97 protein-coding genes, 1 pseudogene and 3 riboswitches (1 of these 101 cut by a window edge) are annotated in these 115,343 nt (G+C 62.2%); of the genes and pseudogenes, 44 read left to right on the top strand and 54 right to left on the bottom strand.

What is annotated here, in order from left to right; translation table 11 throughout:
* Positions 1-121 precede the first annotated feature (121 nt).
* The 7 genes from ASD52_RS03540 to urtA form a co-directional block, all read right to left on the bottom strand.
* Complete coding sequence (locus ASD52_RS03540) at positions 122-1,348, bottom strand: acyl-CoA dehydrogenase family protein (protein ID WP_057222856.1); 1,227 nt, start codon at positions 1,346-1,348, stop codon at positions 122-124.
* Between the two features lie 138 nt (positions 1,349-1,486).
* Positions 1,487-1,945, bottom strand: a complete 459-nt coding sequence (locus ASD52_RS03535) for an Rrf2 family transcriptional regulator (RefSeq protein WP_025429223.1) — start codon at positions 1,943-1,945, stop codon at positions 1,487-1,489.
* Positions 1,946-2,247: 302 nt separating this feature from the next.
* Positions 2,248-2,943 (bottom strand): urea ABC transporter ATP-binding subunit UrtE, encoded by a 696-nt coding sequence (gene urtE / locus ASD52_RS03530; RefSeq protein WP_057222855.1) that lies wholly within the window; start codon positions 2,941-2,943, stop codon positions 2,248-2,250.
* 40 nt (positions 2,944-2,983) lie between these two features.
* Positions 2,984-3,748: an urea ABC transporter ATP-binding protein UrtD gene (gene urtD / locus ASD52_RS03525; RefSeq protein ID WP_057222854.1), complete on the bottom strand. Its 765-nt coding sequence runs from the start codon at positions 3,746-3,748 to the stop codon at positions 2,984-2,986.
* A gap of 5 nt (positions 3,749-3,753) precedes the next feature.
* Complete coding sequence (gene urtC, locus ASD52_RS03520) at positions 3,754-4,917, bottom strand: urea ABC transporter permease subunit UrtC (protein WP_057222853.1); 1,164 nt, start codon at positions 4,915-4,917, stop codon at positions 3,754-3,756.
* The gene (gene urtB / locus ASD52_RS03515) at positions 4,914-6,530 is read right to left on the bottom strand and encodes an urea ABC transporter permease subunit UrtB (protein ID WP_057222852.1); all 1,617 of its coding nucleotides are present in this window, start codon (positions 6,528-6,530) and stop codon (positions 4,914-4,916) included. The genes urtC and urtB overlap by 4 nt, the downstream gene beginning before the upstream one ends.
* 187 nt (positions 6,531-6,717) lie before the next feature.
* Positions 6,718-8,010 (bottom strand): urea ABC transporter substrate-binding protein, encoded by a 1,293-nt coding sequence (gene urtA, locus ASD52_RS03510; RefSeq protein ID WP_025429228.1) that lies wholly within the window; start codon positions 8,008-8,010, stop codon positions 6,718-6,720.
* A 300-nt stretch (positions 8,011-8,310) separates the two neighbouring features.
* On the opposite strand from urtA, the gene ASD52_RS03505 reads away from it, so the two are divergent.
* The 4 genes from ASD52_RS03505 (at position 8,311) to ASD52_RS03490 (ending at position 14,133) form a co-directional block, all read left to right on the top strand.
* Positions 8,311-8,742: an OsmC family protein gene (locus ASD52_RS03505; RefSeq protein WP_025429229.1), complete on the top strand. Its 432-nt coding sequence runs from the start codon at positions 8,311-8,313 to the stop codon at positions 8,740-8,742.
* A 113-nt stretch (positions 8,743-8,855) separates the two neighbouring features.
* Positions 8,856-12,242 carry an ATP-binding protein gene (locus ASD52_RS03500; RefSeq protein ID WP_057222851.1) on the top strand — a complete coding sequence of 1,129 codons (3,387 nt, stop codon included), beginning with the start codon at positions 8,856-8,858 and terminating at the stop codon, positions 12,240-12,242.
* Positions 12,235-13,155 (top strand): response regulator, encoded by a 921-nt coding sequence (locus ASD52_RS03495; protein ID WP_025429231.1) that lies wholly within the window; start codon positions 12,235-12,237, stop codon positions 13,153-13,155. The genes ASD52_RS03500 and ASD52_RS03495 overlap by 8 nt, the downstream gene beginning before the upstream one ends.
* Before the next feature lie 477 nt (positions 13,156-13,632).
* Positions 13,633-14,133 (top strand): hypothetical protein, encoded by a 501-nt coding sequence (locus tag ASD52_RS03490; protein ID WP_025429232.1) that lies wholly within the window; start codon positions 13,633-13,635, stop codon positions 14,131-14,133.
* 18 nt (positions 14,134-14,151) lie between these two features.
* On the opposite strand, the gene ASD52_RS03485 is transcribed toward ASD52_RS03490, so the two are convergent.
* The 6 genes from ASD52_RS03485 to ASD52_RS03460 form a co-directional block, all read right to left on the bottom strand.
* Positions 14,152-14,862 carry a FadR/GntR family transcriptional regulator gene (locus ASD52_RS03485; protein WP_057209797.1) on the bottom strand — a complete coding sequence of 237 codons (711 nt, stop codon included), beginning with the start codon at positions 14,860-14,862 and terminating at the stop codon, positions 14,152-14,154.
* A gap of 115 nt (positions 14,863-14,977) precedes the next feature.
* A complete protein-coding gene (locus tag ASD52_RS03480) occupies positions 14,978-15,886 on the bottom strand; it encodes a dihydrodipicolinate synthase family protein (RefSeq protein ID WP_025429234.1) in 909 nt (302 codons plus the stop codon).
* A 12-nt stretch (positions 15,887-15,898) separates the two neighbouring features.
* Positions 15,899-17,614 carry an IlvD/Edd family dehydratase gene (locus ASD52_RS03475; protein WP_025429235.1) on the bottom strand — a complete coding sequence of 572 codons (1,716 nt, stop codon included), beginning with the start codon at positions 17,612-17,614 and terminating at the stop codon, positions 15,899-15,901.
* A 292-nt stretch (positions 17,615-17,906) separates the two neighbouring features.
* Complete coding sequence (locus ASD52_RS03470; protein WP_025429236.1) at positions 17,907-18,683, bottom strand: SDR family oxidoreductase; 777 nt, start codon at positions 18,681-18,683, stop codon at positions 17,907-17,909.
* Between the two features lie 38 nt (positions 18,684-18,721).
* Complete coding sequence (dgoD, locus tag ASD52_RS03465) at positions 18,722-19,870, bottom strand: galactonate dehydratase (RefSeq protein WP_025429237.1); 1,149 nt, start codon at positions 19,868-19,870, stop codon at positions 18,722-18,724.
* Positions 19,871-19,941: 71 nt separating this feature from the next.
* Complete coding sequence (locus tag ASD52_RS03460) at positions 19,942-20,703, bottom strand: FadR/GntR family transcriptional regulator (protein ID WP_025429238.1); 762 nt, start codon at positions 20,701-20,703, stop codon at positions 19,942-19,944.
* A 198-nt stretch (positions 20,704-20,901) separates the two neighbouring features.
* Between ASD52_RS03460 and ASD52_RS03455 the strand changes: the two genes are divergently transcribed.
* The 4 genes from ASD52_RS03455 (at position 20,902) to ASD52_RS03440 (ending at position 25,336) form a co-directional block, all read left to right on the top strand.
* A complete protein-coding gene (locus ASD52_RS03455; protein ID WP_025429239.1) occupies positions 20,902-21,885 on the top strand; it encodes an arabinose ABC transporter substrate-binding protein in 984 nt (327 codons plus the stop codon).
* Positions 21,886-21,955: 70 nt separating this feature from the next.
* The gene (gene araG, locus ASD52_RS03450) at positions 21,956-23,482 is read left to right on the top strand and encodes an L-arabinose ABC transporter ATP-binding protein AraG (RefSeq protein ID WP_057222850.1); all 1,527 of its coding nucleotides are present in this window, start codon (positions 21,956-21,958) and stop codon (positions 23,480-23,482) included.
* A gap of 2 nt (positions 23,483-23,484) precedes the next feature.
* Positions 23,485-24,435, top strand: coding sequence for an L-arabinose ABC transporter permease AraH (araH, locus tag ASD52_RS03445; RefSeq protein WP_057223389.1), 951 nt, complete (start codon positions 23,485-23,487; stop codon positions 24,433-24,435).
* Between the two features lie 7 nt (positions 24,436-24,442).
* Positions 24,443-25,336: an aldose 1-epimerase gene (locus ASD52_RS03440; protein ID WP_063991799.1), complete on the top strand. Its 894-nt coding sequence runs from the start codon at positions 24,443-24,445 to the stop codon at positions 25,334-25,336.
* An 86-nt stretch (positions 25,337-25,422) separates the two neighbouring features.
* Here ASD52_RS03440 and ASD52_RS03435 read toward each other — a convergent pair whose 3' ends face one another.
* On the bottom strand, positions 25,423-26,034 hold the full coding sequence (locus tag ASD52_RS03435) for a glutathione S-transferase family protein (protein ID WP_057209809.1): 612 nt from the start codon (positions 26,032-26,034) through the stop codon (positions 25,423-25,425).
* 76 nt (positions 26,035-26,110) lie between these two features.
* Between ASD52_RS03435 and ASD52_RS03430 the strand changes: the two genes are divergently transcribed.
* Entirely contained in the window at positions 26,111-26,827 is a 717-nt protein-coding gene (locus ASD52_RS03430) for a YafY family protein (protein WP_057222848.1), read from the top strand.
* Between the two features lie 33 nt (positions 26,828-26,860).
* Here ASD52_RS03430 and ASD52_RS03425 read toward each other — a convergent pair whose 3' ends face one another.
* From ASD52_RS03425 to ASD52_RS03375, 11 genes are all read right to left on the bottom strand, one after another.
* Positions 26,861-27,712 (bottom strand): cupin domain-containing protein, encoded by an 852-nt coding sequence (locus ASD52_RS03425; RefSeq protein WP_025429245.1) that lies wholly within the window; start codon positions 27,710-27,712, stop codon positions 26,861-26,863.
* Between the two features lie 34 nt (positions 27,713-27,746).
* Positions 27,747-28,313 (bottom strand): TetR/AcrR family transcriptional regulator, encoded by a 567-nt coding sequence (locus ASD52_RS03420; RefSeq protein WP_038577941.1) that lies wholly within the window; start codon positions 28,311-28,313, stop codon positions 27,747-27,749.
* Between the two features lie 35 nt (positions 28,314-28,348).
* On the bottom strand, positions 28,349-29,434 hold the full coding sequence (locus ASD52_RS03415; RefSeq protein WP_057222847.1) for a Gfo/Idh/MocA family oxidoreductase: 1,086 nt from the start codon (positions 29,432-29,434) through the stop codon (positions 28,349-28,351).
* A gap of 37 nt (positions 29,435-29,471) precedes the next feature.
* Positions 29,472-30,311: a carbohydrate ABC transporter permease gene (locus ASD52_RS03410; RefSeq protein WP_057209818.1), complete on the bottom strand. Its 840-nt coding sequence runs from the start codon at positions 30,309-30,311 to the stop codon at positions 29,472-29,474.
* A 1-nt stretch (position 30,312) separates the two neighbouring features.
* The gene (locus ASD52_RS03405) at positions 30,313-31,227 is read right to left on the bottom strand and encodes a sugar ABC transporter permease (protein ID WP_051509250.1); all 915 of its coding nucleotides are present in this window, start codon (positions 31,225-31,227) and stop codon (positions 30,313-30,315) included.
* Between the two features lie 4 nt (positions 31,228-31,231).
* A complete protein-coding gene (ugpC, locus tag ASD52_RS03400) occupies positions 31,232-32,305 on the bottom strand; it encodes a sn-glycerol-3-phosphate ABC transporter ATP-binding protein UgpC (RefSeq protein WP_057209820.1) in 1,074 nt (357 codons plus the stop codon).
* Complete coding sequence (locus ASD52_RS03395; protein WP_025429251.1) at positions 32,302-33,228, bottom strand: ROK family protein; 927 nt, start codon at positions 33,226-33,228, stop codon at positions 32,302-32,304. Before ASD52_RS03395 ends, ugpC begins: the two co-directional genes overlap by 4 nt.
* Complete coding sequence (locus ASD52_RS03390) at positions 33,225-34,025, bottom strand: 6-phosphogluconolactonase (protein ID WP_057209822.1); 801 nt, start codon at positions 34,023-34,025, stop codon at positions 33,225-33,227. Before ASD52_RS03390 ends, ASD52_RS03395 begins: the two co-directional genes overlap by 4 nt.
* On the bottom strand, positions 34,022-34,897 hold the full coding sequence (locus tag ASD52_RS03385; RefSeq protein WP_057222846.1) for a sugar phosphate isomerase/epimerase: 876 nt from the start codon (positions 34,895-34,897) through the stop codon (positions 34,022-34,024). Before ASD52_RS03385 ends, ASD52_RS03390 begins: the two co-directional genes overlap by 4 nt.
* A gap of 37 nt (positions 34,898-34,934) precedes the next feature.
* A complete protein-coding gene (locus ASD52_RS03380) occupies positions 34,935-36,203 on the bottom strand; it encodes an ABC transporter substrate-binding protein (protein WP_057222845.1) in 1,269 nt (422 codons plus the stop codon).
* A gap of 251 nt (positions 36,204-36,454) precedes the next feature.
* Positions 36,455-37,780 (bottom strand): dicarboxylate/amino acid:cation symporter, encoded by a 1,326-nt coding sequence (locus ASD52_RS03375; RefSeq protein WP_057209827.1) that lies wholly within the window; start codon positions 37,778-37,780, stop codon positions 36,455-36,457.
* Positions 37,781-38,010: 230 nt separating this feature from the next.
* On the opposite strand from ASD52_RS03375, the gene ASD52_RS03370 reads away from it, so the two are divergent.
* The 3 genes from ASD52_RS03370 to thiC all read left to right on the top strand — a co-directional run bounded on the left by ASD52_RS03370 (position 38,011) and on the right by thiC (position 43,471).
* Complete coding sequence (locus ASD52_RS03370; RefSeq protein WP_057209829.1) at positions 38,011-39,879, top strand: sensor histidine kinase; 1,869 nt, start codon at positions 38,011-38,013, stop codon at positions 39,877-39,879.
* Positions 39,880-39,882: 3 nt separating this feature from the next.
* Positions 39,883-41,244 carry a sigma-54 dependent transcriptional regulator gene (locus tag ASD52_RS03365; RefSeq protein ID WP_025429257.1) on the top strand — a complete coding sequence of 454 codons (1,362 nt, stop codon included), beginning with the start codon at positions 39,883-39,885 and terminating at the stop codon, positions 41,242-41,244.
* A 177-nt stretch (positions 41,245-41,421) separates the two neighbouring features.
* Positions 41,422-41,553, top strand: a riboswitch (TPP riboswitch).
* A gap of 94 nt (positions 41,554-41,647) precedes the next feature.
* On the top strand, positions 41,648-43,471 hold the full coding sequence (gene thiC / locus ASD52_RS03360; RefSeq protein ID WP_057222844.1) for a phosphomethylpyrimidine synthase ThiC: 1,824 nt from the start codon (positions 41,648-41,650) through the stop codon (positions 43,469-43,471).
* Positions 43,472-43,734: 263 nt separating this feature from the next.
* Here the strand turns inward: thiC and ASD52_RS03355 are convergent, their stop codons facing one another.
* Genes ASD52_RS03355 through ASD52_RS03345 form a run of 3 tightly spaced genes read right to left on the bottom strand, consistent with a single transcriptional unit; the run spans position 43,735 to position 47,407 of the window.
* Positions 43,735-44,973, bottom strand: coding sequence for a Zn-dependent hydrolase (locus ASD52_RS03355; RefSeq protein ID WP_057223385.1), 1,239 nt, complete (start codon positions 44,971-44,973; stop codon positions 43,735-43,737).
* Between the two features lie 44 nt (positions 44,974-45,017).
* On the bottom strand, positions 45,018-46,193 hold the full coding sequence (locus ASD52_RS03350; RefSeq protein ID WP_057223382.1) for a M20 aminoacylase family protein: 1,176 nt from the start codon (positions 46,191-46,193) through the stop codon (positions 45,018-45,020).
* Positions 46,194-46,198: 5 nt separating this feature from the next.
* Positions 46,199-47,407, bottom strand: coding sequence for a diaminopropionate ammonia-lyase (locus ASD52_RS03345; protein ID WP_057222843.1), 1,209 nt, complete (start codon positions 47,405-47,407; stop codon positions 46,199-46,201).
* Positions 47,408-47,511: 104 nt separating this feature from the next.
* Between ASD52_RS03345 and ASD52_RS03340 the strand changes: the two genes are divergently transcribed.
* Positions 47,512-48,006 (top strand): Lrp/AsnC family transcriptional regulator, encoded by a 495-nt coding sequence (locus ASD52_RS03340; protein WP_038578406.1) that lies wholly within the window; start codon positions 47,512-47,514, stop codon positions 48,004-48,006.
* Between the two features lie 3 nt (positions 48,007-48,009).
* Here ASD52_RS03340 and ASD52_RS03335 read toward each other — a convergent pair whose 3' ends face one another.
* Both ASD52_RS03335 and ASD52_RS03330 read right to left on the bottom strand, forming a co-directional pair.
* Positions 48,010-48,222, bottom strand: a complete 213-nt coding sequence (locus ASD52_RS03335) for a hypothetical protein (RefSeq protein WP_057222842.1) — start codon at positions 48,220-48,222, stop codon at positions 48,010-48,012.
* Complete coding sequence (locus tag ASD52_RS03330; RefSeq protein ID WP_057222841.1) at positions 48,219-49,265, bottom strand: SLC13 family permease; 1,047 nt, start codon at positions 49,263-49,265, stop codon at positions 48,219-48,221. The genes ASD52_RS03335 and ASD52_RS03330 overlap by 4 nt, the downstream gene beginning before the upstream one ends.
* A gap of 252 nt (positions 49,266-49,517) precedes the next feature.
* Between ASD52_RS03330 and ASD52_RS03325 the strand changes: the two genes are divergently transcribed.
* On the top strand, positions 49,518-49,988 hold the full coding sequence (locus ASD52_RS03325) for a pyridoxamine 5'-phosphate oxidase family protein (protein ID WP_057222840.1): 471 nt from the start codon (positions 49,518-49,520) through the stop codon (positions 49,986-49,988).
* A gap of 82 nt (positions 49,989-50,070) precedes the next feature.
* Here the strand turns inward: ASD52_RS03325 and ASD52_RS03320 are convergent, their stop codons facing one another.
* The 6 genes from ASD52_RS03320 to ASD52_RS03295 form a co-directional block, all read right to left on the bottom strand.
* The gene (locus tag ASD52_RS03320; protein ID WP_057209846.1) at positions 50,071-51,315 is read right to left on the bottom strand and encodes a Gfo/Idh/MocA family oxidoreductase; all 1,245 of its coding nucleotides are present in this window, start codon (positions 51,313-51,315) and stop codon (positions 50,071-50,073) included.
* A 74-nt stretch (positions 51,316-51,389) separates the two neighbouring features.
* The gene (locus ASD52_RS03315; protein WP_025429270.1) at positions 51,390-52,415 is read right to left on the bottom strand and encodes a LacI family DNA-binding transcriptional regulator; all 1,026 of its coding nucleotides are present in this window, start codon (positions 52,413-52,415) and stop codon (positions 51,390-51,392) included.
* Entirely contained in the window at positions 52,412-53,368 is a 957-nt protein-coding gene (locus ASD52_RS03310; RefSeq protein ID WP_057222839.1) for an ABC transporter permease, read from the bottom strand. The genes ASD52_RS03315 and ASD52_RS03310 overlap by 4 nt, the downstream gene beginning before the upstream one ends.
* The gene (locus tag ASD52_RS03305) at positions 53,365-54,357 is read right to left on the bottom strand and encodes an ABC transporter permease (RefSeq protein WP_025429272.1); all 993 of its coding nucleotides are present in this window, start codon (positions 54,355-54,357) and stop codon (positions 53,365-53,367) included. Before ASD52_RS03305 ends, ASD52_RS03310 begins: the two co-directional genes overlap by 4 nt.
* Entirely contained in the window at positions 54,357-55,862 is a 1,506-nt protein-coding gene (locus tag ASD52_RS03300; RefSeq protein WP_025429273.1) for a sugar ABC transporter ATP-binding protein, read from the bottom strand. Before ASD52_RS03300 ends, ASD52_RS03305 begins: the two co-directional genes overlap by 1 nt.
* A 67-nt stretch (positions 55,863-55,929) precedes the next feature.
* Positions 55,930-56,955, bottom strand: coding sequence for an ABC transporter substrate-binding protein (locus ASD52_RS03295; protein ID WP_025429274.1), 1,026 nt, complete (start codon positions 56,953-56,955; stop codon positions 55,930-55,932).
* A 463-nt stretch (positions 56,956-57,418) separates the two neighbouring features.
* Between ASD52_RS03295 and ASD52_RS03290 the strand changes: the two genes are divergently transcribed.
* From ASD52_RS03290 to ASD52_RS03270, 5 genes are all read left to right on the top strand, one after another.
* Complete coding sequence (locus ASD52_RS03290) at positions 57,419-58,234, top strand: DUF3100 domain-containing protein (RefSeq protein ID WP_025429275.1); 816 nt, start codon at positions 57,419-57,421, stop codon at positions 58,232-58,234.
* A 17-nt stretch (positions 58,235-58,251) separates the two neighbouring features.
* On the top strand, positions 58,252-58,767 hold the full coding sequence (locus tag ASD52_RS03285; RefSeq protein ID WP_057222838.1) for a hypothetical protein: 516 nt from the start codon (positions 58,252-58,254) through the stop codon (positions 58,765-58,767).
* A gap of 62 nt (positions 58,768-58,829) precedes the next feature.
* The gene (locus ASD52_RS03280; protein WP_057223380.1) at positions 58,830-59,987 is read left to right on the top strand and encodes a M20 aminoacylase family protein; all 1,158 of its coding nucleotides are present in this window, start codon (positions 58,830-58,832) and stop codon (positions 59,985-59,987) included.
* A gap of 22 nt (positions 59,988-60,009) precedes the next feature.
* Complete coding sequence (locus ASD52_RS03275; protein WP_225906260.1) at positions 60,010-60,927, top strand: LysR family transcriptional regulator; 918 nt, start codon at positions 60,010-60,012, stop codon at positions 60,925-60,927.
* Between the two features lie 107 nt (positions 60,928-61,034).
* Positions 61,035-61,250 carry a hypothetical protein gene (locus tag ASD52_RS03270; protein WP_057222837.1) on the top strand — a complete coding sequence of 72 codons (216 nt, stop codon included), beginning with the start codon at positions 61,035-61,037 and terminating at the stop codon, positions 61,248-61,250.
* A gap of 158 nt (positions 61,251-61,408) precedes the next feature.
* On the opposite strand, the gene ASD52_RS03265 is transcribed toward ASD52_RS03270, so the two are convergent.
* Positions 61,409-62,308 (bottom strand): LysR family transcriptional regulator, encoded by a 900-nt coding sequence (locus ASD52_RS03265; protein ID WP_025429280.1) that lies wholly within the window; start codon positions 62,306-62,308, stop codon positions 61,409-61,411.
* Positions 62,309-62,412: 104 nt separating this feature from the next.
* Between ASD52_RS03265 and ASD52_RS03260 the strand changes: the two genes are divergently transcribed.
* The 3 genes from ASD52_RS03260 (at position 62,413) to ASD52_RS03250 (ending at position 66,093) form a co-directional block, all read left to right on the top strand.
* The gene (locus ASD52_RS03260) at positions 62,413-63,402 is read left to right on the top strand and encodes a zinc-dependent alcohol dehydrogenase family protein (RefSeq protein WP_025429281.1); all 990 of its coding nucleotides are present in this window, start codon (positions 62,413-62,415) and stop codon (positions 63,400-63,402) included.
* Positions 63,403-63,645: 243 nt separating this feature from the next.
* Positions 63,646-64,530: an NAD(P)-dependent oxidoreductase gene (locus tag ASD52_RS03255; RefSeq protein WP_057209852.1), complete on the top strand. Its 885-nt coding sequence runs from the start codon at positions 63,646-63,648 to the stop codon at positions 64,528-64,530.
* An 18-nt stretch (positions 64,531-64,548) separates the two neighbouring features.
* Positions 64,549-66,093 (top strand): aldehyde dehydrogenase family protein, encoded by a 1,545-nt coding sequence (locus ASD52_RS03250; RefSeq protein WP_057222836.1) that lies wholly within the window; start codon positions 64,549-64,551, stop codon positions 66,091-66,093.
* 71 nt (positions 66,094-66,164) lie between these two features.
* Here ASD52_RS03250 and ASD52_RS03245 read toward each other — a convergent pair whose 3' ends face one another.
* Complete coding sequence (locus ASD52_RS03245; protein ID WP_057222835.1) at positions 66,165-68,066, bottom strand: methyl-accepting chemotaxis protein; 1,902 nt, start codon at positions 68,064-68,066, stop codon at positions 66,165-66,167.
* A 283-nt stretch (positions 68,067-68,349) separates the two neighbouring features.
* The gene (locus ASD52_RS03240; RefSeq protein WP_057222834.1) at positions 68,350-71,970 is read right to left on the bottom strand and encodes a hydantoinase B/oxoprolinase family protein; all 3,621 of its coding nucleotides are present in this window, start codon (positions 71,968-71,970) and stop codon (positions 68,350-68,352) included.
* Between the two features lie 121 nt (positions 71,971-72,091).
* Between ASD52_RS03240 and ASD52_RS03235 the strand changes: the two genes are divergently transcribed.
* From ASD52_RS03235 to ASD52_RS03195, 9 genes are all read left to right on the top strand, one after another.
* Complete coding sequence (locus tag ASD52_RS03235; RefSeq protein WP_025429285.1) at positions 72,092-72,676, top strand: winged helix DNA-binding protein; 585 nt, start codon at positions 72,092-72,094, stop codon at positions 72,674-72,676.
* Between the two features lie 13 nt (positions 72,677-72,689).
* Complete coding sequence (locus ASD52_RS03230; protein WP_025429286.1) at positions 72,690-74,522, top strand: ABC transporter ATP-binding protein; 1,833 nt, start codon at positions 72,690-72,692, stop codon at positions 74,520-74,522.
* A 51-nt stretch (positions 74,523-74,573) separates the two neighbouring features.
* A complete protein-coding gene (locus ASD52_RS03225; protein ID WP_057209860.1) occupies positions 74,574-76,106 on the top strand; it encodes an ABC transporter substrate-binding protein in 1,533 nt (510 codons plus the stop codon).
* 61 nt (positions 76,107-76,167) lie between these two features.
* Entirely contained in the window at positions 76,168-77,091 is a 924-nt protein-coding gene (locus ASD52_RS03220; RefSeq protein ID WP_025429288.1) for an ABC transporter permease, read from the top strand.
* Between the two features lie 4 nt (positions 77,092-77,095).
* Positions 77,096-77,950 carry an ABC transporter permease gene (locus ASD52_RS03215; protein WP_057219179.1) on the top strand — a complete coding sequence of 285 codons (855 nt, stop codon included), beginning with the start codon at positions 77,096-77,098 and terminating at the stop codon, positions 77,948-77,950.
* On the top strand, positions 77,947-79,686 hold the full coding sequence (locus tag ASD52_RS03210) for a M14 family metallopeptidase (RefSeq protein ID WP_057219181.1): 1,740 nt from the start codon (positions 77,947-77,949) through the stop codon (positions 79,684-79,686). The genes ASD52_RS03215 and ASD52_RS03210 overlap by 4 nt, the downstream gene beginning before the upstream one ends.
* Before the next feature lie 449 nt (positions 79,687-80,135).
* On the top strand, positions 80,136-80,810 hold the full coding sequence (locus tag ASD52_RS03205; RefSeq protein ID WP_057222833.1) for a response regulator transcription factor: 675 nt from the start codon (positions 80,136-80,138) through the stop codon (positions 80,808-80,810).
* Positions 80,807-82,144, top strand: coding sequence for a HAMP domain-containing sensor histidine kinase (locus tag ASD52_RS03200; protein ID WP_057209865.1), 1,338 nt, complete (start codon positions 80,807-80,809; stop codon positions 82,142-82,144). The genes ASD52_RS03205 and ASD52_RS03200 overlap by 4 nt, the downstream gene beginning before the upstream one ends.
* 221 nt (positions 82,145-82,365) lie before the next feature.
* Positions 82,366-83,004 carry an outer membrane protein gene (locus ASD52_RS03195; protein ID WP_025429293.1) on the top strand — a complete coding sequence of 213 codons (639 nt, stop codon included), beginning with the start codon at positions 82,366-82,368 and terminating at the stop codon, positions 83,002-83,004.
* 226 nt (positions 83,005-83,230) lie between these two features.
* Here the strand turns inward: ASD52_RS03195 and ASD52_RS03190 are convergent, their stop codons facing one another.
* The 8 genes from ASD52_RS03190 to ASD52_RS03155 form a co-directional block, all read right to left on the bottom strand.
* Entirely contained in the window at positions 83,231-84,763 is a 1,533-nt protein-coding gene (locus ASD52_RS03190) for an FGGY-family carbohydrate kinase (RefSeq protein ID WP_025429294.1), read from the bottom strand.
* A 34-nt stretch (positions 84,764-84,797) separates the two neighbouring features.
* The gene (locus tag ASD52_RS03185) at positions 84,798-85,640 is read right to left on the bottom strand and encodes a class I fructose-bisphosphate aldolase (protein ID WP_057209867.1); all 843 of its coding nucleotides are present in this window, start codon (positions 85,638-85,640) and stop codon (positions 84,798-84,800) included.
* A complete protein-coding gene (locus tag ASD52_RS03180; protein ID WP_057209869.1) occupies positions 85,613-87,361 on the bottom strand; it encodes a glycerol-3-phosphate dehydrogenase/oxidase in 1,749 nt (582 codons plus the stop codon). The genes ASD52_RS03185 and ASD52_RS03180 overlap by 28 nt, the downstream gene beginning before the upstream one ends.
* Before the next feature lie 11 nt (positions 87,362-87,372).
* Positions 87,373-88,368 (bottom strand): aldo/keto reductase, encoded by a 996-nt coding sequence (locus ASD52_RS03175; protein WP_057209871.1) that lies wholly within the window; start codon positions 88,366-88,368, stop codon positions 87,373-87,375.
* Positions 88,365-89,375 (bottom strand): sugar-binding transcriptional regulator, encoded by a 1,011-nt coding sequence (locus ASD52_RS03170; RefSeq protein WP_057209872.1) that lies wholly within the window; start codon positions 89,373-89,375, stop codon positions 88,365-88,367. Before ASD52_RS03170 ends, ASD52_RS03175 begins: the two co-directional genes overlap by 4 nt.
* A 2-nt stretch (positions 89,376-89,377) precedes the next feature.
* Positions 89,378-90,367 (bottom strand): ABC transporter permease, encoded by a 990-nt coding sequence (locus ASD52_RS03165; RefSeq protein WP_025429299.1) that lies wholly within the window; start codon positions 90,365-90,367, stop codon positions 89,378-89,380.
* A 28-nt stretch (positions 90,368-90,395) separates the two neighbouring features.
* Positions 90,396-91,943, bottom strand: coding sequence for a sugar ABC transporter ATP-binding protein (locus ASD52_RS03160; RefSeq protein WP_057209874.1), 1,548 nt, complete (start codon positions 91,941-91,943; stop codon positions 90,396-90,398).
* Positions 91,944-92,009: 66 nt separating this feature from the next.
* Entirely contained in the window at positions 92,010-93,038 is a 1,029-nt protein-coding gene (locus ASD52_RS03155) for a substrate-binding domain-containing protein (RefSeq protein ID WP_025429301.1), read from the bottom strand.
* 530 nt (positions 93,039-93,568) lie between these two features.
* Between ASD52_RS03155 and ASD52_RS03150 the strand changes: the two genes are divergently transcribed.
* The 5 genes and pseudogenes from ASD52_RS03150 (at position 93,569) to ASD52_RS03130 (ending at position 98,558) form a co-directional block, all read left to right on the top strand.
* Positions 93,569-94,657, top strand: coding sequence for an ABC transporter ATP-binding protein (locus ASD52_RS03150; RefSeq protein WP_057221900.1), 1,089 nt, complete (start codon positions 93,569-93,571; stop codon positions 94,655-94,657).
* 32 nt (positions 94,658-94,689) lie between these two features.
* Positions 94,690-95,988, top strand: a complete 1,299-nt coding sequence (locus ASD52_RS03145) for a PotD/PotF family extracellular solute-binding protein (protein WP_057209879.1) — start codon at positions 94,690-94,692, stop codon at positions 95,986-95,988.
* 173 nt (positions 95,989-96,161) lie between these two features.
* Positions 96,162-96,992, top strand: a pseudogene (locus ASD52_RS03140) (ABC transporter permease); the annotation flags it as partial.
* 1 nt (position 96,993) lies between these two features.
* Positions 96,994-97,815 carry an ABC transporter permease gene (locus tag ASD52_RS03135; RefSeq protein WP_025429311.1) on the top strand — a complete coding sequence of 274 codons (822 nt, stop codon included), beginning with the start codon at positions 96,994-96,996 and terminating at the stop codon, positions 97,813-97,815.
* Positions 97,816-97,820: 5 nt separating this feature from the next.
* Entirely contained in the window at positions 97,821-98,558 is a 738-nt protein-coding gene (locus ASD52_RS03130) for an aspartate/glutamate racemase family protein (RefSeq protein ID WP_057221902.1), read from the top strand.
* Here ASD52_RS03130 and ASD52_RS03125 read toward each other — a convergent pair.
* Entirely contained in the window at positions 98,516-99,460 is a 945-nt protein-coding gene (locus ASD52_RS03125) for a LysR substrate-binding domain-containing protein (RefSeq protein WP_057222832.1), read from the bottom strand. The genes ASD52_RS03130 and ASD52_RS03125 overlap by 43 nt on opposite strands.
* A gap of 462 nt (positions 99,461-99,922) precedes the next feature.
* Positions 99,923-100,143: riboswitch (cobalamin riboswitch) on the top strand.
* A gap of 97 nt (positions 100,144-100,240) precedes the next feature.
* Between ASD52_RS03125 and metE the strand changes: the two genes are divergently transcribed.
* Positions 100,241-102,595: a 5-methyltetrahydropteroyltriglutamate--homocysteine S-methyltransferase gene (metE, locus tag ASD52_RS03115; RefSeq protein ID WP_057222830.1), complete on the top strand. Its 2,355-nt coding sequence runs from the start codon at positions 100,241-100,243 to the stop codon at positions 102,593-102,595.
* Positions 102,596-102,773: 178 nt separating this feature from the next.
* Here metE and ASD52_RS03110 read toward each other — a convergent pair whose 3' ends face one another.
* A complete protein-coding gene (locus ASD52_RS03110; protein WP_128090410.1) occupies positions 102,774-103,445 on the bottom strand; it encodes a hypothetical protein in 672 nt (223 codons plus the stop codon).
* 444 nt (positions 103,446-103,889) lie between these two features.
* Positions 103,890-104,116, top strand: a riboswitch (cobalamin riboswitch).
* 301 nt (positions 104,117-104,417) lie between these two features.
* On the opposite strand from ASD52_RS03110, the gene nrdH reads away from it, so the two are divergent.
* The 4 genes from nrdH to nrdF are packed head-to-tail and all read left to right on the top strand — an operon-like array spanning position 104,418 to position 108,202.
* Positions 104,418-104,639 carry a glutaredoxin-like protein NrdH gene (gene nrdH / locus ASD52_RS03105; protein ID WP_025429316.1) on the top strand — a complete coding sequence of 74 codons (222 nt, stop codon included), beginning with the start codon at positions 104,418-104,420 and terminating at the stop codon, positions 104,637-104,639.
* A gap of 17 nt (positions 104,640-104,656) precedes the next feature.
* Positions 104,657-105,073 carry a class Ib ribonucleoside-diphosphate reductase assembly flavoprotein NrdI gene (gene nrdI, locus ASD52_RS03100; protein WP_057222828.1) on the top strand — a complete coding sequence of 139 codons (417 nt, stop codon included), beginning with the start codon at positions 104,657-104,659 and terminating at the stop codon, positions 105,071-105,073.
* Positions 105,043-107,196, top strand: a complete 2,154-nt coding sequence (gene nrdE / locus ASD52_RS03095) for a class 1b ribonucleoside-diphosphate reductase subunit alpha (protein WP_057222827.1) — start codon at positions 105,043-105,045, stop codon at positions 107,194-107,196. Before nrdI ends, nrdE begins: the two co-directional genes overlap by 31 nt.
* Positions 107,197-107,212: 16 nt before the next feature.
* Positions 107,213-108,202: a class 1b ribonucleoside-diphosphate reductase subunit beta gene (nrdF, locus tag ASD52_RS03090; protein WP_057209892.1), complete on the top strand. Its 990-nt coding sequence runs from the start codon at positions 107,213-107,215 to the stop codon at positions 108,200-108,202.
* 103 nt (positions 108,203-108,305) lie between these two features.
* Here nrdF and ASD52_RS03085 read toward each other — a convergent pair whose 3' ends face one another.
* On the bottom strand, positions 108,306-109,502 hold the full coding sequence (locus ASD52_RS03085) for a multidrug effflux MFS transporter (RefSeq protein WP_057222826.1): 1,197 nt from the start codon (positions 109,500-109,502) through the stop codon (positions 108,306-108,308).
* Positions 109,503-109,710: 208 nt separating this feature from the next.
* Between ASD52_RS03085 and ASD52_RS03080 the strand changes: the two genes are divergently transcribed.
* Entirely contained in the window at positions 109,711-110,415 is a 705-nt protein-coding gene (locus ASD52_RS03080) for a TetR/AcrR family transcriptional regulator (protein ID WP_057223378.1), read from the top strand.
* An 83-nt stretch (positions 110,416-110,498) separates the two neighbouring features.
* Here the strand turns inward: ASD52_RS03080 and ASD52_RS03075 are convergent, their stop codons facing one another.
* The 4 genes from ASD52_RS03075 to ASD52_RS03060 form a co-directional block, all read right to left on the bottom strand.
* On the bottom strand, positions 110,499-110,783 hold the full coding sequence (locus ASD52_RS03075; protein ID WP_025429322.1) for an acylphosphatase: 285 nt from the start codon (positions 110,781-110,783) through the stop codon (positions 110,499-110,501).
* A gap of 188 nt (positions 110,784-110,971) precedes the next feature.
* On the bottom strand, positions 110,972-111,292 hold the full coding sequence (locus tag ASD52_RS03070) for a cupredoxin family copper-binding protein (RefSeq protein ID WP_025429323.1): 321 nt from the start codon (positions 111,290-111,292) through the stop codon (positions 110,972-110,974).
* A 9-nt stretch (positions 111,293-111,301) separates the two neighbouring features.
* On the bottom strand, positions 111,302-111,811 hold the full coding sequence (locus tag ASD52_RS03065; RefSeq protein WP_225906270.1) for a DUF4142 domain-containing protein: 510 nt from the start codon (positions 111,809-111,811) through the stop codon (positions 111,302-111,304).
* A gap of 102 nt (positions 111,812-111,913) precedes the next feature.
* The gene (locus ASD52_RS03060; protein WP_025429325.1) at positions 111,914-112,609 is read right to left on the bottom strand and encodes an RNA polymerase sigma factor; all 696 of its coding nucleotides are present in this window, start codon (positions 112,607-112,609) and stop codon (positions 111,914-111,916) included.
* Between the two features lie 343 nt (positions 112,610-112,952).
* Here ASD52_RS03060 and ASD52_RS03055 point away from each other — a divergent pair, with 343 nt between their 5' ends.
* Together ASD52_RS03055 and ASD52_RS03050 are read left to right on the top strand one after the other, a co-directional pair.
* Positions 112,953-113,843 carry a substrate-binding domain-containing protein gene (locus ASD52_RS03055; protein ID WP_025429326.1) on the top strand — a complete coding sequence of 297 codons (891 nt, stop codon included), beginning with the start codon at positions 112,953-112,955 and terminating at the stop codon, positions 113,841-113,843.
* Between the two features lie 176 nt (positions 113,844-114,019).
* On the top strand, positions 114,020-115,343 hold the 5' portion of the coding sequence (locus tag ASD52_RS03050; protein WP_057222825.1) for a sugar ABC transporter ATP-binding protein. 200 nt of this gene lie beyond the right edge of the window; the window shows 1,324 of its 1,524 coding nt (coding positions 1-1,324); its start codon is at positions 114,020-114,022; its stop codon lies beyond the right edge, outside the window.

Here is a 115,343-nt window from a genome sequence, read left to right as displayed (position 1 = left end):
CAGCGCCTCGCTCGTCAGCCGGCCGGCCCCTGTCAGCAGCCCAAGCGCCCGGAAGGATCCGAGCGCGTTCCATCGGTGCCAGTGCCCGATGGTTCGTCCACCGGGCCCTGACCTCTCGAGGTCAGCTGTATAGGCTCACAGGCGGGATTCGGCCATTCAAAGCAAAGTCGCCGACCTCGCGGGCCTTGTAGAAGACCGGGTCGTGCAGCGTGTGGGTCCGGACGTTGCGCCAGTAGCGATCGAAGCCATGATGCGCTGCCGTGGCACGCGCTCCCATTAGTTCAAACACCTTCGTCGTCACATCGAGCGCCACGTGGGTGGCGTTGATCTTGGCAGCATAGGCTTCAAGTGCTGCTTCCCCGCGCTCGCGCTCCGTCACCGACCGCCCTTTCGACAACGCGGCCTCGACAACGCCCGCCGCAACGTCGGCCAAAGCGACGGATGCTTTCAAGGCAGCCTGCAACTCGCCGACGCGTTCGAGAATGTAGGGGTCGTCGCTGGCACGAGCCACGCCTGATGTGATCCAGGGTCGCGTGGTGGTTCTGACATAGTCGATTGCGGCGGCGAGTGCGCCTTCCGCCGTTCCGAGATAGAAATTGACAAACACCAGCTGGATCAGCGGCGTGTTGAACGTCGCCTGCACCTGAGGCGGATCGAACGGTTCGGCAAGCGGCAGAATGAAATCGCGCTCGTAGACAGGAAAATCGCGAAACTCGACGCTGCCGCTATCGGACAGGCGCTGGCCGATATTGTCCCAATCGTCATGGGCGACATAACCCGGACGATCCGTCGGAACGACGAAATTGGCGATCTTGCCCTCAAGCGTCGCGTTGACGTTGATGCGATCGGAAACATGCGCGCCGGTCGAGAACGTCTTGCGGCCGTTGAGCACATAGTGGCCGCCGCGCCGTTCGAGCACGAGCCCCGGATCCCGCGGGTTGACGGCAGCACCCCAGTAGAGCTGGCGTTCGACGGTCTCGGCACCGAGCACCCAGGCCTGCCTCCCATCGGCAGTCGCCCAGTAGACATACTGGCTGTTGACATAGTGATAGCCGAGCAGCTGGCCGATAGAGCTTTCGCCACGCGAGATGATCCGGACGAGACGCAACCCATCAAGCCAGCTCAAGCCCGCTCCGCCGATTTCCTGGGCGTGCAGCGCCGTCAGCAGACCCGCCTGGCGCAGCGCTTCGATTTCGTCGCGTGGCGGCAAGCCCAAGCGATCAAGCTCGGCGCCGCGTTGCGCAAACTGGCTCGAAAGCTCGGTCGCCTGCGCAAACAGATGCTGGCGCTTTTCTTCCTGTTCGGTATTGGCCGGTTCGGGTTCCCGGAGGAAATGCACGTTGCTCATTCGCCTCTCTCCATTGGTGGAGGCGAAATAGTGCATTTATTCTATAGACAATAACAGAAACTAGATTTCAACTCGCAGGCGCCAGCGGGAAAGTCCTACCCGCCGTTGCCGAGAAGACGGCCGTTGACCTCAAGACGGTCAGCCGACTTCAACATCTCTGAGCGCCACGATCTCGGTGGCGTTGTCGTTGGCTGCAAACTGTTCGAGCGTCATATTGTCGAGGATCGACGCGACCGCATCACGCACGTCGCTCATCGATTTGCGCACATGACAGTTGACCGGATCGGAACAGTCGTCACAGGCTTCGAACGCCGTGCGGCTCGCACAGCGGATCGGCGCCAACGGCCCGTCCAGCGTGCGGATGACCTGGCCGATACGAATATCGGACGCCGGTCTGGAAAGCGAATAGCCGCCGCCCGGCCCCTTTTTCGAGCGCAGTATCCCGGCATTGCGAAGTTCGAGCAGGATCGCATCGAGGAACTTCTTCGGGATATTGTTGCGGGTGGCGATTTCAGTGATGAAGGCGGTTTCGCCCGGCTCCAGTTGAGCCAGGTCGACAAGGGCCTTCAGCCCGTATTTACCCTTCTTGGTCAACATTGCACTTCGCTTTCCTGAACACAAAGGCCGCCACAAGTCCGTTCCGCACCGACGTTGGTATCACCGGAGGCAACGGGTTGTGACGGCCGCACTGTTTTCGCTTAAGATGCCATACACCGAAACCGCGTCACTCTCAAGAAATTACGTAAGTTTCTGCATAGATTTTGTGAATTTTATTGTCGAATCTAAGGCAGAGCAGCAATGATTTGCTCATCTGGCCCGACGCCTCTTCGCTGGTGATTGCCGCCGGCAAAATTCCGGGCCCGCCGTGTCATCGATTATGGTGACGAGACCGTTCCGCTTCAGACCGTGAGATGACGCCGCGCCTCGACTGTGTCCAGCGTCTCCGGCGGCCCCTCATGCACCACGGCACCGCGATCCATGATGTAGACGTGGTCCGCGAGCTCGCGGCAGAAATCGAGATATTGCTCGACCAACAGGATTGCCATGCCGGTCGAATCGCGGAGATAGCGGATCGCCCGGCCGATATCCTTGATGATCGAGGGCTGGATCCCCTCGGTCGGCTCGTCGAGCACCAGAATGCGCGGACGGGTGACGAGCGCCCGGCCGATCGCCAGTTGCTGCTGTTGGCCACCGGAGAGATCCCCTCCGCGCCTCCCGAGCATCGAGCGAAGCACGGGAAACAGGTTGAAGACATCTTCCGGTATAGAGCGATCGGCGCGCCTGACCGGCGCATAACCGGTTTCGAGGTTTTCCTTGACGGTCAGCAGCGAAAAGATCTCGCGCCCCTGCGGCACATAGCCGATGCCCTCCTTGGCGCGGCGATAGGGCGCCATGCCGCCGAGCGCCACGCCATTGAAGGCGATCGCCCCGGCACTGACCGGATGCTGCCCGGTGATGGCGCGAAGCAGGCTCGACTTGCCGACGCCGTTGCGGCCAAGCACGCAAGTGATCTTGCCCATCTCGGCACCGATCGAGACGTTGCGCAGCGCCTGGGCGGCGCCATAGTGGAGATTGACGTTTTCGACGCTCAGCATGAAGGCGTCCTTTCCTTGGGCGGTTGGCAAGCGACCGGTGTCAGCGGCCGAGATAGTTTTCGATCACCTTCGGATCGCTGCTGACGAAATCGATCGAGCCTTCGGCCAGCACCGAGCCTTCGGCCAGACACGTCACCTTGACGCCGAGCTCGCGGATGAAGCCCATGTCGTGCTCGACGACGACGACCGAGCGTGTCCTGGCGATCTCCTTGAGCAGGATTGCCGTTTCGGTCGTCTCCGCGTCGGTCATCCCGGCCACAGGCTCGTCGACCAGCAGCAGTTCCGGCTCCTGCGCCAGCAGCATGCCGATCTCCAGCCATTGCTTCTGGCCATGCGACAGGTTGGCGGCAAGATCGTCGCGCCGGGCGCTGAGCCGGACGGTCGTAAGGATCTCCTCTATCCGCGCCTTGTCGTCCGCCGTCAATCGGTAGAACAGCGTCGGGAAGACGCCGCGGCTGCGATTGAGCGCCAGTTCCAGATTGTCCCAGATGGTGTGGCTTTCAAAGACCGTCGGTTTCTGGAACTTGCGGCCGATACCAAGGCTGGCGATTTCGGCTTCATCGCGTTTGGTCAGGTCGATATCGCCCTTGAAGAACACCTGCCCCTCGTCCGGGCGGGTCTTGCCGGTGATGATGTCCATCATCGTCGTCTTGCCGGCGCCGTTCGGGCCGATGATGGCGCGAAGCTCGCCCGGCTCGATGACGAAGGAGAGCGAATTGAGCGCCTTGAACCCGTCGAAGGAGACCGAGACGCCATCGAGATAGAGCAGGCTTTTCGGTTTCGTCTGGCTGATCGTCTGGTTCATGCCAATCACTCCGCTGCCATCGGTTCAGCGACAAGGTTGTCGCGCGCGCTCTCGGCATCTGCCGCGCGGCGGTGAGCCTTGCGGCGGGTAAGATAAGCGCTCGCGGTCCCAACCACGCCTTTTGGCAGGAACAGCGTGACCAGGACGAACAGCCCGCCAAGCGCAAACAGCCAGAACTCCGGAAAGGCTGCGGTGAAGATGCTCTTGCCGCCATTGACCAGGATCGCGCCGACGATCGGGCCGATCAGCGTCCCGCGTCCGCCGACCGCGGTCCAGATGACCACCTCGATGGAGTTACCGGGCTCGAACTCGCCGGGATTGATGATGCCGACCTGCGGCACGTAAAGCGCGCCGGCAATGCCCGCCATCATCGCCGAGACGGTGAAGGCGAAGAGCTTGATGTGTTCGACGCGATAACCGAGAAAGCGCGTGCGGCTTTCCGCATCCCGCACGGCGACCAGCACCTTGCCGTATTTCGAGCGGACGATCGCCGCCGTCAGCACCAGGCATAGGGCAAGCATCAGGGCGGATGCGGCAAAAAGTGCGGCGCGTGTACCGTCAGCCTGGATGTTGAAGCCGAGGATATCCTTGAAGTCGGTGAGGCCGTTGTTGCCGCCGAAACCCATGTCGTTGCGGAAGAAGGCAAGCAGCAGCGCATAGGTCATCGCCTGGGTGATGATCGACAGATAGACGCCGTTGACCCGCGAGCGGAAGGCGAACCAGCCGAAGACGAAGGCAAGCAGTCCGGGCACCACCACCACCATCAGTGCCGCGAACCAGAACATGTCGAAGCCCTGCCAGAACCAGGGCAGCTCCTTCCAGTTGAGAAACACCATAAAATCCGGCAGCAAAGGATTGCCATAGGAGCCGCGCGCGCCGATCTGGCGCATCAGGTACATGCCCATGGCATAGCCGCCGAGCGCGAAGAACGCGGCGTGACCGAGCGAGAGGATGCCGCAGAAACCCCATACGAGATCGAGCGCCAGCGCCAGAAGCGCGTAGGTCAGATATTTGCCGAACAGCGAGACCAGATAGGTCGGCACGTGCAGCGGGTGATCCGGCGCCGTCAGCAGGTTGAGGGCGGGAATGGCGATGGCAAGAGCCAGCAGTAGCGCCACAACCGTGACGATGCTGCGATCGAGCGACTTGAGCAGAAACGAGGTGATCATGCCTCCACCGCCCTTCCCTTGAGTGCGAAGAGGCCGCGCGGCTTCTTCTGGATGAAGAGGATGATGAGCACCAGAACGAGGATCTTACCGAGAACGGCGCCCGCATAGGGCTCGAGGAACTTGTTGAGGATGCCGAGCGAGAAGGCGCCGACGAGCGTTCCCCAGAGATTGCCGACACCGCCGAAGACGACGACCATGAAGCTGTCGATGATGTAGCCCTGGCCGAGATTGGGCGAGACATTGTCGATCTGCGACAGCGCCACGCCGGCCATGCCGGCGATGCCGGACCCGAGAGCAAAGGTCAGAGCGTCGACCAGGGGCGTGCGGATGCCCATGGACGACGCCATGCGGCGGTTCTGCGTCACGGCCCGCATCCTCAGCCCCATCGACGTTCGCTTCAGCAGGAACAGAAGGGCTGCAAAGACGGCGAGCGCAAAGACGATGATCCAGAGCCGGTTCCAGGTAATCGTCAAGCCGCCGAGATCAAAGGCGCCGGCCATCCAGGAGGGATTGCCGACTTCGCGATTGGTCGGCCCGAAGATCGAGCGAACCGCTTGCTGCAGGATCAGCGAGATGCCCCAGGTGGCCAGCAGCGTTTCGAGCGGCCGACCATAGAGAAAGCGGATGACGCTGCGCTCGATGGCAAGGCCGATGATCCCGGTGACGAGAAAGGCGAGCGGCAGGGCGATCGCCAGCGACCAGTCGAAGAGAGCGGGATAGGAGGTGCGAATGACGTCCTGGACCAGGAATGTCGTATAGGCGCCGAGCATGACCATCTCGCCATGCGCCATGTTGATGATGCCCATCACGCCGAAGGTAATGGCAAGACCGATTGCCGCGAGCAGCAGCACCGAACCGAGCGACAACCCGTACCAGACGTTCTGGCCGGCGTTCCAGAATGCTTGCGCCTGTTCGATGCGCTGCAGCGCGGCCTCGATATCCGGTTTCAGGCTGGCATCCGCCGATGAGCGCGCTGAGGTCAGCGCGCCAAGTGCCTCGCGGCCACCGCCTTCTGCCAGCGTCTTGATCGCCGCACGCTTGTCGTCGTCGGAACGGTCGGAAACCAGAAGCGTCACCGCGCGCGCCTCGTCGAGCGCCTTGCGCACCGTTGCGTCCTTTTCCGCGGCGAGTGCCGTCTCGATCGCCTCGAGCGCGTCGGCATTCGGCGTCTGCCGCATGGATTGCGCCGCCTTCAACCTTGCGCCCGTATCGGCGCTGAAAAGCGTCAGTCCACCGAGCGCGCCTCGAACGGCGCGCCGGACGGCGTTGTTGACCTTGATTTTCTGCAGCTCGCCCTTCGGCACTTCGCCGACATCAGAGCCATCAAGCGGATTGACTAGAACAAGACTCGCGCCCTTCTCCGTCGTGAGGAAGACCCCGCCGTCGGTCTTTCGCGCATAGAGATTGCCCTCCCCAAGCGCCTCGAGAACCGGGATGACACGTGGATCGCCGCTCTTGGCAAGCGCGGCAATGCGATCATCGAGCTCGGCCAGCTTGGCCGTTCCGAGCGCACTGACGAGCGCGCCGAGATCGTCCGCGGCGCGCGAGCCCGTGACATGGGCTGAAACCAGCAGGCAAAGGGTGACCAACAGGGTTTGCAGAATGCGATACATCGCCCTCTCGCTTGGGTCTCGCTCGTCTGTGGCAGCGCCAGGCAGGCGCGGCCACCGCGGCATGGAATTTCGAGATCCCTTCGCCCAACGGGAGCATTGGGCGAAGGGTATGCCTGCCTATGATTTCGTCATTCAAAGGGGAGCGAGGCGTTGGCCACGACCCGGAAACTATCGTTTGGTGATGAAATCAGGAGCCCTTGCCGCCGCACTTGCCCGTGGCGACGTTGAAGTTGCCGCAGGACATCGGCGCGCGCCAATCGGCGATCAGGTCCTTGGAGTCAGGCAGGTAATCGGACCATTCGTCACCAACCACGAGACCGGGCGTTTCCCAAACCGTCTCGAACTGGCCGTCGCTCTGGATTTCACCGATCAGCACCGGTTTGGTGATGTGGTGGTTCGGCATCATCGTCGAATAGCCGCCGGAGAGATTGGGCACGGATACGCCGATCATGGCGTCAAGCACTGCGTCGGTGTCGGTCGTTCCGGCCTTCTCGACCGCCTTCAACCACATGTTGAAGCCGATATAGTGGGCTTCCATCGGGTCGTTGGTGACGCGTTTGTCGTTCTTGGTGTAGCCCTTCCAGGTCTTGATGAACTCGGCATTGGCAGGCGTGTCGACCGACTGGAAGTAGTTCCAGGCGGCGAGATGGCCGACGAGCGGGGCCGTATCGAGGCCGGCGAGTTCCTCTTCGCCAACGGAGAAGGCGACAACCGGGATATCCTCGGCCTTCACGCCCTGGTTCGCCAGTTCCTTGTAGAACGGCACGTTTGCGTCGCCGTTGATCGTCGAGACGACCGCCGTCTTCTTGCCGGCAGAACCGAATTTCTTGATATCGGACACGATCGTCTGCCAGTCGGAATGACCGAACGGCGTGTAGTTGATCATGATGTCCTCGGGCTTCACGCCCTTGGAAATGAGATAGGCCTCGAGGATCTTGTTGGTCGTGCGCGGATAGACGTAGTCGGTGCCCGCTAGAACCCAGCGCTCAACGCTTTCGTTTTCCATCAGATAGTCGACCGCCGGAACGGCCTGCTGGTTCGGCGCGGCGCCGGTGTAAAAGACGTTGCGCTGGCTTTCCTCACCCTCGTACTGCACCGGGTAGAAGAGGATCGAATTAAGCTCCTCGAAAACCGGCAGGACGGATTTGCGCGAGACTGACGTCCAGCAGCCGAACACGGCCGAAACCTTGTCGACGGAAACGAGTTCGCGCGCCTTTTCGGCAAAGAGCGGCCAGTCTGACGCCGGGTCGACGACGACCGCTTCCAACTTCTTGCCGAGCAGGCCGCCCTTCTTGTTCTGCTCGTCGATGAGCATGAGCATGGCGTCCTTCAGCGTCGTCTCGGAGATCGCCATCGTTCCCGACAGCGAATGCAGAATGCCGACCTTGATCGTGTCGTCGGCCGCAAAGGCGCCGTTGAATGCCGTCGTCGACAGGATCGTTGCCAGGAAAGCGCCGGTGACGCGTGCCTTGATATTCATCTGATTGAACCCCTCTCGTTCTGATCGCCGCAACGAGGCTTCGTACCTTTTGACCGTTGCTTGAGGGATCATCCGCCAGTCGTGCTGCACTGCACATACGTCATTCTACGTAGGTCGAGGGGGCAAAGAGGAAGCTGCCGCGATATGGGCGATCCGGAGTTCACGCCGCGGTGCAGGAATTGTGCAAAGGCCATGACGTTGAAATCAACGTGCCAGTCTGGCCGCAGGATGGCTTTTCCGGCTATTGAAACATCGAAGGCCGACTGGCCATCAACAGCAGCTCAACACAGGTGAGAGATCATGAAAGCACGTATCAAGTGGGTTGAAGAGCGGACATTCGTCGGCGAGTCCGGAAGCGGTCACAAGATCGTCCTCGGAACGGCATCCGGTCCGGAAGGGCGGACGCCGGGCCCAAGCCCGATGGAGCTGATGTTGATCGGAGCCGGCGGTTGCTCGGCCTACGACGTCGTTCATATCCTCGAAAAGGGTCGCGAGCCGGTCGAAGATTGCTCCGTGGAGCTCGACGCCGACCGCGCCGAAGAAGACCCGCGCGTCTTTACCCGCATCCATATGCACTTCGTGGTGAAGGGGCGTGGCCTCTCGGAAAAGAAGGTCGAGCGCGCGGTCGCCCTCTCGCTTGAAAAATACTGCTCGGCGTCAGCCATGCTCGCCAAGTCCGCGAGGATTACCCATGATTTTGTCGTCGTCGACACATCAGCTGTGAGCGGATGATCCTTTCACACTTGCTTTCGCCATCTCCGCATTGCATAAATTTCACGCACGGAATGTGCGTGCCGTGAAAATAGGCACATATGTGTCGGCAATGCTGGAGATGACGAGGCAACATGGCGGCACGCCAGCGCATCATTCCCGTTCGACGCGAATACAATCGCTGGGTCGCCGACCAGACGCTTGAAGACTATGCGCTGCGCTTCACCGCCAAGAGTGCGCGGCGCTTTTCCTCCGAGCGCATCTCTCAGACGGCGATCGGGGCGATCTCGTTCCTGGCGCTGGAGGCGATCGGTGGCGCGATCACCATGTCCTACGGCACGACCAACGCCATCGTCGCCATCCTGATCGCCAGCCTGATGATCCTGACGGTCGGCCTGCCGATCAGCCGTTACGCGATCCGCCACGGCGTCGACATCGACCTTCTGACCCGCGGCGCCAGCTTCGGCTACATCGGCTCGACCCTCACCTCGCTGATTTATGCGAGCTTCACCTTCATCCTCTTTGCGATCGAGGCCTCGATCATGTCGGGTGCGCTCGAGCTGGCGCTCGGCATACCGCTTTGGGTCGGCTACATCGTCAGCGCGGTCGTCGTCATTCCGCTCGTCACCCATGGGGTGCGGCTCATCAGCAAGTTCCAGCTGATCACCCAGCCTTTCTGGATCGTGCTCAATATCCTGCCCTTTATCTTCATCGCCTTTGCGGACTGGGAGAAGGTCGCCACCTGGCTTGCCTATGCCGGCATGCATCATGCATCCGGTCCACCGGGCACGCTCGCGCCCTTCGACCTCATCGAGTTTGGCGCCGCCTCGGCGGTGATCTTTGCGCTGATGGCGCAGATCGGCGAGCAAGTCGACTTCCTGCGCTTCCTGCCGCCCGACGGCCAGCGCAAGCTGCATCACCGCGTCGCCATCTTCCTGGCCGGCTCCGGCTGGGTGCTCGTCGGGGCACCGAAGCTTCTGGCCGGTTCGTTCCTTGTCGTGCTGGCGCTTTCCTCCGGCGTTCCGTCGACGCGGGCGGCGGACCCGGCGCAGATGTACTACACCGCCTTCGGCTACATGATCCCGTCTGAGACCGCCGCCCTCCTCTTGATGGTCGCCTTCGTGGTCGTTTCGCAGTTGAAGATCAACGTCATGAACGCCTATGCCGGGTCACTTGCCTGGTCCAACTTCTTCTCACGCCTCACCCACAGCCATCCCGGCCGCGTCGTCTGGCTGGTGTTCAACGTGGCGATCGCGCTGCTTCTGATGGAACTCGGCATCTACAAGCTCCTTGAGGAAACGCTCGGCGTCTTCTCGATCGTCGCCATGGCCTGGCTTTGCACCATTTCGGCCGATCTCTTCGTCAACAAGCCACTCGGCCTCTCGCCGCCTGGCATCGAGTTCAAGCGCGCGCATCTCTACGACATCAACCCGGTCGGCCTCGGCGCCATGGCGCTTTCGGCGACGATCGCACTGACGGCACATTTCGGCGCCTTTGGCGCCATCGCCGCATCGCTCGCGCCCTATATTGCCCTTGTTATCGCCTTCATCGCCTCGCCTCTGATCGCCTGGGCGACCGGCGGCAGATATTACCTCGCCCGCAAGCCGCGTAAAAGCTGGGCAAGCGAGAGCGAGATCACCTGCTCGATCTGCGAACATCCCTTCGAGCCGGAGGATATGGCTTGGTGCCCGGCCTACGCGGCGCCCATCTGTTCGCTCTGCTGTTCTCTCGACAGCCGCTGCCATGACATGTGCAAGCCGAAGGCACGCTTCAATGCGCAGGTGGCAACGGTCGCGAACGCGCTTCTACCCGAAGAGGTAACGGCGAAGCTCACGACGCGGCTCGGGCGCTACGCCATTTCGGCGGTGCTCTCGATCGCAGGCATCGGCCTGATCCTGGCGATGATCGCGCACCAGACCGGCAACGCTTCGCCCGAGACGGCAACAGTGGTCGAGCGCACCATTGCCGTCGTCTTCTTCGTCTTTGCCGTGCTCGCCGGCATCGTCTGCTGGTTCTATGTGCTCGCCCACGACAGCCGCGTCGTCGCCGAAGAAGAATCGTCACGGCAGAACACGCTGCTGCTGAAGGAAATCGCCGCACACAAGAAGACCGATGCCGCCCTGCAGCAGGCAAAGGAGACCGCCGAGGCGGCCAACCGCGCCAAGAGCCGCTACGTTGTCGGCCTCAGCCATGAGCTGCGCACACCGCTCAACGCCGTACTCGGCTACGCACAGGTGCTTGAGCGCGATGAAACGATCCCACCGGCCCGACAGGGCGCGATCAAGGTGATCAAGCGCAGCGCCGATCATCTCTCCGGCCTCATCGACGGACTTCTCGACATCTCGAAGATCGAGGCCGGCAAGCTGCAGGTCTATTCCAACGAGACCAACATCCATGATTTCCTCGATCAGGTCGTCGAGATGTTCCGCCCGCAAGCACAGGCGAAGGGGATCGCCTTCGAACATCGACGCGCGCCCGCCTTGCCGCGCTACGTCAAGACAGATGAAAAGCGGCTGCGCCAGATCCTCGTCAACCTGCTCTCCAACGCCCTGAAGTTCACCGAGCGCGGCGAGATCCGCTTCGATATCGATTATCGCAGTCAGGTTGCGACGTTTACGATTGCCGACAGCGGCCGTGGTATTGCCGAGAAGGATCTGCCGCGCATTTTCGACCCATTCCAGCGCGGCGAGGCGGAACATCTCGGCAGCATGCCGGGTCTCGGTCTCGGCTTGACCATAACCCGATTGCTGACGCAGACGCTGGGCGGCGAGATAGCCGTCACCAGCGAACCGAACAGTGGCACGACCTTCAGGGTCCGGCTGATGCTCTCCGCCGTCGATCGGCCGGCGCCGCTGATAGCGGTGCGCCGGATCACTTCCTATCTCGGCCCGCGGCGCACAATCATGATTGTCGACGACAATGCCGATCACCGCGAACTGATGCGCGAAATCCTGCAGCCGATGGACTTTACGGTGCTTGCCGCCGAAAGTGGCGGGCAATGCCTCGCGATGGTCGAGGCGCTGGCGCCGGACATCTTCCTCGTCGATATCTCCATGCCTGGTATGAACGGCTGGGAACTCGTCGACAAATTGCGCCGCAACGGCCAGACGGCGCCGATCATCATGCTGTCGGCCAACATCGGCGACGGCTCGACCACCGGCGCCTTTGTCGGCCACAACGACACACTCGCCAAGCCCTTCGGCGTCGGCCAACTCGCGGACAAGCTTGCCGTTCAACTTGGCCTCACCTGGATCCATGAGGGCGAAGCGTCCGAGAAGCCGAGAGCGGCAAATGCCGATGCGATGACGTTGCCCGACGAGCACCATGTCGAGGAATTGATCCGGCTTGGCGAGATCGGCTACGTCAGAGGCATCGAGGCCAAGCTGACGGAGATCGCGCTGGAGCCCGAACATCGGCTCTTCGTCGATGCTGCTCGCGCCTATGTCCAGGCCTTCGACCTCACGGGCTATGACGCCTTCCTGAAGAAAAAAGCGGCGAATGGAGCTGTCACCCGTGGTTGAGACTTACGATCGTCGCGACATCGTACTGCTGGTGGACGATTCCCCGGAGGCCCTCGGCTTTCTGACCGAGGCGCTGGAGCAGTCGGGCTTTTCTGTACTGATCGCCACCTCGGGCAGTGCCGCACTTTCGATTGCCGACCGGATTACGCCCGATGTCATTCTGCTGGACGCTGTCATGCCCGGTATGGACGGGTTTGAAACCTGCCTGAGACTGAAGGCCAACGCCTCCGTCGGCCAGACACCGGTGCTATTCATGACCGGGCTGACGGAAACCGAGCATGTGGTGCACGCCCTCGAAGCCGGTGGCGTCGACTACCTGACGAAACCGATCAACATCGATGAGCTCAGGGCCCGCATCCGTGTTCATCTCTCCAATGCCCGCTCGGCGCAAAGCGCCCGCGTTGCGCTAGACGCCGCCGGGCGCCATCTGCTTGCCGTTCGCTCTGACGGCAGTGTTCGCTGGTCGACACCGCAGGCCAACCGCCTCGTCAACGCCGCAACCGGCAGCGACGAGGGCCTTGCGACGATCGCTCGGCGCATCGCCGCCTGGATGGAAAAAACCGAGACAGGCGGCAAGCGGGAGAACAGCTTTACCCTCGAAGAGCCCGGTCAAGCGGGACTGCAGATCTCTTTCCTCGGCGCGATCGGCGCCAACGAATATCTCTTCCGCCTGACGGCCGAGAGCAGGCGCAGCGACGACGAGATGCTGCGGCAGCACTTCTCGCTGACCCAGCGCGAATCCGAAGTGCTGCTCTGGATCGCCAAGGGGAAATCGAACCGCGATATCGGCGAGATTCTCGGACTGAGTTCACGCACCGTCACCAAGCATCTCGAACAGATCTATGTGAAGCTCGGCGTCGAAAACCGTGCCTCGGCGGCGGTCAAGGCGACACAGGTCCTGCACGGGATATAAGCAACAGCGTTCCGGCCGCACCGTACCTCACTCAATCGCTGCTAGCCTTCTTCGCATTTCCCTGGGCCCGAGAAGGGCGTCCGAGAATCCGGAGAGCGAAAGAGTGATGGGGATCGCCTTGCTTCCGGCGTTGCCGCCGAGTGCTCTAGCTAGGCTGAAGAACCTGTTCAGCAAACGCACGCCGCGCGCGAACACGTAGCGCGCCTATGATCGCCAGAGCGATCTGCCGCCAGCGCGCTTTTCGGGCGTATAGATCAATCGAAGTAGGACAAATTCCGCCGCTATAAACACAATATCGGCCTAAAGCCTCCACCCACTCTTGCACAAGCAACGCTCCGGCATAGGTATTGGAACAGTGCAGCCGGCCACGCCTGACCGAGCGTCGCGTGCGGAACATCCGGCCGCCGCACACGTTGCCGCTGGTGACCTTGGCCTTTGCTGGTGTACCATGGCGGTTTCTGAACGGAGGGTTGCGACATGCTGCGATGGCTTGTACTTGCCGCCGCGACCACGTCCCTGGCCGGTGTTGCTCAAGCGGATGAAGGTGCATTCCTGAAGTCGCTGCAGGGCAGTTGGACGGGCGGAGGGACGGTCAGAATCCGCACCTATATGTCGCCCGTCAATGTTTCCTGCAACTTCGATTCCCAATCCCAAGGGTTGGCACTCTCAATGGAAGGCGTCTGTCGCGGATTGATCCTGATTTCAAAATCGATTGATGCCCAACTGAAGTTCAGTGGCACGAAATACAGCGGATCCTACCTGGGTCCGCGCGGCGGACGGGCGGGCCTGAGCGGCAGCCGTCGCGGCGACGCCATCAATCTCACCATTCGCTGGGCAAAGGAAGTCAACGGCGACCGCAGCGCCAACCTGACGCTACAGAAGGTCGGCGCCAACGGCATGCGGCTGACCACCGTCGACGTCGACCCCGCATCCGGCGACAAGGTCGTCACCAGCGAGATCAACCTGCGCCGCAAGTGACGCCTTTTCAGCGCGCGCCTATCGTTTTCCGGCCTGAAAATTGCGCTGATATGTAGCGCTCAACAGTGATTCCGCCGCGGTGGACGCCGCCATCGGATCGCGCGCTTCAATGGCGTCGACGATCGCTTCGTGCATCTTCAACGAGTGCTGCAATCCGCCAAACGTCCTGAGTGTCCGGGGAATGCTGATCGTCAGTGCGGTGCGGATCACCGACGAGACAGGCAAGAGAAAGCGATTGCGCGCCGCCTGGATGATTTCCAGATGGAATTCGATGTCGGCTTCGATGGCGGCGGAAACCGTCGCGTGGTCTTCGGTCATCCGGGAATAGGCCGCGCGGATGCGCACGAGTTCGTCCGCCGATCCTCGGCGGGCAGCAAGGCCCGCTGCCATCGGCTCTATCGCCAGGCGGATTTCAAACAGTTCTTCAGCCAGTTGCTGCTGATCCTCCGCCCCCTCATGCCAGGAGAGCACCACCGGATCGAGCGTGTTCCAATGCTCCGGTGCGCGGACACGGGTGCCCAGGCGCGGCTTGGCCTCGATGAACCCCTTGGTCGAGAGGATCTTCAGCGCTTCGCGCAAAGTCGTCCGGCTAACGCGCAGATTGCCCAGCATCTCGGATTCCTTGGGCAGGATGTCGCCGGGTTTAAGTTCGCCAAGCGCGATGCGCCGGCCGATCTCCGCCGCGATCTGCGCGGGCAGCCCGCGGTCACCGATCGTAAATGTCGTCATCAGCCGTCCGTTTCCGAAATCCCGGCGCGCATTCTGGCGCGATTCGACCCCTTGCTACCATAGCCGTTGCCACGCCCCAACACGGCCAAGCCAGGTTGAGCCTGGGCGAAGGCGGTTACACTTCGCCGAGACGACCAAGCTCGCCCGCAAAACGCCGAACCATTGCCAATCCTGTCTCGGTCGGGCGCAGCGCAGGCGCGCGATCGAAGACGGGCAGGCCGGCACGTTCGCCGAAGAGACGCTTGCCGTAGCACATCAGGTTCTCGATCCCCTGCATGGTGAACACCACCGCCGGCAAGATATCGCGATAGGCGGCTTCCGCCTCCTCGTCCCAGCCGTCACGATAGAATTCATAGGCCCTCACCGCATGGTCGATGCAATCGGGCGCAAGGATGAAGCCGCGGCATCCGGCACGCAGGTTATCGATGAGTTCAAGACCGGCGCGACCGTTGAAAACGGGCAGGCGGCCCTCTGTGACCTCGATCAGTGTGGCGATATCGACCACCGGCCCCTCGCCCTTGATGAGGGTAATGTTTGGATGCTGGCGGACCAGCTCGGCGATGTCGGTCGCCGTCAGCCCTCTGCCCATGAAGGCTGGCGCATTCTGGATTGCGACGGGCACGTCGATCGCATCGGCGACGCGACCAAAGAAACGGATATATTCCTGGGCCGAGAACTGGCCGACGATCGGCGGCTGCAGGATCAACCAGTCAGCACCGGCGCCAACGGCATGGCGCGCCTGGCGCACCTGCTCTTCGACCGACGGGCCGAAGATGGTCAGCGCCACGGGCACGCGGCCGGCCGTGTCCTCGACCAGCCATTCCATCACGGCCATGCGTTCGGCCTCGCTCAACTTCGAGGCTTCGGTCGCAAGGCCAAGCGCTGCCATGCCGTGCACGCCGGCAACGAGACAGACTTCCGTCTGCCGACGCATCGCCTCGCGATCGAGCTTTTCGTCGTCATCAAACAGCGCGTAGAGGATGGCGTGGATGCCATGCAGGTCGGCAGGATCGAACCGAGACATCGTCGCTCCTCCTCAATGGCTCTCGCGCGGCACGGCGTGCCCGCGACAACCGACAAGGAAATCAAGATCGGCGCCGCGATCGGCCTGCATCACGCGCTCGACATAAAGGCCCTGGTAGCCACCGGGCATGGCGATTTCCGGTGGTGTCCATTCCTCCCGCCGGCGCGCTAGCTCCGCCTCGTCGACATCGAGGTGCAGCCGGCGCCCGGCCACGTCGAGTTCAATCCAGTCGCCGTCCTTGACCAGCGCCAAGGCACCACCGACCGCAGCCTCCGGCGCGACGTGCAGAACGACAGTGCCGAAGGCGGTGCCCGACATGCGAGCGTCGGAGATGCGCACCATGTCGCGCACGCCCTTCTTCAGCAGCTTTTGCGGCAGCGCCATGTTGCCCACCTCGGCCATCCCGGGATAGCCCTTGGGGCCGCAATTCTTCAGAACCATGATCGATGTCTCGTCGATAGCGAGGTCGGGATCGTCGATACGCTGCTTGTAGTGATCGATCGTTTCGAAGACGACCGCGCGGCCGCGATGCTGCATCAGGGCCGGGGTCGCGGCGGAGGGCTTTAGGATCGCCCCCTGCGGCGCCAGATTGCCCTTCAAGACGGCAATCCCGCCCTGCTGCGTCAACGCCACGTCGCGCGGCAGGATGACATCGGGATTGTAATTCTCCGCATCCGCAATGTTTGCGCCGACGCTTTGGCCGGTAACCGTCGGGTTGTCGAGATCGAGCAGATCGGCGATTTCCTTCATGACGGCGGGAAGACCGCCGGCGTAACAGAAATCCTCCATCAGGAACGTGCCTGAAGGCATGAGGTTGAGGATCGTCGGGACATCCCGGCCAAATCGGTCCCAATCTTCGAGCGTCAGTTCGGTTCCCACCCGTCCGGCAATCGCTAGCAGATGAACGACGGCATTGGTCGAGCCGCCGATAGCGCCGTTGACACGGATGGCATTGGCGAAAGCGGCACGCGTCAGGATATGCGACGGGCGCAAGTCCTCGGCCACCATCGCGACGATCCGCCTGCCGGAAAGCCGCGCCAGGCGCGCGCGGTGTGCATCGACGGCAGGATAGGCGGCGTTGCCTGGCAGAGCCAAGCCCAATGCTTCTGCCATCGACGCCATGGTCGAAGCCGTGCCCATTGTCATGCAATGGCCAGGCGAACGCGACATGGCGCTTTCCGCCGCCATGAATTCGGCCGGCGTCATGACACCGGCGCGCACATCCTCGGAGAATTTCCAGACATCGGTGCCCGAGCCGATGGTCCTGCCCTTGAGCCGCCCGTTCAGCATAGGTCCGCCTGAGACGACGATCGCCGGCAGATCGCAGGATGCCGCTCCCATGACGAGGGATGGCGTGGTCTTGTCGCAGCCGGCCATCAGCACGACACCGTCGATCGGGTTGCCGCGGATTGCCTCCTCCACATCCATGGACGCAAGGTTGCGAAAGAGCATGGCGGTCGGACGCAGGTTGGACTCGCCGCAGGAAAAGACCGGAAACTCCAGCGGCAGGCCGCCCGCCTCCAGCACGCCCGCCTTGATATGTTCGATCAGGCCGCGAAAATGAGCGTTGCACGGCGTGAGTTCGGAAAAGGTATTGCAGATGCCGATCACCGGGCGACCGTCAAAGGCGTCATCCGGCAGGCCGTTGTTCTTCATCCAGCTGCGATGAATGAAGGCATCCTTATCGAGCCCCCCGAACCAATGCTGCGATCTCAGTTTTCTCGACACGTTCAGCTCTCCCTACGTACCCTGCCATGTGTTGGCCGACGGGCATTTTTATTTCTCATATAATCGGAGTTATTCGCGGTCAAGCATCTACCACGCACAATTGCCCGTGCCCACCAGCCTATGCGGGAGTGGGCGGGCACATCGCAGAAGATGAAATGACGTCTCGAGATCGCGGGCGAAACCGGTCACGGGGGGCAAAGCGTGCCGCCCCCTGGCCGCACGAACGGCAGGCGCCGCACCACCGCGGCGATGCACGGCGGACAGCTATCGGGGCATGGCGGCGTGACTTGGCTTAAGGATGATGCAAAACGCTCAGTCCACCGTCGACGGTCAGGCAGGTGGCGTTGATGAAGGTGCACTCGTCCGACACCAGGAAGAGTGCGGCGCGAGCGATTTCATCCGCCGTGGCGATGCGGCCGCCGGGGTGCAGCTTCATCGTTTCCGCCTCGGCGGCGACCGGGTCCGGGAAGCTGTTCCAGTATTCGACCGCCTTCTGGGTCAGCACGTATCCAGGCGCAAGGGCATTCACCCGGATGCCTCTGGAGGCATATTCGATGCCGAGCGACTTGGTCATGCCGAGAAGCGCATGTTTCGCCACGGGATAGGGAAACGTATGCGGTATGATCGTGAAGGCATGTGTCGAGGCGATGTTGAGAATGACCCCACCGCCCGCCTCGATCATACCGGGCAGAACGGCGCGGCTACAGTTCCAGGCGCCCTTGAGATTGACATCAAAGCAGCGCTGCCAGTCGGCATCGGTCGTTGCTAGCGGCTCAGAAAAGACATTGATGCCGGCATTGTTGACCAGCGCATTCGGCCTGCCGATCGTCTTTTCGGCCTGGCGGATGGCCTCGGCAATCGCATCGGCATCGGTGATATCTGCCGTCGTCGAGGCAAGCGTGCCGCCTTCCGCCGCAAGCCGGGCCGTCTCCTTTTCGAGCAGCGGCCCGTCGCGATCGATCAGAAAGAGGCTGGCGCCTTCCTTCAGGAACGCTTCGGCCATGGCAAGGCCAATGCCCTGGGCTGCCCCTGTAATGACAATGCGTTTTCCAGCGAGCCGCTTGCTCATATTTTCTGCCTCCCTCGACTGATGATCCCGCGCAACCGTCACCACTCGGCGACGCTGCCGTCCTCATGGCGCCAGATCGGATTGCGCCAGCGATGGCCCTCCTTGGCGCGCTCGATGACATAGGCCTCGTCGACCTCGACGCCGAGGCCCGGACCCTGCGGGATCGAGACAAAACCGTCCTCATAGTGGAAGACGTCCTTGTTCGAGACATAGTCGAGAATATCGTTGGCCTCGTTGTAATGAATGCCGAGGCTCTGCTCCTGGATGAAGGCGTTGTAGCTGACGGCATCGATCTGCAGGCAGGCGGCAAGCGCGATCGGCCCGAGCGGGCAATGCGGCGCCAGCGCCACGTCATAGGCCTCGGCCATGGCGGCGATCTTGCGGCATTCGGTGATGCCGCCGGCATGGGAGAGATCGGGCTGGATGATGTCGACATAGCCGTCCGCAAGCACCGACTTGAAGTCCCAGCGCGAATAGAGCCGCTCACCGAGCGCGATCGGCGTAGAGCAATGGTTGGCGATTTCCTTCAGCGCCTCGCGGTTTTCCGAAAGCACCGGCTCCTCGATGAACATCAGCTTGAACTGCTCGAGTTCCTTGGCGAGCACCTTGGCCATCGGCCGGTGCACCCGGCCGTGAAAGTCGACGCCGATGCCGATATTCGGGCCGATCGCATCGCGGATGATGCCGATCGTCTCCACCGCCTTGTCAATCTTCTCGTTGGTGTCGACGATCTGCAGTTCCTCGCAACCGTTAAGCTTGATCGCCTTGAAACCGCGCGCCACCACATCCTTGGCGTTGCGGGCGACATCGCTCGGGCGGTCGCCGCCGATCCAGGAATACACCTTGATCTTGTCGCGGCACTGCCCGCCGAGCAGCGAGTGCACCGGCTGGCCCAGCGCCTTACCCTTGATGTCCCAAAGCGCCTGGTCGATGCCGGCAAGCGCGCTCATGTGAATGGCGCCACCGCGGTAGAAGCCGCCGCGATACATTACGTTCCAATGATCCTCGATCAGGAACGGGTCCTTGCCGACGAGATAGTCGGCAAGCTCGTGCACCGCAGCCTCGACCGTCAGCGCCCGTCCCTCTACGACAGGCTCCCCCCAGCCGACGATACCTTCGTCGGTCTCCACCTTGAGAAACAGCCAGCGCGGGGGAACGATATAGGTGGTGAGCTTGGTGATCTTCATGAGTTGAGGTCCAGTTCGGTGGGGATGGCTTGTCACGGCCGAGCCCTGCCGGGCTCACCGCGACCGGGATTTCAGAGGGTGGGTTTCGCAGGGCTGTGTTGCTTGACTGCGGTTGCCAGATCGCGCGCGGCAAGATCGAGCATGCGGATCGAGCAGTCGCGCGCCGCTGACTTGTCGCGCATGCGCAGCGCTTCGACCAGTTCGCGATGGACGTCGATCGCTTCGTCGCGCCGCTCGGCGGCTTCGTTCGATGCATGCAGCGAAAACTTGAGCGCCGCCTGGATGATGCCCACAAGCTGCAGGAAGACCTGATTATGGCTGGCCCTGAGCAGGCAGGTGTGGAACGCCACGTCAGCGTCGGTGAAGCCGGCAATATCGCTCTCGCCGTCACGCATCGCCTGCCAGGCTCGCTCGAGATCGGCGATTTCCTGGACCGTCGCACGCTCGGCGGCGAATTCGGCGGCAACCGGCTCGATCGCCCGGCGCGCTTCCAGGATGCAATTCAACAGGTCGAATTCGAAGATGCGTTCGCCGATCCATTCGAGCACCTGGGCATCGAGAATGTTCCACTCGTCCTTGCCGCAAACGACGGTGCCGACCCGCGAACGGCCACGCACCATGCCCTTTGATTCGAGGATCTTCAGCGATTCCCGGATAACGGTCCGGCTGACGCCATAACGCTCGCACAGATCGTTTTCGCGCGGCAGATAGGAGCCGACAGGAAAGATATCGGCGCAGATGTCGGAAGCGATGGTGCGCGTCACGTTCTTCTGGACGCGCGGCCGGCGCTGCACCTGCATCTCCGCTGCGCCCTGCGGCTCCTGACCTTCCATCTGCATCTCCACCCATGCCTTCGTATCTGCCGACGCTTTTATCCCAGATCACCTTCCCTCGCGACAGGGATCCAAGGAGCGTTTCGACAATTATTATACATCACTACCTCATTCATCATACAAAGGCAATTGACGGATATGATGATTCATCATACACAAATGGCAACTGCAGGAGGCAGTTCACCAGGGAGAGAAATCATGCGCTTCTTCAAGGCCGCCATTTTGGCCGGCACCGTCGCCGTATTCGCCGCAACCTCGGCCTTCGCCGCCGACGTCAAGATCGGCTTCATCGTCAAGCAGCCCGAGGAACCGTGGTTCCAGGACGAATGGAAGTTCGCCGACGTCGCTGCCAAGGAAAAGGGCTTCACGCTGGTCAAGATCGGCGCGGAAGATGGCGAAAAGGTTCAGTCCGCGATCGACAATCTCGGCGCACAAGGCGCGCAGGGTTTCATCATCTGCACGCCTGACGTCAAACTCGGCCCGGGCATCATCGCCAAGGCGGCCGCCAACGATCTCAAAATGATCACGGTCGACGACCGCCTGGTCAACGCCGACGGCAGCCCGATCGAAGACGTGCCGCATATGGGCATCTCGGCCACCAAGATCGGCGAAGCCGTCGGCCAGTCGATCGTCGACGAGATCAAGAAGCGCGGCTGGGACATGAAGGACGTCGGCGCGATCCGCGTATCCTACGACCAGTTGCCGACGGCCGTCGACCGTGTCGAAGGCGCACTGTCAGTGCTGAAGGCAAACGGCTTCCCGGAAGCAAACATCTTCGACGCTCCGCAGGCCAAGACCGATACCGAAGCCGCACTCAACGCCTCAACCGTCGTTCTCAACAAGAATGCCGGCATCAAGAAGTGGGTCGCCGTCGGCCTCAATGACGAGGCGGTCCTCGGTGCCGTGCGCGCCACCGAAACCGTCGGCATTGCCCCCGACAGCATGATCGGCGTCGGCATCGGCGGTGCGGACTCGGCCATCAACGAGTTCAAGAAGCCCGCAGCAACCGGCTTCTACGGCACCGTGATCATCTCGCCGAAGCGCCACGGCTATGAGACCGCACTCAACATGTACGAGTGGGTCGCCAACGGCAAGGAGCCGGAAAAGCTGACGCTGACGGCCGGCCAGATCGCGCTGCGCGATAACTATGAAGCTGTTCGCAAGGACCTCGGCATCGAATAATCGTCGTCTTCGATGACTTTGAGCCCGGCGGTTCGACACCGCCGGGCGCCCCATTCCCGGAGCGTCGCAGATGCAAGACTTCCTCGAATTCCGATCCATCTCCAAGGGCTACCCTGGCGTTCAAGCGCTGTCGAACGTCTCTTTCTCTGTGAAAAAGGGCGCAGTTCACGGCCTGATGGGCGAAAACGGCGCCGGCAAGTCGACGCTCATCCGCGTTCTCTCCGGCGACCAGTCCGCCGACACCGGCGAAATCCTGATCGACGGCGAGCCTCAGCACTACCGCTCGGTGCGCGACGCCTTTCATGCAGGCGTCATCGTCATCCACCAGGAATTGCAGCTCGTCCCGGAACTGACGGTCGCCGAAAACCTCTGGCTCGGGCGCTTTCCGGGCAAGGCTGGCGTCATCGATCGCCAGCAGCTGACCGGGGTCGTTTCAAAGAAGCTTGCCGAGATCGGCATCGATGTCGATCCGGCCATCAAGGTCGCCTCGCTTTCGATCGGCGAGCGGCAGATGGTCGAAATCGCCAAGGCGGTGATGCTCGACGCGCGAGTCATCGCGCTTGATGAGCCGACCTCGTCGCTGTCCTCGCGAGAAAGCGAGATCCTCTTTACCCTCATCGATCGTCTGCGCGCCAACGGCACGGTCATTCTCTACGTTTCCCACCGCCTCGATGAGATCTTCCGCCTCTGCGACAGCCTGACGGTGCTGCGCGACGGGAAACTCGCCGCCCATCATCCCGAAATCTCGAAGGTGACGCGTGACCAGATCATCTCGGAAATGGTCGGCCGCGAGATCGCCAATATCTGGGGCTGGCGCGAGCGCAGCCTCGGTGAAGAGCGGCTGCGCGTCGAGAGCATTTCGGGAGCGAAACTTCGCCACCCCTTGAGCTTCTCCGTCAGGCGCGGCGAGATCCTCGGCTTCTTCGGCCTGATCGGCGCCGGCCGCAGCGAAATGGCCCGCCTCGTCTATGGCGCCGATGTCCGAAACGGCGGCTCGGTATCGGTCGACGGCGTCACCATCCAGGCCGACAGCCCACCCCATTCCATCCGTTCCGGTATCGTCCTCTGCCCGGAAGACCGCAAGTTCGATGGCATCGTGCAGGGACGCTCGATCGAAGAGAATATGACGATCTCCTCACGTCGCCATTTCTCGCCCTTCGGCCTTATCAACCCTGCGAAAGAAGGCGCGCTTGCCGACAAATTCATCGCCAAGCTTCGCGTGCGCACGCCGTCGCGCCGCCAGGACATCATCAATCTGTCGGGCGGAAATCAGCAAAAGGTCATCCTCGGCCGCTGGCTGTCCGAAGAGGGCGTCAAGGTGCTTGTTATCGACGAGCCGACACGCGGCATCGATGTCGGTGCAAAGTCGGAAATCTACGAAATTCTCTACGAGCTCGCCGCCGAGGGCATGGCGATCGTGGTGATCTCCAGCGAACTGCCTGAGGTCATGGGCATCGCCGACCGCATCATGATCATGTGCGAGGGCCGCGTCGCCGCCGACATTCCCAGAGCCGAGTTCGACGAGCGGCGCATTCTCGCCGCCGCCCTGCCGGACGTTCAAAACTTAAACACTCTTCCTCACGCACAGGTACGGTGACGATGACCTCCTTGAAAAAACTCCTTCTCGGCGAACAGGGCCTCGTCGTCATCTTCGCGCTTGCATTTCTCGTCGTCTCGCTGACGGTCCCGAACTTCCTGACCGAGCGAAACATGCTCGGCCTGCTGCAGTCGGTTGTCACCATCGGCATCGTCGCCTGCACCATGATGTTCTGCCTTGCCTCGCGCGACTTCGACCTTTCGGTGGGCTCGACCGTTGCCTTCTCCGGCATGGTCGCGGTCATGGCCTCAAATGCGACCGGCTCGATCCTGCTCGGCCTGGTCGCGGCCCTGGTGTGCGGCGGTCTCGTCGGAACGGTCAACGGCGTCGTCATCGCCCGTTTCCGCATCAACGCGCTGATCACGACGCTTGCCACCATGCAGATCGTGCGTGGCCTGGCGCTCATCGCATCGGACGGCCGCGCCGTCGGCATCAACGATCCAAGCTTCTACCAGCTGGCCCTTTCGCGCTTCCTCGGCGTTCCGACGCCGATCTGGGTCATGGGCCTGTTCTTCGTTGCCTTCGGCTTTTTGCTGAACCGCACCGTCTTCGGCAAGAACACTCTGGCAATCGGCGGCAATCCCGAAGCGTCGCGCCTTGCCGGCGTCGACGTCGCGCGCATGCGCATCTGGATCTTCGCGCTGCAGGGTCTCGTCTGCGCCGTCGCCGGCGTGTTGCTGGCGTCGCGCATTACCTCGGGCCAGCCGAATGCGGCGACCGGCCTCGAACTTTCGGTTATCTCCGCCTGCGTACTCGGCGGCGTCTCGCTTGCCGGCGGACGGGCGGCGATGACCGGCGTCATCGTCGGCGTGCTGATCATGGGCATTGCGGAAAACGTCATGAACCTGCTCAACATCCAGGCCTTCTACCAGTATGTCGTGCGCGGCTTCATCCTGCTGCTGGCCGTTCTGCTCGACAACCTGCGCTCGTCCGCCGTTGGCCGACGCGTTTAGCAGCCGCATGTCCTCGGACGTCCTGCCGCTTAGCAATGGAGAGCTTTTGATCGAATTGAGCCGCTTCGGCGGCTCGATCCTGTCCGGTTCCTATTGCGGCGTGCCGATCTTCCGATCCACGCCAACCGGCGGGCTTGCCTCGCAGCACCACGGTCAGGAGGCGAGCTTTCCGCTCGTTCCCTTCGGCAACCGGTTGGAGGGGAACAGCTTCACCTTCTCAGGCAATTGCTTCGTCCTAGCTCCCAACGCCAGCGACCCCTGTTATCTGCATGGCGACGGTTGGCTGGCGGCATGGCAGGTCGTCTCGCACAGCGAAACCGAAGCATGCCTGCGCTATGTGCACGAGGCTGTTGCCCCCAATCCCTATGCCTATGAAGCCGTTCAGCGTTTCACTGTTGAAGATGACCGCCTGACCGTCACGCTTTCCGTCACCAACAGGTCAGGCTTCGCTCTGCCCATCGGCCTCGGCCACCATCCCTTCTTCCCAAAAACCGCCGGCACACGGCTGATCGCGAAGGCCGAACGGTTCTGGACGGAAAGAGAAGGTCACTTGCCCGACCGACCCGGGCCGATACCGCACACTCTTGAGTTCGAGCGGGGCAATCTCTTGCCACGCCGATGGCTGAACAACGCCTATGAGGGATGGGACGGCAAGGCCGTGATCGAGTGGCCGGAACACGACCTCTACCTTGAAATCGACCCTCAGCCAGTCTTCGGTCATTTCATGCTCTATTCGCCTGCAGACGCAGACTTCTTTTGCTTCGAACCGATGACGCACCTGCCGAACGGCCATCACCTTGCCGGTCTCGGCGGTCTGACAATCGTCGAACACGGGCAAAGCCTGACCGGTATGCTGACCTTCTCCCCGCGCCCGATCTCATCCCTAAAAGACCTTGAATAGGAACAGGTTGCGGGCAAAGCTGAACCGTAGTTTCAAACGATGAAGCACCGCACGTCATCGTTTCATCTCTCGAACCGATTTCGAGCCTATGCCGCCGCGAGCGACGACGCGTCGAAATCTGCGGCCCATTGCACGGCCGGCCGCGCGGCGCAGCGCTCGATCCAGGCTTTGACGGCGGGCACATTCGGCGTTGCTTCCGGGAACCATGCAAACGGCGAATAGAGCAGCAAGTCGGCAGCCGAGAACTGCTCGCCCATCAGATAGGGGCTTGCCGTGAGCGCCGTCTCGAGTTGACGCGCCATCTCGACGGAACTGCGGAACGTGAACTGCAGATAGGGATGCGAGAGCCCCGCCGCCTCGACGATCAGCACCGGCTCGACCACGCCCGCGTACCAGGCAAGCCAGCTCAGATAACGGCCGCGCTTGGCATCGCCGGGAAGCGGCGCCAGTTTCTTGGCGGGGAAAAGATCGGTCAGGTACTGAATGATGGCGATGCTTTCCCAGATGACGACGCCATCATGCACCAGCAGCGGCACCTTGCCCTCCGGGTGCGGATTTTTCGGGTCCTTGGCCCCGCTGCCGTCGCCGCGGGTGATGCCGACGATTTCGATGTTCACCTTGTCAAGCGCATCCAGTTCGCGAAGCAATGTGATGATGCGCGAGGAGCGGGAGCGCGGGGCGTGATAGAGCGTCAACATGGAAAGTCCTCGGATTGCGGTTTCTGTCTGGGCTCTTTATAAAAAAACCCAACTGCCAATTTTCGTCAGTAGGCTCATGGCGCGCAGCGATCGTTTGTTTCGTCTTCTCCAGGCGCTTCGCAGCCTGCCGCCGCCGGTGACGGCCGCCCGGCTGGCCGAGGAAACCGGCGTGTCGCAGCGCTCGCTCTACCGCGATATCGACAGCCTGCGCGCCGCCGGTGCCGTCATCGACGGCGAGCGCGGTTTTGGTTATCGCCTCACCGAAGATATCGCCCTCCCGCCCCAGACGTTCACCCGCCTTGAAATCGAAGCCCTCGTGCTGGGTCTGGCCGAAGTTCGCCACATGGGCGAACCCGAGCTTGCGCGGGCTGCCGAAGCCGTACTTTCGAAGATAACGGCCACCCTGCCCGACCGACTGCAGCAGCAGACGATCCATGCCGTCTCGCAGGTTCACCGTTTCGAAAGAAGATCCACTTCCGACATCGACGTCGGGCTGCTTCGCGAAGCCTGCTGGCAGGAACGGGCAATCGTCATCGACTATGTCGACGCCGGGGGCCAGCATAGCGAAAGACGCGTCCTGCCGCTCGGCATCGTCTATCTCGAACATGTGCTTGTTCTGCTCGGCTGGTGCTGCCTGCGTGAGGACTTCCGCAAGTTTCGTATCGATCGCATCGCCGAGATAAGGCCGACGGACGAAAGTTTCCGGCCGCGGCGCGTGCCGATGCTGCGCGAGTTCATTGCCCGCATGAATGCCGGCGCAACGGACACGGCGCCGGCCCACCGCAAAGGGTAAGTCGACGCCGCCAACGCCAGTGTAGAGACGCTCTCAGAAGTCCGGCGCTACGCCGAAGACGAACTCCACCTGCTCGCCCGACATGTTGTAATATTGGTGATCGGTACCGGCCGGAATATAGAACCCGTCGCGCGGATTGAGCTCGAACCAGGCCTGGCCTTCCGCGTCGGGCACGTGAATGTTGAGCGTTCCGGAAACGACGTAGAGGCATTCATCGCCCTTGTGGCGCTCGACGCCCGTGCGCTTGCCGGCCAGCAGCGTTGTCTTGCCGACCGTCAACTGGTCGGTGGCGCAATAGAGGCCGGTAAAGGCGCCTTGCGTCGCCTGGTCCAGGCTCCACAGCAGATCGGCATCGCGCATCGGATGGATCGTGCGTGCGTCGCGTTGGGCTTTTGCTTCCATCGGCCAGCGACCGATGAACTCGCTCTGGCTGTAACGCGACTGCGCAAGCTCGAGATAAGGCTTGGTGCGGGCATAGGGACCGGACGTGCCCTTTGCCGGCGGCGGCGCAAAGAACTCCAGCACCCGTACCTGGTCATTGCCGAGGTTGAAGCCATGGTGCCAGGTATCCTTGCGGAAGAACAGCGCCTCGCCCTTTTGCGCGATGCAGAACTCGCCTGTTTCGGGATTGGCAAGGCCGAGCGTGCCGCTCAAGACATAGAGCACTTCATCGGCACCGAAGATCGTCCTGAAAGCGTCGGTATGCTTGAAGCAGCCGCCGGGCTGCATGCCGAAGACGATCTGGTGGATGCTGTCGGTGGAGGCGTAGATCCAGTCGTCGACGAGGCCGGCATTCTCCTCTCCCCAGAGATGCCGGGTGACGCCAGCATAGGGAATGTGGCTGGCGCGGTCGAAGACTGGACGCGGTGAAGGCTTGTAGCCCATCGGTAACTCCTTGGCTGCGGCGCGTCGTTGCGCGCTATTTTCGGTTTGAGGACGCGCGCGTCCGTTCGATCAGGCGGGCGGTGACCTTGCGCTTCATTTCCGGGTCGAGATGCATGACGTTGAAAACCTCCGCCATCCACAGGCCCTCGACGGCAAGGCGGATGATCGTGGCGTCGACCGGATCCAGACCGTCTTCTTCGACCGCCGCCTGGCAACGAATGTTCTGCTGGCGCACGATTTCAAGCAGGTCGGGAAAGTTGGAGAGCGCCGCCGTGATGCTGGCGCCGAGGCGGTCGTATTGCTCGCCGGTACTTGCGGCTTCCCCAAGCGTCGCGCCGACATAGGCTCGTGTGTAGCGGCCGTGCGGATCCTCGTCCTCATGCTCGATGCCGGCAAGACCGGTCTCGAAGCGGTAGACGAACCGTTCGACCATGGCGCGCACAAGGGCGTCCTTGCTGGCGAAATGATAGAGGATGCCCCCCTTGCTCAGGCCCGTCTGCTCCGCGACCTCGTCGAAGGTGAGCGAGGAAACGCCCTTGCCCACGACGATCGCCTCGGCGGCAGTCAAAATACGGTCCCGTGCGCTTTCACGTTTTGCCATGTCGGTACAATCCAGTGTTGAAAAATCTGCGCACGCTATATCCCTGAACTCTCGCGCAGGCGATCGACGATCTCGGCCATCAGCGCCAGATCGTTGCGTGAATCGTCGAGCGTGGTTTTCGGCTGCGTGCCCTTGACCAGATGATCGTGGAAGGCGCGCAATTCGAGCGCGAAGGGGTCGGTATAATCAGGACCGAAGACCCTTGTCTCCGTCTCGGTTTCGGTCGAATCGATCACCTCCAGCGAGGTCGGCAGGTTGCGGATATAGGGCGTGTCGTAGCTGACACGCAGTTGCCGCCGGTCGGACAGCACCTCGATGCGCGCGTCGAAGCGGGCAACGTTGTCGATCATCGCCTCGTAGATCGCGGTGAAATGGCCATAGTCGAAAAGCGCGACGATGGATTCCCCATTGGCCTTGTGATGGGCCGCGATCACCCGCTTCGGCAGCCCGATCAGTTCGCGCATCGCCGAAAGGCTGTGGGACGACAGCCCGGTCAGGACCTGATAGGCGCGCATGAGGTCGGCGGGCGCATCCTCCCCGACGACCTGCTTCAGGAGCGCCGACGTCTGCGCGCGGGATTCGGCGAGGAACGCGGCGTCCAGATCGGTTGGGTAGAAGATGTTACGGGTCTGTTTGATGAAGAACGGGCCCTCGCAGATGATATCGCGCACGCGGACGTAACGGAGCTCTTCCGGCTTCGGCATCATTGCCTTGGCGCGAAGGAAGCTCGGCGAATAGCGGCGCATATAGGCGACGAACAGCAGCTTGTCGGTGGCCTTGGCGAGCGGCGCGACCGCGTCGATCTCACCGAGCGTGAGGCAGGCCGGCTTTTCCAGGAAGACATGCTTGCCGGCTTTGAGCGCCAGTTCGAGATAGAAGCTGTGCGTCTGGTCCGGCGTCAAAATGAAAACGGCATCGATGTCGGGGGAAGAGACGAGCGCCTCTGCCGTCTCGAACGGCTTTGCACCGGGGTAGCGCGCCGAACAATAGGCCGTCAGGCTCGGCGAGACGTCGTAGACGCCAGCAATTTCAAACAAGTTCCGGTGATCCGAAAGGATCGGCAGATGCATGAGCTGGCTGACTTCGCCAAGCCCGATCAAACCAACGCGAACGACACGCATGAAAGCAACCTTTCCGCCTCACGAACGAGGCAACAATTCAACCTTTGACCGCACCGGCCGTCAGGCCGGAGACGATATGTTTCTGGAAGATGAGAGCGAGGATGACCAATGGCACGGTGACGATCGTCGATGCCGCCATGATCGCGCCATAGGGGAATTCGTACCGGCTGGAGCCCGAGATCAGGGCGATCGCCACCGGCACGGTGCGGTTCTCGTCCGTCAGGATGAAGGTCAGCGCGAACATGAACTCGTTCCACGAGGCGATGAAGGCCAGCAGTCCCGTCGAGATCAGTGCCGGCCCCATCATCGGCAGGAAGATGCAGCGCACGATCCGCAAGGGCGAGCAGCCGTCCATGATCGCCGCCTCCTCGATCTGTTTCGGCAAATCGCGCATGAACGTGGTCAGCACCCAGATGTTGAACGGCAGCGTGAAGATCATGTAGGAGAAGATCAGCGAACCGACCGTGTTGTAGAGCCCGAGCCAGCGGATCATCTCGAACAGGCCGGACAGAAGCGCGATCTGCGGGAACATCGAGACCGCGAGCACCAGCAGCATGATCGGCGAACGACCGCGAAAGTCGATCCGGCCGAGCGCATAGGCGGCCGCAATCGCCAGCACCAGCGAGAGTGCGACGACCGAGAAAGCGACGACCAGCGAATTCAAGAGGCTGCGCAGGAAAACGCCGTCCGACAGGATCGCCGTATAATTGTTGAACTTCAGGTCCGGGAAGAACGTCACGTCGAAGATCGCCTGACCTGATTTCAGCGATGAGGCGATCATCCAATAAAACGGAAACAGCGTGTAGAGCGCGACGACGCCGAAGAGGCTGTATATCGCGATCCTGTGCAGGCGTTTGCGGGCGTTGCTTCTGACCATGTCAAACTCCCAGCAGACGGCGGTTGAGACGGAAGACGGTGACGTAGATCGCTGTCACGACGGCGATCATCAGGAAGACGGCGGTACTAGCAGCCGAGCCCACCCCCATGTCCTGGAAATTGACGAGGACCTCGCGGGCATAGATCGACACCGTCTTGGTGTCGTCGCTGTTGGAGGAAAGCACGAAGCTCAGGTCGAACATGCGCAACGCATCGAGTAGGCGAAAGAGCACGGCAACTGCAATGCTCGGCGCCAGCAGCGGCAGCGTCAGCGAGGTGAACTGCTTCCATGCCGGCACGCCGTCGATCGCGGCGACCTCGTAGATGCCGCGCGGTAGCATCTGCAAACCCGCCAGGATCAAAAGCACCATGAAGGGCGTGGTGATCCAGACATCGACGGCGATGATCACCGGCATGACCAGGGAGGCATTGGCAGTCCAGGCGATGCCGCTGTCGATGAAACCGGCCATCTTCAGCACGTGGTTCACGATGCCGAACTGGTCATGCAGCATCCACTGCCACATGCGGGCGCTGACCACGACCGGGATCGACCAGGGGATCAGGATGATCGCCCGCATGGCGCCGCGCCCGGCGATGTGGGAGTTGAGAAGGAGCGCGATCGTCAGCCCGAGAACGGTCTCGATCGACACCGAAATGACGGTGAAATACAGCGTATTGCGGACGGATTGCCACCACAGCGGATCTTCGAACAGCGCCCGATAGTTGTCGAAGCCGATGTAACTGTAGAAGTCCGGCTCCGTCAGCAGCGCGTCGGTGAAGGAAAAGACAAAGGTGCGCCCGAGCGGCCAGAGGGCGACGGCGGTCAGCACCAGCAGGCTCGGCGCCAGAAACCACCAGGCGGTGCGGGCGCGGGCCTGCCGCAATCCGAGAGATCTTATTACTGCCCCTGACGTCATCGTCTCAAGCCTCCGCAGCGCGAAGCGCACTTTCGTCGACCCCGAACAGATGCGCCTTCGACTGCATCCAGCCGATGGTGATGTCGGCATTCGGCCGGAGATCCGGCTTGCCCTGCACCTTCATCACCAGCATCTGGCCATCGCCGACACGCGCGTGCACCAATGCCTCGCCACCGAGCGGCTCGACGAGCAGCACCTGCGCCGGGATCTGCACCTCGCCGCCGCCAAGGATCAGATCCTCGGGCCGCAGGCCGATGCTGATCTCGCCGTCATAGTCGATACGGCCGAGCGTATGGGTGCCCCCCATGACCTCCAGCCGGCTCGCGCTTGTCTCGCGATGCAACGTGCCCGGCAGAAAATTCATCCGCGGTGCGCCGATGAAGCTGGCGACGAATTTGCTCGCCGGCCGCTCATAAAGTTCCATCGGCGTGCCGACCTGGGCAATCCGGCCGTCCTTCAGGACGACGATGCGATCGGCAAGCGTCATTGCCTCGAGCTGGTCGTGGGTGACATAGACGGTGGTGGCCTTGAGCTCGCGGTGAATACGCGCGATTTCGACGCGCATTTCCATGCGCAGATCGGCATCTAGGTTGGAGAGCGGCTCGTCGAAGAGAAAGAGCTTTTGCGAACGCACCAGCGCACGGCCGATGGCGACCCGCTGCTGCTGCCCGCCGGAGAGCTGGGCGGGTCGACGGTGCAGCAGATGTTCGATCTTGAGAAAGCGCGCGACCTTGCTGACCCGCTCCTTGATTTCGCCGGCGCCCAGTCGCGCTGTCTCCAGCGCGAAGCCGAGGTTGCGCTCGACGCTCATGTGCGGATAGAGCGCGTAGGACTGGAACACCATGGCGATGCCGCGCTCGGCCGGCGGCGTTTCGTTCATGCGCCTGCCGCCGATCTGCAGTTCGCCGTCGGAAATCTCCTCGAGCCCGGCAATCATCCGCAGCAAGGTCGACTTGCCGCAGCCCGACGGGCCGACGAACACCACGAACTCTCCTTCGCCAACCTTCAGGTTGACTTTGTCGATCACGGTCAGCGCGCCGAAGCGCTTGACGACATCGGTTAGGCCAATTCCACTCATATGCGCACCGCCTGTTTGCGAGCTTTGTTTGCAAGCGCCGCCACGCCGACCGCGCAGGCCGTGTCGCCAAGGACGCTTCTGATAATGGGAAGATCCCGGGCGCCATCGGCCCAGATGAATGGGCGCGTCAGGCTAGCAAGGCGCTCGTTGACCGAAGGGTCGCCGCCGATACCGCCGCCAAGGATCAGGATTTCAGGGTCGAGTGTGTTGACGAGCTGCCCGAGATAGGAGGCAAGCGACAAAAGCGCGTCGCCGACCATCGTGGCCGCCCTCGGATCGTGTGCTTCCGCTTCGAAGAGCTGCAGCGCGGTCGTCCCCGGACGGTCGATGAGTTTGCCGTAGCGCTCGCCGAGCGCCTTGCCGCTGGCGAAAAGCTCAAGATTGTGGCGTACCTGAAGGTCCTGATCTTCGCCGCCAAACGCCACGAGGTCGCTACCGGAAAAATGGATGGCAAAGCCGCGAGCGCCGGCATAGGGGGTGCCGCCGATCACCAGCGAATGCGATAGGCCGGTCGAAATCGTCACATAAACGAAGGGATCCGCATCGACGCCAGCTCCGATCCAGCCTTCGGCGTAGGCCGCGGCCCGTACATCGCTGTCGATATGAACAACACCGAAGCGGCTGAGATGCTGGCGGTAGTCGAGATCGCGCCAATCGAAATTCCAGGCCGATGCCGGTTCGCCGGCGCCGGTCACGAGTTCCGGCAGGCAAAGGCCGAGGCCTGCGGTATCGAGCTTGCGTGCGCTGCTTTCGGCCTCCATGGCCTCGGCGAGCACCCCGACCAGTTCGAGGACTGCACGGCCGCCTTGCTGGCAGGGCGTCGCGGCCGTGCGCTCAGTGATAACGGCACCGTCGGCCAGACGCACGAGGCAAGCCTTGGTCTTCGTCCCGCCGACATCGATGCCGATCGCGTGCTGGCTCACGGGCGCGCTCCCAATCGACCGGCCGCCGCGGCATCGATGTGCAACTCGGCATCCCGGCATTCGGCGGCAATCGTCGCCGGCCAAGTGGCGTCATAGGCCGTGGCGCCGCTCATGCGTTCGCAGGCGTGGCGTTTGCCCTCGCCCCAGGCGATCATCGCTACGGATTTCGACAGCTCCGCAATCGAGCCGATACCGATGGTCACGCCATGCGACGGTACTTCGTCGATGCCGCGAAAGTCGGGGAAGGTCGCGAGATTGTCGCGCCGCGTCTGCTCGGCTAGAGCGACCACCCGCGTCCGGCTATCGCGCGCCGAGCCTGGCGGGTTGAACGCGATGTGACCGTCGCCGGCGCCGGAAGCGAGCAGAAAAAGATCGATGCCGCCGACAGCGGCGATGCGGGCATCATAGTCGTCGGGATTGCTTGGGTCCGGCATCCAGAAGTTTGCCCGAGGAATGCGAAGTTCGGCAGGGAGGCCCGCGTTGATCCGCCCGACGATCTCACGCTCGCCGAACCCGCGGCAGGAGAAATGCGCCGATGAAGCCGGCGGCGTCAGACGGTCGCCGCCGCTGGTCTGCAAGTATTCGTCCATCATGACGATGACCAGCCGCGAGCAATTGATCGGCTCAACCTTCAGCCGCCGGCCGATCGCCTCGTAGACCGGCATGGGGCTGCGCCCACCCGGACAGCCGAGCACATAAGCACGGCCTTCGGAACCTCGCGCCCGGATGCCATCGACGATCCGCTCCGCCAGATGCTCTCCGATCGATAGCGGCGTATCGTGGACCTCGACCTTCATGCCTTTGCCCGCTCAGCCAAAAGCTCGGAAACGAAGCGGAAATTCCGTTCGGCGATGGTTTCCGGCGTGTCGGGATGGCCGCGCGCAAGATCCTGCTCGACCACGAGCGGGCCATCGTAGCCCGTCTGCCGCAGCGCATCGACGAAAGCGGCAATGTCGACGACGCCGCGATCGAGGTCGGTCATGATGCCCTCTTCGAAGGCGCGGTCGCTGTGGATGCCTTCGGCCAGAACCCGTTCGCGATAGGCGCCATCGACGTTCTTCAGGTGGATGGCGTTGATCCGATCCCGGTGACGGACAAGGAAATCAGTCGGATCGGCCTTCCAATAGGCGTGGTGACCGGTATCGAGGCAGAGCCCGACAAGGCCTGGCTCCGTCTCGGCAAGCAGGCGCTCGATCTGCGGCTCAAGCTCGACGCAGGTGCCCACATGCGGGTGAAAGCTGAACTCCAGCCCATGCGAGCGGGCGATGCGTGCAGCGCCCGTGGTCTGCTCGACGACGGAGCGCCAGCCTGCTTCATCGACCACGCCCATCCTGTCCTTCGGATAGAACTCCGACTCGTCCATCAGGATGAAATGCGTCGCGCCGACCTCAGACAGCAGCCGACAGATCGCTTGCGTCTTTTCCTTAAGGACCGGCCAGGAGGCGGGATCGGCGAGTGTGTGGACATGGGCCGCCGCGACGACCGAAAGGCCGCGGCTGCCAAGCTCGGATGAAAGCACCTCTGGATCCGTGGCAAAGAAGCCGTAGGGTCCAAGTTCGGTGTGCCGGTAACCGGCCGCCTTGATGCGGTCGAGATAGTCGGTCCAGTTGATTTCGTTGCCTTCGGGCCAGTAAACGCCCCAGCAGCACGGTGCTATCGCAATGTTCACGGGTGATGTCCTCGATCGGTGGGAAATAGGCGGGGGCTTACCAGCCCCGCGCCTTTAGACGTTCCAGGTCGCTCGCAACCTTCGCCAGGGCATCGTCCGCGCTTTCCTTGCCGCTCAGCACATTGTGCACGCTATTGAAGATCCGCTGGGACACCCGGTTGTAGGACGCGCCCGTGACCTGCGACGGACGCGAGGCGCTTTCGGCATATGCCTTCTCGGCAAACTGCAGCGAAGGATTGGCCGCCAGAACGTCCTTGTCTTCGTAGAGCGCCTTCAGCGTCGGGCTATAGGCCTGGAGCGCGCGGCGCTTCTGTTCCTTGGCGCCGGTGAGATAGCGCACCAGGCTGACGGCGGCGTCTACATCGTCGGCGTATTTCGACACACCGAGAAGACCCGCCCCGTAACATCCGCTCGACTTGCCGCCTTCAGCCCCAACCGGAAGCGCCATGACGCCGACCTTACCGCGCAGCGACGATCCGTCGGCCTGCGTCGTGCCCCAGACATAGCTCCAATTGCGATGGAAAACCGAGTTCCCGGCTTCGAACACGCCGCGCGAGCCTTCTTCGTCGTAGTTCAACACGCCTTCCGGGCTGATCCCGCCGATCCAGGATCGGGCAATATCGAGCGCTTCGGCCGCCTTCGGATTGTTGGCTGTGATCTCGCCCTCGGGCGAAATGAAGGTTCCGCCGCCGTAGGATGCCACCCATTCGAGCGCGTCGCAGGTCAGCCCTTCATAGGCTCGCCCCTGCCAGACATAGCCCCACATGTCGGGACTGCCTGATGCCCGCTCCTTGTCCTGGATGAGCTTCGCCGTCTCGGTGAGCTCCCGCCAGGTCTTCGGCTCGGCCTTGCCGTACTTCTCCAGAAGGTCCTTGCGATAGAACATCAGGCCGGCGTCGACGAACCACGGCATTGCCAGCAGCTGGCCATTGATGGTCGCGTCGGCAAGAGACGATTCAAAATGGCTGGAAACTTCGTCGGCAGGCACCTTCTGCCGGAGATCGACGAGGTGCGACGCGAGCGTGCCGACCCAGATATTGTCGAGGGTCAAGACATCAACGTCGCCGGACTTTCCGGCGAGCAGCTGCTGGTAGAGCGGCAGCGCCTCGCCCCAATTGGCCGGCATCTTGTTGATCTTGACAGTATTGCCGGTTTCCTTGGCCCAGGCCTCGGAGGCCGACTGGCAGAGCTCGAGCTCCGCGCCGGCCGAGCTGCAGAAAATCGATACTTCGGCCGCAGCCGCTGGAAATGCGGCAAACGCCGCGGTGGCCAAGGCGGCCGCTTTCACACACTTCGTCCAATGCATTCTCGTCTCCTCCCCAGAAAACGCTTTGCCTCGATCAGTGATGACAAATTACTATACCGTCCAGACGGTACAGTAAAGTGGGGAGAACGAGAATTTCACAGGAACGTTGGCGGCCCGGCAGCAAACCGCCAGCCTATGACCTAGGGCGGCAACGCCACGAGGCTATCCCGCAAAAGAAAAAAGGCGTGGCCCACCAGAAAGTGGACCACGCCTTGCCGCACCGAGATGCGGTCTTGCCCTAGGAGGCAGCTTTATTCGGCTGGCTGAAGACCCGGAACCGGGCTTTCCGGCAGCGCCCGGCCGCCAAGGGTTGCGGCAAGCTGGGTCTCATCCAGTTCGCCTTCCCACTTGGCGACCACGATGGTCGCAACCGCGTTGCCGACAAAGTTGGTCAGTGCCCGGCACTCCGACATGAAGCGGTCGATGCCGAGGATCAGCGCCATGCCGGCAACCGGCACCGCCGGCACGACCGAAAGCGTGGCGGCAAGCGTGATGAAGCCGGCGCCGGTAATGCCGGCTGCACCCTTGGAGCTCAGCATCGCCACGAGCAGCAGCAGCACCTGGTCGCCGAGCGACAGCGGAATGTCGGTCGCCTGGGCAATAAAGAGTGCGGCGAGCGTCATGTAGATGTTGGTGCCGTCGAGGTTGAAGGAATAGCCGGTCGGAATGACCAGCCCGACAACCGAGCGCTTGCAACCGGCCTTTTCCATCTTGCTCATCAGTCCCGGCAGCGCCGCTTCCGAAGAGGATGTACCGAGAACGAGCAGCAGTTCTTCCTTGATGTAGCGGATGAGGGCGACGATCGAGAAGCCGTTGTAGCGGGCAACCGCGCCGAGCACGACGAAGACGAAGAGCAGCGAGGTCAAATAGAATGTGCCGATCAGCATGGCGAGATTGGCGATCGAACCGACGCCATATTTGCCGATGGTGAAGGCCATGGCGCCGAACGCACCGATCGGCGCCGCCTTCATCAGGATCGCGACCAGCTTGAAGATCGGCAGCGTCAGCGCGTGCAGGAAATCGACGACAGGCTCCGCCTTCTTGCCGACCATGGCGAGCGCCAGGCCGAACAGAACGGAGATGAACAGCACCTGCAGGATATCGCCCTCGGCAAATGCGCCGACGAGCGTGGTCGGAATGATGTTCATCAGGAAGCCGGTGATCGACTGCTCATGCGCCTTCTCGGCGTAGGAGGTGACCGCCTTGACGTCGAGCGACGCGGGGTCGATGTGCATGCCGGCGCCGGGCTGCACCACATTGGCCACGATCAGGCCGATGATGAGCGCGAGCGTCGAGAAGGTCAGGAAGTAGATCATCGCCTTGCCGGCGACCCGCCCGACCTTGGCGAGATCGGTCATGCCGGCAATGCCGGTGGCGACGGTCAGGAAGATGACCGGGGCAATAATCATCTTCACCAGGCGGATGAAGGCATCGCCTAGCGGCTTAAGCTGCGTGCCGACCTCCGGGTAGAAATGGCCGAGCAGGATGCCTGCGGCGATGGCCGCCAGAACCTGGACATAGAGATGACGATAGAAAGGTGTCTTGCCGCGCGGTTCCGCGGATTGGTCGATAATCATGATATCCTCCACTTAGGCCCAGTCCGGCGTCATGCCGGGCCTCCCAGGCCCTATTTCCGAAGCGCGACAGCTCGGGCTGTCATCAGGATGTCATCTGCAATGGGCGTGCCAGATCGCAGCACAGCTGATCAGGCCATTGAAATATCGCCACTTTTTCGAGAATCTTGGATCACGCACACGAATATTTGAGCGGATATCCGCACAGATCATCTGGAAACTTGCGCGGAATAATGCACAATTCCGCCATGTCCATGCCCGCGCCCAGCCCTATCAATCCAGAGGATCTCGACCGGCACATGCGCCGCGCCTGGCTGATTTTTGCCGCGCTAGCGTTGGTGTTGCTGGCAGCGGGGCTTTTTTTCGCCGGCGAATATGGGCGAAACAAGGCGCTTGAAACCGTCGACATCCAGAGCCGCATCGATGCCAATCTCAAGGCCTCGCTGCTGAGGGCAGTGCTGGAGCGGCAGCGCGCGCTGCCTCTGGTACTGGCAGACGATGTAGAGGTGAAGACGGCGCTTGAGAAGGGTGGCGACCAGCCGTTGCAGCGGCTCAATCAAAAGCTCGAGGCGCTGGCCGCCAATACGGATGCGGCGGTGATCTACGCGATTGGCCTCGACGGCGTGGCGGTGGCTGCCAGCAACTGGCGCGAGCCAACCAGCTTCGTCGGCAATGACTACGCTTTCCGCGAATATTTCCGGCTGGCGATGCGCGATGGCAAGGCCGAGCATTTCGCCATGGGCACCGTCAGCAAGCGGCCAGGCCTCTACATATCAAGACGTGTCGACGGGCCTGACGGCCCGATTGGCGTCGTGGTCGCCAAGCTCGAATTCGGCGGGGTCGAGGCCGATTGGCTCGCCTCCGGCAAGCCGGTCTATGTCACCGACCGGCGCGGCATCGTGCTGATCACCAGCTTCCCGTCCTGGCGCTTCATGACGACCCGTACCATCCCCGGGGATCGCCTCGCCGCCATCCGCGACAGCCTGCAGTTCGGCGATGCCTCCCTGCTGCCGCTACCGTTCCGCCGGATCGAGCCAACGAGCAATGGATCGAGCGTGCTGACAGCGCTTCTGCCCGGCAGCAGCGAGCGGCAATACCTCAGGGTCGAGACCATGGTGCCCTCGACCAGCTGGCGGCTGGAGCAATTGGCACCGCTAGACGCAGCCCTTGGCGCCGCGAGCCGCGAGGCAAGGCTGCTGGCCCTTGCCGTTATCGTGCCGCTGCTGGCGCTTGCCGCATTCCTTCTTCGCCGGCGCCAGGCTTTGACGCAGGTCGCGGCCAACGAACGCGCCGCGCGCGATGAGTTGGAACGCCGAGTGGCCGAGCGCACACAGGACCTAAGCCTCGCCCGCGATCACCTCGAAACCGAGATCGCCGACCACAGGCGCACGGGCGAGAGGCTGCAGGCGGTGCAGCAGGAACTGGTCCAGGCCAACCGCCTGGCAATCCTCGGACAGGTGGCGGCGGGCGTTGCCCACGAGATCAATCAGCCGGTCGCAACCATCCGCGCCTATGCCGACAATGCGCGCACCTTCCTCGACCGCGGCCAAAAAGAAACCGCCGTCGAAAATCTCGAAAGCATCGCTGCGCTGACCGAGCGGGTCGGCACCATCACCGACGAACTGCGCAGCTTTGCGCGCAAGGGCCGTTTCGTCGCCGAACCGACGGCGATGCGGGAGGTGATCGAAGGCGCTCGAATGCTGCTGCGCAGCCGCTTTGCCGGCCGCATGGACGCGATCGTCATCGACCTGCCTGATAACGGCCTCAGCGTGCTCGGCAATCGCATCCGCTTGGAACAGGTGCTGATCAACCTGTTGCAGAATGCCCTGGAAGCCCTCGGTGATCGGGCAGACGCTGAGATCCGTGTGCGGTGCGAGTTAGGCCCCTCCGAAACAGTTTCGCTTGTTGTCGCCGACAATGGTCCGGGCATTCGGCCCGATATCCTCGAAGACCTTTTCACGCCGTTCAACACCTCCAAGGATGAAGGTCTCGGTCTCGGCCTTGCCATCTCCAAGGAGATTGTCGCCGACTATGGCGGCGACATCGAGGTCAAGACCAGCCCTGAGGGCACCGTCTTCACCGTGCGTTTGAAGAGGGCCTGAGCGATGCAGCAATCCGTATGCCTCGTCGACGACGACAGCGAACTCAGGCGGGCGATGAAGCAGACGCTGGAGCTTGCCGGCCTCGCGGTCTCCGCCTTTCCCGGCGCGGCGGAAGCGCTCGCAATCCTCAACCCGGATTTTAGCGGGATCGTCATCAGCGATATCCGCATGCCCGGGATCGACGGCCTCACGCTGTTTCGCCGGATCGCCGATTTCGACCCCGACCTGCCCGTCATTCTGGTCACCGGCCACGGCGATATCCCGATGGCCGTTCAGGCCATTAAGGACGGCGTCTATGATTTCATCCCGAAACCCTTTGCCGCCGACCGTCTGGTGCAGAGCGCACGCCGCGCCTTGGAAAAACGCCGGCTGGTGATGGAAAACCGCGCGCTGAAACGCGCAGCCGAAGTCGCCGGTGAGAGCCTGCCGCTGATTGGCCAGACACCGGTCATGGAACGGCTGCGCCAGACCTTGCGGCATATCGCCGACACCGACGTGGATGTGCTTGTTGCCGGCGAAACCGGCAGCGGCAAGGAGGTGGTGGCGACGCTGCTGCACAATTGGAGCCGGCGCCGCAACGGCAACTTCGTGGCGCTGAACTGCGGCGCACTGCCGGAAACGGTAATCGAGAGCGAGCTTTTCGGCCACGAGCCCGGCGCCTTCACCGGTGCCCTGAAGAAGCGCGTCGGCCGTATCGAGCATGCGAGCGGCGGCACGCTTTTCCTCGATGAGATCGAGGCGATGCCGCCGGCAACGCAGGTCAAGATGCTGCGAGTGCTTGAAGCCCGTGAGATCACGCCGCTTGGCACCAATATCGTGCGCCCCGTCGATATTCGGGTCATCGCCGCGGCCAAGATCGACCTCGGCGACCCGGCCCAGCGGGGCGATTTTCGCGAGGATCTCTATTTCCGGCTGAACGTCGTCACCCTGTCGATCCCGCCGCTGCGCGAACGCCGGGACGATATCCCCCTTCTCTTCTCGCATTTCCTGACGCGGGCAGCCGAGCGTTTCAAGCGCGACGTGCCGACGCTTTCGCTGGCCGTCAGCCACTATCTGAGGTCTCATTCCTGGCCGGGCAATGTGCGCGAGCTCTCGCACTTCGCCGAGCGCGTTGCCCTTGGCGTCGAAGGTTCGCTCGGCCAACCGATTGCCGCGGCGCCGACCAGTGCCGGCCTGCCCGAGCGGATCGAGCGCTACGAGGCGGAAATTCTGAAAGAAGCGCTGCGGGCGCAGCACGGCGACGTCAAGGCGACGATCGAAGCGCTCGGCATTCCGCGCAAGACCTTCTATGACAAGCTGCAGCGGCACGGCATCAACCGTGCGGATTATGCCGATCGCCGGGGATCAGAGAAGTCCGGCCGCTAGCGCATTTCCAGGAAAAGTGCGGAGCGGTTTTCCGTCAGGAAATGCGTAAAAACGAAAAGAACGAGCGTGCCCGCGGCTTCGTCTCATCCGGAAACGCTCTACCGGGCAATCAACAGGCCTGACACGCAACCTTCGGATTAACGCTTGACGGCGCATCCGGATCGATGGCTATCTCTAGGCATTCACCAGGGGGGTCCCGTCAAGGGGCTGAGATACTGCTGGGCGGATCGGCTTTGCCGACCGAGGCGCAGTGACCCGTTGAACCTGATCCAGTTCATACTGGCGTAGGGACGGTGCAGACATTGACGCCACGATTCCGTCATTCGCGCGGAATTTCAGGCAAACATGTCTTTTCCTTCCGGCTTCAGAACTGGGTCTCCAACCGCAAACTTGGAGCCTCATCATGAATATTGCCACCAAAACCGCAGAACTCTCGGTCACAAAAGGCCCGCTTCCCGCCTCGAAAAAGGTCTACAAGCCAGGCACGATCCATCCCGACATCCGCGTTCCCATGCGCGAAATCACCCTGCACCCGACGTCGGGCGAGCCGCCGGTCACCGTCTACGACGCCTCCGGTCCCTACACCGTAGAAGATGCCAACATCCGCATCGAGGACGGTTTGCCACGACCGCGCCGCAACTGGATCATCGCTCGCGGTGATGTCGAAGCCTATGACGGACGCGACGTGCGGCCGGAAGACAACGGCTTTGCCTCCGGCGACCGGCTGACGCCGACCTTTCCCTTCCGCCACGCGCCCTTGCGCGCGACCGGGCGGCGCGCGGTGACGCAGCTTGCCTATGCGCGGGCCGGCATCATCACGCCCGAGATGGAGTTCGTCGCCATCCGCGAGAACCTTGGCCGCGACGCTGCACGCGTCACGCTACGCGACGGCGAAAGCTTTGGTGCCCATATCCCCGATCACGTCACCCCCGAATTCGTCCGCCAGGAGATCGCCAGCGGTCGCGCCGTGCTTCCGGCCAACATCAACCACCCGGAGTCCGAGCCGATGATCATCGGCCGGAATTTCCTGGTGAAGATCAATGCCAATATCGGCAACTCCGCCGTCACTTCGTCGATGGCCGAGGAAGTGGAGAAGATGGTCTGGGCGACCCGCTGGGGCGCAGACACGGTCATGGACCTGTCGACCGGCCGCAACATTCACAACATCCGCGAATGGATCATCCGCAACTCGCCCGTGCCGATCGGCACCGTGCCGCTCTACCAGGCGCTGGAAAAGGTCAACGGCATCGCCGAGGATCTGAGCTGGGAAGTCTATCGCGATACGCTGATCGAGCAGGCGGAACAGGGGGTCGACTACTTCACCATCCATGCCGGTGTCCGGCTGCACTATATCCCGCTGACGGTCGACCGGGTCACCGGCATCGTCTCGCGCGGCGGCTCGATCATGGCGAAATGGTGCCTGCACCACCACAAGGAGAGCTTTCTCTACGAGCACTTCGAAGAGATCTGCGACATCTGCCGCGCCTATGACGTCTCGTTTTCGCTCGGCGACGGCCTGCGTCCGGGGTCGATCGCCGATGCCAATGACGCGGCGCAATTTGCCGAACTGGAAACGCTGGGCGAGCTGACGAAGATCGCCTGGGCGAAAGACTGCCAGGTGATGATCGAGGGGCCTGGCCACGTGCCGATGCACAAGATCAAGGAAAACATGGACAAGCAGCTCGCTGTCTGTGGCGAGGCGCCGTTCTATACGCTTGGGCCCCTGACGACCGACATCGCCCCGGGCTACGACCACATCACCTCGGGCATCGGTGCCGCGATGATCGGCTGGTTCGGCACGGCCATGCTCTGCTATGTGACACCGAAGGAACATCTGGGGCTTCCCGACCGCAACGACGTCAAGGTGGGCGTCATCACCTACAAGATCGCGGCCCATGCCGCCGATCTCGCCAAGGGGCACCCGGCGGCCCGCACGCGCGACGACGCCCTGTCGCGCGCCCGCTTCGAGTTCCGCTGGGAGGACCAGTTCAACCTGTCGCTCGATCCGGAAACCGCCCGCTCCTTCCACGACGAAACCTTGCCGAAGGAGGCGCACAAGGTCGCGCATTTTTGCTCCATGTGCGGGCCGAAGTTCTGCTCGATGCGGATCTCGCACGACATCCGCGCCGAGGCGCAGAAGGAAGGGTTTCAAGCGATGGCGGCCAAGTATCGTGAAGGTGGCGACCTCTATATGCCGGTCGACAGCGAGGCAGAAGTTCGGGGATAACGATCACGCCAGAAGGGGCGGCAACCCCGCCCCTTCTGGCGCCCGGCGGGCTCCGGCACTCTTTACGCAATGGCCCATCTCTTCGTCATGCTCGGGCTCGACCCGAGCATTGGAGGCAGCCGGCATGTCGATACGAGGCTGACACAGAGGTGCCGGCTGGATGCTCGGGTCAAGCCCGTGCATGACGGTGTGAGAGGAATTGCTGCCGCATCAGCATCGTGATCGCTCCAAGGAGGTCGCACCCGGCCGCCCCTTCCAGCCCCCTAAGGGCTACCTGCAAGCCGGACGGCGACGTCGAGCAGGACATTGGCACCGGCGACGAGGTCTGCCGGATCCGTGTGTTCGCGCGGATTGTGGCTGATCCCGTCGCGGCTCGGCACGAAGATCATCGCCGCCGGCGCGATGCGCGCGATCATCTGGGCGTCGTGGCCGGCGCCGGAGGTCATCCGCCGGCTCTTCAGCCCACGGGCCTTCGCGGAAACTTCAATCGCCGCGACGATCGCACCGTCGAAACTGACGGGCTCGAACCGGGCGAGACGCTCGACAGAGACGGTCACATGCTCTTCCTGCTCAAGCTGGTCGAGAAAGCCGGAAAGCGCGCTTTCAAGTGCCCTCAGGCGATCCTCGTCCGGGTCGCGCAGGTCGATGGTAAAGACCGCGCGCGAGGGGATCACGTTGATCGCGTCCGGCTCGAAGCGCATGGTTCCGATCGTCGCAACGCTCGGCGCGTTTGATCGCGCGATGTGCTCGCGCAGGAACAGGCCGACGCGCGCGGCAGCAAGGCCCGCATCGGAGCGCATTGCCATCGGCGTGGTACCGGCATGATTGGCAACGCCCTCTATGGTCACGCGCTGCCAGGAGATGCCCTGCAGATTTTCGACGGCGCCGATCGTGGTCGCTTCGCGCTCAAGCACCGGCCCCTGCTCGATGTGCAATTCAACATAGGCATGAGGTTTCAACGAGCCGGGCTCGACGCTTCCGGCGTAGCCGATGCGTTTGAGTTCCGATCCGAGCGTCGTGCCATCGGTTCCGACCGTCGCAAGCGCGGCTTCGACCGCAAGGCCGCCCACATGAACAAGCGACCCCAGCATATCGGGCGCGTAGCGCACCCCCTCCTCGTTGGTAAAGGCCGCGACGACGATCGGGCGGACAGGCGCGAATCCCTGCTCCTTCAGTGTCTCGATGACTTCGAGGGTGGCCAGCACGCCGTAGCTGCCATCGTAGATGCCGGCATTGATGACCGTGTCGATATGGGAGCCGAGCATTAACGGCGATTGCCCGGCGTTATCCTGGCTTTGCCAGACGCCGAAGATATTGCCGATGCGGTCGACGGCGATCTCCAGCCCCGCAGCCCGCAGCCAAGCGACTAGGCGGTCCCGCCCGAGCTTGTCGGTGTCAGACGCAGCAAGCCGTGTCAGTTGCCCCTGATCGTTGCGCCCGATCGCGCCGAGTTCGCGGATACGGGTAAGCAGACGTTCGGCATTAATGGACTGATGAGACATGACGGCGCCGCCTTCAATCGTGTTTGTGTTGAGCATCGCGACTCTCACTGCCCCACATCCGGTGCGGCCAGCCGTTGCCGGACGATTTCGGCGTGGAACCGGGCACCGAAGATCAAGGCATCATCATTGAAGTCGTAATGCGGATTGTGCAGCGGCGCGGATTCCTGGCCGTTGCCGATAAAGACGAAGCAACCCGGCACATGCGCGAGGAACCGGGCAAAATCCTCCGATCCGGTCATCGGCTCAGCGGCGACGGCGACATTGTCCGTCCCGAACACCGCACCGGCCGCTGCGAAGGCATGATCGACGAGAGCCGGATCGTTGAGCAACGGCACGAACTCACGCGTATAGGTCACCTCGACCTCGCAGCCATAGGCATCCGCCGTCCCCTTGGCGATGGTGCGCATCTGCTGTTCGATCCTGGCGCTCACCTCAGGTCGGAAGCTGCGCGCATCACCGAGAATGCGGGCCAGGCCTGGCAAGGCATTGCGCGTGCCGTCGGTGATCAATTCGGTCACGGAGACGACGGCGATATCGGCCGGAGAGAGCCTTCGCGAAACGATGGTCTGGAGATTGACCACTGTCGCGCAGGCAGCGACCAGCGTCTCGTTGCCCGCGTGAGGTCGCGCGGCATGGCCGCCGACGCCCTTGAGCGTGATCTCGAAATTGTCTTCGGCCGACATGATGGCGCCGGCACGGGTCTCGAACTTTCCGACCGGCAGGCCCGGCATATTGTGCAGCCCATAGATCTCGTCGAAGGGAAAGCGTTCCAGCATGCCATCGGCGAGCATGGCAAGTGCACCCTTCCCCCATTCTTCAGCTGGCTGGAAAACGAAGCGCACGGTCCCGTCAAAGCCGCCCTCCTCGGCCAGCAGCTTTGCTGCGCCGAGCAGCATCGCCGTATGGCCGTCGTGGCCGCAGGCGTGCATCGTGCCGGGCCGGGTGGAGCAATAGGCAATTGTCCCCTGTTCCGCGATACGCAGCGCATCCATATCGGCACGCAGCGCTATGGCGCGATTTCCCGTTCCATGCCGCAGCGTGCCGATCACCCCGGTGCCACCGATACCTTCGGCGACCTCGTCAAGGCCGAATTCCCGCAGCTTGGCGGCAACGAAGGCCGCTGTCCGCTTTTCCTCGAAACCGAATTCCGGATGGGCGTGCAGGTCATGACGCCACGCCGTCATCTCCGCCACAAGCTTGTCGATATCCGTGTTTGCCATCCGCGTCATACCCTTTCCAATTTCTCAGCCCCGGCGACATCAGCCGGCGCGAGGCCAACCAGCTCTTCGTAGCGTTCAGGATCCGTGGCACCTTCGGTATTGATCACCAGGATCCGCGAATTGGCATCAAGGCCGAGGGCGGCGCGCATGTTCGGGTCTCCGGCGACCGTGATGAGGCCAGCCAGCCCGACACCGCCGCTTTCGCCAGCAACGATTGCCGGATCGCCCCCTTTCGGGCGAGCGAGGCGGTTCATGATCGAAACGGCATCCTCCTCGTCGATCATCATGAAGGCGTCGGCAACACGCGAAAGAATGCGCCAGGCGACAAGAGAAGGCTCGTAACATTCGAGCATCGCCATGACAGTTGGCTCGCCATGTGGCACTTTCACCGGATGGCCGGCCCTTGCCGTTTCCAGCAGGCAGGCAGCTCGGGCCGGCTCGACTACGACGAAGCGCGGCCGGTCATGACCGTAACGCAGCGCTAGGTGCCCGGCCGTTGCAGCAGCGATTCCGCCGACGCCGGCTTGCACGAAGACATGCGTCGGTGGTGCGTCGATCGTCCGCAAGGCTTCGCACAAAAGCGCCGTATATCCCTGCATGACCAGACCGGGAATATATTCGTATCCCGGCCAGGAGGTGTCCGATACGACGGTCCAGCCACGCTCGTTGCAGACCTTCGCCGCAAACTCCACCGAGTCGTCATAGGTTCCTTCGACCCGGACGATCTCGGCGCCGTAATGCGCAATCGCCTCTATGCGTTTCTGGCTGACACCGGAATGCACGAAGATCACCGATTTCGCACCGACAAGCTCAGCGCCCATCGCCACTGAGCGACCATGGTTGCCATCCGTGGCGCAGCCGAACGTCATTTGGCGCGCGACCGCGCGAACGTCAGGGCGCGTGAGATCGTCTATGTCGACGTCCAGGCCTGTCTGCTTCCGGACCTCGTCAAGCACCAGCCGGATCACCGCGTAGGATCCGCCAAGCGCCTTGAAACTGCCGAGCCCGAGCCGATGGCCCTCGTCCTTGACGAAGATTGCTCCGACCCCGAGTTCGGCCGCAAGCGCCGGCAAGGAATGAAGCGGCGTCGGCCGATGATCGTCACGGCGCGATAGCTGCCGCTCAACCTCTGCAGCCGCAGCAATCGAGAGCATTTCGGCATCGTCAGGCAGCAGCGGCGATCCGAAATCGGCATGGTGGTTGCGAATGAGCATGTGGGCAATCTCCTCGTTCGATGAAGTTATATTTCACCGAACGAGAGAAATGCGCTCTAAATGGAGAGCCCATACGCAAGTTTGTAAATGACAATGAGGAAATGATGGCCGTTTCAAAGAGCACATCGGCGGAGCTCGACCGCTTCGACCTGGCAATCCTCTCAATCCTGCAGAAGGACAACACGACACCACAGCGACAGATCGGCGAGGCCGTCAACCTGTCTGCGCCGGCCGTGCAACGGCGGATCAAGCGCATGGAAGAAACTGGGGTCATCCGCAGCAATGTCGCGGTGATCGAGCCGGCGCGGGTCAACCAGGCCCTGACGATCCTTGTCGAAGTGGAGGTGGAAAGCGAGCAGATCGACCTGCTCGATGCGGCCAAGGCCGCCTTCTCGGCCGCTCCGGAAGTCCAGCAATGCTATTACGTCACGGGCGACGTGGACTTCATACTTGTCGTGATCGTGCCGACGATGGGCGATTACGAGGCCTTCACCCGCCGGATGTTCTTCGGCAACCCCAACATCCGGCGCTTTAGAACCTTCGTCACCATGGATCGCGTCAAGGTCGGCCTTTCCGTACCGGTAGAAATGCCGCGCTGAAGGCTACTTTCGTCCGGCGAGCGCCTTCTTCTCCGCCGCCGCCTCCAGCGGCGCGCCGGCACCGATCGAGGACAGATAGGCATCGACGGTTTCAAGCGACGAGGCCGGCGCGAAACCCTCACCGGTTTCCGCTGTGACGATCGCCAGTTGCGTCTGCCAGCGTCCGGCGTTCCGGCAGGCAACCGACACGAAATCCGGCTGATCCGGCCGCTTCATCTCATATTCGCGGCAAATCTGCTCGCCGCCGACCTGGAACGTCGCAAGGCCGCCGTTCCGGTGCTCATCAGTGCCTCGCCGATGACGAGCGTGCCGGCGAGAAACAGGAGCAGGTTCCACTCGACTGTTTTCAGTGCCTTGCGAAAGGACAACCCCGAGACCTTTTCCGAGGCCATGACGAGGGCGCCGATCAAGGCAACGAAGGGCAAGGCAACGCCATGAAGGCCCGATGTCGCAAGCGCCAGAACGATGAGCGCCGTCACCGCCAGCAGCGTCCGCTCCTGCGCATTGAGCGGCTGCCTTTCAGCCGGCGTGCATGGCTCGAAAGCAGCGTTACGATCCTCGGCGCCGAGGAAGAACCGCAGGATGAGGCCACAGGCAATCAGGCTCGTGACCAATCCGAACGGGGCAGCCAGCAAGGCCCAATCGAGGAAATCGGGCGCTTTGCCGCCGCTGCGACGGATGAAATCGACCGCCACCAGATGGGCGCCGGCACCGGTCAGCGAGGCGGCGGCCGAAAGCAGGATCACCGACGGGAAAAGCAAGGCAAGCGCCCGTGTCACGCCGGGCCGGCCAATGGCGGCCGTCAGCCCCAGAAAGACCGGCATGAAGATTACCGCCCGTGCTGACGTGGATGGGATGATGAAGGCGGTCGCAAAGATCGTCAGAGTTACAGCCCAGAAAAGGCTGCTGACGCGCTGGAACGGTGCCAGCAGCCGGAAGGTGAGACGCTCCACCAGCCCGGATGCCTGAAGCACCGAGGCAATGACGAAGGCGGCGATCATCAACCAGACGATATCGTTGCCGAGCGCTGCAAACATCGCCTCTTCGCTGACGGTACCGGTGGCGCCCAAAGCCAGCGCTCCGGCAAGCGCCACCGGCGTTTCAGGCAGGTCGAAGATCGTCCAGCAGACAAGCGTTGTCGCAAACACCATCAGCGCCAGACGCATCGGCATGGTCAGCCCATCAGCGGCAACAAAGATCAGGATCGTCGCGAAGATCAGCAGCGACCCGGTCAACAGCCGCACTTGGCGCAGCGGCATCTGACCGGCTCGCGGTGAAAACTCCCGCGCGACAACCGACCGTCATGATGTCTCGATGAGGGCCTAACGGTGCTGCACGCGGTTTATTCCCGCCCGAAGCACGGCCCGTTTCAATTTGTTGATCGGACGAGGTAGTTGCGCGCACTTCGGCCAGCGCGCCTGTCAATGTTCACGCCGTGCGCCATATCAATGTAGTGGACCGCGAAATGCCGGCAGTCTTGGGCTACGGTTCACCGTTGGAGGAAGCGAATTATGTTCGTCAGGGAATTGTCGCGTGAGGAATGTATCGCCCTCATCTCCTCGCACCATATCGGTCGGCTGGCCTGTGCCAGGGATGACCAGCCCTACATCGTCCCCATCCAGTACGCCTCTGCCGCGAACCGGCTATACGGCTTCTCCATGCCCGGACAGAAAGTCGACTGGATGCGCTCAAATCCTCGTGTCTGTGTCCAGATCGACGAGTTCTCTGACAGGGGAAGTTGGAAAAGCGCGGTCATCTACGGCAGGTATCGGGAGTTGCCGGATACGGAGCAAGGGCATCAAGAGCGCCTGCAGGCATGGTCGCTGCTGGAGAAGCGCACCAACTGGTGGGAACCGGGCGGTTTGAAGCCGGCGGAGCAGGGTGGCGTCGGAACGTCTCCACATCTGTTCTTTGTCATCGAGATCGACGAGATGACCGGGCGCGCCATGGACGAAGATCCGGTGGACATCTCCTCGCATTAACGAGAAGACGCCCAAGCTGGGAGGCCTGGCTCATCGAGACGACGGGGGGTGCTCCCCGCCAGCCAGCCTCAGCCGATCCGTATCAAGCGCCCTTGCGCGCGACCACGGGCACGTAATGTTCGAGTTCCGGCGCGGGGAACTGCAAGGTGGCGTTGATCTCTGCGGAGCGATAAAGCCCCATCAGCATCTCGACCACGGCCAGACCGTCCTCGAAAGTTTCGAGCGGCTTCTGGCCCTTGCGGAAGCATTCGACCATGTGGCGGTTTTCGTCGGTATACCCGTAGACGCCAGCCTCGTCCTCGAGCACCGGCATCAGCCCCTGCTCGGCATTCTGCTTTTCGACCAGATCCTCGCCTTCCGACCCCGTGACTTCGCGAGACATGAAGATCTTCAAGCCCGTGCTCAGCGAATTGTATTCGAGCGCATATTCCGGTCCGAGCAATTCGAGCTGGATGCGCAGGCCGGCGCCGACATAGGCCCAGGAGGTCGTCGCTTCGATCATCAGTTCGTTGCCGTCCTGATCCTCGAGTGTCACCGTCGCGCGCGCAAAATCCTCCGAAGGGCGGTTGCGATAGTCCACATCGTTGCCGAAGCGCTTGCGCAGCTGTTCGGCATAGTTGGGACGTGTCCATTTCAGGTTGGCGACGGTGCCGTTGACCGACTTGATCTTCAGTGAATTGCGCGGCGCACCGGGCGCGGTCAAGAGATAGCGCGCCACCTCGACGCTGTGGCACATCATGTCGGAGAGAACACCGCCGCCCTGCTTGTCGCCCTGCCAGAACCAGGGCTCGTGCGGACCGGAATGTTCCTCTGCCGCCCGCGCAAGATAGGGTCTGCCGGTGGTGGAGGCGGCGCGACGCCAGATGATTTCCTTGCCGCGCAACACCGGCGTGCAGAACACCTGATTTTCGAGATAGCCATGATTGAGGCCGGCATCTTCGGCCAGCGTCAGCATCTCGCGGGCTTCCGCCACCGTGCGCGCCAAGGGCTTCTCACAGGCGACCGCAAAGACCTTGCTGCGGCCTGACTTGATCGCCCCGTGCAGGGCGCGCATCACGTCGAGGCGCGTATAGTTCGGCGACAGGATCCAGATCGCGTCGACGTCGTCGGCTGACAGCAGCGCTTCCAGGCTCTCATGCGTGCGGCAGGAGCCGAGCCCGAGCGTTTCGACTTCCTTCGCAAATTTTTCGCGGTTTTCCGCCTTGCGGCTGAAGACGCCCGTCACTTCGACATTGCGCACGCCGATCATCGATTTCAGGTGGAAATGGGCGATGAAGCCCGTTCCGACGAAACCCACGCGCAGCGTGTGCTTCGGTAGCTGTGTCATTTTCTTCTCCCAGATTTTTCGGCCGGAGCATGATGCCGAAAGTGTAAGCGGTTTCGGTCGACATCATGCTCGCCTTATGAGTGACGTGGCGCGGTGGTGCTGGCCCGAATGCTCAGGGTCGTCGGCAGCACTATGGGCGGCGCATGCGCCACCTCCTCGCCGGAAAGCATACGAAGCAGCAGCGACATCGCCGTTCTGCCGATGTCGGCGCGCGGCTGGTTGACCGTGGTCAGCGGCGGATAGAAAGCCTTGCTCAGATAGAGGTCGTCGAAGCCGACGACGGAAACATCACCAGGCACATCACGGCCGAGGCGACGCAACTCGTGAATGGCGCCATAGGCCATTTCGTCGTTGGCGGCGAATATCGCCGTCGGCGGCTCGGCCAAGGCAAACAATTGGCCGCAGCAGAGCTGGCCGGTTTCAAGCAGGTAATCGCCCCGAGCCTCGTAGCCGTCAGGGATCGCAAGGCCGGCCTCGTGCATCGCGGCGCGATAACCGTCTCGGCGGTGAATGGCCATCACTTCGGGCAGCGGCCCGGCGATGTGGGCGATCTTGCGGTGACCAAGCGAGATCAGATGCTCGACCGCAGCCCTGGCGGCGGCAAGGTTGTCGACCTGCACATGCGGCAGCCCCGAGTCGTCGATCATTTCCAGCGCGACGACGACGGGCAGATGCGCCAGGTCGAGACCAGCATCATGCCCTGCCGGCGGCAGCTTGCCGGTCATCAGGATCATGCCGTCGGCATGGCCATCGCGCAGCATGTTGAAATACTCCGTCTCGCGATCCGGATCGTTCTCGGTGTTGCCCATGAGCACGGAGTAGCCGGCCTCGCGCGCCGTCGCCTCGACGCCTTTCAGAATGTCGAGATAGAACGGGTTGCCGACGTCGCGCACGACCAAGAGCACCGACATCGACTTGCGGGTGCGCAGGTTGCGGGCGCTGACGTTCGGCCGGTAGTTGAGTTCGCGGGCAAGCGCATGGATGCGCTGGCGCGTTTCCGCCGTCACCAGGCCGGAATCGCTGAGCGCCCGCGACACGGTGGCAACGGAAACGCCGGCACGCTCGGCAATATCCTTGATCTTCGGCCTGTGATCGCTCATGTCCGCATCGCCTTTCCGCGGCCGTAAAACAGCATCAAGAGCAGCAATGTCGCGCCGAACACCATCTGACGGCCGGATTCATCGATGTTGACGGTAGTCAGGATGCCCTGGAGGATCACCAGCAACAGCGCGCCTGCCATGGTGCCGGTGTATCCGCCCTTGCCGCCGGCAAGCGACGTACCGCCAAAGACGACCGCGATGATCGAGGACAGCATGTATTGCTCGCCGACATTGGCGAAGGACGAGCCGGAATAGCCAAGCAGGCAGAGGCCTGCGATCGCCGCGAACATGCCGGAGATCATGAACAGGCCGATGCGCATGCGGCGGACCGGCACGCCGGCCATATAGGCCGCATGTTCGTTGGAACCGATCGCATAAATGCGATGCCCGAAGACGGTGCGGTTGAGCATGAAGGCCATAAACAGGCCGACGGCGATCCAGAGCCAGATGATGCCGGGAATGCCGAACACCAGCGGCTGGGTGACGAAGGCGGAAAGACCGGGTGCCGCGCGGCCGGAGGGAATGCCGTTGCGGATGACGACCAGCAGGCCCTGGAGCACGCCGAGCATGCCGAGCGTCATGACCAGCGGCGGGATACGCAGCAGCGTGACACCCAGCCCGTTCAGGAGGCCGAAGAAAGCCCCGGTCGCCACGCAGGCAAGGATCGCCGGCAGGATGCCGCCGTCGGCGCCGTTCATGACATTGCCGGCAATGATCGCCGAAAGCGAAACGACGCCGCCGACCGAGAGATCGATGCCTTCGCGGCCGCCGAGAATGACGACGTTCTGGCCGGCCGCAACAATGCCGAGCAGCGAGGCGACAATCAGCAGGCGCAGGATCTGGTCGGCCGAGGCAAAGCCCGGTGACAGGCTTTCGCCAAGATAGAGAAGTGCCACGATCAAAAGCAGCGCGATGACCAGCGGCTTCCTGAGGAAGGAAATAACGGCGTTCATGCGCGTGCCCTCCGGCCGGCAAGCACGCCTGCCATCAAGACGAGGAGGATGGCGAGACCTTGAACGAAGTTCTGCCACTCCGACGGCGTGCCCATGAAGAAGACGAGCGAGTTGACGAGACCGATCGTCAGCGCGCCGAGCAGAGAACCGACCACGGTCGTCCAGCCGCCGGCAAGCGCGCTGCCCCCGAGCACGACGGCCGCGACGCTATAGAGCGTCATCTTGCCACCGACGAGCGGATCGCCGCTGGCGGTGTCGCCGGTCAGGCAGAACGCTGCGAGCGCCGAAAACAGGCCGCAGAGCGCATAACCCTTGATGCGGACCAGCACCACGGGAAGACCGGTCTGGTAGGCCGCCTGCTGGTCGTCACCGACGGCCAGAAGCTGGGTGACGAGGCGGGTGCGCGACAAAAGGAAGAGCAGAACAGCGAGTGCTGCAAGCACATAGAAGACGAAGGGAAGACCGAGCAACCGCCCGCCATAGGTCCGCCAGAACAGCGCCGGCGCCGGCGTGCCGGCCACTGGCATGACATAGAGCGCAACGCCGGTGAAGAAGATACTGGTCGCAAAGGTAGCGACGATCGCCTGCAGCCTGAGCGCTGCAACGACGATGCCGTTGATAACCCCACAGACGAGCCCGAGCAGAATGCCACAGATCAAGGCACCGATGACGGCGCCGGCGCCACCACCCCATTTTTCCATCAAAACGACAATGGCGACATTGACGAGTGACAGCGTCGCACCGGCCGACAGGTCAATATCCCCTGCGGAAACGACATAGGTCTGGGCGATCGCCAGCATGATCAGCGCCATATAGGTGCTGAGCAGCCCCGTCAGCGAGCGGTAGCTCAAGCTGTTGGGCGAGAACACGCCGTTCAACGCCAGAAGCGCGACGACAATGACCAGCGCCGGCAGGAACGGATAGCGCTCGAGCCAGAGTTTTAGCCCACCGGCGCGGGAAGGTCGAATTTCTGTCGTGGTCGGTGTCATCACGCGGCCTCGTATGCAGCCTGGTAAAGATTGTAGCGGGTGCGATCCTCGCCGGTGAGCTCGCGAGTGACCGACCCGCCGTTGAAGACGAGGATGCGGTTGGCATTCCCGAGCAATTCGGCGTCCTCCGAGGAATAGAGCAGGATGCCGAGCCCCTCGCCTGCCAGTTGGCGAATGAGGGCAAAGAGATCGGCCTTGGCCGAGAGGTCGATGCCCTTGGTGGGGTCGTCCAGCAGCAGCACATCCGGCCGATCGATCAGCCAGCGGGCGATGATCACCTTTTGCTGGTTGCCGCCGGAAAGCGAGTTGATCGGATGCAGGAGACTCGCGAACTTCGTATGCATCGCCTCAAGCGCCGGCATCGCCTTTTCCTTGAGCGTTGACGGACGTGCAATCATCAGCCGATCACGCAGGTAATGGATGGGCGTCACATTCTCGATGATCGGTCTGCCGGCAATGACGCCGTCGCGACCGCGGTCACCCGAGACATAGGCGCAACCGCGCCGGATGGCGTCGCGCGGGCTTCTCGCATCGAGACGATCGCCGCCGATGCGGATTTCGCCCGCAGTTGTGGAGCCGGCGCCGAAAATCGCCCGCAACACCGCCGATTGCCCCTGGCCGTGAAGCCCGCCGAGACCGAGGATCTCACCCTTGGCGACCTCGAAGCTGACATTGCGGAAACCGGCACCCGACAGCTTGTCGACGGTCATGGCGTCGCCGGCCGAAAAGCTTGCCACGGCAGGCACTGAGGACTGCGAGGCCGGCATGTCGCCGGCGCCGCCGACCATCAGCCGGATGACCGCGGCAGGATCGGTCTCGTTCAGATTGAGCGTCTTGATCGTCTCACCGTCGCGAATGATCGTCACCCGATCACCGATCGCGGTGATCTCGTCCATGCGGTGCGAAATGAAGATGATGCCGCGGCCGTCGCGCTTTAGCCCGCGCAGGATATCGAAGAAGCGGTCGACCTGTGCCCTGTCGAGTGCCGAGGTTGGCTCGTCGAAGATCAGGATCGGGGCTTCACTTGCCAGTGCCTTCATGATCTCGACAAGCTGTCGCTGATCGGCGCGCAGATTGCCGACGAGCGTCTCGGCCGCAAAACCATCACCGGAAACGCCGGAGAAAAGATCGATGTAGCGCGCCGCGCGCGCCTTCAGGGCGGCACGGTCGATAAAGATTCCGGCTTTGACCGGCAGCATGGCAAGGCAGATATTCTCCTCGACCGAGCGGTTTCCGGCAAGGCTGAGCTCCTGGTAGAAGATGCCGATGCCCTGCGCCCTGGCCGATTGCGGCCCTGATATCGTGACCGGCCGACCGTCGATGAGGATCTCTCCGCCATCGGGGCGCACGCTGCCGGCAATGATCTTGCACAATGTGCTCTTGCCCGAGCCGTTCGAGCCCATGAGCACATGGACTTCGCCGGCGGCGATCTCAAGGTCGCCGCGGCGCAAAGCCAGGGTGGCGCCGTAAGCCTTGCTTACGCCGTTCATCTTAAGTTTCGACATGAGGATCGTCCGTATGATCGGGTCAGAAGCGCCGGGCGGACCACGAGATCCGCCCGGTCTTGAGCGCTTACTTGAAGAGCGCTTCAGCGTCTTCGATTGAAAGGGCGCTGGTGTAGGAGTAGTAGCCCGGCTTGCCGTCGACCTGCTTGGCGGCATCCGCCAGGTTCTTGGAGTCGATGAACGGGATCGGCAGGTACATGGCGTTCTTGTACTGGCCAGCCGTTGCCGGTTCCTTCAGTTCCTTGCCCTGCAGCATGAGGACGGCGACATTGAGCGCGCTTGCCATGACGCCGGGCGGATTGACGGTCGCGCCGGAGTTCAGCTTATCCTTGCTCCAGAGATCGATGAAGTCCTTGCGGATCTCGCCGGTTGCTGCGATCTGGCTGGCCTTGCCGGCATCCATGATCGACTTCCAGGCGCCGGCAGCCATGCCGTCCTGCACGACGACGCCGTTGACGTCAGGATAGGTCGCCAGGATGTTCTGCATGGCCTGTTGGCCCTGCGCCTGATCCCAGTTGGCGTTGACCTCGTTGACGACTTGGATATCAGGATAGTCCTTGAAGACGCTCTTATAGCCGGCGACCCGCATCTCGTTTGCCGGGTGGCCTGCGACGCCGTTGATCGCCACGACCTTGCCCTTACCACCGAGCGTTTCGGCAAGCCACTTGGCACCGGCCGCACCCCATGCCGTCTGGTCGATGCCGACATAGGTGGCATCCGGCGAAGAGACTTCGGCATCAGTGGCGATCACCAAAATGCCCGCTTCCTTCGCCTGCGCGAAGATCGGGTCGAAGGCCGTCGGGCTGTTGGGGTTGATGATGATGGCGTTGACGCCCTCGGCAATGAAATTGCGCACATGGGCGATCTGCCCGGGCACGTCGACATTGGCGCTCTGGACGCTGACTTCGACGTCGACGCCCTTTTCCTTCCATTTTTCCGCGGCCGCCTTGGCCTCGTCGATCATCTGCGTGCGCCACTCGCTGCCGACCCAACCATTGGACAGACCAATCTTGAAGGTCTCGGCATTGGCGAGCGAGGCGGAGATGGCAATGGATGCGACGGTGCCGAGTGCTACGGCGATAAGCTTCTTCATAAGATCCTCCCAAAATCTTGCGAGAACCATGAAGCCAGAAAATGTAATCGATTTCAATGGGGGTTTTCAGCGATTTTTGATGGGTTTTTCGAATTTCTGTCGTGAACCTGCGCAAGGTGTGATCTGGCCGGGCCAATCGCCCGGATTGCTGGGGAAAGTTGGCGCTTTCCGTGCCGCTCGTCCCCACTTGGCCGTATGTGTCCTTGGCCATCGAGGCGGCACATGCAAAAGCAAGGCAAGGCGAAAGCTCGATTCGCATCCGCACTCGGCCAAAGCAGGACCGCGACCATGAAATGACAGAAGCGATGAGCGGTTTTGCAGAAGCCGCCTTCAACCCAGCGACCTGTTGCTGGAACTGCAACACTTCGTTGCTCGCCGACCGGCTAGCCGGCATTTGCCCTCAGCCAATAGTGTTAAGTTTGGGCAAAGAACAACAACTGGTCCCCAACCAGAGGAGAACATCATGACCGGAAAACCCGGAGCCGCCGCAGGCGGGCTCTATCTGCACATCCTTGTGCTCGCGATCGTCATCGTCTCCGAGCTGATCGGCATTCAACGCCTGTCGATCGGCCTCGGCACCGTGATCTTCCTGCCGATCCTTTATGCCTTCGCACTCGGCATCATGCTCAATCCCGCCATTTTCAAGGCGAGCGCCAAGTTCATTTCCAAGGATGCGGTCAAGCTGTCCGGCGCCATGATCACCGTTGCGATCATGCCTTTCATTGCCAAGTTCGGCACAACAGTCGGACCACAGATCTCCAAGATCATCGAGGCCGGACCGGCACTCGTGCTCCAGGAACTCGGCAATCTCGGCACGATCCTCATCGCCTTCCCGGTCGCCGTGTTCCTCCTCAAGATGGGCCGCGAAGCCGTCGGCGCCACCTATTCGATCGATCGCGAGCCCAACATCGCGCTGATCGCCGACAAATACGGCCTCAACTCGCCGGAAGGCGCCGGCGCCATGGGAGTCTATGCCACCGGCACACTCATCGGCACATTCGTCTTCGCGATCATGCCGCCGCTCGTCCACGGCCTCGGCATCTTCGACGTGCGCGCTCTTGCCATGTCCTGCGGCGTCGGCTCCGGCTCGATGCTTGCGGCCTGCACCGGCGGTCTCGTCGCCGTCGTTCCGGACCAGAAGGACATCATCCTGGCGCTGGCAGCGGCCAGCAACATCCTGACCTACGCGACCGGCCTTTATGTCGGCATGTTCGTCGCCCTGCCGCTGACGGAATGGCTTTACAACAAAGCCCGCCCGTCCGACCGCAAAACAGCCTGATCGGGGAGACAGGAACAATGGCCAATCAAACCAACACCACCACCAATCTTGCTGATGACCTGCCGCTGAATGCGGAAGATGAGCGCAAGATCGATGTCGTCAAACACTCCGGGCTGCTGCTGATCGCCTGCGCCATCGGCCTGATCGCCAACTGGGTCGGAACGGGCACGTCGCCGCTCATCGCCCTGCCGGGCATGGCGGTGCTCTATGTCGCCTGCATCATCGGCCTCGGCTTTGCCCGCTTCGTACCCTTTTACCTGCCTGGTGTCGCCTGGGTATCGCTGATCGCGATCCTGATCACCATTCCCGGCGTCCCGGGGGCTGCCTGGGTCAGCGAACAGGTCGAGCACCTGAACTTCCTGGCGCTCGCCACGCCGGCGCTTGCCTATGGCGGCCTGGCGCTGACAGCGAGCGAATTCGCCATCGCCCGTCGTTCGGGCTGGAAGATCGTCATCGTGGCGATCTGCGTGATGATCGGAACCTATATGGGCTCCGTCGTCGTTGCCGACCTGTTCCTGAGATTGGGCCAGTAGGATAGAACTGTGGCCGGCCGCTTTGCGGCCGGCCTTCAATTTGCAGATACAGGATGAACGAGATGAGCCGCCACGAAATCAGCCCTGACCGCATCGCGGAAACGATCGCCTGGCGCCATCACCTGCACGCCCACCCCGAACTTGCCTTCGAGGAACGGGAAACGTCGGCCTTCATTGCAAGCAAGCTTTCGGAGTGGGGCATTGCCGTCAAAGGCGGCTATGGCGGCACCGGCCTTGTCGGCACGCTGTCGCGCGGCACCTCGTCGCGCACGATCGCCATCCGCGCCGACATGGACGCGCTGCCGATCGTCGAAGCCAGCGGCGTTGCCTACGCGTCGCAAACATCCGGCAAGATGCATGCCTGCGGCCATGACGGTCACGTCTCGATGCTGCTCGCCGCGGCGCGACAAGCCTCCGAGATGGATTTCGACGGTACCGTACACTTCATTTTCCAGCCGGCGGAAGAAGCGGAAGGTGGCGCCCGCGCCATGGTCGCCGACGGTCTCTTCCGTGATTTTCCGGCTGACGCAGTCTATGCCCTGCACAATTGGCCGGCGCTTAACGTCGGCACCTGCGTTGCCCGCGACGACGCGATGATGGCCGCCTTCGGCGTGTTCGAAATCCGCATCACCGGCAGAGGCGCCCACGGGGCGATGCCGCATGAGGGCGCCGACCCGCTGGTTGCCGCAGCCCAGATCGTCTCCGCGCTGCAGACGATTGCCAGCCGCAACGTCTCGCCGCTCGACGCAGCCGTCGTCTCCGTGACCCAGATCCACGGCGGCGATGGCTGGAATGTCATCCCGCAGGAAGCTGTCATCCGCGGCACGACACGCTGGTTTGCGAAAGAAGTCGGAGAAATCCTCGAAAAGCGCATGCGGACGCTGACGGCGGCCATCGCCGAGGGCCTCGGCTGCAGCGCCGATCTCGACTATCAGTACCGCTATCCCGCCACGATCAACGATGCTGCATCGGCCGCCTTCGTGCGCTCGGTCGCAGCAAAGGACAGTGCCCTTACGGTCGTCGATGCCGCCCCCAGCATGGCTGCGGAAGATTTCGCCTTCATGCTGGAGGAACGCCCCGGCTGTTACCTCTGGCTCGGCGCACGCCGCGAAGGCGCCAACCCCGGCCTGCATTCACCGCACTACGATTTCAACGATGCGATCGTTCCGCAGGGCGTCGACCTCTGGACAAGGCTGATCGCCACATCTCTTGGTCGTTGACCTCAAACCGTTTCCGTCGCACATGACCACCATGGACGTGCTCGACGCGAAAGCGCTCAAGATTTTTATGGCCGTTGCCCGCATCGGATCGATCCGGGGTGCGGCCGAACACATGGGGCTGGCGCCGTCGGTCGTCAGCCGCCAGATCGCCGACACCGAACGCGAGATCGGCCTTGCGCTGTTCGAACGAACAGCACGCGGCACAGTGCTGACGGATGCCGGCGAACTCGTTCTCGAACACGGCAAGCGTGTTCTTGAAGACAACGGCCTGCTCGCCGAACAGCTCGACCAGATCCGCGGCGTCCAGCAGACGCGCATCCGCATTCGTTGCGGCGAAGGTTTCATGGCGGACCTTGTCGAACACGGGCTGTCGTCATTCTCGAGGGCGCATTCATATGTCCGCTATATCGTCGAACTCGGCAGCACCGAGGACGTGGTCGATGCCATCGCCAACAGCGACGCGGATATCGGCATCGCCTACACACCGCTGACGGACCCGCGCATCCGGGCGCTGGCAATCGCCCGCCAGCCGCTTTGCGTCATTGCTCCGATCGGGCATGCCCTCGCCAGCCGCACCGGTCTGAAACTGGCGGACTGTCTGACCTCGCCCTGCGCCATGCTCGGCAAAGGCAACGGCGTCACCCAGATCGTTGCCCGCGTCGCCGCCGACGCCGGCATGGCACTGGCGCCGTTGCTCGAAACTCATTCGATCGAAGTGTTGCGCCGTTTCGTCGCCTCCGGTCTCGGCGTCACCTTCCTGCCGAGGACCGCCGTCTCCGGCGAAATCGACCGCGGCGTCATGCAGGCGGTCGACCTTGAAGATCCGCTGCTGCGCGAGGCGAGCGCTCACCTGATGGTGCGTGCGCATCGCCGCCTGCCGCTCTCGGTAGAAAAACTCGGCCAGCATCTCGCGCAGGAAATGCAGTCCTTCAAAGCCTGAGGCTTACCGAACCGGCATCCGGACGGCCCGTTCTGCACTCAGTTCCACCGACAGGAAACCTTTACGCGAGTTGACGGTTGTAGCTCCAGGACAGAGGAGAAGGTTGGATGGCATCCGTCCGATACATCGTCGCGGACGTCGACGAGGCGGTCGCGTTTTATCGAGACAATCTCGATTTCGAGGTCGATGTCCTCATTGAGCGGTTGCGCCGCGCTGATGCAAGATTCCGTGGTGAAATCAGCGACGGCGGTGCCGGCCGCGCCATCCTACTCGAAGATCCGTCGGGCAACGTCATCGAGCTATTCGAGTTCAAGAAGGACTGAACCTGACGTAAAGCTGATGGCGGCGGGCGGTTGCCTTCGATACGTCGTCTGCTCATGGTCATGGCGCGTTCCGCCACCGACGTCAGGTTCCCGTCTTTGACCAAACGGACGGGCGGGATCCACGCCCATCTCAGTCGTCCGGTTTATGGGTTCACGGCTTAGATCATCGCCGTGGGCAAAGCGGCCACCAGCGCATCGACCGCAAGACGGACTTTCAGCGGCAAGTGCGGCGTGCGCAACCAAAGGGCATAGTTGTCGAACACATATCCCGGCTCGCCTTGCAACACTTCGACAAGGACGCCGGACTTGATGCGGTGGCGAACGAGCCACGACGGCAACCAGGCCAGCCCCATTCCGGCAGCCGCAGCATCGGCGATGGCCTCGAGATCGTCCAGCCGCAAGCGATTGGCGGGCGTCACTTCCAAAACCTGCTGCCCGTCGCGCGGGAAAAGCCAGGGATGCACCCATCCAGGTCTATTATATGTCACCGCATGATGGCCGCCCAGATCGTCGATCTGTCTCGGGGTGCCATGGCGCTCGACATAGGACGGCGATGCGCACACAACCATGCTGTGGCTGGCAAGCCGACGGGCGATCAGCCCGGACCTGTCCTCCAGAGTGCCGGTGCGGATGGCAAGGTCGTAACCATCCTCGGCGAGATCGACGATGCGATCGCCGAAGGAGAGCTCAAGCTCGAGCCTTGGGTATTTCCGGGCAAACTCCATCAGAATGGGCGCGACGCACCGCCGGCCGAGCAGCGCCGGCATGGTGACGCGCAACCGACCGCGCGGCTCGGAAAGCTGATCGGCCGCAAGTGCGTCTGCCGCTTCGGCCTCCGCAAGGATGACACGGCAGCGGTCATAATAGGCGCGACCGAATTCGGTCAGGCTCTGTCGACGCGTCGTGCGGTTGATCAGACGCACGCCGAGCCGCTCTTCGAGAAACCGAACATGCTTGCCGACCATCGGCCCGGAAAGGTCGAGCGCTTCCGAGGCGGCCGCAAACGAGCCGAGATCCACGGCTTTGACGAACACCGCCATGCTCGTAAGGCGATCCATATTCGAAACTCCTGGTTTCTACTGCTCTGCCAAATCCGACATTTATCGAATTCCAGCCGACGCCCATAGCTTATTCAGTTCAATCATTACGGAGTTTATGGCTGATGGCACGCGTCGTTCGTTTTCATGAGCATGGTGGTCCGGAGGTTCTGCGCATTGAGGATCACGATGTTGCCGGACCCGGTACCGGCGAGGTCCAGATTCGCGTCAAGGCCCTTGGCCTCAATCGCGCCGAGGCGCTGCTGCGCTCGGGCCGGTACATCGAGACGCCGACATTGCCGTCCGGTCTTGGCCTCGAGGCTGCGGGGGTGATCGAAACGATTGGCGGCGGGGTCGACGGTTTCGCGCCAGGCGACGCCGTCAGCATCATTCCGCCGATATCGATGGTCCGCTGGCCCGCCTATGGTGAGCTGGTCACCGTCCCTGCCGCGCAGGTGGTCAAGCATCCGCCGTCGCTCAACTGGGAAGCGGCAGCAGCCGTCTGGATGCAATATCTCACGGCCTATGGCGCCCTGATCGACATCGCCAAGCTCGGCAGGCAAGATTTGGTCGTGATCACCGCCGCCTCGAGCAGTGTCGGATTGGCGGCCATCCAGATCGCCAACCTGGTCGGCGCAACCGCAATTGCCGTCACGCGAACCTCTGCCAAGAAGCAGGCCTTGTTCGATTTCGGCGCAGCCCATGTGATCGCCTCAGCGGAGGAAGACCTGGAAGCCCGACTGAAGGAGATTGCCGGTCCGCAGGGCATCCACGTGGTATTCGACCCGATCGGCGGGCCGATATTCGAACCGCTGACGGCGGCGATGTCACATGGCGGCATCCTGATCGAATATGGCGGCCTCAGCCCTGAGCCCACGCCTTTTCCGCTGTTTGCCGTCCTCAGCAAGACGCTGACGTTGCGTGGTTACCTCGTCCACGAGATCATCGGTAATCCCCAGCGGCTGGAGGCGGCCAAGGCCTTCATCCTCGACGGGCTGACCTCAGGTTCGTTGCAACCGGTCATCGCCAGGACCTTTCCGTTCGAGCAGATCGTCGAGGCGCATCGCTATCTCGAGACGAACGAACAGTTCGGCAAGATCGTCGTGACAATCTGACGATTGGAGCATTTCCAGGAAAAGAGCCAAGCGGTTTTCCGTCGGGAATGCCTAAAGCAAAGGGATCGGGCGTTTCTGCCACTCCGCCAAAACCGGAAACGCTCGATGCCTCGGGCCGGCATCCGCTGAACCACCGACGTTGCGGCGCCAGCAACGCAGTGTACCGGCCCCGCCGTCTACCCGCCCCGGATACCCCGTGCCACCTTCTCAGCACCAAAACAAACGCTGAGGGTGACACCGGATATGACGACGAAAGAGAGAGCGATAGGCGTGGTCGGGCTTGGAGCCATGGGGCTCGGCATGGCGACCACGCTCGCCAGCAACGGCTTTGCGGTGAAGGGCTTCGACCTTTCCGACGGCAGACGCAAGCTGGCGGACGAAGGCGGTGTGGCGCCTTGCGAAACGCTTGCCGACGTCTTCGTCGATACCGATTTCATCGTTTTCTCGCTGCCGACCGCCAAGGACGTCGCAGCCGTCGTCGAGGCCAATCTTGACGCCCTGAAGGCTGCCGACGACCGTGTCGTCATCATCGACACGTCCACGTCGGAACCCGACGTTTCGCGCGATCTCGCCGCCGGTCTCAACGCACTTGGCCACGGTTTCCTCGATGCGCCCGTCTCGGGCGGGCCGGCGGGTGCTGCAAGCGGCATGCTGACGATGATGATCGGCGGCAGTGACGCCGATGTTACCCGCGCGAAAATGGTGATCGATGCGATGGCGGCCAAGGCCCTGCATGTGGGCCCAAGCGGTGCCGGCAATGTCGCCAAGCTCGTCAACAACTTGCTTGCAGCCGCCCATATGGTGACGACGGGCGAGGGCCTGAAGCTGGCGCTTTCGGCAGGGCTAGAGCCCGAACAGGCGCTCAAGGTGCTGAACGCCGCCTCGGGCAAATCGATGATCAGCGAAGTGCATTTCCCGACCTGGGTGATGAACGACCGCTTCGACAGCGGCTTCACCATGGGCCTGATGCGCAAGGACGTGCGGCTTGCAAGTGAGCTTGCCGCCCGCACCGGCGCCGCACTGCCGCTTTCGGCGGCAGTCGCTCGGCTCTGGGCCGAAAGCCCGCTCGACAATGCCGACGACTTCACCCGCATGGGCGCCTTTCGCGCCACGGCCAACGACAACTGAGACGACAAGGGGAAGACAATGAACGACATGACCATGCCGGCCGCCAAGGCCGAGCGCATCCGCGCGCTGTTTCATGGCTTCCTGCCCGGCAGCGAGATCGGAAGCTATGTCGACGGCGTGCTGGTGGCAGGCTCCGGGCCTGAGCAGAACCTGACCGACCCGGCGACCGGCGAGGTTTTCGCCACGTTCAAGGACGCCGGCAACGACGTCATCGATGCGGGCATGGAAGCGGCGACGCGGGCGCAGCGCGAGTGGATGGCCATGACGGCATCCGCCCGCGGCCGGGTGATGAACGAGATCGCCCGCAAGATCCGTGAGCGCGCACCGGAACTGGCCGAGCTCGAAAGCCGTTCCGCTGGCCGGCCGATCCGCGATATCCGCGGCGAAGCGCTGCGGGTCGCCGAGATGTTCGAATATTATGCCGGCTGGTGCGACAAGCTGCACGGCGAGGTCATTCCGGTCCCGACCTCACACCTGAACTACATCAGGCACGAACCGGTCGGCGTCGTTGCCCAGATCACGCCCTGGAACGCGCCGCTCTTTACCGGCGGCTGGCAGATCGCACCGGCGATCTGCGCCGGCAACGGCGTCGTGATCAAACCGTCGGAGCTGACGCCGCTCAGCACGCTTGTCCTCGGAGCACTTTGCGAGGCGGGCGGCGCACCGCGCGGACTCGTCAACGTCATCGCCGGCCAGGGCGTGACCGCAGGCGCCGCGATGGTTGCCCATCAGCAGACAGCGCTCGTCGTCTTCGTCGGCTCGGCCCAGGCCGGATCTGCGATTGCGGCAGCAGCTGCGAAGAACGTCGTGCCCTGCATTCTCGAACTCGGCGGCAAGTCCGGCAACATCGTCTTTGCCGATGCGGATGTCGGCCGGGCGATCGTCGGCGCGCAGTCGGCCATCTTCTCGGGCGCCGGCCAGAGCTGCGTTGCCGGTTCCCGTCTGTTGATCCACCGCTCGGTGCATCAGCAATTCGTCGAGCGTTATGCCCGCGCCGCCGAACGCATCCCGGTCGGCGATCCCTATCTCGACGCCACCCAGATTGGCCCGATCAACAATGCCAGCCAATGGGCAAAGATCGACGAGATGGTGCGCCAGGGTGTTGCCGAAGGCGCAACGCTTGCAACCGGCGGCGCCAAGCCCGCAGCGCTTTCGTCCTCCGGCGGCTTCTTCTTTGCCCCGACCATCCTCGACAACGTCAAGCCCGACATGACCATCGCGCGCGAGGAAGTCTTCGGCCCGGTCGTCGGCGTCACGGTCTTTGACGACGAGGAAGAAGCGGTGGCGCTTGCCAACAACAACCCTTACGGTCTCGCGGGCGCTGTGTGGACACGGGACGTCGGGCGAGCCCACCGCATGGCCGCGCGCGTGCGCGCCGGCACGTTCTGGATCAATGGCTACAAGACGATCAGCGTGATGTCGCCCTTCGGCGGCTTCGGCCGCTCCGGATACGGCCGCTCCAGCGGCCGCGACGCGCTGCTCGCCTACACCCAGACAAAGAGCGTCTGGGTCGAAACCGCGGAAAATCCTGCCGTCGTCTTCGGCTATGCCCCGGAGGCGTAGGGCAGTCGAGCGAATGAAATGACAGAAGGGCCGGCGACGCCGACCCTTCTCTCTTGCTCGGGGCCGTTTCGTCAGGCGGCGCGGCTCCAGCTTTCGCGCGTTGCAACACCTTCCAGCTTGAACTTCGCCAGCATCGTGCGGAGCTGGCGGCTTTCTTCGGCGAGCGTTCCGCTCGCAGCCGTCGTTTCTTCAACCATTGCCGCATTCTGCTGGGTCATCTGGTCCATGTGGTTGACCGAGGTATTGATCTCCTGCAGTGCGGTTGCCTGTTCGCGTGCGGCGGTCGCGATCGTATTGACGTGGCCGCTGACATTGTTGACCAGGGTCTCGATCTCCAACAGCGCCTCGCCGGTCGAGCGCACCAGCGACACGCCGTTTTCGACCTCGCTTGCGGAGCTGTGGATCAGCGTCTTGATCTCCTTGGCGGCGTTCGCCGAACGCTGCGCCAACTCGCGGACTTCCTGGGCGACGACGGCAAAGCCGCGTCCGGCCTCGCCGGCACGGGCGGCCTCGACGCCAGCGTTGAGCGCCAGTAGATTGGTCTGGAAGGCGATCTCGTCGATCACCGAGATGATCTGGTTGATCCGGTTCGACGAATCCTCGATGCGGCCCATGGCGTCGATTGCGCTGCGCACGATCGCACCCGATCGTCCGGCACTGTCCTTGGTGGCGCGCACCATCTCGTGCGCCTCATTGGCCCGCGCAGACGCGGTCCGGACCGTCGAGGTGATTTCGTCGAGGGCCGCCGCTGTCTCTTCGAGTGCTGCCGCCTGTTGCTCGGTACGCTTCGACAAATCGTTAGCCGCCGAGCTCAACTCCACCGAATTGTCGTTGATCGTGCCCGCCGCAGTACGGACGTTCTGCATCGTCGAGCGCAGGGTCACCATCGTGGCGTTGACGTTGGTCTGAAGCTCGGCGAACGCGCCGTGGAATTCACCGCGCATGGATTGCGTCAGGTCGGCGTCTGCGAGTGCTGCCACGACGCGGCGGACCTCGTTGACCGTCAAATCGACGCTCGATACCAGCTCGTTGACGCTGGCGGCAAAGCGGTTGAGGTCCTCGTTATCGTAGTCCTTGGTGATGCGACCGGTGAAATCGCCGGCAACGGCCGCGGCAACCACGATGCTGATGTTGGACTGGAGATCGCTGCTGCGTGCATGCAGCGCCGCCTCCTGGGCCTTCATGTCGCGCATGCTGATGGCGTTCTTGCGGAAGACTTCGACGGCGCGGCCCATCTCGCCGATCTCGTCGCGGCGTGAAGGGTCGGCGCCATCGCCATCAAGCTTGCCGTCGGCAAGTTCGCTCATGATCGACGTCAGCGTTTGCACCGGAAGCACGATGCCGCGGCGCGCGACGAGCAGGCTGACGGCCACGCCGAAGACGATACAGGCGCCGGCTGCAGCCAAGAGGATCGTCATCGCGACGGAGGAAGATTCGAGCGCCTCGGCGCGAGCAGCGGCAAGAGCATCGCCGGAATAGGTGCTGTAGGCCTTGACGGCGGACGTCACGGTCTTCTGGGCGTCGAGCGCCTTGTCGAGCGCGGCCTTGACGGCAGCGGCGTCGGCGCCATTCGATCCGGCGACGGCAATCATTGCGCGGATCTCGTCGAAATAGCTGTTCAGCGTCGTGCGGATGTCGTTGAGAAGCTTGTCCTCGGCATCGTCGGCGACCGCCTCGATCTTGGTGACGCGAGCGAGCATTTCAGCGGCGCGCGTTTCCGTTTCCGCACCGAACTCCGAAGCCTTACCGGGCGTTGCCGCAAGTTGATAGGTCATGCGGCTGATGGCGATGATATCGACCCTGAGGTCCATCGCCTCGCGCGCGGCTTCTTCGCGGGCGCCGACTTCGACGATCGTCGTGCCGAGTGAAGAGAGCCCGCGCGCACCGGCAAGGGCGATCAGGGTTGACGAAATGCCCATGACCACGACCACGAGGCCGACCTTGGTCAATATCGATAAATTCTTGAACGCCACTGCCGTGACTCCTGTGATGTCGCGATCGCGCTGGTTTGCAGGACATGGTCGGCCAAACCGGTGGGAGGAGACCCGGAATGTTGCGCGCGCTCCGAGGGAGGAGGCGGAGATCTCAAGCGCACCGACCGAGAGATACTTAGTAATTGCGAATTTAAATTAGCGTTAAAACAGCAACATCAGGATCGGCCCGGCCAAGGCGGCGCCCATCCGAACGGCCTTTCAAACGCAAAGCGGGCGGGCGATTTCTCGCCCGCCCGCAGACCGCCGCAGCAGTCTTGGGAGATCATTTCTTGCCGTAGCCGCCGCCCGTGGGCGTGACGACGGTAAAGGCCTCGCCGGCTTCCAGAACCGTATGGGCGCAGCCCGACAGCTCTTCGGTTCGCCCGTCGTTGCGACGGACGAGGTTCTGGCCGAGATTGCCGGGCTCACCGCCCTTGATGCCGAAGGGTGCAACACGGCGGTGACCGGAAAGGATCGCGAAGTCGAGCTTTTCCCGGGCACGAATGGTGCGTTTCGTGCCGTCGCCGGCCGACCACTTACCCTTGCCGCCGGAGCCGCGGCGGATGTGGAAGTCCTCCAGCACCACCGGGAAGCGGGTCTCAAGAATTTCCGGATCGGTCAGACGCGAATTAGTCATATGGGTGTGGACCGCATCGGCGCCATTGTAACCCGGCCCCGCCGACGCGCCCGAGCAGATCGTCTCGTAATACTGGTAGTGCGCGTTGCCGAAGGTCAGATTGTTCATCGTGCCTTGAGCGCCTGCCTGGCTTTCGACGGCACCGAAGAGGCAGTTGGTGACAGCCTGGCTGACTTCGACATTGCCGGCAACGACCGCTGCGGGATAACGCGGGGTCAGCATCGTGCCTTCCGGGATGACGATGTGGATCGGCCTGAGGCAACCGGCGTTCATCGGGATATCGGCCTCGACGAGAACGCGGAAGACATAAAGCACCGCCGCCCGAGTGACGGGAGCGGGCGCATTGAAATTGTCCGAACGCTGTTCCGACGTGCCGGTGAAGTCGACGGTGGCCTCGCGCTTGTCACGATCGACGGTGATCTTCACCACGATCTTGCAGCCCTGATCCATCTCGTAGGAGAATTCGCCGTTAGGCAGTTGGTCCAGCACGCGGCGCACGCTTTCGGCGGCATTGTCCTGGACGTGGCCCATATAGGCCTCAACGACATCCTCGCCGAACTGCGCGATCATCTTCTTGAGTTCCGCCACGCCCTTTTCGTTGGCGGCAACCTGCGCCTTCAGGTCGTTGACGTTCTGCACGATGTTGCGAACCGGATAGCGCGCGCCATTGAGCAACGCCTCAAGTTCGGCCTCGCAGAAGCGGCCGGCATCGATGAGCTTGAAGTTGTCGATATAGACGCCTTCTTCCTCGATGTTGGTCGCCAGCGGCGACATTGAGCCGGGCGAAATTCCGCCGATATCGGCATGATGGCCGCGGCTTGCGACCCAGAATCGGATCTCCCTGCCCTGGTCGTCGAACACGGGCGTGCAGACGGTCAGGTCGGGCAGATGTGTGCCACCGTTATAGGGCGCATTGATCAGGAAGACGTCGCCGGGGTGAATGACCGGGTTCTCGCGGATCGCAGTTGCGACCGAGGCATCCATCGAGCCCAGATGCACCGGCATGTGCGGCGCATTGGCAACGAGATTGCCCCTGTTGTCAAAGACCGCGCAGGAGAAATCGAGACGCTCCTTGATGTTCACGGAGTAGGCGGTGTTCTGCAGAGTCACGCCCATCTGCTCGGCGATCGACATGAAGAGATTGTTGAAAATCTCGAGCATGACCGGATCGGCCTTGGTGCCGATCGCGCTGCGCGCCGGCAGCGCCTTGACGCGGCGAAGCACGATATGGTCCTTGGCAGTCAGTTCCCCCTGCCAGCCGTCCTCGACGATAACGGTCTGGTTCGGCTCGATGATGATCGCCGGACCGTCAAGGCGTTGGCCCGGCTTGATCTCGGAGCGAAGCGCCACCGGCGCATCGTGGAACTGGCCCTGGGAATAGAAGCGGGTGCTGCGGCTAAGCGCGGGCGCGCCTGCCGTCGTCGCCAGGCCTTCACCTTCCATCTGGGCAGCGCCGCCGCCGACGGTTTCGACCTCGACAGCGTCGATCACCAGCGCCTTGTTGTCGGCGACGAAGCCGAAGCGGCGCTTGTGCAAGGTCTCGAATTCGGCGCGTAGGCGGGCGATATCGTCATGCCCGGGGAAGGTCGCATCGACAGCCAGGACCGTGTCGGTGCCGGCATAGCGGATATGGGCGCGAAGATGGGTGCGGATCTCGTTGCGGGCGATGCCCTGTGCTTCGAGTTCGCCGAGGCATTCGACCTGCAGGTCGGACCCAAGCTCGGCAAGCGCCGAAGGCGCCTTGTCGTCGAGCGCAACGCCGAGCGCCTTCTGACGGGTGGCGCGGATATCGGCGAGCCCCATGCCATAGGCCGACAGCAGGCCGGACATAGGATGCACCAGAATGCTCTTCATCCCCAGCTGATCGGCGACAAGGCAGGCATGCTGGCCACCGGCGCCGCCGAAGCAGCTGAGCGCGTAACGCGTCACGTCATAGCCGCGCTGGACCGAGATCTTCTTGATCGCCTCGACCATGTTGGCGACCGCAATGCGGATGAAACCGTCGGCAACATCCTCAGGCGCCCGGCCATCGCCGATTTCGGCTGCCATCGCCGCGAAACGCTGACGCACCGTCTCGACATCGAGCCGCTCGTTCTGCTCCGGCCCGAACAGCGCCGGGAAGAATTCCGGCATCAGCTTGCCGAGCATCACATTGGCATCGGTGACCGCAAGCGGGCCGCCGTTGCGATAGCAGGCAGGGCCCGGATTGGCGCCGGCGGAATCCGGTCCGACGCGGAAGCGCTCGCCGTCGAAATGCAGGATCGAACCGCCGCCGGCGGCAACCGTGTGGATCAGCATCATCGGCGCGCGCACGCGCACGCCGGCGACTTCGGTTTCGAAGGCGCGCTCGTATTCGCCGTCGAAATGGGCAACGTCGGTAGAGGTGCCGCCCATGTCGAAGCCGATGACGCGGTCGAAACCGGCCGCTTCACCGGTTTTGGCCAAGCCGACGACACCGCCAGCCGGACCAGAGAGGATCGCATCCTTGCCCTGGAACATGTCGGCGGCCGTCAGGCCACCCGACGACATCATGAACATGACCCGCGCGCCGGAGCGCTCGACGTCGAGTTCGCTCGACACCTGCGCCACATAGCGGCGCAGCACCGGCGAGAGATAGGCGTCGATGACGGTGGTATCGCCGCGACCGACATATTTGATCAGCGGCGAGACTTCGTGGCTGACCGACACCTGCTCGAAGCCCATTTCGCGGGCAAGCCGGGCGACCAGCGCCTCGTGCTCCGGATATTTATAGGCGTGCATGAAGACGATCGCGACGGTGTTGTAACCCTGGTCGCGAAGCGCCGTCAGCGCCTGGCGCGCCTCGGCCTCATCCAGTGCCTGCTCGACCGTGCCGTCGGCCAGCACCCGTTCGCCGAGCTCCACAATATCCTTGTAGAGCGCTTCCGGCTTGATGATTTCGGTGGCGAAGATGTTCTTGCGCTCCTGGTAACCGATCCTGAGCGCGTCACGGAAACCGCGCGTCGTCACCAGTGCGAGCGGTTCGCCCTTGCGCTCAAGCAGCGCATTGGTCGCGACCGTCGTGCCCATACGCACTTCGCTGATGAGCCCGGTCGGGATCGGCGTGCCGGTCGGCAGGCCAAGATGCAGGCGGATGCCGTGCACGGCGGCATCACGATAGGCTTCCGGATTCTCCGACAGCACCTTGCGCGCATGCAGAACGCCTTGCGGGTCCCTGCCGATCACGTCGGTGAAGGTGCCGCCACGGTCGATCCAGAAGTCCCAGCTGCCGGTTTCGCGTGCGCTCATCGTCCATCCCTCTCACTCGTCTGCCGCCAGCTCGGGTCGGCTCCGAAATTCATCAAAGCAGTTCGTTGACAAAATGTCGATAAAATGATGACATAAAATCGTCAAGATGAGGAAGTGCTGAATGACGAAGAAGTCTGAGGAGAGCTTTGAAGGGAGGGAATGGGCGCAAGACGCTTTGCCCGACCACATGAAGCCCGTGTCCGCGATCGGACCGATCGTCTCCTCCGCACATCTGGCCGAAGGCGGGTCCCCAGGGCTCTCGGAAGTCGAGTACGGTCTGATTCTCGCTTCTCACGCGTTTCATCGCTGGATGGTGCGCTGCATGGCTGCCGCCGGTGTGCCCGGCCTTTCCTCCACAGAAATTCTCATCCTGCATACGATCCGCCACCGCGACCGCGGCAAGAAGCTCGCCGATATCTGCCTCGTGCTCGACATCGAAGACACGCATGTGGCGACCTATGCCATCCGCAAGCTCGAGGCGGCCGGCCTTGTCACCACAGGCAAGGCGGGCAAGGAAAAGACCATCCAGATCACCGACAAGGGCGCGGAAGCCTGCACCCGTTATGCGCAAATCCGCGAGCGCCTGCTCGTGACCTCGACGGCCAATGCCCGCCCTTCCGAGGAGACACTCTCGGAAATCGCCGCTGTGCTGCGCTTCATGTCGGGGGCCTATGAACAGTCCGCGCGTGCCGCGACCACATTGTGACAAGGAAGATCGCGTGACCGCTGATACGACACCCCCGCTGCTGGCCGTAGAAAACCTGTCCGTCGCCTTCAATGGCAATGCCGTCGTCGAAGACCTGAGCTTTTCGGTCACCGCGGGACGGACGCTGGCAATCGTCGGCGAATCGGGCTCCGGCAAATCGGTGACCTCGCTTTCGATCATGCGGCTTGCCGACATGATGGGAGGTCGGTTCCCCTCCGGTCGCATCCTGTTCCAGGGCAAGAACGGCGCGGTGAACCTGACGGCCGAACCGCAGAAAGCGATGCGCAGCATTCGCGGCAAGGAGATCGCCATGATCTTCCAAGAGCCGATGACGTCGCTCAATCCGGTGTTCACGATCGGTGACCAGATCGCCGAAGTGCTGATGCTGCACGAGAAGATGACGAAAGCCGAAGCTCTCACCGAGACATGCCGGCTGCTCGACATGGTGCGGCTGCCCGATTCCGCCGAGCTCGTCGGCCGTTATCCGCACCAGCTCTCCGGCGGCATGCGCCAACGCGTCATGATCGCCATGGCGCTTGCCTGTCGCCCGAAGCTTTTGATCGCCGACGAGCCGACGACGGCGCTCGACGTGACCATCCAGGCCCAGATCCTCACCATCATCCGCGACCTCCAGAAGGAGCTCGGCATGGCGGTGATCTTCATCACCCATGACATGGGCGTCGTCGCCGAAATGGCCGACGATGTCGTCGTCATGTGGAAGGGCCGCAAGGTCGAGGAAGGTCCGGTCGCCGAGATCTTCGCCAATCCACAACATCCCTATACCCAGACGCTTCTTTCCGCCGTGCCGAAGCTCGGCAGCATGACCGGCGAAGACTTCCCCAAGCGCATGCCGCTGACGATGATGATCGACGGCGCGCCGAAGCTTGTGGGCGAAGAGCATATCCAGCGCACCGCCCGCTACGACGCAGCACCGATCCTCTCCGTGCGCGATCTCGTTACACGCTTTGACGTCAAGAAGAACCTTTTCGGCAGGGCCACGCACCGCGTTCACGCAATTGAAAATGTCAGCTTCGACATTTTCCCGGGCGAGACCCTGGCACTTGTCGGCGAATCCGGTTCCGGCAAGTCGACGATCGGCCGTACAATCCAGCAGCTCCAGAGCGCCACCTCAGGTGAAATCCTCTTCGGCGGACGCCCGGTCTCCGCCATGAGCTTTGCCGAGCGCCAGCGGCTGAAACAGGAAATCCAGTACATCTTCCAGGATCCCTTCGCCTCACTCGACCCGCGCAAGACCGTCGGTTTCTCGATTGCCGAACCGATCCGCACCCATGGGCTGATCCTTGGCAACAAGGAAATCGAAAAGCGCGTTCACGAACTGCTCGAGCGGGTGGGGCTGACCTCCGCCCATGCCGAGCGTTACCCGCATGAGTTCTCCGGCGGTCAACGCCAGCGCGTCTGTATCGCCCGGGCGCTCGCATCCCGGCCCAAGCTCATCATCGCCGACGAGGCGCTATCGGCGCTCGACGTGTCGATCCAGGCCCAGATCATCAATCTGTTCATGGAGCTGCAGGAACAGGAAGGCCTCGCCTATCTTTTCATCAGCCATGACATGGCCGTGGTCGAGCGCATGAGCCACCGCGTCGCCGTGCTCTATCTCGGCCAGGTGATGGAATTCGGTAGCCGCCGCCAGGTGTTCGAAACCCCGACCCATCCCTATACCCGCCGGCTGCTATCGGCCGTTCCGGTCGCCGATCCCGGCAAGGGGCGCGACCGGGGGATGATCGAAGGCGAGATCCCGAGCCCGATCCGGCGTGTCGGAGAAGAACCCGCGGTGCTTCCGCGCAAGGAGATCGCGCCGGGCCATTTCGTGGCCCTGGACGCGTAAAGCCGCTTTCTCTTTTCAGGGGAAGGCAGTCGAAACAGGAGTGAGTAAAAAATGATCAACAAAAAGGGGATCCACGCCGCCTTCATCGCGCTTGCGCTGACTGGCAGCTTTCTGACGGCCGCGCCGGCCTTTGCCGCCGGCACATTGACGGTTTCGTCGCCACAGGATCCGGGCAGCTGGGATCCGGTCGACACCTTCCTCGTCAACTGGGCATCTGTCTCCACCAACATTTTCGACGGCCTGACCTATCGCGGCCCTGACCGCAAGCTGGTTCCAGGCCTTGCAACCGCCTGGGAAGAGCTCGACGGCGGCAAGCGCCTGCGCTTCACGCTGCGCGAAGGCGTCAAGTTCCACAATGGCGAGCCTTTCAACGCCGAAGCCGTGAAATACACCTTCGATCGCCTGCTCGGCGAAGAAGGCTCCAAGGGGCCACAGAAATCCAACTATGCGGTCATCGAGCGTGTCGAGATCGTCGACGAGAAGACCGTCGATCTCCACCTGAAGTCACCGGATCCTGTTCTACTGACCAAGCTCGCCGGCTACGGCGCGATGATCGTGCCGCCGAAATACATCCAGGAAAAGGGTGAGGACTATTTCAACACCCATCCTGTCGGTACCGGCCCATTCAAATTCGTCTCCTATGAGCCGAAGGTGGCGATCAAGCTCGAAGCCTTCGCCGATCATTGGGGCGGCGCACCGAAGCTTTCCAACCTCGACTTCCGCTTCATCGCCGAGCCGGCAACCGCCGTTGCCGAATTGCAGGCCGGCCGCGTCGATCTCGTCATCCCGCCGACCATCCCGATCGGCATGATCCCGACGATCGAGGGTGACGACAAGCTCGAACTCGTCTCGACCCCCGGCCCGACCGTCTATGCGCTGCGTTTCAACACCCGCGACGGCATCACCAAGGATCCGAAGGTCCGCAAGGCGCTGATCCTCGGCGTCGACCGCGACACCATCATCCAGTCGATCCTCGGCGGCCAGGCCGCTCCGATCGCCAGCTTCCAGGGCGAACTGTCGTTCGGCTTCGACCCAAGCATGAAGCCGTTGCCATACGATCCGGAGCAGGCGAAGGCGCTGTTGAAGGAAGCGGGCGTCGCGCCGGGTGCTTCCGTCCAGATCGACGTGCGCGGCAACGACGCAACCTTCAACGAAGTTGTTCAGGCCGTCGCCAGCTACCTGCAGCTCGTCGGCATCAACGCGACGATCAAGCCTTACGAAACCAACGTTCTGTTGAACGACATCATCCCGGCCGGCAAGACGGGCGCGATGTTCCAGCAGGCCTGGGGCGGCTGGACGCTCGATTACGACAACACGGCCTACTCGATGTACCACTCGGGTGAAAAGTGGAACCCGTACGACAGCGACGCCGAACTCGACAAGCTGCTCGAATCCCAGCGCTCGATCACCGATCAGCCCAAGCGCGAGGAAATCCTCAAGCAGATCGCCAACTACGCCGCCGACCGTGCGCTGGAAATGCCGCTCTACAACCTCAACGCCATCTTCGGCGTGAGCAAGCGCGTCAAGAACTTCACGCCTGTTCCCGACAGCCGCCTGCGGCTGACGGACGTCACGGTCGAGTAACAATCAGATCCGCCGCTTCCCAACAGCGAGCGGCGGGTCGTCTTCATGAAGGGCGGGTAAGTTGGCCGGATTTTTGATCAAACGTGTTCTGCAGGCGGTGTTCGTTGTTTTCGTCGTAACGCTCATCGTCTCCTTTGCCATCCGCCTGACGGGCGACCCGGCACTGATGCTCGCCCAAGGTGCGGGTAGCGTCACCGAGGAAGACCTCTCGCGCATCCGCGAGGCGCTCGGCCTCAACCAACCCTTCATGACGCAGTATTTTGCCTTCATCAAAGGCCTGTTCACATTGGATTTCGGCCGCTCGTTCATGGGCGGCACACCGGTCTCGCAGCTGATTGCCGCCGCCCTGCCGGCAACGATGATGCTGGCCTTCGCGTCACTCATCGTTTCGATCATCATTTCGATCCCGCTCGGCATCAAGGCGGCTGTCGCCCGCGGCAAATGGGCTGATCAGGCGATCCGCATCCTCTCGCTCGTTGGCCTGTCCTTCCCGAACTTCTGGCTGGCGATCATGCTGGTGCTGTTGTTTTCGATCACCCTCAAATGGTTGCCGCCGAGCGGCATGGACGGGTTTGCGAGCTTCATCATGCCGGCTGTCACCATGGGCATCATCCTGACGGCAACCAATGTCCGCCTGGTGCGCACGGCGATGCTCGAAACCCTGCAGTCGCAATACATCATGGTGGCCCGCGCCAAGGGCCTCAGCGAAAGCAAGGTGCTCTACAAGCATGCGCTGCGTAACTGTGCCATCCCGCTCATCACCTATTTCGGCCTCCAGTTCGGCGGTCTTCTCGGCGGCATCGTCGTCGTGGAGCGCGTGTTCAACTGGCCGGGCATGGGCACCCTCGCCTTCGACGCCGTCGGCGCCCGCGACTATCCCGTGCTGCAGGCCGTCATCACCGTGCTCTCGCTGATGATCGTCGGCGTCAACCTCATCGTCGACATCGCCTATGGCCTCGTCGACCCGCGCATCCGGACGGAGTGAGCCGATGACCACCAAGGCCGCAAACACCCGTTTCGCCCGTTTCCGCAACCTCGAATTCATCCTCGGCGCGCTGCTTGCCGGCGGCATGTGCCTCGCTGTTCTCTTGTCAGGTGTGCTCTTTCCGGGCGGCGCCGACAAAATCGATCTGATGGCGCGGCTGACGCCGCCCTTCGTCAACTGGGCACATCCGCTCGGCACCGACCCGCTCGGCCGTGACGTGCTTGCTCGCGTCGTTGCCGGCGGCAAGATTTCCCTGCTCGTCGGCTTCACCTCGGTAGCCGGTGCCGTCGTAATCGGCGTGGTGATGGGCCTCGTCTCCGGCTACTATCGCGGCTTCTGGGACATGGTCGTCATGCGATTTGCCGACGTGCAGCTGGCGCTGCCCTTCATCCTGCTCGCCATCACCTTCATCGCCATCGTCGGCGGCGGGCTGACCAACACGATCGTGCTACTGATCATCTCGCAATGGGTGCAATATGCCCGTCTCGTGCGCGGCTCGGTGCTGTCGCTGCGCGAACGGGAGTTCATCCAGTCGGCCCGCGCCATCGGCGTTCGCGATGTGAAGATCCTGTTCCAGCATCTGCTGCCGAACCTGATCGGCCCGGTCATCGTGTTGATGACGCTCAACGTTGCCAACAACATCCTGCTCGAGAGCAGCCTGACCTTCCTCGGCCTCGGCGTCGACCCGCTGATCCCGAGCTGGGGCGGCATGCTCGCCGACGGCCGCACCTACCTGCAGAACGCCTGGTGGGTCAGCGTCTTCCCAGGCCTTGCAATCCTTCTTACCGTCCTTGGCCTCAACCTTCTCGGCGACTGGCTGCGCGACAGTCTCGACCCAACAGGCAGAACTTCACGATGACCACAATTTTCGAAGGGACGTTCGAGCGCACGCTCGACACCATGCTCGCAACCTATGGCAAGGAGGTTGCTCGCGGCACCCGGCTGGAGGCATGGCTCTTCGATGATCGCGAAAGCCGCAGGGCGGCCGAGCAGAAGCTTGGTGCCTTCGGCGTCGAGGCAAAGCTCAGGAGCGCCTACAAGCCGCTCTTGCACTTCTTTCTCGAGGAGGTCGACCGCAAGGCACTGAAGCGCGTCGATATCCGCTATCCGCAGCCCGAAAACTGCCCGGCGAACCGCTTCCTGCTCGAAGCCTATCCGCTGGCAGCGCTCGTCGGCGACGCCGAGATCGTCTTTGTCGGCGGCAGCGATACGGCACTAACCTACGACGTCGCGCTGACCTTTGCCGACGGATGCACGGAAGCCCATACGGTGTTTGCGCCCAACCGCCAGCACACCGATTTCATCGGCGAAACACTCCTGTCTCCGACCGGCTGGGTCCGTCTCGACGACAGCAGCAGCAAGCGGAGGGAATGCCACCTCGAAACTGACTATGAGCGGCTGTTTGCAGGCGCCATGCGTGCAATCGCCGAGCACGGCTGGGGCGACAGCGAACCCTATTTCGACGAACTCAACATCCGTGCGACGTTGCCGATCAACGATCTGCAGCTGCCGGTCGGCGAAGAGGTCGTCAGCCTGCGCGAAGCGATGCATGAGGACTTCTATTTCTCGCTGCTCGAAGTCTTCCAGAAGAAGTCGGGCCGTCCGTTGGGCGACCGTGGCCTGAAACCCGGCCAGATCGTCCCCGAAATCGTCTTTGCCGATGGCAAACCCACGGTTCGCGTCGAAACCCGACCGCTCGCGACGACGGACGCCGACGGCGAAATCCAACCTCTCGACACGGCTCAGGCACCGCTCGCGGTTGCGCAGATCCATGCCGAACTGGAAAAGATCGAAGGCCAGCCCTTTGAAGCACATTCGCGGGCCGGTCGCCCGGTCAAGGCGCGCTATCACAAAGGCACCGATGCTGCCGTGATGATCAGCGGCGGCCAGCACCCCAACGAGACCACCGGCATCGTCGGCGCATTGCGCGCGGCTCAGACGCTGGCCACTCTCCCCAGCACGCACTTCACGATATCTCCGCTCGAAAACCCCGACGGTTATGCCGTTCACCAGCGGTTGCGTGCCGATAACCCGCTGCACATGCATCACGCCGCCCGCTACACTGCGCTTGGCGACGATCTTGAATATCGCGCCGGCGCCGCCCTCAACGAGCGGGCGATCCGCAACGAGGCCGAAGCCCTGTCGGGCGCCGAGCTTCATGTCAACCTGCACGGCTACCCCTCGCACGAATGGACACGGCCGCTGTCCGGCTATGTGCCGCGCGGCTTTGCCATGTGGACGCTGCCGAAGGGCTTCTTCCTGATCATGCGCCACCACGCCGATTGGGAAGCGCGTGCCGAACAGTTGATCGAAGCGGTGACGGCTCGACTCGCCACTGTGCCCGGTCTTCTCGCCTACAATGATCAGCAGATCGCGCTTTACGAAACCCATGCGGGCGAGACCGGCTTCCGCATCATCAACGGCTTCCCCTGCATGATCTCCGTCGACGATCGCCACAAGGCGCCGCTGACGCTGATCACGGAATATCCCGACGAAACCATCTATGGCGACGCCTTCGTTTCCGGCCATGACGCGCAACGGGAGACGGTTCTGGCCGCCTACGAGGCGTTCCAGTCGATGATGGCAGTCGCCTAGGCTTCGCCCGGCAAATCTTTCAAGGATGTGATGGGCTTTCGGGGCCGTCACATCTGCCCGTTTCACCGGCATGCGTATCGCCGCCGCCATGCCCGGTGAATGAGCTACTGCGCGGTTCATACGTGCGGTAGCGAACTGCGCAGCGCGCGTGCTGTTCGGTGCGGCCATACGGCAGGCTCTCGCGCATTCTCTGCTTCCTCGATGCGCCGATGACGATCGCCTCCGTGATAATCCCTGCACGAACGCCCTTTCGCCAAGACGCGCATATACCTGCCTCTCATATCGCTTGGAGCCGCCGGATACCGTAAAGGCTGCCGCCGCAGCGTTGCGGCCGCATTGCGCGCCAGCCTGTAAATGATGCAGTCAGAGCGCGAACCAACCGCAACTTTGCGGCAATGGTCCTCAAGCAAATGTGCGCCTACCGCACAGACACGTTGGAGAATCGAGACATGCGCCTACTCCTTGTTGAGGACGAGCCTGAGATGGCTGCCGCGCTCGGCGTTGCCCTTGGCCGCTACGACATGATCCTCGACCATGCGCCGTCGCTCGATCACGCCATCGCCGCGATGGCCAATCAGGTCCATGACGCGATCATTCTCGACCGGCAATTGCCTGACGGAGACGGGTTGACGCTCATTCCCCGTGTTCGCGCGCTGAAGTCGGGCATCCCGGTGATCGTGCTGACGGCGCGTGGCGCCGTCGACGAGCGGATCAAGGGGCTGGACATGGGGGCCGACGATTATCTCGCCAAACCCTTCGCGGTCGAGGAACTGCTGGCACGGCTTCGCGCATTGATGCGGCGGGCACCCGATATCGCACCGATGACCGCGCGCATCGGCAATCTTGTCTTCGATTTCGGCGCTCGGGAAGCGCGGATCGACGGCCGCGTGCTCGAACTTCCCCGCCGGGAACTGCTTGTGCTCGAAGCGCTGGCGCGACGGCAGGGGCGCACCGTGCAACGCTCGACGCTGGAGGAATCCGTCTACGGGTACGACGACGAAATCCAGTCCAACTCGCTCGACGCCCATGTTTCGAGACTGCGCAGGAAATTGCTGGAGTCCGGCTCCGGCGTGGAGATCCACGGCATTCGTGGGGTCGGCTACCTGCTGAGACCGATGTCATGAGCGACAACCCCAACCACTCGCTGAAGAAGCGGCTCATCTGGCACATCCTCACATTTCAGGTGCTGCTGCTCGTTGCCGTCATTGCAGGCTTCATGGCGCTTTTGATCCGGGCCGATCTCGGCGGCATGATCCTTGATGCCAGTTCGGCGTCGATTGCCGCCAGTGCCGTCGAGGTGACCCCCGACCAGAAACTGAGGCTGAAAAACACGCCGCAGCTTCAGGCCCTGCTCGCCGAAACGCCGGGCTTCTGGTTCGTCGTGCGCAACGAGCGCGGCGACACGATCCAAAGCGGGCCGGTCCCCGATGCCTATCGCGGCATCGGCGAGCATCTCGACCGCGTCGCCTTCGCCGACATCCGCGACGGACTGGAACCCTACCTGCTCTCGGCGATCGTTCGCGCGATCGAGACCGAGAACGGCACTTACACGGTTCTGACCGGCGGCGGACGCCTGTGGAGCGCCTCGTTCGCGGTGTTTTTCCTGACGAACCTGCTGCTGCTGCCGATCGTGCTCATCCTCGTGCTCATTCCCGCCTTCGCCATTCCGATCATTGTGCGCCGTGCCTTTTCCAGCCTCGCCGAGGTCGCCGACCACGCCAAAAGCATCGACGTCGACCGCCGGGGCGCCCGTCTGCCCGATGGCCGCGTGCCGGGCGAGGTGCGCCCGCTGGTCGAAGCCGTCAACGGTGCGCTGCAGCGCTTGGACGAAGGTTACGAGCGCCGCCAGCGCTTCATATTGGATGCAGCCCACGAGTTGAGGACCCCGGTCGCGATCCTGCAGACCCGGCTGGAGGGCATGGACATCGGGCCGTTGCGCGCCCGTCTTCTTGTTGATGCCGCCCGTATTGCCGGCCTTGCCGAACAGCTGCTCGACCTCGAGCGCATCGACCGCGACGGCGCGCATTTCGCACCCCTCGACCTGGTTTCGCTCTGCCGCGACGTCGCCGCCGACCTCGCCCCTCTCGCACTGTCGGCCGATTGCGACATCTCTTTTACCCATGGGCCCGCTCAGGTTAGCGCGCGGGGAGACGCTGGCGCGCTGGAGCGTGCCGTCACCAATCTGGTCCGCAACGCAATCGAGCATGCTGGCGGCCTGATCTCCATTCACGTCGAGCGTGGTGGTATCATCGAGGTCAGCGACGAGGGGCCCGGCATTCCCGAAAGCGAACGGGAGCGGATTTTCGAGCCGTTTCACCGGTTGCAACCGCGTGACCACGGTGCTGGCCTTGGGCTGCATCTCGTCAGCGAGATCGTCAACCGTCACAAGGGCCACATATCGGTGGTCTGTGCGCCGACCGGTGGCGCCTGTTTCCGCATGACCCTGCCGGTCGCGTGAGAGACTTTGGGCGATTGACTGCCGCATCTTCGCCATAGAGTCTAACAGGTTATTAATAACAAAATCAGCGATTTAGTCGATATTTGCAATGTTGATGCAATCCGTGCGGCGCACAAATGCGCACATCTTCCAGCGTCGATAATCGTGCCAGCCGGCGCGAAGCGAAGAGAGAAGATAAATGCGCCGCGACCGGCGCCTAGTCCAATCCACGGAGCAACGCCATGCGGCAACGTCACAAACTTCCCCTCTGGCTCGGCATCACCTTTTTGGCCACAGCCGGTGTGCAACAGGCACTGGCCGCCGACCCCTATTCGCCGGAACCGGCTTCGTCCTACCAGGACCCGCCTGCCTTCAATTGGAGCGGTGCCTATGTCGGCGCCCATGGCGGTCTCGGCTTTACCGGTAGTCCCAATCCGTTTTCCGACCGCAACGGCGTCGTCTTCGGCGCACAGGCCGGCTACAACATGCAGGTCGGTCCCGGCATCGTCGGTGCCGAAATCGAAGGCTCCTATCTCGGCGACACCGAACACAAGGTCAGCGGCGGCAAACTCAAGGAAAAATGGCGCGGCGCGATCAAGGCGAAGGCCGGCCTCTCGTTCGACCAGACACTCGTCTACGGCACGGCCGGTTATGCCATGACCAACTACAAGAAGGGCGGCGGCGTCCAGAACGATGTCGGCTTCAAGGGCGGTTATCTGGTGGGCGCCGGCGTCGAGCAGGCTTTCGCCGGCGGTCTCTCGGCGAAGATCGAATACAACTACATCACCACGCCCGACGTCCGCACCAACACGGCCTTCGGGTCGAGCGAGAAGGACATCAACAGCCACGTCATCAAGGCCGGCGTGAACATGCGGTTCTGATTGTTCCCACGCGATCGCAGCGCCGTCACCCGATCCTCCCTGGGTCAGCGGCGCTCGGTTCGACGTGGAACGATCAAGCCGAAGGCCGGTCCCGGCCCTCGGCTTCACTCTTTCGCTGGCCCGCGTCTAGAGCGTTTCCGGTCTAAGTGGAGTCAGAAACGCTCTATCTCCTTGTTTTTACGCATTTCCTGACGGAAAACCGCGTCGCACTTTTCCTGGAAATGCTCTAAGCCGCCGCCTCCGAAACCTCGGCTTCGGCATTCGAAAGCCGCCGCCAGATCGGCGCCATTGCGTCGGCGATGTCCCGATAAAGCTCGTACCGTCGCGTGTAGTGGCGCGCTATCGCCGCGTTCGGGCGGTAGTGGCGTTCCGTCCTCACCATGGCTGCCGCACCTTCCGAGAAATCGGCAAAGATCCCTGCCCCCGTGCCCGCGGCAATCGCAGCGCCGAGCGCGCCGGTTTCGCGCGAACGGGCGACCGACACCGGAACCCCGAGCACGTCGGCAAAGATCTGCGGCCAGATCAGGCTGCGCGATCCGCCGCCTGAAAGCACCGCCTCGTCGAAGGTCGCGCCCGCCGCCCGCATCGTGGCGATGTGCTGGCGGTGGCCGAAGGCGACACCTTCGAGAACCGCGCGAACCAGGTGACCCTTCGTGTGCCAGCCGGCGACGCCATAGAACCCGGCGCGGGCGTTACCGTCCTGCTGCGCGCCATAGAGGAAGGGATGATAGATCGGGTCATTCGCGGCCGGTTCGATATCGGATGCAAACGAGCAGCAGACGTCAAACGGCGATCGGCCGTCGTCGATGCCGCTGTCAGCAAAGAACTCGCGCACCAGCCATTCGAGATTGGCCGCCGACGTCGCGCTCGATTCGATTGCCATGTAGCGGCCGCGATCAAAGGTGGAGGACATGAACACCGGGCCCGAAAGGTCAGGGCCATCGATAATCACCTGGTTGATGCTCCAGGTTCCGGCGATGATCGAGGCAGCGCCGGTGCGCGTGACGCCCGAGCCGATTGCCGAGGCGACGACATCGAAGAGACCGCCGACCACCGGCGTGCCCGCAGCAAGACCGGTTTGTGCTGCCGCCTCCGGCGTGACCGTGCCGACCACATCCGCACTTTCGGCGAGGTCAGGCAAGAGGCCGGTTGCCTCGCCGAGATCGAAGGCCGCCATCAGATCGCGGTCGTAGCGGCGGTTGACGACATTAAGGAGGCCGCAGCCGGTCATATCCGAGACGTCGCTGACCCGCTTGCCGGTCAGTCGGTTGACGATGAAATCCTTGCACAGAAACACCGTGCCGATCCTGGCATAGGTCTCGGGCTGGAAACGCTTGAGCCAGGCAAGCAAGGTCGGCGTCTGCGACGGCCAGGGCCGTTGCCGGCCGATGGCATAGGTGCGGTCGCCGACACCCTGCGCCTTCCATTCTTCCACTAGCCCGGCGGCACGCGTGTCGAGCGACTGGATGCCGAGAAGCGGCTCACCGCCCTGGTCGAGAGCATAAAGGCCGTTGCCGTGACCGGCGCAACCGATCGCCACGATCTCTTCGGCACGGATGCCGGCACGTTCGACGCATTGGCGGATGACTGCCCGGGCATGGGTCCACAGCTCTTCGAGCCCCCGCTCGACATGCCCGGGCCGCGGAACCCGGCTGTGCCCCTCCTGCGCAGCCGCCGCGATCTCGTTGCCCTCAAGGTCGAAAATCACCGCCTTGATGACGGTGTTTCCGGCGTCGAGTCCTAAAAGATAGTCTGCCATTGAAGAACCCCTCCCAAGGTTCGGATCGTCTTTCTCAGCCTTGCTGATACAGGGCGAAGGCGGCTGCGCCATCGGCGTCATCGTGCACGATGGCCATCAAACCGCGAACGACGGCGCTCGGGTTTGCATGCTGGTAGATATTGCGCCCATAGACCATGCCCACAGCGCCCTGCCGCATCAAGGCCGCAGACTTGTCGAACACGGCACGCAGGTCCTCCTTGCCGCCGCCGCGCACCAGAACCGGGCAGCGGGCTGCCTCGACCACGCGGTGGAAATCCTCGGCATTTGTCGTCGGGTCGGCCTTGACGATATCGGCGCCCATCTCACGGGCGAGCCGCGTCAACGTGACGATTTTTTCCGCATCGCCATCGACCATGTAGCCGCCGCGCTCGGTGACCGGCTGCATGACCAGTGGCTCGATCATCAGCGGCATGCCGTATTTTTCGCAATCGGCACGGACGCGGGAAATGTTGGCTACGCACTGGCGAAAGAGGTCCGGTTCGTCGGGCAGCATGAACAGATTGACGACCACGCAGGCGGCATCCATCTCCAAAGCGCCGACCAGCGGTTCGGCCTCGTTCTGCAGCACAGCCCACATGTCGCGGTGGCGGATGCGATTATACGGGTTGCCCATGTCGATACGCATGACCAGAGCCGGCTTGTCCTTGCCCGGAAGATCCTGGAGCAGATCGGCCTGGCCATAGTTCATCTGGATCGCATCGGGCCTAGCGTCGACCAGGGCCCTCACCACGGATTCCATGTTCTCAAGACCGTCGAGGAACGACGGTTCGTTGCAGACGCCATGGTCGATGGCCACGTCCAGGCAGCGTCCTGCGCCAAAAAGACGGTTCATCCGGACCTTGCGGTTGTTTCGCATAATGCACTCCTTTGTTCGTTCCGTGCGGAAAGCATGTCTTCATCGACGCCGTGGCGTTCGAGGAGAAGGGTGAGAAAACGGGCGCGTTCAAGCGCCTGGCGGGCCACTGGCCAGTGCTTTTCGGCCGCGAGCAATGCGAGCACGGCGTCCGTCATTTCGAGCGAAAGCTCGCCGGTGATCGCCAGGGTCGTGCGCCGAAGCAAGAGGTCGTCGAGTTGTTCGACCTTCTCGCTGCGGATCAGGAACTGGATTTCGCGGGTCGAATAATCAGGATGCGGAAGCGGAGCGTCGGGCGCGGCAGCGACGAAGGCGGCGATGCGCTCGGCATCCGTGCCATAGCGCTCAAAGAGCGTGGCGACGCGCGTCGGCGCAAGGGCCGCCGCCGAGGCGACCCGCGCAATCCAGGCTTCCCGGTCGGCGGGAAAATCCCGGCCGCCACCAATCGCCCGATCGGCCGTGGCCACGCGGCGAGGCTGATCCAGTCGTTCGAGCACAAGATCGGCAGCCAGCTCTCCGAAGGAGCGGAAGGTCGTCCATTTGCCACCGATCATGCATAAGACCGGCGGCCCGGCATCGGCGGTCTCGACGAAGGTACAATAGTGATCGCGCGGGATGCGGCCGGTAAAACTGTCCTTGCTCGCCGGCAGCGGCCGGACCCCGGAAAACTGGAAGGCGATCTCATCGGGACGAACCTTGATCGTCGGCAGGACGAAAGCGAGCGACTGCAGGATGTAGTCCCGTTCCGCCGTCTCGCAGCGCACGGTTTCCGGATCGTCGACGCGAATGTCGGTGGAGCCGACCAGAACCTTGCCGAGATAGGGAAACAGGATGCAGATGCGCCCGTCCTCATTCTCGTAGTAGATCATGTGTCCATCGAGCGCGCGGGTCAGATCGTCGTTGTCGATGATCAGATGCGACCCCTTGGTGCCGCCCATCAACGGTGCCGGCCGGGCCGGTTCGGAAAACAGGCTCTGATTGGCGATGTCGATCCAGCCGCCGGTGGCGTTGATGATCACGGTCGGCTCGATCAAGACCTCCGTGCCGGCGATATTGTCTCTGACGGCATAGCACCCCGGAGCTACCAGCTTCAGCTCGGCATAGTTGACAGCGCGCGCATGGGTACCAGACGACAGCCCGTCCTCAAGCAGTTCGATGCCGAGACGTTCGGGCTGACTGACCCAGGCGTCATAATAGGTCGCGGAATTCTTGATCGCGGGATTGAGCGCCGGCCATCGGCCAAGCGTCGCGCGCCGACCGCGAAACTCGTGGCGGGGCATAATGGCGCGCTTGCGCGTCAGGAAATCGTAGATCGCAAGCCCTGCCTTGATGACGACGGCGCCACGGCGGCTCGGCCGCCGGCTCAAGCCAAGGAACCGGACCGCGCCGTTGGCGATGCCGGAGAACACGTCGAACACGGGAACCGTCGTCGGTAGTGGACCGACATAGTGCGGCGCGTTGCGAAGGAGCCGGTCGCGCTCGACAAGCGATTCCCGCACCAGGCTGAATTCGCCGTTTTCGAGATAGCGCAATCCGCCATGAACCATGCGCGACAGCGCGGCGCTGGCGCCGGAACAGAAATCGTGTTTCTCGACGAGCACGACATTGACGCCCTGCAGCGCCAGCTCGCGAAACACGCTGAGGCCGTTGATGCCGCCGCCGAGGACGCAGACGTCCACCTTCGGGCTCTGGCGGAGCCCGTCAAAAATCTCTTCTCGGTTCATGATGGCGTCCGTTACCTATCCATGTGAGCGAGCTTCGCCGCTATCGCTTCATCGATCGCCGCGAGGTCCTGGCCGTCGAGCCGGATTGTTCCCGCACGGGCGTTGTCGAGCGCCTGCGCCGGATTGCGCGCGCCGCACAACGCAAAGGTCACGCCGGGCTGGGCAAGCGTCCATGCAATGACCGTCTGGGCGATGCTGGCCGCATGCTTTTCGGCGATGGGCCGTATCGCCTCGGCAAAGGCCGTCGCCTTCTCACGGTTACCGACGGAGAAGCGCGGGTTGTCGCGGCGCTGATCGTCTCCGGCAAACACCCGGTCCGGGCCGACGGTACCGGACAAGAGGCCCAGGGCCAGCGAGGAATAGCTGAGCGTGGCGACACCGTTGGCAGTCGTCAGCGGCAACAGTTCCGCCTCGATCTCGCGATCGATCATGCTGAAACGCTCCTGGATCGCGTCGAGGCGGCCGGTGGCGATATAGGCTTCCAGCTCGGACCGGTCGACGTTGCTGGCGCCTATCGCGCGGATCTTGCCGGCATTCTTCAGGTCTTCCAGCGCCCGCACCGTCTCCTCGATCGGCGTGGTTGGGTCCTGCCAATGGGTGATGTAGAGGTCGATATAGTCCGTCCCGAGCCGTTTCAGGCTCTCTTCGACCTCGTGAACGATGGCGTCGCGACCGAGGTAGCGATGAACAGGCTTTCCGTCCTGGTCGAAGAAATGACGCCCCTTCGTCGTATGCCAGACGAGGCCGCATTTGGTTGCGATCACCGCCTTGTCGCGGCGGCCGGCCAACGCCTTGCCGACGATTTCCTCCGAACGCCCGAGACCATAGGCGGGAGCCGTATCGATCAGGGTCACGCCGGCATCGAGCGAGGCCTGGATCGCGGCGATCGATTCGCCTTCGTCCGTTCCGCCCCACATCCAGCCGCCGATCGCCCAGGTGCCGAGCCCGACGGCGGATGCCTTGACACCGGTGCGGCCGATCTCGCGCGTCAACTGTTCATTGCTCATGCCGAAAGTCCCTTTTCGCTTGCCATGGCAAGGATGCGCTCGCCGGTCGCCTCGTCGGTCACGAGTGTATCGAGATGCCTGCCGCGCAGGACGCTGAGAATGGGGCCGGCCTTGTTCGGTCCGCTCGCCACCCCGATCTTGGTCGGGATCGACGCGAACTCGTCGAGCGTCAGCGAGACGAGCGAGCGGTTGAGGCTGTAGTCGCAGACCCGTCCCTGGTCGTCGAGCAGGTGCGCAAGCAGTTCGCAGCTTGCGCCGGAGCGTTTGATCGCGTCACGATCGGTGCTCGAAGATGGGTGCAGGTCGTAGTAGCTGGAATCGTCGGAAAGGATCGAGCCGATGCCGACGATCGCGACCTTGGCTTCCCTGGCGCGCTTGAACACGTCGGCCACCGAGCGCATGTTGATCAGCATGGCGCGCTCCGCGGCACTGTCGGCAAAGAGCGGCGCATGGATCTGATAGGACCTGCCGCCGAGCCGATCCGCCAGGAGGGTCGAGACGTGGTTGACGTCGGTATAGTGCTTGCCCTGCACGCAGCCGGTCGCCGGGATCACCTCGACATCCAGGCGCCGTGACGGGTGCAGACCGGCAACGACGGCGCTGACGCCCTTGCCGCCGGTGATGCAGATGGTGTCGCCGTCGGCGATCTCTTCCATCAGCAGCCGGGCCGCAGCCTCGCCCACCGCCTGCAGCGCCGTCTGCTGGTTGTCGGAGACGGTGGGAACAACGACGGCGCGGCTGATGCCGCCAAGCGCAAGCAATTGCTCCTCCATGTCGACCAGCGGTTCGACGGGCGACTTGATCTTGATTTCAACCAGGCCGAGCTGGCGTCCGCGCTTGATCAGACGGTTGACCGTCGGCTGCGAGATGCCGAGCCGGTCGGCAATCTGCGACTGCGTCAGGCCCTCGAGGAAGTGCAGCACCAGTGCCTGATGCATCTGCCGGGCAACGACGAGTTCCTCGCGTGCACTGGAAATGAGGTTCTGATTGGGCTTGGCGATCGGCATGTTCAGATGGCCTTCCGCTTATGCAGGAAATGGTCGATGGAGACGGCGGCAAGTAGAATGCAGCCCTTGATCATATCCTGCCAATAGACCGAGACGTCGAGCAGGATCAGCGAACTGGTGACGACAGACAGTAGCGCGATGCCGAGGATGGCGCCGAGGATCGTCCCCGATCCGCCGTTGAGCGAGGCCCCGCCGATAACAGCAGCCGCGATGATGTTGAGCTCCATGCCGACGCCGAAGGTGGGCGTGGCGGCGCCGAAGCGCGACATGTAGATGACGCCGGCGACACCGGCGAGCGTCGAGCAGAGCACGGTTACCCAGAACTTCACCTGCTTGGTCTTGATGCCGGAATAGAGCGCCGCCTTCTCGTTGCTGCCGGTGTAGAACACCTTGCGAAATGCGGTCGCACGGCGCAGCAGGAAGTCGAACAGGATCACGACGGCGACGAAGATCAGGATGACATAAGGCACGCCATGGAAGGTGCCTTGGCCGACGGCTTTGAACGATGCCGGCATGGTGAACAGCGACAGCGGTGTGCCCTTGGTGATGACGAGGCAAAGTCCGCGCACGATCACCATTGCCGCAAGCGACGTGATGAAATGGTTGAGCCCGACCACGGTGACGAAGAAGCCCATGATGGCGCCGATGAGGCTGCTAGCGAGTATCCCGAAGAGCGAGGCCGTCCATGGATCGACCCCGGCGAGGAACAGCGACCCCGCGAGCACCATGGCGAAGCAGACGACCGAGCCGACCGCAAGGTCGATGCCGCCGACGATCAAGAGGATCGTCATGCCGACAACGACGATGCCTTCGACTGAGAAGCTCATCAGCATCGCGCGCATGTTGCCGAAGGTGAGAAAGTGTGGCGAGGCAAAGCTCATGACGATGCCGAGCGCAAGAATGATGGCGATCAGCCCAGCCTCGCGCATTGTGCCGATCCGTCGCCAGGCCGGAACCTGAACCTGCGTTGCAACCACCGTATCGACTGCCATTTCCGCCTCCCCATTCCGTCTGCTTGTTTCAGGCAACATGCTCGGCCGCCTTGATTTTCTGTGGTTCGCCGTGCTGCCCGACCCCGGAGGCAAGGCGGATCACCGCCTCCTCCGTCATCTCGGCCTCGCCGAGTTCGCCGGCAATGCCGCCCTCGCGCACAACCAGCACCCGGTCGCACAGCCCCAGAAGTTCGGGCAGTTCCGACGAGATGACGACGATGCCGATGCCCGAGCACGCGAGATCGCGCAACAGGCGGTGAATTTCCGATTTGGCGCCGACGTCGATGCCGCGCGTCGGTTCGTCCATGAGAATGACCTTCGGCCGCACCGCGAGCTGCTTGGCGATAGCCACCTTCTGCTGGTTGCCGCCCGAGAGCGACGATACCGGCATGGCGATACCGCCCATGCGCACGCCGAGCCTCCGGGTGAAATCGCGGGCGAGGTCCGCTTCCGCCTTCGCGTTCATCAAGCCGAGCGGCCCGGTCAGCGTCTTCAGATCCAGCACCGAAATGTTCTGAGCGATCGACATGTCGACGAACACGCCGGAGCCCTTGCGATCCTCCGAGAGGTAGACGATGCCGGCGTCGACCGCGTTTCTGTAGTTGCCGATCGTCTGCTTCTTGCCGTGCAGCAGCACGTCGCCGCGAACCTTCCGGCGCAACCCGCAGATCGCCTCGGCGATCTCTGTGCGGCCGGAGCCGATCAGCCCGCCTATCCCCAGAATTTCTCCTTTGCGCAGGTCGAAGCCGACATCATCGATGCGTTCGCCGTCGCCAAGACCGCGAACCGACAGGATGACGTCGCCGGACTGTTCGGCGCGCGCCTGCTTCGGCGGATAGAGCTGGGTGATCTCGCGGCCGACCATGCGGCGAACGACATCATCGGGCGTCACATCGACAACGCGTTCCGTCGAGACGTGGCGACCGTCGCGAAAGACGGTAACCCGGTCGCACAGGCTGAAGATTTCGGCCATGCGATGGCTGATATAGATGATGGAAATGCCCGCAGCCTTCAGGTCGCGGATGATGCCGAAAAGCGCTTGCGCTTCGGCCTCCGTCAGCGCCGCCGTCGGCTCGTCGAGGATCAGCACCCGGCAATCGAGCGTCAGCGCCTTGGCGATCTCGACCAGCTGCTGGCTGGAAATGGTAAGGTCGGCGACCTTGCGGCGCACGTCGATCGGCGCCAGCCGGTTCATCACCGTCTGCGCATCGCGGGCAAGCGACGCGTAGTGCATCAGCGGCGAGCGCCGCCGGTTTGTCGCGGCCATGAACATGTTTTCCGCCACCGTCGCGTCCGGGCAGAGCGCGATCTCCTGGTGGACAAGACCGATACCGAGCGACTGAGCTGCGGCCGGCGATAAGATCTTCGTCGGCGTGCCGTCGACGAGGATTTCGCCCTCATTCGGCTGCAGCACGCCGGCGATGATGTTCATGAGCGTGGATTTGCCGGCGCCGTTCTCGCCGCAAAGTGCATGGATCTCGCCCTTTTCGAGGTTGAAATCCACATTGGTCAGCGCCTTCACAGCCCCGAAGTGCTTGGTGACGTTGCGGACCTGAAGGACCGGCTGCGATATCATCGCCTTCTCCACTCTCAATCGTTTGACCGGCTATCCGGACATCCGGATAGCCATGTCAAAAGCCCCTTACTCGTCAATGCCCTTGGTGCCGCGGCGCTTCAGGTACTTGTCCCAGTAAAAGTCATCCGCATTGGCGGCGGTGACGATGGAGAGACCGTTGTCGACGAAGGGAATGCTCATCGGGTTGAAGCCGGAACGCTTGGCGTCGTTCATCGGGTCGATGAGGTCTGGGTGCTTGGCCAGCCACAGCAACATGAAACCCATATAGCCCTGCATGCCCTGGTTCGGGTTGATCGAGCCGAACACTTCGCCGGCCTTGATCATGTCGAGGATGTTGGCGTTGACGTCGGCGCACATGACGAGAACCTTGCCGCCGCTTTCCTTGCTGGCCTGTGCGGCACCGATCGCCGAGTTGGCTTCGGGCATGAAGACCGCGCCAAGGTTCGGGTTGGCCTGGATCAGGCTCATCAGGCCCTGATAGGCCTTGTTCGGATCCTGGTTCGAAGCGGCGCGGCCGACGAGTTTCATGTCGGGCCACTTTTCAGCCATGCGGCCGACGAAAGCGGCGATGCGCTTGTCGTGGTTGTCCTGGCCGGGGTTTTCCAGAACGGCATATTCGCCCTTGCCGCCCATCTTCTCGGCGATCGCATCGGCGGCATAAACGCCTTCGCGGGTATTGTCCGAGGTGATGAACGAAATGCGCTTGGAGAGCGGCGAGTCGGCGGCGAAGGTGACGACCGCGGTGCCCTGGTCGATCGCCCGGTTGATCGGCTCGATGAACGGATCCGAGTTCATCGGATGAACAAGGATACCGGCCGGGTTCTGCGCCAGCGCCTGATCGAAAGTGGCGATCTGCTTGTTGACGTCATATTCCGGGGTGCCGGTATATTCGGTCTCGCAGCCGAACTGCTGGCCGGCCTGCTTGAACATTTCATAGACCGGGAACCAGTATTCGACGCCCGAAACCATGACGTTCATGACGTATTTTTCGCCGGGTTCGCAGCGAAACGGGTTGGCCGTCTCCGCGCTGGCAGGGCCAGCCAGAAACGTCGTTGCAATGACCGCCAGTGCGGTCGAGCTCAAAAAAGTGCGCAAGCGTCCTCCTCGAGGCCAAAGCCCCTCCCAAAAACCAATCGTGCAGTCAGAAATGACCGCTGATGTGTGAGTTTGCCGGAACTCCTCCTCGACTTCCGACTGTGGTGATTAAAACGACGACCAAGGCTTCTGTCAATATAATTCATGGCATGAATAATAATTCACGCCAGTTCTGCAGTGGGTGGCGCAATCGGTTCAATTTCCTGTCACGGATGTTCGCTAGAACCGGCAAATGGCAACCCTTCAGCAAATCGCCTTTCAGGCCGGCTGCTCGTTGGCAACCGTGTCACGTGTCCTGACTGGCTTCTCGCCAAAAGGCGCGTGGTGCCTGTGCTCAAAAATTCACATGATCGTATACAATAATTGGCGAATATTGACGACAAAAGCTCATTTCGTGAGCAGAAGGTTGTTGCGCCGGATACTGCGGATTCGGCGGTGACACTAGATTCCTAAACGAAAATATAGAGTTATCGTCGCCGCACGAGATTGGCACGTTTGATGCTTCTTCCCTGTCATCAGGAGAAGCCATCATGCCGAAAGCCGCCGAAATCGATATCGTATCTGTTTCCAAGATCTACGGCGCGACAACCGCCGTGCACGCCATCAGCCTCAAGATCCCCGCAGGCAGCTACTGCTGTTTTCTGGGGCCGTCGGGCTGCGGGAAGACATCCACGTTGCGCATGATTGCCGGCCACGAGAGCATTTCGTCCGGCGACCTTCGTCTCGGCCATGTCGTCGTGACCGATTTCCCGCCGGCCCGCCGCAATACGGCGATGATGTTCCAGTCCTACGCCCTGTTTCCTCATCTCGACCTCGTCGACAATGTCGCCTTCAGCTTGAAGATGAAGGGCGTCGACAAGGAAACACGCCGGGCCAAGGCGCTGGCCATGTTGAGGCTGATGCAGATGGAGGCCTATGCCGGCCGTCGGCCGGCGCAGCTTTCGGGCGGACAGCAGCAGCGGGTGGCACTCGCACGCGCCTTGATCACCGAACCGGAAGCTCTGCTGCTCGATGAGCCATTGTCGGCGCTCGATCCATTCCTCAAGATCCGCATGCGGGCAGAGCTGAAGAAGCTGCAGAAAACGCTGGGCATCACCTTCGTCCATGTCACGCACAGCCAGGAAGAGGCCATGGCTTTGGCCGACCTGATCGTGGTGATGAACGATGGCCGCATCGAGCAGGCGGCAGCGCCACGTATCGTCTTCGAGCAGCCGGCAACCGCCTTCGTCGCCCGGTTCATGGGCGACCACAATGTGCTTTCGGGCCGAGTGAGCGCCATCCGTGACGGGATCGTCGAGATGGAGGCGGCCGGTGGCCCGAGGTTTGCCGTTCGCGACATCGCACAGGAAATCGGTGCGCCAATCGACATCGGCATCCGCACCGACCGCGTTCGCCTCGAGCCTGCCTCGGAAAAGACCCTCGGTTTTCAGGCGGTGGTCTCCAACATCGAATATCGCGGCGCTTCGGTGAAGTTGACCGTCAGTGGCGCCGGCAGCGACGACTTCACAGTGATCGTCAGCGATGCCGACTATTTCAACAAAACCGTGTCGGTCGGCGACGCGGTGTCCCTGAGCTGGGCCCTGGAGGATGTCGTCCCCCTCGGTCGCCTTTCAGCATGAGTGACCAACCATCAAAAAAAGGGGAACTGCGCATGACGAATGAAACTACACCGAAGACCTCGAAGGAGGGCCTGTCCCGACGCACGCTGCTCAAGACCGGTGCGGCGGCAATCGGCGCGATTGCCGGGTCCGGGGCGATCACCGGCTTTCCGACGATCTGGGCGCAAAACCCGATCACGCTGCGCCAGTTCGGCACCGGCGTTTCCAACATCAATGCCATTGCCGAGAAGTGCAAACAGGATCTCGGCATCACACTGGAAATGACTGCGACGGATTCGGACGCCGCGGCCCAGCGGGCAGTGACGCAGCCCGATTCCTACGACATCGCCGACATCGAATACTGGATCGCCAAGAAGGTCTTCCCGGCCGGAGTGATGCAGCCGATGGATGTCTCGAAAATCAAGTACTACGACAAGATCGTCCCGCTGTTCATCGACGGCAAGCTGAAGCCCGAAAGCATTATCGCCCAAGGCACCGCCCCGCACACCGTCGGCTTTGTCGAGGCGCAGGCTTCCAGGACCTTCGCGAAGTCGCCGACCCAGTGGATGACGCTCATTCCGACGATCTACAATGCCGATACCCTCGGCATCCGCCCGGATCTCGTCGGCCGCGACATCACGAGCTGGGCCGACATCATGGATCCGGCCTTCAAGGGCAAGGCCGCGATCCTCAACATCCCGTCAATCGGCATCATGGATGCCGCCATGATCATGGAAGCCTTGGGCAACGTCAAATATGCCGACAAGGGCAACATGACGACGGATGAGATCGACCAGACGATCGACTTCCTCATTAAGGCCAAGCAGGACGGTCAGTTCCGCGCTTTCTGGAAATCCTTCGACGAGAGCGTCAACCTGATGGCCTCCGGTGAAGTGGTGATCCAGTCCATGTGGTCACCGGCCGTCGCCGCCGTCCGCTCGAAGGGGATCGCGTGCAAATACCAGCCGCTCAAGGAAGGCTATCGCGCCTGGGGTGGCGGCCTCGGCCTTGCCGCTCATCTCCAGGGCGCCCAGCTCGACGCGGCCTATGAATACATCAACTGGTACCTGTCGGGCTGGGTCGGCGCCTATCTCAACCGTCAGGGCTACTATTCGGCCGCCATGGACACGGCCAAGGGCTTCATGTCCGAGGACGAGTGGGGTTACTGGGTCGAGGGCAAGCCGGCAAAGGGCGATATCCTCTCGCCGGAGGGCAAGGTCATGGAGAAGGCCGGTGCCGTGCGCGATGGCGGCTCCTTCGAAGACCGCATGGGCAAGGTCGCCTGCTGGAACTCGGTCATGGATGAGGATCGCTACATGATCAAGCGCTGGAACGAGTTCATCGCGGCTTGAGGCAGACGAAACGCCCTCGCTGCGGCGCGCCCTCGAATGGGGCCGCCCGCAGCGAGCGGAACCTGACGAGCAACGCGAGAGGATGAACAATGGCGGTAGTGGCAATTTCGCAGCCATCGGAGGCCTTGGCCGGTAGACCCAGCAGTGTCCGTGCTTGGCTGCAAAGGCTGGGCGCCTATCTGCAGGCGCTGCCGCTCATCCTCATTCTCGGGTTCTTCTTCGTGCTGCCGATCCTGACGGTTCTTGTCGTCAGCTTCTGGGACTACGACTTTGCCGGGCTTTATCCGGACTTCCTGACCATGAACTATGTCGACACGCTCGGTTCGTGGGTGACGTGGAAGACCTATCTCAACACGTTGAAATTCACCGCCCTCGTCTGGTGCCTCACACTCTTGATCGGCTTCTGGGTCGCCTATTTCCTCGCATTCCACGTGCGCACGACGACCATGCAGATGGTGCTCTTCCTCATCTGCACCGTGCCGTTTCTAACCTCCAACATCATCCGCATGATCTCCTGGATCCCGGTGCTTGGACGCAATGGCCTCGTCAATTCGACGCTGATCGACCTCGGCATCATTACGCAACCGATCGAGTGGCTGCTCTATTCCGATTTTGCTGTCGTGCTTGCCATGGTTCACCTCAATACGCTCTTCATGGTGACGCCGATCTTCAACACGCTGATGCGCATTGACCGTTCGCTGATCGAAGCGGCGCGCGACTGCGGCGCCAGCGGCCGGCAAGTGCTCTGGAACGTCATCCTGCCACTCGCCAAGCCCGGCATCGCCATCGGCTCGATCTTCGTCGTCACCCTCGTCATGGCCGACTTCTCGACGGTTCAAGTTATGTCGGGCGGACAGAGCGCTTCGGTCGCGCTGATGATGAAGAACCAGATGTCACTGCTGCAATATCCGGCTGCGGCCGCCAATGCGGTAGTGCTGCTGATCGTCGTGCTCCTGATGGTCGCCGCGATCCTTCGGGTCGTTGATATCCGAAAGGAACTCTGAGATGAACCATGAGCGGCGCACCCTTGAATTCTACCTGCTCGCGGGCTTCTTCGCCCTGTTCGTGCTGTTTCTCTACGGGCCGTTGTCGGCGGTGCTGATCCTGTCCTTTCAGGGGCCGAATGGCGGTCTCACATTTCCGTTGAACGGACTTTCGCTGCACTGGTTCTACAATCTCTTCGAGAAACAGGCGGTCGGCGACTTCGGCGCGTCCTTCCGCCGCTCATTCACGCTGGGACTGATGGTGATGGTGGTCAACGTCGTCGTGGCGCTCCTCGCCGGCCTTGCCTTTCGCCACCGCTTCAAGGGGGCGACGGCCCTCTTCTACCTGACCGTTGCCAGCCTGGTCGTGCCCTCGATCATCATCTCGCTCGGGATCGGTGTCGTCTTCCAGCAGTTTGGCCTGAAGCCCGCCTGGTATTCCTCCGGCTTCGGCGCACATCTTACCTGGACCCTACCCTTTGGCGTCTTGATCATGTTTGCCGTCTTCAACCGCTTTTCGCCGGCCTATGAAGAGGCGGCCCGCGATCTCGGCGCCACCCCGTGGCAGACGTTTCGGCATGTGGTGCTGCCGATGATAGCGCCGAGCCTGATCGGGGTCGGCCTCTTCGGCTTCACCCTTTCCTACGACGAGTTCGCCCGTACACTGATGACCTCGGGCAGCTACAACACCCTGCCATTGGAAATCTACGGAATGACCACCAATGTGACGACGCCGGTGCTTTACGCGCTGGGCACGGTCACGACGCTCTTCTCCTTCACCACCATCCTCGTCGCGCTTGCCGTCATTCTGACGCTTCGTCGGCGGCAGGTAAAAATGAGCTAGGTTCGATGCGCATTCTGATCGTCAATCCGAACACCACCCTATCCATGACCGAGAAGGCGGCGGCCGCAGCCCGCGCCGTCGCGGGCCCGAACACGGAGATCATCGCGAGGACGTCCAAGTCCGGACCGGCTTCGATCGAAGGCCACTATGATGGCGCGATCGCGCTTCCGGGCGTGCTCACCGAAATCCGGGACGGCGAAGCGGCAGGCGCCAACGCCGCCGTCATCGCATGCTTCGACGATACTGGTCTGGAAGCAGCCCGCGCGCTTGCCCGCATCCCCGTGGTCGGGCTTTGCGAATCCGCTGTGGCGACGGCCGCCATGCTTGCTCAGCGTTTCACCGTCGTGACCACACTCGAGCGGTCGCGTGTGCTTATCGAGAACCTGGTCATACGCTATGGGATGAGTGCCCGGACGAAGGTTCGCGCTGCGGACATCCCGGTGCTGCAGCTTGAGGACAAGGCTTCGCCCGCGTTGGCGAAGCTGCGATGCGAAATCGAGCTGGCGCTCGTTGAGGACGGCGCCGAGGCGATCGTGCTTGGCTGCGCCGGGATGGCCGATCTTGCGCGCGCACTTCAAGCCGAATACGGCGTTCCGGTCATTGATGGCGTATCGGCAGCCGTCAAGCAGGCCGAGGCGTTGGTGTCGCAAGGACTGACGACCAGCAAGCGCGGCTCCTATGCTCCGCCGCTCAGCAAATCCTATTCAGGTCTTATGAGCGCGCTCGCACCGATCTCGGCTTGAGACCGTACCGAGGGAAGCTCTCCGGCCACGGCGGCCAGCTGCGCGTTCGATGTGGCGGCTTCGGCAATGATCCACTCGCGAAACACCTGGATCTTGTTCTGCCGCCGGTGGCTTTGCGGATAGACCAGCCAATAGGCACGGCCATCCCTGACCACATGGTTGAACGGCCGGATGAGTTTTCCGCTGCGAAGCTCCTCAATCACAAAGGTGGAGACGACCATGGCAATGCCATGATCGAGCAATGTGGTGGCCACATCCATTGCCTGGACGTCGAAGATCAGCTCAGTGCCATTGCTGGCCGGCGGTTCCACGCCCGCTTCGGTCATCCAGCGCCGCCACCAGCTGGCGTTGCCGAAGCGCCTCACCGTGAGAACGTCGGCCGGATCCTTCAGCTGATGTTTTTCCAGGAACGTCGGCGTACAGACGGGCATGTATTCGATCGGGAAAAGAGGAAACACTTCATTGCCCGACCAGTCGCCGTTGCCGCTGCGCACCACGAGATCAATCGCATCGCGCTTGAAGTCGATCAGCTCCGTGGACATGTGCACGCGAATGCTGATGTTTGGATGGGCTGTCTGAAACGAGGCGAGCCTGGAACCAAGCCAACTTGAGACGACGGTTGGCAGTACCGAGATGTGCAGGTGATGCTCGGTCTTGTCGGCAATCTCGGAGAACGCCGTACCCAGTAGATCGAGCGCCTCGGTCACCTTCGGCGCAAGCTGCCGTCCGGCAGCCGTCAAGCGCACTTCCCGTGGCAGACGGACAAACAGCGGCGTGCCGGTGCGGTCCTCCAGCAGTCGGATTTGATAGCTGACAGCGGCTTGCGTCATGCCGAGCTCCTGCGCCGCGCGGGTGAAACTCAAGTGCCTGGCTGCGGCCTCGAACGCGCGCACCGCACTCATGGGGGGAATCTTGCTCATGAAGTGAGATAAGCATTCTTTATGGCAGCATGCGAGAAATCGCTTTGCGCGAAACCACCAAAATCCTCAATTTTCTCGCGAACACATCACCACAGAACTGAAGGGGTTAGCAATGCTTAGCGCACTGCGATCGATCATCCTCCACGTCTGGACTTCGGCCAAGAGAGCTGCCGACGCCACGACGACCATCGATACATTCAGCGAGTTCCAACTGAGGGACATCGGCCTGACGCGAGACAATGACAGCATCCGGGCGCGCGCGGGCGATGTTGCTGATCCGTGGCAGCACGTAGCGGGCTCTGATCCGGGCGGTGCCCTTTCGCCGCAGACGCCAAATGATGAAGTCGCGTCGCCGCCCTTGCGACAAACTTTCGACCTCGGCCGAATGGAGAAAATAAAGACATAAACATTTCTTTATACGATTGACGCCGTCGACTTTGCGGGGCATTGTCGAACAATCGTGGTTCTGCGGCTCGTCTGACGACAGGCCGGAGCTAAGAGGGAATTCGGTGCGGCGCCGCAAGGCGCTCATGCCGGAGCTGCCCCCGCAACTGTAAGCGGCGAGCGGTCGTCCAATGATGTCACTGAGGGAGACGCCTCGGGAAGACGGGACGGTTCGTGTTGACCCGCAAGCCAGGAGACCTGCCGCGATAGATAACGTCCACGGGCGGGGTGTCCGATGTGTCGCCTTGACGAGCGAGCCAGTCTCGGTCGTGGATGCGTCGCATTCAAAGCCTTGCCCACAACCTTCGGGGTAAGGAAATGACCATCAAGACAGCCAATCTCGGCTTTCCACGTATCGGCAGCCACCGTGAACTGAAGTTCGCGCTGGAGCGCTATTGGGCCGGCAAGATCGAGAGACAGGACCTGCTCGACGTCGCCGCCAGGCTGCGGGCCGAAAACTGGGCCGCGCAAAAGGCGCGTGGGATCCAGATCATTCCATCGAACGACTTCTCGCTTTACGACCAGGTTCTCGACACATCAGTGCTGGTTGGTGCGGTGCCACCGGCCTATGGCTGGAAGGGCGGCCCGGTCGACCTCGACGCCTATTTCGCCATGGCGCGCGGTTCGACGACTGCCGCCTGCGCGTCCGGTTGCACGCATGGCGGGCCCGACGGGGGCAACCAGGCGCTGGAGATGACCAAGTGGTTCGACACGAACTACCACTACATGGTTCCGGAATTCGCGGAGGATCAGCGCTTCGAGCTGACGCGCAATGCGCCGCTTGACGCCTTCCTCGAAGCCAAGGCGCTCGGGCATGTCACCCGCCCTGTCGTCCTCGGCCCCGTCACCTTCCTGAAACTGGGCAAGGCGCTTGCCGGCGGATTCGACACCATCAATCTGATCGAGCGGCTGCTGCCTGTTTATACGAAGCTTCTCACCGAGCTTGGGGAAGCCGGCGTCGAATGGGTGCAGATCGACGAGCCATGCCTGGTGCTCGATCTCACTGAGCGGGAACGCCAGGCGCTGGCGCTGACCTACCAGACGTTCGCCTCGGAACTTCCGCAGTTGAAAATCATGCTCGCGACCTATTTCGGCGCGGTCAGTGACAACATGCCGACAGCCCTTTCGCTGCCGGTTGCCGGGCTGCATGTCGACCTCGTGCGGGCGCCCCAACAGCTCGACTTGCTACTTCAGACGGTACCGGCACAGCTTGTGCTGTCGCTCGGCGTCGTCGATGGCCGCAATGTGTGGCGTACCGATCTTGCCGGCCTCTTCCGCCGGCTGCAGCCGTTGATCGAGGCGCATGGCCGCGATCGCATCGAGCTTGCACCGTCGTGCTCGCTGCTGCACGTGCCAATCGACCTCGATCTCGAACGAGCGCTCGATCCGGAGCTCGGCTCCTGGCTTGCCTTCGCCCTGCAGAAGCTGGACGAACTCAGCCTGCTTGCCCGCGCATTCGAGCCGGGCCTGGCCAATCCCGAGCAGGTCTTTGCAAAATCGATTGCTGCGGTCGAGGCACGGCTGACCTCGCTCAAGGTCCACGATCCACTCGTTGCCGGACGCTTGAAGAACCTGACGGCAGCAGACAGCCGCCGTCAATCGAGTTTTGCAACGCGCCGGCGCCGGCACGAAGACAGGCTGGCACTGCCGCTCTTCCCGACGACGACGATCGGCTCCTTCCCGCAGACGTCAGAGGTGCGCCAGGCACGATCGCTGCATGCCAAGGGCGAGCTCAGCTATGTCGACTACCTCGCCTACCTGCGCCAGGAGACGGAGAAGGCCGTGCGCTGGCAGGAGGAAATCGGCATCGAGGTGCTGGTGCACGGCGAATTCGAGCGCAACGACATGGTGCAGTATTTCGGCGAGCAGCTCTCCGGCTATGGGTTCACTCAGAGCGGTTGGGTGCAGAGCTACGGCTCGCGCTACGTACGCCCGCCGATCATCTTCGGCGATGTCTCGCGCCCGAACCCGATGACGGTCGATTGGGCAACCTATGCGCAGTCGCTGACGGACAAGCCGATGAAGGGCATGCTCACCGGCCCGGTGACGATGCTGCAATGGTCGTTCGTGCGCGACGACCTGCCCCGGTCGATCGTATGCCGGCAGATCGCACTGGCGCTGCGCGACGAAGTCACCGACCTGGAAACGGCCGGTATCGCCGTGATCCAGATCGACGAACCGGCGCTGCGCGAGGGACTGCCACTGAGACAGGCCGATCGAAAGGCCTATCTCGACTGGGCGGTCGGGTGCTTCCGCATCAGCGCCTCCGGCGTCGGTGACGAAACCCAGATCCACACCCACATGTGCTACTCGGAGTTCAACGACATCATGGCGGCGATTGCGGCAATGGATGCCGATGTCATCTCCATCGAAACCTCGCGCTCGAAGATGGAGTTGCTCGGCGCCTTTATCGATCAGGCCTATCCGAACGAGATCGGCCCCGGCGTCTACGACATCCACTCGCCGCGGGTACCCACTGTCAACGAGATGGTGCATCTGATCGAACAGGCGACCGACGGTCTGACGCCGGCGCAGATCTGGGTCAATCCGGATTGTGGTCTGAAAACAAGGCGGTGGGAGGAAGTTCGCCCGGCACTCGTCAACATGGTGCAGGCGGCGCAAGCGCTGCGGCGATCCTTTGCTGCCGCCCGGCGAGAAGCCGCAAACGCATGATGGGCGACAGCACTATCGAGACGGCGCCGGGGGAACCCCCGGCGCCTGCCACCTGGGTGCAGCCTTGGACAAACGGGCAATGAAATTTGATCGAAGGCTACCTCAGAGGCATTATGAACCCGCCATCGAGCCATGCCGATATCTCAAGCAAATTACACCTCGACGGCGTCGCCTCTATTTACTCGCCCGGTCCATCCACAAACTTGCACGTTGCTTCCGTTATCCCTGCGTCGAGGCACTTCCACTTCTGTTCAACAAGATTCATTATCCTTGTCAGGAAGCGGGAAAAATCCTTGTTGTTAGAACTTCGCGTGCTGACTCCAAACACGTGAGCTTGCGCATCGGCAACACAAGTCGCTAGCTCCAATTCTCTTACATCATCGTTCGCTATAACGAGCCCTCTATCGAATAGTCCGTCCTCTGAGAAATTGATATAGGATGCGCAGTCGCCAGAACCGGCATTCGCAGAACCATCCAAAATACTCTTGACATCCCCATCGAAATGGAACGAGGCCAATTTTTTATAGTCTATTTTCCCGCTGACAATAATTTTATTTTCAAAAATTATACTAATTGAACTCTTCCCAAGTTTCGTTTCTGGTCTCGTATCAACTCTCGCCGCAACGGCTAGCAATTTTATGACAGAGAATGCCACGTCTCTTTGATTTAATGATCCGCCACTTAGACCAATTCCAATATACTCTGGAAAGGGTACAAAATGTAAGACTTCACCACGCATTGGGCCAAAAAAGTCATTATTTTGAGAGGCGTAAGCGGGAGCAGGAATGCTGCACACAACAGCCAGCCCGGCCAAAAAGAAATATTGCCTGACGATGCTTCTTTCAGTCACAGAACAAACCCTACAAGCTGGGGCCAGCCTTGAACGCCAGGAAGCGCATGCCCTACACTTCACGATCGTCTGCCCGCACTCGCCATAGCACCTGACCGCACCCGAAGCGAGAGCGCGGAGACTAACACAACCTTATCTCCCCAGCTCGCTTCGAACGCCAACATCGTGCCACACCTGATGCCGGTAAGATCGCACCGATGGCGCGGACCCATCGCGGGCCCTGTGAATATCAAGTCCTGGGCCGCAAAAGCTTCGACCGGCGCTCACGATCTGAATGGCACGGTCACGTTCCCAACTGGCGGCACTCACGAGATGAGTGTGCCGCCATCCACAGGCTTCGCCGACACTTGTCGTTTACTCCCCGCTATCCACACCCGAAAAAATATTGTCCGCCTCCCAGGTGGCTTCGACATGGAACCTATTGACGCAATTTTCCCGACATATACTATATCTAGTGTTCGAGGTTCTCCCGATTCGCAAGGATTGGGAGCGAAGATGGGAATACGGTGCCGTCGTAGCGATTTCGCTTGGCTAAGCCGTGGCTGCCCCCGCAACTGTAAACGGCGAGCAACTGTCCAGCATTCGGCCACTGAAGCATGATGCTTCGGGAAGGTCCGGACAGAAGCACCGACCCGTGAGCCAGGAGACCTGCCTCGATCGATAAACGTCCACGGGCGGGGTGTCCGGAGAGGTCAGAGGTGTGCATGGGGCAGGATGAAACCTGCCTGATCGTCTCGACGTCTCCCCGGAAGCGCCGTCTTCAACTTCGGGGTGAAGTCATGTCCGCGTCATCGAATTCCTATCATTCGCCAATGAAGAGGCGCGGGAAGCCGCGAATCTGACGAACAACCGCGCCCGGGTCTTCTCGACCCGAGCAAGCGGTCATCCTGCCAGTCCTGCATTTCGCCGGATCGCTTGTGCGTATCCGCATGCCTTTTCATGCCCAGATCCAGCCGACCAAACGAGGAAGAAATGAACGTCACCGTCTACAGCAAGCCCGCCTGCGTCCAGTGCACCGCAACCTATCGCGCGCTCGACCGCCAGGGCGTCAACTACGAGGTGATCGACATTTCGGTCGACCAGGACGCGTTCGAGACGGTCAAGGGCCTTGGCTACATGCAGGTTCCCGTCGTCATCGCCGGTCCGGAGCACTGGGCAGGCTTCCGCCCCGACAAGATCAGCGCGCTGTCCTGAAGCCGAGGTACGGCGCGATGGGGCTGATCGTCTATTTTTCTACCCGCTCGGAAAACACCCATCGCTTCGTCGGCAAGGTCGGCCTGCGCGCCAGACGCATTCCCGTCAGCACGACTGACGCGCCGCTCGACGTGCACGAACCCTATGTGCTCGTCGTCCCGACCTATTGCGGCGACGACGGTCGGGGTGCCGTGCCCAAACAAGTGATCCGCTTCCTCAACAATGCGGACAACCGCTCCCACATCCGCGGCGTGATTGCCGCGGGCAACAGCAATTTCGGCGCGACCTACGGGATCGCCGGCGACGTGATCTCGGCCAAGTGCCAGGTGCCCTATCTCTACCGGTTCGAACTGTTGGGAACCGATGAGGACGTCGCCAATGTCAAAAACGGGATGGAACGATTTTGGACGTCTCAACACTCGAACGCCCCTTGAAGGCGACGGAATCGGCGCTCGATTACCACGCGCTGAACGCCATGCTGAACCTCTATGACGAGGACGGCCGGATACAGCTCGACAAGGACCGGTTGGCGGCAAAGCAGTACTTCCTGCAGCACGTCAACCAGAACACTGTGTTCTTCCATAACCTGCGCGAAAAACTCGATTACCTCGTCACCGAGGGCTACTACGAGCAGGAGATTCTCGACCAGTATTCGTTCAACTTCGTGCGCGACCTGTTCGATCACTCCTATGACAAGAAGTTCCGTTTCCCGACCTTTCTCGGCGCCTTCAAATATTACACCAGCTACACGCTGAAGACCTTCGACGGGAAGCGCTACCTCGAGCGCTACGAGGACCGGGTCTGCATGGTGGCGCTGACGCTGGCGCGCGGCGACGAGGCGCTGGCGCGCGACATGGTCGACGAGATCATCTCCGGTCGCTTCCAGCCTGCGACCCCGACCTTCCTCAACGCCGGCAAGAGGCAGCGCGGCGAGCTCGTCTCCTGCTTTCTGCTCAGGGTCGAGGACAACATGGAGAGTATCGCGCGCGGCATTAATTCGGCGCTACAATTGTCGAAGCGCGGCGGCGGCGTGGCGCTGTCGCTCACCAACATCCGCGAGGCCGGCGCCCCGATCAAGCAGATCGAAAACCAGTCGTCCGGCATCATTCCCGTGATGAAGCTGCTGGAGGATTCGTTCTCCTACGCCAACCAGCTTGGCGCCCGCCAGGGTGCCGGCGCCGTCTATCTCAACGCCCACCACCCCGACATCATGCGTTTCCTCGACACCAAGCGGGAGAACGCCGACGAGAAGATCCGTATCAAGACGCTGTCGCTGGGCGTCGTCGTTCCCGACATCACCTTCGAACTCGCCAAGAACAACGAGGACATGTACCTGTTCTCGCCCTATGACGTGGAGCGTGTCTACGGCGTTGCCTTCACCGACATCTCGGTCACGGAAAAATACCGGGAAATGGTCGCCGACAGCCGGATCCGCAAGAAGAAGATCAAGGCGCGCGAGTTCTTCCAGGTGCTGGCCGAAATCCAGTTCGAGTCGGGCTATCCCTACATCATGTTCGAAGACACGGTGAACCGCGCCAACCCGATCGCCGGCCGCATCACCATGAGCAACCTCTGCTCAGAAATCCTCCAGGTCAGCGAAGCCAGCGAGTACAATGACGACCTGTCCTACAAGCACCTGGGCAAGGACATCTCCTGCAATCTCGGCTCGCTGAATATCGCCGCCGCGATGGATTCGTCCGATTTCGGCAAGACGATCGAGACATCGATCCGGGCGCTGACCGCGGTCTCCGACATGAGCCATATCGCCTCGGTTCCCTCCGTCGAGAAGGGCAATGACGACAGCCATGCGATCGGCCTCGGCCAGATGAACCTGCACGGCTATCTCGCCCGCGAACGCGTCTATTACGGTTCGCAAGAAGGCATCGACTTCACCAATATCTATTTCTACACGGTGACCTACCACGCCATCCGCGCCTCGAACCGCATCGCGGTCGAACGCGGGTCGAGCTTCAAGGGCTTCGAGAACTCGAAATACGCCTCCGGCGAGTATTTCGACAAATACACCGAGCAGGAATGGAAGCCGGCAACCGAGAGGGTGCGCGAACTGTTTGAAACCGCTGGTGTGCAGATCCCGACGCAGGAAGACTGGCTGGAACTCAAGAGGGCGGTGATCACCTCCGGCCTCTACAACCAGAACCTGCAGGCGGTGCCGCCGACCGGCTCAATCTCCTACATCAACCATTCGACCTCCTCCATCCACCCGATCGTTTCGAAGATCGAGATCCGCAAGGAAGGCAAGATCGGCCGTGTCTACTATCCGGCCGCCTTCATGACCAACGACAATCTCGACTACTATCAAGATGCCTATGAGATCGGCCCGGAGAAGATCATCGACACCTATGCGGCGGCGACCCAGCATGTCGACCAGGGCCTGTCATTGACGCTGTTCTTCAAGGATACGGCGACGACCCGCGACATCAACCGCGCGCAGATCCATGCCTGGAAGAAGGGCATCAAGACGATCTACTACATCCGCCTTCGTCAGATGGCACTGTCCGGCACGGAAGTGCAGGGCTGCGTCTCCTGCGCACTGTGATACTCCGGGGAACACGATGAACATCCAAGTGAAGACCAAGGCGCCCAAGAGCCCGCGGGCCGTGCGCGCCATCAACTGGAACCGTATCGAGGACGACAAGGACCTCGAGGTCTGGAACCGGCTCACCGGCAATTTCTGGCTGCCGGAAAAGGTGCCGCTCTCCAACGACATTCCCTCCTGGGCAGCACTTCGGCCGGAAGAGCAGCAGCTGACGATCCGCGTTTTCACCGGCCTGACCCTGCTCGACACGATTCAGACGAGCATCGGCGCGCCGACGCTGATGGCGGACTCGATCACGCCGCATGAGGAAGCTGTTTATTCCAACATCTCCTTCATGGAGGCGGTGCATGCCCGCTCCTATTCCTCGATCTTCTCGACGCTTTGCTCGACGCCTGACGTCGACGACGCCTATCGCTGGTCGGAGGAGAACGAACACCTCCAGAAGAAGTCGGCGCTCATTCTCGAGCACTATCGCACAGCGGATCCGTTGAAGCGCAAGATTGCCAGCGTCTTCCTCGAGAGCTTCCTGTTCTACTCCGGCTTCTATCTGCCGATGTACTGGTCGAGCCGCGCCAAGCTGACCAACACCGCCGACATGATCCGCCTCATCATTCGCGACGAGGCGGTGCACGGCTATTACATCGGCTACAAGTTCCAGAAGGGCCTGGAGCGGTTAAGCGACGAGCGTCGGCAGGAGATGAAGGATTTCGCCTTCGACCTGCTGCTCGAACTCTACGACAACGAGGCGAAATATACCGAGTCGCTTTACGACAGCGTCGGCCTGACCGAGGACGTGAAGAAGTTCCTGCATTACAACGCCAACAAGGCACTGATGAACCTCGGCTATGAGGCGCTGTTTCCGGCCGACGCCTGCAAGGTCAATCCGGCAATCCTGTCGGCGCTGTCGCCGAATGCCGACGAGAACCACGACTTCTTTTCGGGGTCAGGCTCCTCCTATGTCATCGGCAAGGCGGTTGCGACCGAAGACGAAGACTGGGATTTCTGACAAGCGCGCCGCACTCCGTTGCTGAGCCAATAGCAAAGCGGCCGGTGAAGACGAGAAGGTCTTCACCGGCCGTCCTGTTTCAACTGCGCGAAGCGAGGTGGTGTTACTCCGCCGGCACGACACGGCTGCGGCCGATGGTTGCCTGTGTCAGCAGGAACGCGCTGACCGCGCAAATCGCAATGCCCGCGGCCATCGGAAGCGCCGTTCCGTTGAAGAAGACGGCAGCAACGATCATGGCGACAGCCGCCGTGACAAAATGCAGCGTCCCCATCAGCGCCGATGCCGTGCCGGCAATCTCGCCGTGATCCTCGAGCGCCAGCACCGCGGAGGTCGGGATGACCAGACCGAGCGCACCGTAGCCGACGAACAGGAAGACGGCCATGACCGGCAACTGGTTGAAGCCGAGGCTCATGACGATGAACATGCTGGTCATGGTCAAGGCAAAGCCGGCGACGGCAAGCTGCATGACCCGGACGAGACCGAAACGATCGCCAAGCCAACCCGTTGCCTGCGAGACCGCGAAGAACGATACCGCGTTGATCGAGAAGGCGAAGCTGTATTGCGTCGGCGTCAGGCCATAATGATCGATCAGCACGAAGGGCGAATTTGCGAGGTAGACGAGGAAGCTCGAAATGCCGAGGCCACCGATGAAGGTGAGCGTCAGGAAGTTCCGGTCGCTCAGAAGCAGCCGGTAGGCGGCAATCGCGCTGCCGAAATTGCTGTCGGCCCTGTCCTTCTTCGGACGGGTCTCAGCCAATTGGGTCGACAGCAGGATCAGGCCAATGAAGGCTGCGATCATGACGGCATAGAAAACGCCGCGCCAGCCGTAGAACTCGATGACGGCGCTGCCAGTCAGAGGCGCCAGGATCGGCGAGATGCTGAACACCAGCATCAGCAGCGACATCAGGCGTGCCGCCTGAACGCCGGTGTGCATGTCACGAACGATGGCGCGCGGAATGACCATGCCGGCGGCACCGCCAATACCTTGCAGGAAGCGGAAGGCGATGAGCGTTTCGATATCGGTCGCGAGCGCGCAGCCGATGCTGGCCAGCGCGAACAGGCCGATGCCGAGATAGAGCGGCGCCTTGCGGCCCCACATATCCGAGAGTGGGCCATAGACGAGCTGGAAAATTGCAAAGGAAATGAAGAAGGCGAGCAGGCTAAGCTGCACGACACCGGTCTCTGCGGCGAGATCCTTGCCGATCGACGGCAGCGCGGGGAGATACATGTCGATTGCGAAAGGCCCGATCGCTGAAATCAGACCGAGGACTATGGCAGTGCGTAGAAAGGACGCCGTCATGGTGATGATCTTTCAGAGGTCGCGAAACGAACGAGGACGCGCGCCTGCATTCGTTGCCGCCGGGATTGAAACTGGAATGAGCCGGTCGTGCCAGGATCGAACGTCCGGGAGACGCATCCTGCGCTGACCTATGTGGTCCATAATTTTGGACACACATGTCAAATTAGACACTATTGTCCAAACCGTCAACATGTCCTATCGTCGGATCATGAAAAAACGACAAGCCGCCTTGCCGACCGCCGGTGGCCCCACCCAGAAGGGTCAATGCGCCAAACGCATCTCGATCCTCGACGCCGCCGCAGAGGTCTTCTGCCGCGAAGGCTTTTCCGGCGCCAGCATAGACGAAATCGCCGCGGAAGCCTGTGTTTCCAGGCAGACCATCTACAATCACTACCGCGAAAAAGAGACGCTGTTCATGGCGGTGGTGCAGGATATCCTCGACCGAACCAACGCCGCGCTGTTCTCGATCCTCGCGACCTTCCCGCAACGGGCAGACAATCTCGAGGACGACCTCACTGCCTTTGCAGTGCGCCTCAACGGGAACTGCATCTGCAATCAGGACGGCAAGTTCATCCAGAAGCTGGTCGAGACCGAGGGAGAGCGATATCCCGAGCTGATCAGGATCTGGCGCGAACAGGGACCGGGCAAGATCGGCGCGGCACTCTCGGCACTGTTTGCCCGGCTTGCCCACGCGGCCCCGCTTGAGATCGACGACCTCGACTTGGCCGCTCGGCAATTCCTGGCCTTGATCAAGGCGGACATGCAGATAGCCGGTCCTTTTGGCGAAGCTCCAACGGAGGAGCAATTGCAGACCTCTGCCCGCAACGCCGTCAGGACCTTCCTGCGCGCCTATGGCAGGGTCGAGACCGAACGAGCCGAGAAAAAAGCCGGTCGCCTCGACCAATCGGCTTGACCGCCAGTCGCTCTGACCAATTCAGTCACCCTGACGTCTTCGCGACGCACCTAAGACCAACGCCCCTCCGCATCTCCGATCACCTAACCAGTGATCTGGAACCCCTGCACCGGATCGGGCAGGGCGACCGGTTCGGTTTCGACGCTGACGACAGAGGCATCCGCCGGCCCCATCCAGAGCCGCTCGACCATGTTTGCGAGCGCAGCATCGGAGCCGACGATCATCGCCGCCACCGATCCGTCGCGCTCGTTGCGCACCCAGCCGGTCACGCCGAGGCGCTCGGCCTCGCGGCGGGTCCAGATACGGAAGCTGACGCCCTGTACCCTTCCGCTGACACGAACCAGCATCGCCTTGCGCTCTCTGATCATGATCGCACCTGTTTTTTGTTATAGAAGAGAAACTGGAGCGAAGGCGAACAAAGACAAGCCACCTGACGTTGCGGGCGCCTGCGACGCCGGGCCGTTTCCACATCGGGCGAAGTTGCGGAATGGCTCCGTCGCCTTGTTTTGACGCATTTCCGGACGGAAGACCGCTTCGCAGTTCTCCTGGAAATTTCCTATGGCGCCGCCGCCAAAATGCGTCCCTTCATGTTGGGATGAAAGCGGCAATAATAATCGATCAGCCCCGCCTCCCGCACGACGAGACTTGCGGTCTTCTTCGCCGGGATCAACACCTCCCAACCACCCTTCACGGTCGCTGTATGGACGAGGATGTCCCTGTTGACCCACTCGATCGTGTCGCCGATGCGTGCCTCGATCTCTGCGGGAACAAACGCCATTTTTTCGATCGTCACGCGGATTGTCTCTGCTTGAGCATCCACTGCGCCATTGCCGAGCAGGAGCCCGGCAATGGCAACGAGATAAAACCCGGATCGCATGGCTGCGCCCTACTTCAGCGATGCGGCAACATGTTCTGCATGCTGCTGGTGGCCTTGAAAGATCTTCAAGCCGGTCTCAAGCAGTGCCTTAAGTTCGGCATTGCTGGCCGATGGAATGAGCAGGGTCTCCAGGGCTCCGTTCACCTGCTTGTGGTAGGCGACTTCATTGTCGACATAGGCTTTATCGAAGCTCGCGCCGTCGAGCGTGGCAAGCTTGGCACGTTCGTCGTCAGCTGCTTTCGAGAGCGCCTTGCTGGTATCGTTGTCCTCCGGCGTCACCTTGAGTTTCTTGACGAGATCGAGCGCCTGCGTATTCACCGCCTCATGGTCGCGCATCATATCTTCGGCAAACGAAACGACGTCCTTGTTGCCGGACTTCGAGATCGCAAGCTTGGCATTTTCCACATCGATCACTCCGGCCGTATAGGCGATGTGAGCGATCTGTGGGTCGGTCGGCTTATCCGCTGCCTGTGCCGGGATCACAAGCCCGAGCAGGCAAAGCGTGACGAGCGCGGTCATTGGCCGAATGTTCATGGAAACCTCCTTGTTCCGCGCAGGGCGCGGACCCTGTTTGCAGTTGACATCCATTGGATGCCGCCTGCCCGCAAAGGTTCCCGCCGGTCAGCTGGAAAGGCCAAGCCGCTTCATGACCGCCGCGGTCAGCCGCGCACAGCGCCGCCCGGCAAAGGGGAAAGCATCGAGCAAAACTGGGCCGATCTGCTCATGCAACTGTTTGCGCACCAGCTGCCGCGCCCGATGCAACCGTGTCTTGACCGTCTCGGGGCGTAACCCAAGCAGATCAGCCGTTTCCTCCACGCTCAGCCCCTCTATCACCCGCGCGACGAAAACCGTTCTGTAGATATCGGGCAGATTGTCGGTCGCCCGTTCGACGAGTTGCAGGATCTGCCGCTGCGCCATCGTGCGTTCGGGATCATCGGCACTTGCCGGCAGCGGGAACTGGATGATCGTCGCATCGCGGCCATCGCCGATCGAGCCCAGGGCGTCGGCTTTGCGGCGTCCCCGGCGCAACCGGCCGAGCGCCTCGTTGATGACGATGCGTGACAGCCAGGTTCCAAGCGACGATTCGCCACGAAAGCTTGCGAGATGCGCAAAGGCCAGCACATAGGCTTCCTGCACGATGTCTTCGGCTTCACTGTCGTTTCGAACGACGCCTCGGGCAATGCGGTAGAGGCGCTGGTTGTGAACCTGCATGATCGCTAGGAAGGCTTGCCCGTCACCGGCGATCGCCCTTTGCGCCAGTGCCACATCCGCGGTCGGGTCCGTGATCGCCAGCGCGCCTGTTCGAATGTCTGCCATGGCCGAGCCTCCCGCAGCATTAGATGCACGGTTCCGCCAAAGGTTCCCGTCATTTTTCCAATTGCAGACACCGTGCCGTTCTTTTTGGAACCTCTTCAGAGAATGCGGTTGCGCCATTGTGGTCCTGCCTTGGCCGCCTGACGTCGAATGGCCTGCCGACCACTCAAGTGAGAGGCGTCTAAATTTCTCGCGTTACCCTGTTAATCTTTTCATCGCGTACTTTTAAAAATTGACGCGCGCAAAGTTTTATGGTTTTTACATCATCGCCAAGACGGTGATGGGAGGCCCCTCCTGCTTGGCCGCCAAGACCAAAGGCCCACATCGTTTCCAAGGGAGGAAACCCATGAACATGCCCCGTATTCTCAAGGCGCTTGTCGCCGGCACGGCACTGACCCTGATTGCTTCCGCCGCATCGGCCGAAGGCATCGGCGCCTCGCTCTTGACCCAGCAGCATCCGTTCTACATCGAGCTTGCCGACGCGATGAAAGCCGAGGCGAAAGAGAAGAACGTCGCGCTCGAAGTTGCGATTGCCAACCAGGATCTCAACAAGCAACTCGCCGACGTCGAGGATTTCATCGTCAAGGGCGTTGACGTGATCGTCATTTCGCCGGTCGACAGCCAGGGCGTGCGCGCCGCGATCGAAAAGGCCGAGAAGGCCGGCATCAAGGTGATCACCGTCGACGTGCCTGCCAACGGCGCGACCGTCACCTCGCATATCGGCACCGATAATTTCACCGGCGGCGTCAAGGCTGGCGAACTGATGGCAAAGGTTCTCGAGAACAAGGGCAAGGTCGCCGTTATCGACTACCCAACCGTCCAGTCGGTCGTGAACCGCGTCAACGGCTTCAAGGAAGCGATCGCCAAGCATCCGGAGATGGAAATCGTCGCCATCCAGACCGGCATCACCCGCGCCGAAGCACTCGCAGCGGCACAGAACATGCTGCAGGCCAACCCTGACATCACCGGCATTTTCGGTTTCGGTGATGACGCAGCGCTTGCTGCAGCGGTTGCCGTCAAGGCGGCGGGCCTCGAATCCCAGGTCAAGGTCATCGGCTTCGATGGCATGAAGGAAGCCCGCGACGCTGTCGACACCAACCCGGTGATGGTCGGCGTGATCCAGCAGTTCCCCGACCAGATGGGCAAGCAGGCCGTCGACACTGCCGTCAAGGTTGCCGCCGGCGAACAGGTTCCGGCCGAACAGCCGATCGTGCCCGGCGTCTACACCGCAAAGTAAGTCCTCCCAGGACAGCCGCCGCCCGAGGGCGGCGGCACCAACACGACGAACGCCTCCGCCTGCTGCCGACAAAAACGGGCAGCAATTCGAAGTGCTACAGCGACCTTTGCGCGTCTGATGAGACACGTTGCGCTGCAGCCCGGAGGCGCTTCTCGGCGCGATCCAAGGAGGCCGCCATGCATGGTTCGACCACGGACACCGTTCTCAACATCAGCAATGTCACGAAGTCATTCGGGCAGGTTGCCGCGTTGAAGAGCATGCGGCTCGATGTCCGCCGCGGCCGCGTGCATACGCTGCTCGGCGAAAACGGTGCCGGCAAATCGACATTGATGAAAATTCTTGCCGGCGTTCACAGCGCGACGTCAGGCGACATTACCCTCGACAATCAACCCTATCGCCCCACCAACCCGCAGCAGGCAGCAGCGCTCGGGCTTGCGATCGTGTTCCAGGAATTGAGCCTCTGCAACAACCTGACGGTGGCGGAGAATATTCTGGCGACGCGCGAGCCGCGCAAGTTCGGCTTCATCAACGATAAGGCGCTCGTTGCCAGGGCAAGGTCGATCGTCGCTGAACTCGGGCTGCCGATCGACGTCACCGAGAAGGTCGGCAATCTCTCGATCGCCCAGCGGCAGCTGGTCGAGATCGCCAAGGGCCTCAGCCATGAGGCAAAGGTCGTCATTCTCGACGAGCCGACCTCGTCGCTCAGCGACAGCGAGGCCGAGATCCTGTTCGACATCATCGGCCGGCTGAAAAGCCGCGGCGTCGCGGTCATCTATATTTCCCACCGCATGGAAGAGATCATGCGGCTCAGCGACGACATCACCGTCATCCGCGATGGTGAGTATGTCTCCACTCACGATCGCAACGACGTCACGATCGAGGCGCTGATTGCGCTGATGGTCGGCCGTCGGATGGAGGAGATCTATCCGCCCCCAATCCACTTTCGCTCGACGGAGATTACTTCGGATCAGCCTCCGGTCCTGGCGGTCGAGCGTCTGACGCGCGACGAGGAATTCGCCGATATTTCCTTCACGGTCGGCGCCGGCGAGATCCTCGGCTTCTTCGGCCTCGTCGGCTCAGGTCGCTCCGAAGTGATGAACGCACTGTTCGGCATGAAGAACGCGAGCGGCACGGTTCGCCTCGACGGCAAGGAGGTTCGCTTCCGCTCGCCGGCCGAAGCGATTGCCCGCGGCATCGGCTTCGTCACCGAAAACCGCAAGGAAGAAGGCCTCGTGCTCGGGCACAGCGTCGAGTGGAACATTTCCATGGCGGCATTGCCTGACTTCACCGGCCCGTTTGGCTTTACCCGCGGCAGCGCCGAGCGCAAGGCAGCGGCAGCCGAGGTCGGCAGGCTTGCCATCAAGACGCGCTCGCTCGACACGCCGGCAGTCTCTCTCAGCGGCGGCAACCAGCAGAAGATCGTGCTCGCCAAATGGCTCCTGACCCGGCCGAAGGTGCTGATCCTCGACGAGCCGACCCGCGGCGTCGACGTCGGCGCGA

Source organism: Ensifer sp. Root142, assembly GCF_001426785.1.
In the GTDB taxonomy this organism is placed as follows: Bacteria; Pseudomonadota; Alphaproteobacteria; order Rhizobiales; family Rhizobiaceae; genus Ensifer; species Ensifer canadensis.
This window is presented reverse-complemented; position numbering and strand designations above follow the sequence as displayed.

Bases quoted from the DNA above. Each gene is read 5' to 3' on its own strand.
- ASD52_RS03540 (WP_057222856.1), bottom strand. From the start codon at position 1,348: ATGAGCAACGTGCATTTCCTCCGGGAACCCGAACCGGCCAATACCGAA.
- ASD52_RS03535 (WP_025429223.1), bottom strand. From the start codon at position 1,945: ATGTTGACCAAGAAGGGTAAATACGGGCTGAAGGCCCTTGTCGACCTG.
- urtE (WP_057222855.1), bottom strand. From the start codon at position 2,943: ATGCTGAGCGTCGAAAACGTCAATCTCCACTATGGCGCCGCCCAGGCG.
- urtD (WP_057222854.1), bottom strand. From the start codon at position 3,748: ATGAACCAGACGATCAGCCAGACGAAACCGAAAAGCCTGCTCTATCTC.
- urtC (WP_057222853.1), bottom strand. From the start codon at position 4,917: ATGATCACCTCGTTTCTGCTCAAGTCGCTCGATCGCAGCATCGTCACG.
- urtB (WP_057222852.1), bottom strand. From the start codon at position 6,530: ATGTATCGCATTCTGCAAACCCTGTTGGTCACCCTTTGCCTGCTGGTT.
- urtA (WP_025429228.1), bottom strand. From the start codon at position 8,010: ATGAATATCAAGGCACGCGTCACCGGCGCTTTCCTGGCAACGATCCTG.
- ASD52_RS03505 (WP_025429229.1), top strand. From the start codon at position 8,311: ATGAAAGCACGTATCAAGTGGGTTGAAGAGCGGACATTCGTCGGCGAG.
- ASD52_RS03500 (WP_057222851.1), top strand. From the start codon at position 8,856: ATGGCGGCACGCCAGCGCATCATTCCCGTTCGACGCGAATACAATCGC.
- ASD52_RS03490 (WP_025429232.1), top strand. From the start codon at position 13,633: ATGCTGCGATGGCTTGTACTTGCCGCCGCGACCACGTCCCTGGCCGGT.
- ASD52_RS03485 (WP_057209797.1), bottom strand. From the start codon at position 14,862: ATGACGACATTTACGATCGGTGACCGCGGGCTGCCCGCGCAGATCGCG.
- ASD52_RS03480 (WP_025429234.1), bottom strand. From the start codon at position 15,886: ATGTCTCGGTTCGATCCTGCCGACCTGCATGGCATCCACGCCATCCTC.
- ASD52_RS03470 (WP_025429236.1), bottom strand. From the start codon at position 18,683: ATGAGCAAGCGGCTCGCTGGAAAACGCATTGTCATTACAGGGGCAGCC.
- dgoD (WP_025429237.1), bottom strand. From the start codon at position 19,870: ATGAAGATCACCAAGCTCACCACCTATATCGTTCCCCCGCGCTGGCTG.
- ASD52_RS03460 (WP_025429238.1), bottom strand. From the start codon at position 20,703: ATGGAAGGTCAGGAGCCGCAGGGCGCAGCGGAGATGCAGGTGCAGCGC.
- ASD52_RS03455 (WP_025429239.1), top strand. From the start codon at position 20,902: ATGCGCTTCTTCAAGGCCGCCATTTTGGCCGGCACCGTCGCCGTATTC.
- araG (WP_057222850.1), top strand. From the start codon at position 21,956: ATGCAAGACTTCCTCGAATTCCGATCCATCTCCAAGGGCTACCCTGGC.
- araH (WP_057223389.1), top strand. From the start codon at position 23,485: ATGACCTCCTTGAAAAAACTCCTTCTCGGCGAACAGGGCCTCGTCGTC.
- ASD52_RS03440 (WP_063991799.1), top strand. From the start codon at position 24,443: ATGTCCTCGGACGTCCTGCCGCTTAGCAATGGAGAGCTTTTGATCGAA.
- ASD52_RS03435 (WP_057209809.1), bottom strand. From the start codon at position 26,034: ATGTTGACGCTCTATCACGCCCCGCGCTCCCGCTCCTCGCGCATCATC.
- ASD52_RS03430 (WP_057222848.1), top strand. From the start codon at position 26,111: ATGGCGCGCAGCGATCGTTTGTTTCGTCTTCTCCAGGCGCTTCGCAGC.
- ASD52_RS03425 (WP_025429245.1), bottom strand. From the start codon at position 27,712: ATGGGCTACAAGCCTTCACCGCGTCCAGTCTTCGACCGCGCCAGCCAC.
- ASD52_RS03420 (WP_038577941.1), bottom strand. From the start codon at position 28,313: ATGGCAAAACGTGAAAGCGCACGGGACCGTATTTTGACTGCCGCCGAG.
- ASD52_RS03415 (WP_057222847.1), bottom strand. From the start codon at position 29,434: ATGCGTGTCGTTCGCGTTGGTTTGATCGGGCTTGGCGAAGTCAGCCAG.
- ASD52_RS03410 (WP_057209818.1), bottom strand. From the start codon at position 30,311: ATGGTCAGAAGCAACGCCCGCAAACGCCTGCACAGGATCGCGATATAC.
- ASD52_RS03405 (WP_051509250.1), bottom strand. From the start codon at position 31,227: ATGACGTCAGGGGCAGTAATAAGATCTCTCGGATTGCGGCAGGCCCGC.
- ugpC (WP_057209820.1), bottom strand. From the start codon at position 32,305: ATGAGTGGAATTGGCCTAACCGATGTCGTCAAGCGCTTCGGCGCGCTG.
- ASD52_RS03390 (WP_057209822.1), bottom strand. From the start codon at position 34,025: ATGAAGGTCGAGGTCCACGATACGCCGCTATCGATCGGAGAGCATCTG.
- ASD52_RS03380 (WP_057222845.1), bottom strand. From the start codon at position 36,203: ATGCATTGGACGAAGTGTGTGAAAGCGGCCGCCTTGGCCACCGCGGCG.
- ASD52_RS03375 (WP_057209827.1), bottom strand. From the start codon at position 37,780: ATGATTATCGACCAATCCGCGGAACCGCGCGGCAAGACACCTTTCTAT.
- ASD52_RS03370 (WP_057209829.1), top strand. From the start codon at position 38,011: ATGCACAATTCCGCCATGTCCATGCCCGCGCCCAGCCCTATCAATCCA.
- ASD52_RS03365 (WP_025429257.1), top strand. From the start codon at position 39,883: ATGCAGCAATCCGTATGCCTCGTCGACGACGACAGCGAACTCAGGCGG.
- thiC (WP_057222844.1), top strand. From the start codon at position 41,648: ATGAATATTGCCACCAAAACCGCAGAACTCTCGGTCACAAAAGGCCCG.
- ASD52_RS03355 (WP_057223385.1), bottom strand. From the start codon at position 44,973: ATGTCTCATCAGTCCATTAATGCCGAACGTCTGCTTACCCGTATCCGC.
- ASD52_RS03350 (WP_057223382.1), bottom strand. From the start codon at position 46,193: ATGGCAAACACGGATATCGACAAGCTTGTGGCGGAGATGACGGCGTGG.
- ASD52_RS03345 (WP_057222843.1), bottom strand. From the start codon at position 47,407: ATGCTCATTCGCAACCACCATGCCGATTTCGGATCGCCGCTGCTGCCT.
- ASD52_RS03340 (WP_038578406.1), top strand. From the start codon at position 47,512: ATGGCCGTTTCAAAGAGCACATCGGCGGAGCTCGACCGCTTCGACCTG.
- ASD52_RS03335 (WP_057222842.1), bottom strand. From the start codon at position 48,222: ATGAAGCGGCCGGATCAGCCGGATTTCGTGTCGGTTGCCTGCCGGAAC.
- ASD52_RS03330 (WP_057222841.1), bottom strand. From the start codon at position 49,265: ATGCCGCTGCGCCAAGTGCGGCTGTTGACCGGGTCGCTGCTGATCTTC.
- ASD52_RS03325 (WP_057222840.1), top strand. From the start codon at position 49,518: ATGTTCGTCAGGGAATTGTCGCGTGAGGAATGTATCGCCCTCATCTCC.
- ASD52_RS03320 (WP_057209846.1), bottom strand. From the start codon at position 51,315: ATGACACAGCTACCGAAGCACACGCTGCGCGTGGGTTTCGTCGGAACG.
- ASD52_RS03315 (WP_025429270.1), bottom strand. From the start codon at position 52,415: ATGAGCGATCACAGGCCGAAGATCAAGGATATTGCCGAGCGTGCCGGC.
- ASD52_RS03310 (WP_057222839.1), bottom strand. From the start codon at position 53,368: ATGAACGCCGTTATTTCCTTCCTCAGGAAGCCGCTGGTCATCGCGCTG.
- ASD52_RS03305 (WP_025429272.1), bottom strand. From the start codon at position 54,357: ATGACACCGACCACGACAGAAATTCGACCTTCCCGCGCCGGTGGGCTA.
- ASD52_RS03300 (WP_025429273.1), bottom strand. From the start codon at position 55,862: ATGTCGAAACTTAAGATGAACGGCGTAAGCAAGGCTTACGGCGCCACC.
- ASD52_RS03295 (WP_025429274.1), bottom strand. From the start codon at position 56,955: ATGAAGAAGCTTATCGCCGTAGCACTCGGCACCGTCGCATCCATTGCC.
- ASD52_RS03290 (WP_025429275.1), top strand. From the start codon at position 57,419: ATGACCGGAAAACCCGGAGCCGCCGCAGGCGGGCTCTATCTGCACATC.
- ASD52_RS03285 (WP_057222838.1), top strand. From the start codon at position 58,252: ATGGCCAATCAAACCAACACCACCACCAATCTTGCTGATGACCTGCCG.
- ASD52_RS03280 (WP_057223380.1), top strand. From the start codon at position 58,830: ATGAGCCGCCACGAAATCAGCCCTGACCGCATCGCGGAAACGATCGCC.
- ASD52_RS03275 (WP_225906260.1), top strand. From the start codon at position 60,010: ATGACCACCATGGACGTGCTCGACGCGAAAGCGCTCAAGATTTTTATG.
- ASD52_RS03270 (WP_057222837.1), top strand. From the start codon at position 61,035: ATGGCATCCGTCCGATACATCGTCGCGGACGTCGACGAGGCGGTCGCG.
- ASD52_RS03265 (WP_025429280.1), bottom strand. From the start codon at position 62,308: ATGGATCGCCTTACGAGCATGGCGGTGTTCGTCAAAGCCGTGGATCTC.
- ASD52_RS03260 (WP_025429281.1), top strand. From the start codon at position 62,413: ATGGCACGCGTCGTTCGTTTTCATGAGCATGGTGGTCCGGAGGTTCTG.
- ASD52_RS03255 (WP_057209852.1), top strand. From the start codon at position 63,646: ATGACGACGAAAGAGAGAGCGATAGGCGTGGTCGGGCTTGGAGCCATG.
- ASD52_RS03250 (WP_057222836.1), top strand. From the start codon at position 64,549: ATGAACGACATGACCATGCCGGCCGCCAAGGCCGAGCGCATCCGCGCG.
- ASD52_RS03240 (WP_057222834.1), bottom strand. From the start codon at position 71,970: ATGAGCGCACGCGAAACCGGCAGCTGGGACTTCTGGATCGACCGTGGC.
- ASD52_RS03235 (WP_025429285.1), top strand. From the start codon at position 72,092: ATGACGAAGAAGTCTGAGGAGAGCTTTGAAGGGAGGGAATGGGCGCAA.
- ASD52_RS03225 (WP_057209860.1), top strand. From the start codon at position 74,574: ATGATCAACAAAAAGGGGATCCACGCCGCCTTCATCGCGCTTGCGCTG.
- ASD52_RS03215 (WP_057219179.1), top strand. From the start codon at position 77,096: ATGACCACCAAGGCCGCAAACACCCGTTTCGCCCGTTTCCGCAACCTC.
- ASD52_RS03210 (WP_057219181.1), top strand. From the start codon at position 77,947: ATGACCACAATTTTCGAAGGGACGTTCGAGCGCACGCTCGACACCATG.
- ASD52_RS03205 (WP_057222833.1), top strand. From the start codon at position 80,136: ATGCGCCTACTCCTTGTTGAGGACGAGCCTGAGATGGCTGCCGCGCTC.
- ASD52_RS03200 (WP_057209865.1), top strand. From the start codon at position 80,807: ATGAGCGACAACCCCAACCACTCGCTGAAGAAGCGGCTCATCTGGCAC.
- ASD52_RS03195 (WP_025429293.1), top strand. From the start codon at position 82,366: ATGCGGCAACGTCACAAACTTCCCCTCTGGCTCGGCATCACCTTTTTG.
- ASD52_RS03190 (WP_025429294.1), bottom strand. From the start codon at position 84,763: ATGGCAGACTATCTTTTAGGACTCGACGCCGGAAACACCGTCATCAAG.
- ASD52_RS03185 (WP_057209867.1), bottom strand. From the start codon at position 85,640: ATGCGAAACAACCGCAAGGTCCGGATGAACCGTCTTTTTGGCGCAGGA.
- ASD52_RS03180 (WP_057209869.1), bottom strand. From the start codon at position 87,361: ATGAACCGAGAAGAGATTTTTGACGGGCTCCGCCAGAGCCCGAAGGTG.
- ASD52_RS03175 (WP_057209871.1), bottom strand. From the start codon at position 88,368: ATGAGCAATGAACAGTTGACGCGCGAGATCGGCCGCACCGGTGTCAAG.
- ASD52_RS03170 (WP_057209872.1), bottom strand. From the start codon at position 89,375: ATGCCGATCGCCAAGCCCAATCAGAACCTCATTTCCAGTGCACGCGAG.
- ASD52_RS03165 (WP_025429299.1), bottom strand. From the start codon at position 90,367: ATGGCAGTCGATACGGTGGTTGCAACGCAGGTTCAGGTTCCGGCCTGG.
- ASD52_RS03160 (WP_057209874.1), bottom strand. From the start codon at position 91,943: ATGATATCGCAGCCGGTCCTTCAGGTCCGCAACGTCACCAAGCACTTC.
- ASD52_RS03150 (WP_057221900.1), top strand. From the start codon at position 93,569: ATGCCGAAAGCCGCCGAAATCGATATCGTATCTGTTTCCAAGATCTAC.
- ASD52_RS03145 (WP_057209879.1), top strand. From the start codon at position 94,690: ATGACGAATGAAACTACACCGAAGACCTCGAAGGAGGGCCTGTCCCGA.
- ASD52_RS03135 (WP_025429311.1), top strand. From the start codon at position 96,994: ATGAACCATGAGCGGCGCACCCTTGAATTCTACCTGCTCGCGGGCTTC.
- ASD52_RS03130 (WP_057221902.1), top strand. From the start codon at position 97,821: ATGCGCATTCTGATCGTCAATCCGAACACCACCCTATCCATGACCGAG.
- ASD52_RS03125 (WP_057222832.1), bottom strand. From the start codon at position 99,460: ATGAGTGCGGTGCGCGCGTTCGAGGCCGCAGCCAGGCACTTGAGTTTC.
- metE (WP_057222830.1), top strand. From the start codon at position 100,241: ATGACCATCAAGACAGCCAATCTCGGCTTTCCACGTATCGGCAGCCAC.
- nrdH (WP_025429316.1), top strand. From the start codon at position 104,418: ATGAACGTCACCGTCTACAGCAAGCCCGCCTGCGTCCAGTGCACCGCA.
- nrdI (WP_057222828.1), top strand. From the start codon at position 104,657: ATGGGGCTGATCGTCTATTTTTCTACCCGCTCGGAAAACACCCATCGC.
- nrdF (WP_057209892.1), top strand. From the start codon at position 107,213: ATGAACATCCAAGTGAAGACCAAGGCGCCCAAGAGCCCGCGGGCCGTG.
- ASD52_RS03085 (WP_057222826.1), bottom strand. From the start codon at position 109,502: ATGACGGCGTCCTTTCTACGCACTGCCATAGTCCTCGGTCTGATTTCA.
- ASD52_RS03080 (WP_057223378.1), top strand. From the start codon at position 109,711: ATGAAAAAACGACAAGCCGCCTTGCCGACCGCCGGTGGCCCCACCCAG.
- ASD52_RS03075 (WP_025429322.1), bottom strand. From the start codon at position 110,783: ATGATCAGAGAGCGCAAGGCGATGCTGGTTCGTGTCAGCGGAAGGGTA.
- ASD52_RS03070 (WP_025429323.1), bottom strand. From the start codon at position 111,292: ATGCGATCCGGGTTTTATCTCGTTGCCATTGCCGGGCTCCTGCTCGGC.
- ASD52_RS03065 (WP_225906270.1), bottom strand. From the start codon at position 111,811: ATGACCGCGCTCGTCACGCTTTGCCTGCTCGGGCTTGTGATCCCGGCA.
- ASD52_RS03060 (WP_025429325.1), bottom strand. From the start codon at position 112,609: ATGGCAGACATTCGAACAGGCGCGCTGGCGATCACGGACCCGACCGCG.
- ASD52_RS03055 (WP_025429326.1), top strand. From the start codon at position 112,953: ATGAACATGCCCCGTATTCTCAAGGCGCTTGTCGCCGGCACGGCACTG.